The sequence below is a fragment of the Fictibacillus sp. NRS-1165 genome, from assembly GCF_050468105.1.
In the GTDB taxonomy this organism is placed as follows: Bacteria; Bacillota; Bacilli; order Bacillales; family Fictibacillaceae; genus Fictibacillus_C; species Fictibacillus_C terrinigri.
This window is the reverse complement of the sequence record NZ_JBDPNU010000019.1, coordinates 57,672-173,014: the sequence shown is the minus strand read 5'-3', so window position 1 is coordinate 173,014 and position 115,343 is coordinate 57,672. Positions and strand designations below refer to the sequence as shown.

Here is a 115,343-nt window from a genome sequence, read left to right as displayed (position 1 = left end):
ACGGAAAGGTCTTTAAAGACCGGTTCAATGATGTCAAATACTTCCGGCTCTGCGCCAATCATTGTACAAGCACCGTTTCGTGCTCCTTCCGTTCCGCCGCTTGTCCCAACATCGACAAAATGAAGCCCTTTTTCTTTCAGCTCTTCTGCACGGCGCAATGTATCTTTATAGTTGGAGTTTCCGCCGTCGATAACAATATCTCCTGGCTCCAGTACGTTTTTCAGTTCAGAAAGAACATCTTCCGTAATGTTTCCCGCAGGTACCATCATCCAAACTACACGCGGTGTGTTTAATCCGCTGACGAGCTCTTTAATGGATTCAACGCCTGTTGCTCCGTCGTTCGCAATATTTTTCACCTGTTCCTTATTCACGTCTGTCGCTGCGACTTCGTGGCCGTGGTCGAGAAGATTAAGAACAAGGTTGTAACCCATTTTACCAAGGCCGATCATTCCGATTTGCATATCGATATGCCCCTTTCAAACTTGTGAAAATTTTTTTCTTCCAAAATCATTATATACTAAAATTTTTTCCGTTTACAAGAAAATAAATTTCATATTATGATAGAGCCAGACGTCAAGGAAAAGAAAGGAAGAACGAACATGGCAGCATCTAACTGTTTATCTAAAATTCGCTCTTCTTATGGCATATTAAGCGAAAAAGAAAAAAAGATCGCTGACTTTATCCTGGAAGATCCCCAAAATATTATTCATTCGAGCATCAATGAAGTCGCAGACCATCTGGAAGTGGCCGATGCGACAGTCTTCCGGTTCTGCAAGAGGCTCGGCTTTAAAGGCTTTCAAGCTCTAAAAATTGCTCTCGCCTCTGATATCGTCGGTCCGCTTCAGGATATTCATGAGACGATTCTGGAAAGCGACACGCCTGCACAGATCGCCGAAAAAGTGTTTCAGTCCAACATCGGCACACTGGAGGATACCCGGCAGATGCTCGATGAAAAAAGTTTTCAGGCCGCCGTCGATAGCCTGCTTGCTGCACGAAAGATCGAATTCTACGGAAACGGCGGCTCAGGCATCATCGCCATGGACGCTCATCATAAATTTATCCGAACGGGCAAACCGAGCATCGCTTATACAGATACACACTTCCAGCTAATGTCTGCGTCTCAGCTTACGGAATGGGATGTGGCTCTCTTTATCTCCCATTCCGGGACGAATAAGGACTTGCTGCACGTGATGAGAGTGGCCAAAGATAACGGCTGCCGCACCATTTCTCTGACCGATTATGCGAAGTCTCCGCTTAGCGAGAAGGCGGACATCTCCCTGCACACGATCTCGAGGGAGACGGAATTCCGTTCTGAGGCGCTCTCTTCCCGGATTGCGCAGCTCAGTATTATCGACGCACTCTATGTCAATGTCATGATGGCCGGAAAAGAAGCAGCACAAAAATCGCTGCAGCGCATGCGCTCAGCGATTTCGGAGAAGAAGTTCTAGCGGGTACCTGCAGTGGTGAAGAGCTAGTTATCTTGCGGTTCGACATGAGTTACTTGCGAAAACCGCTCACTTACTTGCGAAACTGCTTGGGTTACTTGCAAAACCCGCCATTTTCATAAAAAAGCGACCCGCTCCAGCACAAAAAAACCGCCCAGATGCAGGCGGTTTTTCTCTATCTATTAAAAGCAGCGGATATCTTCTTTGGATGGATATACAGCACGTTCTCCGCCAATCAGCTTTGGCCGTGTTTTGGCCAGGGTGACATGAGCCTCGCCGATGCTTTTTACTTCCGTTCTCACAGGCACAGCCACATGCTTCAAGTGCATGCCGATAAATGTGTCCCCAATATCAATTCCAGCATCTGCTTTAATGTATTCAACGACGACTGGATCCTTTAAATGATGAAAGGCATAGGTTGCGAGTGCGCCTCCTGCCGAACGGGCAGGAACAACACGGACTTCTTCATATCGAAGCCGGTCGGCGGTTTCTCTCTCCACAACCAGTGCTCTGTTCAAATGCTCACAGCATTGGAAGGCAAGAGACACTTGTGTTTCCTCCTGAAACGCCATCACCCCGTTATATAGGGATTGAGCGGCTTCCATCGTTCCTGAAGTGCCAATTTTTCCGCCGGTCACTTCGCTCGTGCTGGCCCCGACGACCAGCAGCTGCCCCGGCTTTAATTGGGCTTGCTTCTGTAAATCTGATAATGCATGAAAGACCTGCTTCTCCACAGTTTGCAGCTGGTCACTCATCGGTTGAATCGCCCCTTCTTTAGAGGTGAGAATCGGCATCCTGCCGCTTCTGTCACCTTTTCGTTGCGGTACTGCTGCCTATTTTGTGCCCTTTGCCTCGTAATCAGAAATTTTTCCGACTCGTTTGCTGTGGCGGCCGCCTTCATATTCTGTCGTCAGCCAGACCCTTGCAATTTCCAAGGCCAGTCCAGGCCCAATGATTCTCTCACCCATGGCCAGCACATTGCTGTCATTGTGAAGACGTGTGGCTTTCGCACTGAACAAGTCGTGTACAAGGGCACAGCGGATTCCTTTTACTTTGTTTGCCGCTATACTCATACCTATTCCCGTACCGCAGATTAATATTCCCCGATCAGCCTCTCCGTTTGCCACCATTTCAGCAACCGGAATGGCGTAATCCGGATAATCTACCGAGGTGCTGCATTCGCAGCCTGCATCTTTCACTTCAATTCCCATCTCCTGCATCATGTTTACCACTTCTTGACGCAGCTCAACTCCTGCATGGTCTGAACCAATCGCTACTCTCATCTGATCCTCCTGTAAGTTCGGTAGTCTATTACGATTTTAAAGCCATTTTTCTATTGTTTCAAGGAAGACCATTTATTTATATCTTTTCCAGCAGTTTTTCAATCAGACTTTCAAGCTCGCCTCTTGTTTCACGGTAGAGCTCGATACTGCCGCCAAACGGGTCGATGATGTCCAGTGATGGCAGGCTGTTTTCCAGAGAAAAAATTTTTTCTTTAAATGGCTGGATCTCCGCTTCAAATTCCTCAGAAACCCCAAGCTTGTCTTTAGCATCAGCCTGTTCCCATTTATTGTGGTAGAACGCCCTAATGGTTTCGATCTCAGCATAAGCCTGATGAAGCTCTGACAGCTGTTCTTCATAGCCTTCATTCTGATAGATATATTCTTTAAGCGTGTAAACTTTATCTACAGCCTCTGGATATTGATGGCAAACGGTATGCTTATGGCTTTCGGTCATCGTCAGGATCAGATCCGCCCAACGAACGAGCGTCCCCGTGATCGGTTTGGATTCATGGCTGAAGGGAATGCCTTTTTCCGACATCGCCGTTACTACATGGGAACTGGCTCCCGCCCCTTCAGCAGCGAAGACGCCTGCTGATCTGACTTCGACCTTTCCTTTGCCAAGATATTTGAGCAGTGCCGCTGCCATCGGGCTTCTGCAAGTGTTTCCGGTACAAACAAACAGGATCTTTTTCATGATTTCCCACCTTCAGCATCAATGTCTTTATATTCAAGTATAAAAAAAGATTGGCTGGAGCGCCAATCGGTCATTCATCGTTTTTGCCATTATAAAGGAAACAGCAGCTTGATTCCGAACGCAAGCAAAATTAATCCACCCAGAGCCTCACTGTAGGAGCCGAGCCAATTTTGAACTTTTCTACCCATCATCAGCCCCCCCCATGTCAGCAGCATGCTCATGATTCCAAACATGAAGATGGTGAGAAACGTGCGTGCTCCATAAATCCCCAGGCTTAAACCGACAGAGAAACTGTCAAGACTCGCACTGACAGCAAACAGCATGAGACCGAACCCGACAGGATTTACGAACGGCTCATTCTCAGGCTTGAAGGAGGAGCGGATCATCTGCAAACCAAGAAGAAGCAGCAAACAGCCGCCTATGATCGCTGCAATCCCGCCAAAATGAGAGGAAATCTGCTTGCCGAGCATCAATCCTGCCAGAGGCATTCCAATGTGAAACAGTCCGATGACAACACCGATTTTTACGATCTGCCTCAGTCTAAGCTGCAGCATGCCCATGCCAAGGCCGATGGAAAAGGCATCCATTCCCAGCGCAAAGGACATGAGCCAAAGCGTCAGCCACTCACCGATTGTTACGACGTCCATTTCGTTTCCCCCTCACTCCGCTAGTACAACCATATGCACGTCCAGCCATGATTAGACTCGGCGTTTACAACCGAAGAAAATTTCAAATAAAAGCAATTTTCGACTTTAGCAGGGATATGGTTTTTTTTACCGTAAATAAAGATTATAGAATAACGGAAAGAATCGGAGGGGAATTTCATGGCAGATGACGATAGATCGATTCATCCGGCAGTTGCTGAATCAAACTTTAAAGCACACCGCATGGAAGTTACTAAACAAATGAGCATGACGTTCAGGTTTGTTAAGTCCGGCCAACAGTTCATTATGACCGGATGCGGCGGCGAACTCTCTGATTCCTTGGGTTTTAAGGAAGAATGGGTGGTGGGGAAGACTCCTGAAGAAATTTTTTCGAAAGAGCTCGCTGAATTTAAAATTGATTGCTACGAACGGGCTTGGAAAGGTGAGCATATTACATATGAAGCGCAAATCAACCAGGTGCCCTTTCTCGTATCATTAATTCCAGTCTTCGAAAACGGAAAGGTGGTGGAAGTCAGGGGCTTAAGCATCGATCTCATTCACCGTGTCATGGTGGAAAGGCAGTTGGAAGAAAGTGAACAAAGGTACCGTTCACTGATCGAGCATAACATCGATGCTCTATTTTCCCTGGATTTTCAAGGCAAGTTCACGACCGTTAATGTCGCAGCAGAACAGCTGACCGGTTACTCGGGCAAAGAACTGCTCAGCATGACCTTTCATCCTTTGCTCATGAAAGAACACCTGGAAACTTCAGTGCGCGGCTTTGAAGAAGCGCTGAAGGGCACTCCAAAAACCCACGATATTATGCTGAGAAGAAAAGACGGGGAAATCCGATATGTCAATGTGACCATTACCCCCATTATCGTCAGCGGGGACGTCCTCGGCCTGTATTGCATCGGAAAAGACATCACAGAAAAGAAGAAGCAGGAAGCCGAGCTGAAGGAAACAAAAGAAACACTGGAGTCGCTTTTTACACATTCTGCAGACATGATTTCCATCTATGATTTTGACAAACAAACGATCAAGCTGAACCCGGCTTTCGAAAACACATTCGGGTGGACAGAGGAAGATTTAAAAGATTGCAGAAATCCGATTTTCCCTATTGTCCTTGATCAATATTTACAAGAATCCGTACAGATGATCCAGACGGTGAAAAAGGGAATCCCCATTAAAGGCCACGAAATGATCTGCCAGCGCAAAGACGGAACCTTGCTGAATTCCAGTGTGACACTGTTTCCCATATTCGATCAAAACGGCCGAGTATACGCCTACTCGGGTATTTCACGTGACATCACAGAAAAAAAACGCCAAGAAAAAGCATTGCGGGAGAGCGAGGAAAAATACAGAATCATCGCTGAAAATACTATGGATCTCATCGCAACGTCCGACATACAAGGAAAAATTACCTATGCTTCCCCTTCCAACAAGCTGATCCTGGGTACGGAGCCTGCAGATTATATCGGAAAAAATGCAGTGGATTTTCTTCATGATGAGGACAAAAAACGAGTGACTCACATCCTGCGGCAAATGATTGAAGCTAGAAAACCTGTCAAATATGAAGCACGATGGAAACATAAAAACGGCTCTTACGTTGTATTGGAAACAAATGCAACACCTGTCATCAATGAAAAGAATCAGGTGGAAAGCATTGTCTTCGTCTCCAGAGATCTGACCGAACGGAAAAAAACAGAAGAAATGCTCAGAAAATCTGATAAACTTTCCGTTCTTGGCCAGCTGGCTGCCGGTGTCGCCCATGAGGTTCGAAATCCTTTAACCTCCATCAAGGGATTCCTTCAGCTGCTGCAATCGAAAGCAAAGGACCATTATGAGTACTATGATATCATGCTTTCAGAGATCGACAGAATCAACTCCATCGTCAGTGAATTTATGGTACTGGCCAAGCCGCAGGTGATCGATATGGTGCCCACCAACATCACAGGGCTGATGCACCATGTCATCTCCCTGATTGAAACACAGGCTATCTTGATGAACGTGCAGATTTATTTTAAGACACACGAGGACTTGCCTTTGGTCTCATGTGTAGACAGTCAGCTGAAACAGGTATTTATCAACTTGCTTAAAAATGCGATCGAAGCGATGCCGGATGGCGGAAACGTGTATATCTCCATCAAAACAGAAGACGATGAATTAGTGGTGTCGTTCAAGGATGAAGGCTGCGGCATTCCTTCTGAAAAGCTCCCTTCACTGGGTGAACCGTTCTTTACCACAAAGGAAAAAGGAACGGGGCTCGGTCTCATGGTCTGCTACAAGATCATTGAGGACCATGGCGGAAGGATCCAGGTAAAAAGCGAACCAGGGAAAGGGAGCACTTTCAAGGTAGCGCTTCCTGTTACGCTCCCGCGTTTAGGGGGGTAGGAGAAAGGTCATACTCTCCCCTCCTCTTTATTCTGGTCGGATGAAACCCTTCAGAATCGCTTGCAGAACAGCATAGCACAGTTCTGTATCATTTATTGTGTTTTCTTCGATCTGCCGCTGACACACTTCCAAGCTCATTTCAAGGATCGTAATTTTCTCATGGGTTTCAAGGCTCTGTTGATGATGATCGATCAGCTCTTCCGTATAAAAAACATGTGCTTCTTCATTCGTTTTCCATGAGGCAAGAATCAATTTTCCAAGATAATGAATTCGGCCACATTCATAACCTGTTTCTTCGCGAAGCTCTCTCCGGGCCGCATGCTCCAGCTGCTCTCCTTCATTTACTCTTCCCCCTGGCAGCTGGATCACTTTGCTGTCCACCGGCTGCCGATACTGGCTGATCAAGATCAAACATCATCTTTTCTGGCGAGCATCACCACTGATTCAGGGTTTCTCATTTTAAGAGAAATTCTTCCAAAAGCGTCCTCGAGCACCATCTCTTTTTCTGAAGCGTATATCATTCTGCTTTCCATCTAAACACCCCCAAACTTGAGATCCATTTCCTTTTACCATATATTCACTCTTGTTTTCTGTCCATAAAAAAAGCAGGACAGCAAGCTGTCCTGTTCTTTCAGGGGTTATTCTTTTATGATCTGCCCGCCGGCAGATTTCTCGAGCCTGTTCATAATCGCTGCGCCTACACCCGATTTCGGAAAAACTTCTCCGTAAATGATATCGACACCACTCTCATTAAATGCCCTCAATGCGTCATATAGGTGATGTGCTACACTTTCCAGCTTTCCTCGTGATCCGCAAGGAATGACCGCATCCGCTTTGTAAAAGGGAGCATTTTCTTCCGTGGTAAGCACCCCGGTTTTTAAACCGGCTCCTTTTTGCTTATCCACAAGCTCCTGCAGGAAAGAAGGGGATCCATCCACAAGGAAAAGAGGAGCATCCGGAGCATAATGGGTGTATTTCATCCCCGGAGATTTTGGGGCGGCCTGCTCATTGAGGAGGCCAGGATCCATCATGGTCTCACCTGCAACCACTTCCAGCTGCTCTTTTGTGACACCTCCTGGCCGAAGGATGACCAGTGTTTCAGCTGTGCAGTCGACTACTGTGGATTCCACTCCTACCCCTGTGACCCCGCCATCCAGGATGCCGGGTATTCTCCCTTTTAAATCCTCATGGACGTGCTGGGCCGTTGTAGGAGAAGGCCTTCCCGAGACATTCGCGCTGGGAGCCGCCAAGGGGAGACCGCATTCTTTAATGAGTTTTAGAGCAACGGGATGATCAGGCATCCGAACAGCCACTGTGGATAACCCTGCGGTCACCCGTTCGGACACATCCTCTCCCTTGGGAAGAACCAATGTCAACGGACCTGGCCAGAACGCATCCATCAGTTTTTTTGCCCGTTCAGGAATGGAGGAAACCATTCCGATAAGCTGCTCACGGCTTGCCACGTGGACGATCAGCGGATTATCGCTCGGCCGTCCCTTCGCCAGAAAAATCTTCTCGATGGCTGCATCACTCTTCGCGTTTCCACCGAGTCCGTACACGGTTTCTGTCGGAAAAGCGATCACTTCATTTTTCTTTATCCACAGGGAAGCCTGCGTAATTTGTGGACAATTTTCATCTTCCGCTATTTTTTTATCCACAGGCCAAACTTCAGTTTTATATTCCAGCATGTAAAAAATCCTTTCAAACCGCCCGAAATGTGTTCGTAAGCTTACAACGCGCATCATCCACAAGTTACACACAAATGCTCCAGTAATGTGCATAACTTGTGGATAATTACTTTTCGTTCAGCGTGCAGTACAGCAGCACAACATCTTTTTCAGCTGTTTTTTTATAATGGGCGGTATTCTCGATATGGGAAGGAGTTCCTGTTGCGGATACCGGCTGAAACGACAGCGGTTCAAAAAGGTGGACAGCTTTCGTAAGCAGGTATAAGGTTTCTACTCCTTTTTCCTTACAGTATAGCAAAATTCTTTGAATCAATCGCAGAAATAGATGTTCGTTCGAGTATTCTTTCTTCATCACAAAAGATCGCAGCAACCCATCGTTTTCGACCCTTTCAAGCCCCACCGTCCCGATCGTTTCACCTTGATCATTTTCCACGACGAGATAGTTCTCGATTCCCTCTCTGATTCCATCGGTTCCAAGACCGGCCTGCTTGACCAGGTCACCGAGGCTTCCAGCCTCATGCGGCATAGCCGCCCGTAATCGAATGGTCATGGCGTTCACCCCTCTAGCATTTTTTAAAGTCTATGAAACAACCATGAAAGTTATGCAGGGTATTAAGAGAAGAGACCCCCTATCTTATCCGCAATGGTGGTGAACAAGTCTGCCAGAAAGAACTTAACATGCACCGTTTCTTCATCGGGTTCTTGCATCGCCGGAGCCTCCTGTTCTGAAGCTAAGGCTACTTCCTTTACATTCTTCTGGTCCGCTTTAACAGCATCACCGTTTTCAAAATCAAGGAAACATAGAGGAGGGAACAATACACACCACCAGTTGGCTCCTTCTCCTTTTCCAAGTGTGATCAGTACCGCTTCATATTTTCCAGCAGGGTAGATGTAATTTCCGTACATTTTTGTCGGGAAGGCAACGTCATTGTTGAATTGAACTTTATAGGGAATGTCAAGCCCGGCATCCTTCAAATAGGACTTTACCACGTTTTCAACCTCAGGCAAATGTTTTCTGATCACTTTTTCGGCCTGATCATGAGAGTCCAATCCCCCCACCCAGGTTGTGATCTGTTGGTTCACTTTATCCCTGATTCTTCTCTTTAGTGTCTGATCCTTATCAGCATCACTGTTTGCAAGAATCCGAAGTCTGATCGCGTCACTCGGGATTTTTACAGACGCATTCATCGTAGCATTGGCTACCTTCGTTTGGGTTTCAAAAAACAGCAGCATCGCGATCAGCGACAGAAATAGTATAGTCATTAGAGATTTTTTTGAACGTTTCATTTTAAAGCTCCCCTTTCCTTTTCTATCCACAGTGTGGTCATGGAAAGGAGAAATCATACTATGAATCTAGTAAACAAATACCGAAAAAATATGACAGAAAGCGGCTGTGAAAACTGCATACTTTGTCACAAATTTATTAAACATATCAAAAAGGTCACATAATTCCTCCACAAAGAAGTGTGTCTGCTATAGTAAGGACATCCCTATCACCCCCTTTTTCATGTAGATAATGAAAACGAAGAGCCTCCCGTTACCCGCGGGAGGCTCTTTCTGTCTCATGATACCGATGCCGTTGTCAATGAATCAAGCTCCTGCCGCAAAAACCTTGCAAGCTCAAGCATGCCATATTTTCCGGCCGCCGCTTCAGCATCCGAGTTGTAATTGGTATTCGTATTAATATCATACGTAAAAATAGTACCGTCTTTATCTTTTATAAACTCTATTCCGGCAACATGGATTTGGTTGTCTGCCAGAACGCTCTCATAGTTTTCAATGACCTCTTCATGGAAATTCTCCACGATCTGAAATTTTGGCTTCGCCGGCGTTTCCTCTCCCACGGGACAAAAAAGATCCCCGATTTGGCAGGCATCGGCCGGACAGAGTTCAAATCCTTCAGAAGTATCCACCCGAACCGCATATACAAACTTACCTCCGACAAATTCACAGCGTGTAATATAAGATTCCGGAGAATCAATGTATTCCTGAACCAGTGTCACGCCGTCTACCGGCTCTTCAAAGTCAGGTCCGAGAACATATTCCTTCAAGCCTTGATACGAATGAAAAAGCTGTACACCAAGACCTTTTCCTGCACGGTTATGCTTGGTGATAAACGGTTTTCCGCTGAACTGTTCTGCCGCCTGAAGAATCTGATCCTTGCCGACAGCTGCAATCGTTTTCGGTGTCCTCACTCCATGAGCCTCAAGCTCCAGATATTGAGCCACCTTGCTTACCTCCAGCTGAAGCGCCCGGCTGCCGTTCAGTACTTTTCGGCCATGTGCCTCCAACCAGGCGATTACACTGGCAGCCAGTTCCGGTGCATAACGGTGTCCTCTTGTATGGGAGGAAGCACTCATACGGCTATAGAAAATGCCCTCGGGAGGTGCTTCTGCCAGATTGACCGTGCCTTGTTCAAGATGCCAAGCCTCATATGGCACCTGCAGCTCGTCCAGCCTCTTGATTAAATGATTCGTCCACTCATCATTCTCGTGTATAATGTAAACTTTTTTCATGGTCATCCTCCTTATATCCTAGGTGAGTATCTGCAGGCAAAGCTTTTACACACGTTCTTTTCTAAAGCTCTCCACTAATGGCATTACCTGTTTTGAAAAACGTTCCATCTCCTCTAACTGAGGGGAGAATTGCAATAAAAGAAGTCCGAGGCCAGCCTCTTCATAAGCAGCAATGCGCTCCGCAATCTGCACAGGCGTACCAATCAGATTAGGCCGCAATCCACGGTTTGAAACAGAATAGTCCTGCAGCTGTATCTGCTGCTCGAGCTGTGATTTACTCGTGAAATCTTTAAATCCTGCATAAGCGCTCGATTCCTTGACCTCTGTAATCCTTTGCAGTTCAGCCTGTGCCTCCTCTTCAGTGTCTCTGCAGATCACATAGGCGGCCATTCCAAACGAAGATAAAGGTTCTTTTCCTGTCTGCTCTCGGCGGTTCTTCATGTCTTCGATCTTAACCGCGATCTCTTCGACAGTTCCGCCGTGCATCACATAGGCGTCACAGGAGGAAGAGATCACTTGTTTTCCTCGCTCACTTTCACCGCCTGCATATAGGATAGGATTCGGACGCTGAAGAGGTTTAGGGAAGAGCTTTGTGTTGCTTAACTCATAAAACTTTCCGGAATAATTAAACGTTTCCTCCGTCCACAGCCCTTTGAGAACATCAATAAATTCCTGCGTACGCTCATATCGCTCATCATGAGCGGTAAAAATGCCTCCGTACTGCCTCGCTTCTTCTTCCCACCAGGCGGAAACGACATTAAGTGTAAACCTTCCGCCACTGATCTGATCGATGTTCGCTGCCATTTTGGCAGTGACGGCAGGGTTATGGAATCCCGGTCTGACTGCTGTCATGATTTCAATTTTCTCTGTTACAGCGGCGAGTCCCGCAGCCGTTGTCCAAGCCTCAAGGGAATCCTGATCCGGCCCTTTAATATCATTCAAATACAGCTCTGCGATCAGCGTAGTATCAAACCCCCACTGTTCCGCGCACTGAATGACCTTTTTTGCATAATCAAACGTGGGCGGCATGTTCTCATCTTCCACATTTCTCAACCATCCGCCAAAAATCGGCAACCAAAATCCAAATCTCATCTGCTTCCTTCTCCCCCTCTGCTTTAAACACCTGCTGCCGCTGAAAGGAACCTCGAACGCTATCTCTTCAGCGCGAGGAGCGGTCAGGACAAAGTCCTGACCCTCCGACTAACCCGAAAAACCCCACAAAAAAACCTCCTCTCGGATAAGAGGAAGTTACAGACCGCTCCATCTTATCTTCCAGGATCAACTCCTGCTGGATTTAGCACCTTGATAAATAGGTTGCCGGGTTTCATCGGGCCAGTCCCTCCACCACTCTGGATAAGATTTATTTAATTAAAGTAATCCTACACTAAAAGTAGGCATTGGTCAATTTTATGGATAAGAAAATAGTTGGGAATGATTGGTGTAAATACAGGGGAGAAGTCTGAAGATTTAGTTCGGTTCAATTATTTTGTATTAGGCTCAATTATTTTGAGTTAGGCTCAATTACTCTTAAATACGCTCAATTATTTACAATTAGGCTCAATTCGGCGACAATTCCACTCAATTTCTCACTCCTAACCACAAAAAAAGCCCCCAGCACAGCTGAGGGCTACCTTTTCTGCCTATTAAAAACCAATCTCTGCGATAACCATCCGTTCTTTTTGACTGATGTCCATTATGACCGATACGAATGATCCTGGGAAGGTAATCCGAAGCATTTCCGCTACTGTCTGCCCTTGGTCATGCCCGACCTCAAAGGCTGCTATGCTTCGTTTGTTCAAGACGAGGGGCAGCTCCTCCATAAATCTTCTGTAAAAGACGTAGCCGTCCTGACCGCCGCTCAGCGCACGGAAAGGCTCCTGATCTTTCACGATCGTTTCAAGCTCCATGATTTCACGGTCAGGAATGTAAGGAGGATTGGACACCACGATATCGACTTTTTCTCCGTTCTCGATCAGAGGCTGAAGAAGGTCGCCATGAATAAAACGAACCGGTGCCCCAAGGTCTGCCGCATTTTTTCTGGCAACCTCCAGTGATTCCTCGGCGATGTCAATCGCAGAGACCGTAAGACGCGGATTTTCCAAGGCGAGCGTAACGGCAATGGCACCGCTTCCCGTCCCAACGTCGATTGTCTTAATCTCTTGTGCATCCTGAAACCTCATGCTGGAACGCTGAAGTACTTCGTATACAAGCTCTTCTGTTTCCGGCCGAGGAATGAGAACCTCTTTATTTACAAAAAAACGTCTTCCGTAAAACTCTTCAAAACCAGTAATGTACTGGACAGGGACTCCTTCGCCATGCTTTTGCACAGCTTCCATAAAGACCTCTTGCTGCTGTGGAGGAAGCTCTTCATTCAAACCAAGAAGCAGCTCCGTCCGGCTCAGATCGCCAAGTGCGTGCCGCAGCAGAAGCTCCCCGGCTTGGGGTTCACGCCCTATTTCTGTTAAAAAAGATGAAGCCCAATTCAGGGCTTCATGCCGTTTCATCTTTGTCATCTTACGCTTCCGTCTGGGCCTTCATTTTGCTCGTTTGGTCTTCTGTAATCAAAGCTTCAATGAACTCGTCCAGTTTGCCGAGTAAAATTTGATCCAATTTTTGAAGAGTCAGTCCGATCCGGTGATCCGTGACACGGTTCTGCGGGAAGTTATACGTACGGATACGCTCTGAGCGGTCTCCGGTTCCGACTGCTGATTTACGGTTCTCATCGTATTCTTTTTGCTTTTCCTGCTGAATTTTATCATAGACACGGGCACGAAGAACTTTCATGGCTTTTTCTTTGTTCTTGATCTGTGATTTTTCATCCTGGCAGGAGACTACCGTCCCTGTTGGAATATGAGTCAGACGAACAGCGGATTGAGTCGTGTTAACGGATTGTCCACCCGGTCCGCTGGACGTAAACGTATCTACACGAACGTCCTTCTCATGAATTTCAACCTCGACTTCTTCTGCTTCCGGAAGAATCGCAACCGTCGCGGTGGACGTATGGATACGGCCGCCGGATTCAGTGGCAGGTACACGCTGTACGCGGTGAGCTCCGTTTTCATACTTCAGCTTGGAATATGCCCCGTTCCCGTTGATCATGAAAATAATCTCTTTGTAGCCGCCAAGCTCTGTGTAGCTTGCTTCAATGACTTCGGTTTTCCAGCCTTGCAGCTCGGCATAACGGCTGTACATTTTGTAAAGGTCGCCGGCAAATAGTGCGGCTTCGTCACCGCCTGCTGCCCCGCGTACCTCGACGATAACGTTTTTATCATCGTTCGGGTCTTTTGGAAGAAGCAAAATCTTCAGCTGCTGCGTATACTCTTCGATCTTGTCTTCCAGCTCAGAAATTTCTTCTTTTACCATGGCCGTCATCTCAGCATCCAGCTTTTCTTCGAGCATCGCTTTCGCTTCGTCGAGGCCTTCTTTCGCTTCTTTATACTCACGGTAAACGGCTACCGTATCTTGAAGAGAAGACTGTTCTTTAGAATATTCTCTTAGTTTATTCGTATCGCTAATGACTTCTGGGTCACTTAAAAGATCATTTAGTTTGTTGTATCGGGCTTCTATCGTTTCTAAACGTTCTAACACGCTTTTCACCTCATTTTAATGGCATAACATTCTAATTATAATACAGGGGAAGGCACCCGTCAAAAAGGCTTCATGCATGTTTTTTTATGGATTGAAAGGCAAAAAGAAACCCCGGGGCTACAGGTTCTGCCCGGGGAGAGTTTCTAACCGCTTTTTCATAGCTGAGCGCCAGCCTTCTGCCAGTTCAACGAGATTGGCAAGAAGGGTAAGGCCTTCTCTGTTTTCCTTGTCTATGTACGTGATTCGGTTTACAAATTCGACTGTGATTCCGCCGTGGTGCTTTTTTTCGATAACAAGCTTGTCTTCCGGTCTGACTATGCCTTCTTTCAGTACCCTCAAGTAATAGCCCGAGTAACTCGTATCCTGAATATATTTGACCATCAGCGGCTGATTAAGCTTGGCGGCGACTTTAAAACAAGGCTGACGCGGCTGGCTCACCTGCACCAATGCCTCCCCCAGCCGGTAGATGTCACCGATACAGACCTCTTTTTCAGTAAGCCCTTCAACGGTAAGATTCTCACCGAAAGAAGGAACGACCAGAGAAATTCCCAAACCGTTCTCCCAATACGGGTAATGGTCATGAGAATAGACACAGACGGCTTTATCCGGCCCGCCATGATGCACAGTGTCAGCCTGTACATCACCCTCGAATTGAAGGTCAGACAGGTATAAAGGGCCCTGAGACGGCTTCTTATTGATCGCCGAGCTTATTTCTTTTCCCTGCCACGATAGAAAATCTGCCTGTCCAACATTTAAAGCTATTATGGATCCTTCCACGATGGCACCCCCGCTTTTTCTTTTATCGTACTCTAAACGGATGCGCCGGGCAAAGGTTTTTAATACATGGATGTATGGTTTTTCAGCGCTTCATAATCCAGGCGCTGCTGGTTCATACGGATGGCCTTTGTCAGTTCTTCGATCACGACTTTTTCATCGGTTATGATATTGAACACAAAGGGAATGGTAGCAAAGTGGCCAAAGAACTGTGTACATCCTTTGTGCCGAATGTCGTGCTGCGTATCAGTCACCGGATTGACCTTCACGATAAAGTTTCCCATGGATTCATAGATGGGATCCAGCGGCTTCTCTTTTAGCTTTTTGATAAGTGTGGTGAGTGGTACAGGCTGGTCGTTCCAGTCCGTTCCATTCGATAAGATATCCAGCATTTTCTACACCTCTCTATACTATGATTGTTCGACGGGGGCCGGGAATTATTGTTGGTACAGAAAGCGCTAAAGGAAAAAAAGGATACGGCGCAGAAATAGCGAACACCCAGTTAACGATGACTAAAATCTAGCACAGTGGAATACTATAGAGGAACAGAAAGGGGATAAAATATGAACTATTGTATTATTGGCGGAGATGCAGCCGGAATGAGTGCTGCCATGCAAATTGTCCGCAATGATCCGCAGGCCAGCATCACCATTTTCGAAAAGGGCGGGATTTACTCATACGGCCAATGCGGCCTCCCCTATGTAGTCAGCGGGCTCATACCTTCCTCCGAAGATCTGATCGCCCGTGACGTCAGCATTTTCAGAGACAAATATGGAATGGATGCAAGAACCTTTCATGAAGTAACACGGGTGGATCCCAAGGAAAAAACCATTCACGGCATACATACAAAAACGCAGGATGAATTTATTTTTTCATATGACAAGCTTTTGATCGCAACAGGAGTGAGCCCGATTATACCAGCATGGGAAGGAAGGCACCTTCCGGGTATCCATGTTGTGAAAACCATTCCCGATGCGGAGAAGATCAAAAAGGAACTAGACTCATCCATTCAGGATATTACGATTATCGGAGGAGGCTATATTGGTCTTGAGATGGCTGAGAATCTCAAGTTTCTAGGGAAAAAGGTAAGAATCATCCAAAGAGGGGCCCAGCTGGGCAAAATCTTTGATTCGGATATGGCGGAGCTGATCCATGAAGAAGCCAAAAAACACGGCATAGAGGTCTGTCTAAATGAGGAAGTTCAGCGTTTTAAAGGGGATGACCGGGTTCAATTCGTGAAGACAGATAAACGTGACTATCCAACGGACATGGTAATCGTCGCTGCAGGTGCAAAACCGAATACAGCATTGATCCAAAATACGGACATCAGGCTGCATGAGAGCGGTGCAATCCTTGTTAACCGGTACATGGAGACCAATGTAGAAGATATCTATGCTGCTGGTGATTGCGCGAGCCATTACCATCTGATCAAAGAAATGGATGACCATATCCCTCTTGGCACCACCGCGAACAAACAAGGCCGGATTGCCGGTTTGAACATGTCCGGCAAGAGGCAGACGTTCAAAGGGATCGTGGGCTCCTCCATCATTAAATTCATGGATCTTTCTCTTGGAAAAACGGGGATTTCCGTAAGAGAAGCGGAGAAGCTTCAATTTCCGGTCGAAACGGTGATGACACGCGCAAAAGATATTGCCGGCTATTTTCCCGGGGTAGAACCGCTGCACGTGAAAATCATATTTGATGCCAACAACCAGCGTATTCTTGGCGGGCAGTTTATCGGCAAACACGGAGTTGACAAAAGAGTCGATGTATTGGCCACAGCGATGTATCACGGAATGGACCTGCATGAACTGGAGGATTTGGATCTTTGTTATGCCCCTCCGTATAATGGGGTGTGGGACCCGATCCAGCAAGCAGCAAGAAGGGCCAAAAAATAAACGGCATTTGTCTGTGCGGGAGCACGGACATTTGCCGTTTTTTCGGCCTGATGTATGTCAGTGGTGTATTGTCCTGTTCCAGCGCCCCGGGCTGAACACGTGTTTCTTGTTTTCAGCACAGGTCCTCGGAGGATGAAAAGTAAGATCTTCTTTTCATCCCAGGTCGCTTCACTCTTCCCCCTCAACACAAAAAGCGTGTTGCTGAGCAAGGGCGCATGCACTTTTCTTAACTGTCCACTTTAACTGAAAACTTATAGCGTGGCACTGCCTGCTCTGCTGCCGCTTTAATTTCCCGGCGCATCTTTGCTTTCTTGCGGCCAGACACGTTCGGCGGGACGTTCAAATGGATATGTGCGTAGTTTCCATTTATGGTCACCATCTGAGGGTTGATGCCTGTCTCACTGACCACTGCCTGCCGGATCTTATCCTGATCATCAGATATGTCAAACCGAGCTGTGTTCAGCTTCTGATAATCATGCGGGTTCTTATTGGTTTCGGAGCTATAATTGAATTTCGGATTGTTTTTTGTCAAATGGTAATTAATGATGCCATGGCCCCACATGTTGTCTTTTCTATTCTGGGCTGATTCATTCGCCGTCGGTTCAAAATGATCTTTTGACGTAGGTGAACAGGCTGCCAGCAAAGCAGAAAGGATAAGGAAAACGCCTGCTTTTTTCACAGAAAACACCTCCTGTACGCTTAGGGTTTGTGTTCTGCGATAAAAAATACAGACAAAAAAAGGATGATTCCCTCCATGAGAAGAATCATCCATTATTTATTCAGTGTGATCTGCCAGGCTTGCGAGCAGATTATTCGGCTTTCCCGGTACTTCATGACAATGGCGGCAGCGCGGTTCATATGATTCGGATGCGCCAACCAAAATAATCGGATCATCATAAGAAGCCGGTTTTCCGTCGATCAGTCTTTGTGTACGGCTGGCAGGAGATCCGCATACCATGCAGATCGCGTGAAGCTTGGTCACACTTTCAGCAAGCGCCATGAGTTTTGGCATCGGGCCAAAAGGCTCGCCCCTGAAATCCTGGTCAAGGCCAGCAACGATCACTCGAATCCCATGATCGGCTAATTCCTGAACGACCGAAATGACGTCCTCATCAAAGAACTGAACTTCGTCAATGGCTACCACTTCAGTGTCAGGAGAGACGTTTTTCAGGATATCAACAGATTTCCCAACGGGTTGTGCAATAACTGCATTACCGTTATGAGAAACCACCGATTCTTCACTGTAACGGTCGTCGATGAGCGGTTTAAAGACTTGAACTTCAAGCTTTCCGTATTTCGCACGCCGGACCCTGCGAATCAATTCTTCTGATTTTCCTGAAAACATGCTTCCGCAAATGACCTCAACCCAGCCATTCTGCTTCATTACGTACATGTTTCTGTTCCCCTTCCTAGATCCTTGGCTTTCATGTCATCAGTCTTTCCAGCAAGAATCCTACATGGTATTTACATTTATTATGTACTCATCTATTGAGCTAACGCCTTTTACAAAGACGGAAAAATTCTCTTCAATTACAAAAAAAAGGAGCAAGAAGTTCTCTTGCCCCTTACAACTTGCAGCATATTACTTAAGATTGTATTTCTTTTTGAAACGGTCAACACGTCCACCAACATCAGTAAACTTCTGACGGCCAGTGTAGAAAGGGTGTGTATCGGAACTAACATCCACTTTGATTACTGGATAAGTATTTCCATCTTCCCATTCAATGGTCTCGTTAGAAGACATCGTTGAGCCGGACAAGAACTTATAACCGCTGCTCGCATCCATAAATACAACTTTATTATAATTCGGATGTAAATTTGGTTTCATTTCGTTCTCAACTCCTTCTGCCCTGAATCCTGAGGATCCAGAGTTAAAATAAGCACATAGCAGTAGTATAACAGGGTGCTATTTATTTTGCAACAGCATTTCCCTTATATTCTTCAGGAATTCGACAGGGATTTCACACGCTTGTTCGTGCCTGACTTCTCGGCTTCGAACATCGCGAAAAATTCTTCGTTGTTGGTTGTTTTTCGCAATCGCTTCATAAATGTATCTACGAAATCATACGAATCGTCCATTGTTTTTCGGATCGCCCACAATGATTCAAGGTGATCTTTCTGGATAAGCATCTCTTCTTTTCGCGTTCCGGAACGACGGATATCAATCGCTGGGAAGATTCGGCGTTCAGCAAGCTTACGGTCAAGATGAAGCTCCATATTTCCTGTTCCTTTGAACTCTTCGTAGATCACGTCATCCATACGGGAGCCTGTCTCCACAAGAGCTGTCGCCAAAATCGTCAGGCTGCCGCCTTCTTCGATGTTTCGGGCAGCCCCGAAAAAGCGCTTCGGACGATGGAACGCGGCCGGGTCGATCCCGCCGGACAATGTACGTCCGCTCGGAGGAATAACGAGGTTATACGCACGTGCAAGACGTGTGATGCTGTCCAGCAGGATCACTACATCCTTTTTATGCTCCACCAGGCGCATCGCACGCTCTAATACGAGCTCCGCCACTTTAATATGGTTTTCCGGCACCTCGTCAAACGTAGAACTGACTACATCACCTTTCACAGACCGCTCGATGTCTGTTACTTCTTCCGGACGCTCATCAATGAGCAGAACGATCAGTTCAGTATCCGGGTGGTTCGTTGAAATACTGTGTGCGACTTCTTTCAAGAGGCTGGTTTTACCGGCTTTTGGCGGCGCAACAATCAATCCGCGCTGGCCGAAACCAACCGGCGCAATCATGTCCATAATACGGGTTGAAAGGTTTGTGCGCTCGGTTTCAAGCACCATTTTCTTTTCCGGATAAAGAGCCGTTAACGCCGGGAAGTGAACACGTTCTTTTGCTGTGTCCGGATCCTCGCCATTTACTGCTTCCACCTGAAGCAATCCGTAATACCGTTCATTTTCCTTTGGCGGCCTTACCTTACCGGATACCTTGTCCCCATTTCTCAGATCAAACCTGCGGATCTGCGAGGCTGAAATATAAATATCCTGAGAACTTGGAGAGTAGTTGATCGGACGCAAAAAGCCAAAACCTTCGTTCGGAATAACTTCGAGAATGCCTTCCATAAATGAATATCCATCCTGCTCAGCCTGCGCTTTAAGAATGGAGAACATTAATTCTCTTTTCGTCAATTTTCCGTAATACGGAACTCTATATTGTCTTGCAAGTTCATATAATTCTTTTAGTTTTTTCGTTTCTAATTCAGATAATACTAAGCCCATAATAACACCACACTTTATTCTATTTTCTACACATTGTGTTTTCTGTTTTTAATCGTTTTTTGAAAGAACAGGGCAACAGAAATGAAGGATTGGAAGGATACTTTTGAAGTAAGTAAACCAGAAGTGGAAATTTATAATATAAATTAAACAGTACTTCATATTTTAACCACAAAATGTGGGTTTAATCAAGTGTTAGATAAAGAAGGATGAATAAAGTAAAAATGCCGGACGCTTCCTCTTCCGCATCCTTTTTTTCAAAGCAACATGCTGAAGAGTTAAGCGCCGGACTATTTAAAAATGATTATGGTTTAATGACGAGATCAGGTTTCTTCTTCAGGCTGTGGCGGCCATCGATAAATCGAACCGTACCGGACTTTGCACGCATGACGACAGAGTGGGTCGTACCGATCGTCCCCTTAAACTGTACGCCTTTCAGTAGTTCTCCATCTGTTACACCTGTCGCAGCGAAGATGGCATCATCACCTTTTACAAGATCCTCCATACGAAGCACTTTGTTAATATCAGTGATTCCCATTTTGCGGCAGCGTTCTAGCTCAGCCTCATTTTGAGGAAGCAATTTCCCTTGTATTTCTCCGCCAAGGCACTTCAAGGCAACTGCGGCAATGACACCTTCGGGAGCACCGCCTGATCCGAATAATATATCCACGCCTGTTCCTTCAAATGCAGTATTAATGGCGGCTGCCACATCACCATCAGAGATCAGCTTGATTCTTGCACCCGCTTCTCTGATTTCCTGGATGACTTTCTCATGCCTCGGGCGGTTAAGAATGATCGCGACAAGATCTTCAATGTCCTTATTCCGCGCTTTAGCCACCGCCCTTAGGTTGTCGATGGTCGGTGCATTGATGTCGATCTTGCCCACGGCTTCCGGCCCTACAGCGATTTTATCCATATACATGTCCGGTGCATGGAGAAGGTTTCCGTGGTCCGCTACAGCTAAAACAGCTAAAGCATTCCAAGTTCCGGAAGCCACGATGTTCGTTCCTTCGAGAGGGTCTACCGCTACATCCACGCGCGGACCATAGCCTGTCCCGAGCTTTTCACCAATATAAAGCATTGGAGCCTCGTCCATTTCTCCCTCTCCAATGACAACGGTTCCTTTCATCGGGACAGTATCAAAAACATCGCGCATGGCAGTGGTTGCTGCGTCATCCGCTTCATCCTTTACGCCCCGGCCCATCCATCGAGCTGAAGCAAGTGCAGCGGCTTCTGTTACACGTACTAGTTCCATTGATAAACTACGTTCCATTGAAATAACATCCCCCTTGTTAAACGCTTACAAAAAATTGAAAATCTGAGATGCCTGTCAGAGACGACAAGCACTGAAACTCTTTAACTTGATGTTGCCTACTTCTCGACCTCTTCCATTTCCTCCACATCAAGGTTTTCACGCCATATTTTCGCGCCAAGGCCTAACAGTTTATCGACTAAGGATTCGTAGCCGCGGTCGATGTGCTCAAGCCCGGAAACTTCGGTGATGCCTTCTGCCATAAGTCCGGCAACGACAAGAGCTGCTCCTGCACGCAGATCACTGGCTTTTACTTTCGCTCCCTCAAGGCGGGCCTGTCCATTAATAATGGCGGATCGTCCTTCTACCTTCATGTTCGCACCCATTCTCCTCAACTCATCGATATGCTTAAATCGAGCAGAGTAAATGGTATCCGTAACGATGCTCGTTCCCTCTGCCTTCGTAAGCAATGAAGTGAACGGCTGTTGAAGATCTGTCGGAAAACCAGGATAAACCAAGGTCTTAATATCTACACTCTTTAACGGGTTCCCACTGTTGTGAATGAGTACCTGATCGTCTTTTGTTTCGATATGAACACCCATTTCACGGAGCTTGGCAATCAATGACTCCAAGTGGAGAGGTATGACATTATCAATTAACACTTGCTGGCCAACGGCTGCGGCCAATATCATGTACGTGCCTGCTTCAATCCGGTCTGGGATGATAGAGTGGCGGCATCCATGCAGATGGTCGACTCCGTCGATTCGAATGACATCCGTACCTGCACCTTTAATTTTCGCGCCCATGCTTGTTAAAAGAGTGGCAACGTCGATAATCTCTGGTTCTTTTGCAGCGTTTTCAATGATCGTTTGGCCCTTGGCCCGAACGGCCGCCAGCATAATATTAATCGTAGCACCAACACTTACTACATCCAAATAGATTCGTGCGCCGATGAGCTCATCTGCACGTAGATAGATCGCACCTTGCTCATTGGTAACTTTTGCACCTAATGCCTCAAAGCCTTTGATGTGCTGATCAATAGGCCTTGGGCCGAGATTACAGCCTCCCGGAAGGCCAATGACTGCTTTTTTGAAGCGGCCAAGCATAGCACCCATCAGGTAATAAGAGGCTCTTAATTTCTTAACCTTTCCATTTGGAAGCGGCATCGCAATCATTTTTTCGGGATTCACCGTTAATGTATTGTTTTCATCCAATTCGGCTTCTCCGCCGATCTCTTCCAGCAAATCTCTTAACAAACGGACATCTGATATATTAGGCAGCTGGTCTATGATGACTTGGGATTCTGCAAGAATGGTAGCTGGGATTAATGCAACCGCACTGTTCTTGGCTCCGCTAATATGAACGGTTCCTTCGAGGGGAAATCCCCCTTCAATCATAAGCTTTTGTTCCATGGTTTGCTCCCTTCTGCATCAAGCGGTCTACAGCAGTTGTTGTACTTTTTAGTATTCTCAACCACTGGAATATCATGCTAATTTTTGGTGTTTTATGGCAAAAAACCAAAAACAAGCACCACGGGAGGTGGTGCTTGTATAAGTTATGGTATCGTCTATCCGCGGTTTTTTACAGCTTCCCAATCGCTTAGGAATCGTTCAATCCCTTGATCAGTTAATGGATGATTTACCAGGCTCTTGATGACCTTAAGCGGAATAGTCGCGATATGTGCTCCGCCAAGTGCTGCCTGTGTCACGTGGATCGGATGACGAACAGATGCTGCGATGATCTCGGTTGGGATACCATGAATCGCAAAGATTTCAGCGATCTCACTAATGAGCTTCAATCCATCCTGTCCGATATCATCCAGTCTTCCTAAGAATGGGGACACGTACGTTGCACCCGCTCTTGCGGCAAGCAATGCCTGGTTGGCATTAAAGATTAATGTAACGTTTGTTTTAATGTTCAAGTCACTGAAAGCTTTAACCGCTTTAAGACCTTCTGTTGTCATCGGAACTTTAACGGTCACGTTTGGTGCGATCGCAGCAAGCTCCTTGCCTTCTTCGATCATTTCTTCCGCTTTAAGCGAAACAACTTCAGCACTGACAGAACCCGGTACAAGAGCAGTGATTTCACGAATGCGGTCGTGGAAGTCAACGCCTTCTTTCGCCACTAGCGTCGGGTTTGTTGTAACCCCTGATAAAATGCCAAGATCGTGGGCTTCGCGGATTTCGTCAATATTTGCAGTATCGATAAAAAATTTCATTATTCATTCACTCCTATAATAAAGTGGTTGTATAGACACGATGTCTAATTCCCCTTTTAGTCTCTTCCACACAACAACTTTCATACCCCATATTATAACCCTTTTTTGCATCTGATTGTAAAGAAAACCGCCTATAATGTTATAGGCGGCTTCATGGCAGAGAAATAAAACGGCATGAGCCGTTTTATTTCCATATCATTGTTACGCCTTGTTGGAAGAACCGAACTCGCGGATTTTCCCTTTCACTGTTTCCTTGATCGCATCGCGGGCAGCAGTAAGGTATTTACGCGGATCGTATTTATCCGGGTTAGCAGCAATGTATTCTTTTACTGCATTGAAAGACGCAATTTGGTTTTCTGTGTTTACGTTGATTTTGGCTGTACCTAGAGAGATTGCTTTTTGAATATCGTGTGTTGGGATTCCAGTTCCGCCGTGAAGCACAAGAGGAACACCAGTTAGTTCATTTACTTCTTTCATGCGGTCAAAACCAAGGTTCGGCTCACCTTTGTAAGGTCCGTGTACGCTTCCTAGTGCAGGAGCAAAGCAATCTACACCCGTTTCGCGCACAAGCTGATCACATTCAGAAGGAATAGCGTAAGCTGCTTCTGCATCATCCACGACAAGATCGTCTTCCTGTCCGCCGATACGGCCAAGCTCAGCTTCAACTGATACACCATGGAAGTGTGCAAGTTCTACTACCTTTTTCGTTAAGGCAATGTTTTCCTCAAGCGGGAAATGTGATCCATCAATCATAACGGAAGTGAAACCGGCATGAATGGCTTCCGCACATTTTTGGTAGCTGGAGCCATGATCCAAGTGGATCGCAACCGGTACAGTTACTTTATATTCTTCAATTAATGCTTTAACCATGCTGACGACAAGTTTAAAACCACCCATGTAACGTGCAGCGCCTTCTGAAACGCCAAGAATTACCGGAGATTTTTCTTCTTGAGCCGCTTGGAGAATCGCTTGGGTAAATTCAAGGTTATTGATGTTGAATTGACCGACAGCATATCCTTCCGCTTTTCCTTTTTCGAGCATTTCCTTCATTGACACTAAAGGCATGTTTCATGTCCTCCCTTTACTATTGGCACAAAAAAACGAAAAAAGAATGATTGTCGTTCTTTTTCCGAAAATGCCATATGTTAAACATTACTTAGTCTTTTTTCAAACCTATTATAGCATACCAATAGCGCTTGAAAACCGCAATAAATAGGCTTTTCGCGTGCAAGCGCTACCAATGCCGATCTGTCAATGTTTTGAAGATTTTTTGTCTACCCTGCGCTTATTGGTAATTCTTTCCTTACCGCCGCGCGAATCTCATCAATGTCGAAAGGTTTCGCAAAATGAGTGATCGCCCCGAGTTTAATCGCTTCATGTATCATGTCCAATTCGCCATAAGCCGTCATAATAATAACCTGAATCGAAGCGTTTAATTTTTTGACGCGGCGCAAGATTTCCAATCCGTCCATTCCTGGAATCTTCATGTCTAAAATTACGAGATCGGGTGTTTCCTCTTCGACGATTGCAAGAGCCTGAACCCCGTTCGCCGCCTGAAAAGTCTCATAACCCTCTTTCTGAAAAATCTCATTAAGAAGAATTCGAATTCCATATTGGTCATCAACAATCAATATCTTACTCAATTCGCTCACCTCTGTCATATTTTTTCGTTCAATTCCATATTCTAACTAATTCTGTGAAACCTGTCGTTTTCCTGCTGCCTCAAGTGAAATAAAAAAACCAATGCGTTATACTAAATCTACTACTGAAACGAAGGGGAATCTTATGTTAAAAATATTTGCCACCCAGCTCAGCGGAATTTTTTCTAAAATACAGCAGGATAATGAGTTTGCCTTTGAAGACGGAGCAAGACTTCTTGCACAAACCGTCCTTTCGCAGGGCACTGTCTATTTTACAGGAAAAGACGAGATGAAGGCAGTATGTGCAGAAGGTTTGCTCGGACAAGAGGCCTTTTCAAATGCGAAGCACCTGGACGCTTCAGAAATCAGCGGATTAACAAGTGTAGATACTGTGATCGCTTCCGCACGTTTTCATAACGATGAGCCCACGATCAGCCTGCTCCGGGAAATAAAACAACATACAGAAGCGAATACCATTTTCCTTGCCTCACGAAAAGAAAAAGGGGAAGAAGCCGTACCCTTTAGTGATGTATTTATTGATTTGATGGTAAAAAGAGGCCTGGTTCCAACCGAGAATGGTGAGCGTATCGGAATGCCTTCTGCCATGGCAGGCATTTTTGCGTATCATGCCCTGTTTATCACCGCCAAAGAAATCCTCGAAGAGTATGAAGATTAATTTCAAATATACAATCTGCAGAAACGGTCCAAAAAGCCAATGTGTGAATAAACTCACCTTGCTTTAAATTTTTTGAAAACATTGAAGGGATATGTCAATTTTTGCCGAATTTCCAGATGAGGAGGGACAACGTCCTAATCCTTATCCAGCCCCTTAATATTTTCAACCAGACTTTCGAGCAAACAACAGCCTCCGTCACAATCCCCTTTAACGAAGTGCTTACAGCCAAGGTCAACAGCAAGTCAGAGCGCGTTCAGCATGCTTGGCCCTATTTTGTCCACTGTCCTGCGGTCGCCCCCCTCTCAAACCGCATGAACAGAACCATCTAGGGCCGGTAATGCTGAGTTTAAAACGGAAGAACCAATCTTCAATCAAAAAACCCGGCTGAAATCAGCCGGGTTTATTTTATTGATTTTTTAATTTCAGAGATGCTCCGACAAAATCTCGGAATAAAGGCTGCGGGCGAGTCGGGCGAGAGATAAACTCTGGGTGGAACTGAGAGGCTACAAACCAAGGATGATCATTAAGCTCGATGATCTCGACTAAACGGCCATCCGGGCTTGTACCAGAGAATACGAAGCCTTCCTTCTCCATTTGACCGCGATATTCATTATTGAATTCATAACGGTGGCGGTGGCGTTCATAAACCACTTCATCCTGATAAGCATCGTACGCTTTTGTTCCTTCGTTAAGCTTACATGGATACAGACCTAAACGAAGCGTACCCCCAAGGTCTTCCACATCTTTTTGCTCAGGAAGCAAGTCAATGATCGGATAGGATGTGGACGGAAGAAGCTCTGTAGAATGTGCACCTTCCATGCCGAGCACATTGCGCGCAAACTCAACAGACGCAAGCTGCATGCCTAAACAAATTCCAAGGTAAGGAACCTTGTTCTCACGTGCATACTGAATGGCAAGGATCTTCCCTTCTACACCACGGTCTCCGAAACCGCCAGGAACAAGGATCCCATCAGCATCCTTCAGTGTTTCGGCTACATTTTCTTTCGTTACATCTTCAGAGTTGATCCATTGGATCTCAACATCCGCATCATGGTGATATCCAGCATGCCGCAAGGATTCAACGACTGAAATATAGGCATCTTGAAGGGCGACATATTTTCCGACTAACGCAATTTTTGCTTTTCCTGACAAGTTAAGTACTCGATCAATCAAGCTTTTCCATTCACCCATGTCAGCTTCTTTACAGTCCAATTTCAAATGGTCGCAAACAATCTGATCCATATTTTGTTCCTGCAGGTCGATCGGTACACGGTACAACGTATCAGCGTCACGCGCTTCAATGACTGCTTTTGGATCAATATCACAGAAAAGGCCGATCTTTTCTTTCATATCATCAGAGACGGGCATTTCCGTACGGACGACGATGATGTTTGGCTGGATCCCAAGGCTTCGAAGCTCTTTCACGCTGTGCTGGGTCGGCTTCGTCTTAAGCTCTCCGGCTGCTTTGATATATGGGATAAGTGTACAGTGGATGTACATTACATTTTCTGAACCGACATCACTCTTAATCTGGCGGATCGCCTCGAGGAACGGCAAACTTTCAATATCGCCCACTGTTCCTCCAATTTCAGTGATCACAACATCAGCGTTGGTTTCGCGGCCTGCCCGGAATACACGTTCTTTAATTTCATTCGTGATGTGAGGAATAACCTGTACTGTTCCGCCCAGGTACTCTCCTCTTCTTTCTTTACGGAGAACCGTAGAGTAGATCTTACCTGTTGTGACAGAACTGAATTTATTCAGGTTAATATCGATAAACCGCTCATAGTGCCCAAGGTCTAGATCTGTTTCAGCTCCATCATCGGTTACAAAAACTTCTCCGTGCTGATAAGGACTCATGGTTCCTGGGTCCACGTTAATATAAGGGTCAAACTTTTGGGTAGTTACCTTAACGCCTCTGTTTTTTAACAATCGGCCCAAGGAAGCTGCCGTAATCCCTTTTCCTAGAGACGAAACCACTCCGCCTGTTACAAATATATACTTTGCCATCTTTTTTCCCCCTCTGGATTCACAATTAAGTATACCCCCCTGCATCGGTTTCAAGCAGAAGGGCGAATATGATTAAGAAGCTTAAAAAATAAAAAAAAACAAAAGTGACTCCTCCCCAATAAAGGGGGCACTTTTGTTTTTATCTGCAAAAAATTATTTATATATACGTTTAGCCCAAAAATGATTCTATCGGCTTTCCGCTGGAATGTCAAGAACCATAAGGAAATTTGCAAAAGTAAGAAAAGACTGGAAAAGCGGCAGCTGCCTGTCAACGTCCGACAAGCGGTGGAACTCTTACTCAGCAACACGATTTTTGTGGAGGGGAAATTGTAATCCATTTTCGCCCTGGGCGAGCCGGACATCAAAAAAACAACCCGGTGGGCACCGTTTCTCAGGCGCACACCGGGCAGTCGGTCTTACAGCTCTTACTTGTCCTCTTCGTCTTCATTTTCCACTTCGTATAATTCCTCTTCAGCGGCAACGTCTTCTTCGTCTTCCATGTCTTCATCCAGCTCTTCGTCGCTGTCTGCGAATTCGTCGAAGTCCTCATCCAATTCTTCTTCGTCCTCGTCCCCATCATCTTCATCGCTGCTTGCTTTCGCAAACTCATCGTCAACATCGAGAGCATCGAAGTCTTCTTCAAAATCCTCATCATAGTCATCAAAGTCGTTATCATCTGCGACAGCCTTTTTGCGTTTCGTAGGCTTGTTGGTGTTCCCAAGCTCTTCTTCACTGCTCTCGATCGGATACCAAGCTTTAAGTCCCCATTTATTGTCGCCAAGGGAAACAAAACGGCCATCGATATTCATGTCTGTATAAAAATGAGATAGACGGCGTTCAACAGCAGCATCAGACAATCCTTTCATATCCTTAATTCGCTGTACAAGCTCATAAAAGGGAACAGTCTGTTTTTCCTCTTTTAAAATTTCAAAAGCGATCTCAACCATGGCCATTTCCACGATCTCTTCTTTTGAATAAGATTTGATTAAACTCAAGTTGGCACTTCCTTTCAAATCAATAAATCTATTTATGTCATAGATGCACAAGTTTTGTTCTAGAAGAATTATACTCTTCATTATAAACAAATCTTTCAAGGATATGCTAGATGAATGATATCTTTTTTTTTAAAATCAGAGTGCCTGGCACCATCAGTTCACTCAAAAGATGCCTGGCACCACATCTTTGCACGGGTGCCCGGCACTATCAATTCACCCCAAAAGTGCCCGGCACCCCCTGAATGGACAAATTGCTGCTTAGTATAAAAACTTTGGTTCACTAGCCAAATTCGGCTGGATCGCCATGATTTTATTCAACGAAGCAATTAGTTTTGTTTGAAGCTTTTCATCACTGAGTAAGGTAAAAATAGAAAAAGAGGATATATCCTCTTTTTCTATTTTTCTTTTTTATCCTTTTTCAAGGTTGTTTTTTTACATATTTCTGCGGTACTTACCGCCGACTTCATATAAAGCGGATGTGATTTGTCCGAGACTCGCGACTCTGACGGTTTTCATCAGCTCTTCAAATATATTGCCTCCGTTCAAGGCCGTTTCCTGCAGCTTGCGCAGCGCTTGCGCCGAATGCTCGGCATGTCTGTTCTTGAACTCATTAAGGCTGGCGATCTGCTGTTCCTTCTCTTCCTTCGTTGCACGTGCGAGCTGCATGTTAAATTCTTCATCTTTAGGAGGATTCGGATTCAGGTACGTGTTCACCCCAATGATCGGCAACTCTCCATTATGTTTTTTCATCTCATAATACATGGATTCTTCCTGGATTTTTCCTCGCTGATATTGCGTCTCCATGGAGCCTAAAACGCCGCCTCGTGCATTCAGCCTTTCGAATTCCTGAAGAACCGCTTCCTCCACAAGGTCGGTCAGCTCGTCAATAATAAACGATCCTTGTAGGGAATTTTCATTACGGGCAAGACCCATTTCCTTTGTGATGATCAACTGGATCGCCATCGCACGGCGGACAGATTCCTCTGTCGGAGTCGTAATGGCCTCGTCATAAGAGTTGGTATGGAGCGAATTGCAGTTATCATAGAGCGCCATCAGAGCCTGAAGTGTTGTACGGATGTCGTTAAAGTCGATTTCCTGGGCATGAAGCGAACGGCCGGATGTTTGGACATGATACTTCAGCTTCTGGCTGCGTTCGTTAGCACCGTATTTATTCTTCATCACCGTCGCCCAAATTCTTCGTGCAACCCGGCCGATCACCGCATATTCCGGATCCAGGCCGTTGCTGAAGAAGAACGAAAGGTTCGGCGCAAAATCATCGATATGCATGCCGCGGCTTAAATAATATTCAACATACGTAAAGCCGTTCGCCAGCGTAAAGGCCAGCTGAGTAATCGGGTTAGCACCCGCTTCAGCGATATGGTAGCCGGAGATGGATACGGAATAATAATTACGCACATTGTGATCGATGAAATATTGCTGAATGTCTCCCATCATGCGCAACGCAAATTCAGTTGAGAAAATACACGTATTCTGCCCCTGGTCTTCCTTCAGAATATCTGCCTGAACCGTTCCGCGTACACTCGCGAGCGTCATAGCGGCAATCTCCTTGTATTCCGCTTCATTTGGAAAGCGTTGGTGCTCCTCTTCAAAAATTTGAACCTGCTGATCGATGGCCGTATTCATGAACATCGCAAGAATAATCGGAGCAGGACCATTGATCGTCATGGAGACGGATGTGCTCGGCGCGATCAAATCAAAGCCGTCGTATAGCTTTTTCATATCATCCAGCGTACAGATGCTGACACCGCTTTCCCCCACTTTTCCATAAATGTCCGGGCGGTAATCCGGATCCTCACCATATAAAGTAACGGAGTCAAAAGCTGTACTCAAACGCTTCGCATCATCGTCTTTTGAAAGATAGTGAAAACGCCGGTTGGTTCGTTCCGGCGTTCCTTCTCCGGCAAATTGGCGCTTCGGATCTTCACCCTTTCGTTTAAACGGGAATACCCCTGCTGTGTAAGGGAAGGCTCCAGGGACATTTTCTTTCATGACCCATTTTACAATTTCTCCCCAGTCTTCAAACTTAGGAAGAGAGACTTTCGGAATGTTTAATCCTGAAAGACTTTTTGTTGTGATCTCTGTAACGATTTCTTTGTCCCTGATCTTCGTTACAAATTCTGTGCCGCTGTACTGCTCCCTCAACTTCGGCCAGTTTTCGATTGTTTTTCTCGTATATGGTAGAAGATTCTCCTCTATTAGATCTCTTGCTTCTTCCAGGGTAGAGACGGCCTCTCCGTTCGCATTGATCTCCTGTATCGTTTCTATTGAACCTTTGAGCTGGTAGCTCTTCCTTGCATACTTTACTTGTTCATTCATCGTCTTATAGTAATCTTTCATTGTATAGACGAGATCGTTTAGATACTGGCTGCGCTCACCTGGAATGATCACGTTCTTTTTGGCGACCGTTTCTTCCGCCAGGGGCTTGAGCTCCCAATCGAGTCCACATTTATCATTTAAGGATTGGATCAATGCCCGGAAAAGAATGTTCGTTCCTGCATCGTTGAATTGGCTTGCGATCGTTCCGTATACCGGCATTTCATCAAGCTCTTTTTCAAACCATTGGCGTGAGCGCTGATACTGTTTCTTTACATCACGCAGCGCGTCTTCCGAACCTTTTCGTTCAAACTTGTTGATGGCGATGAGATCGGCGTAATCGATCATATCAATTTTCTCCAGCTGTGAAGGCGCACCGAATTCACTCGTCATCACGTACATGGAAACATCTGAAATATCCACGATTTCCGCGTCTCCTTGCCCAATTCCGCTCGTTTCCACAATGACCAGATCATAACCTGCGGCCTTTACCACAGAGAGTGCATCGCGGGTTGCTGCCGAAATCTCTGAGCGGGAGCCCCTAGTTGCAAGACTTCGCATGTATACACGGGGATTGTAGATGGAGTTCATGCGGATGCGGTCACCGAGCAAGGCGCCGCCCGTTTTTTGCTTCGTCGGATCGATAGAAATGATGGCTACCGTTTTATCTTCAAATTCATTCACGTAACGGCGCACAAGTTCATCGGTCAATGAGCTTTTTCCTGCGCCTCCTGTTCCTGTGATTCCGAGTACAGGTACGTTTTGCTGTGTGCTTTTGACTTGCTGGAGCACGTGTTCAACTGTGGCTGCGGTTTCCTTTGGAGCGAACTGTCCGTTCTCGGCAACCGTGATCAGGCGTGCGACGGCACGGCTTTCTTTTTCATGAAGCTTCTCCAGTTCATCCGTGAGTTCGGTCACTGTCTGAAAATCGCATTCCTGAAGCATGAAGTTGATCATCCCCTGGAGGCCGTTGATCCTGCCGTCCTCGGGAGAGAACAGGCGGGTGACGCCGTAGCTGTGCAGTTCTTTTATTTCCGGCGGAATAATAACGCCTCCGCCTCCGCCAAATACTTTGATATGGCTCGCTCCGCGTTCCTTTAAAAGATCGATCATGTACTTAAAATATTCGACATGGCCGCCTTGATAGGAAGAAATCGCAATACCCTGAACATCTTCCTGAATGGCTGCACTGACGACCTCGTCTACTGAACGGTTATGCCCAAGATGGATGACTTCAGCTCCGCTTGACTGCAAAATTCGCCTCATAATGTTAATGGACGCATCATGTCCGTCAAACAGGCTGGAAGCGGTTACAAAACGAATATGGTTCTTCGGCTGATATACTTCCGGATTACTCATTTTCCCTTCTCCTCTCTAACTTAACTTGTTCTGCCTGTCAGGCTGCGGTTTAGAACTCCGTATAAGAGCAGATTGATCTGCATTTGGGTATACTCTTCCAATGTGTATTCCTTTCTGAGGCTCCAGCGTCGGAAGGTCCACATCTGCCCATGAACCAGGATGTTGTGGGCGAGAAGTTTTACTTCCTCTTCGTTCAATTCCAGTTCCCCTTGTGCCACTGTCCGATGCAGTAGGTCCTCGAAGATCGCTGTCATCTCCAGCTCTTTTTTCAGCACATAAGGCAGTGCTTCGCGTGAAAGTGACTTGGCTTCCTGGTACATGACGAGCACTTCATCCTGCATCTCATCAACCACATTAAAATAGACAGCGATGGCCTTTTTCACATGTTCGATGCTTCCCTCTGCCAGAGAGATCTGTTCATGGAGCTTTTCCTTTACCCCTTCATAGATGCTGTCACAGACGAGGTATAGAATATCTTCCTTCGAGCGGATATACTCATACAGCGTTCCTATGCTGAACCCGGACGCTTTTGCGATTTCCCGGGTGGTTGTACGGTGAAAGCCGTTTTCCTTAAATAGGTTCACTGCTGCCTTAACCATTTCTCCGCGCCTTTTTTCGATCAGCTTTTCATCCTTTACAAGCGAGGGTACTTCCTTTCTTCCCAAAACCATCACTCTTTTCTGTCCTGGTTTCTATACCAATCCTCAAGGACCTTTTCGGCCGCCGAATACGGATCCAGCTTTCCCCGCTGGACATCAGCCAGCCATGGATATCCCTTACTCTCTTCTTCTATTAAGAGGCTGCGCATCAGTTCGTAATGCACAACTTCGATCACTTCCTGTTTGAGGCTGTGTACCCGCCGCTCTTCTCCTTCACCGCTGGCCTCCAAATATCGGCGGTGGGCACTCAGCTGATCCCATACGTCCTCCATCCCCTTATTTTGTACAGATATCGTCTGAACGATCGGCGGACGATAGGGTGCATCATGCTTCACTAGATCAAGCATCGCTTCAATTTCAGATAAAAGCTTAGGCACACCGGGGAGATCGGCTTTGTTAACGACAAACAGGTCGGCAATTTCCATAATTCCAGCTTTGAAAACTTGAACAACATCTCCGCTACCCGGGTTTAATACTACAGCAATGCTGTCGGCAATCTTCATAATGTCAAGCTCAGACTGCCCAACCCCCACTGTTTCGATGAGGATCACGTCAAAGCCATAGGCATCCATCAGCCGAACGGTTTCCTTTGTTGTCCTGGCAAGACCGCCCAGGCTTCCCCTTGTTCCCATGCTCCGGATGAACACATCTGGATCTGTAAAATGTTCACTCATCCTCACCCGGTCACCGAGAATGGCTCCGCCGCTAAACGGACTGGTCGGATCAACCGCCACCACTCCGATCGTCATGCCCCGGCTGCGCAAAAAGGTCATCAGCCGGTTGACCAGGGAGCTCTTGCCTGCACCTGGAGAACCGGTAAGTCCGACAAAATGGGCCTTTTTCCGAAGGCTATGAATGTCTTTTAACAGTTCAAGCTTCTCAGGGTGGTCGTTCTCAACATAGGAAATGGCTCTCGCAAGCGCTCGTTCGTCTTTATTTTTAATGCGTTCGGCCAATGGGTGCATGTTCTCCTCCTTAATCCTTCAGCAGCATTTTGGAGATAACCAATCGCTGGATTTCCTGTGTTCCTTCGTAGATTTGAGTGATTTTCGCATCTCGCATATACCGTTCAACGGGATACTCTTTTGTATACCCGTATCCCCCGAATACTTGCACAGCATCAGTCGTTACTTCCATGGCAATGTCACCTGCAAAAAGTTTGGACATCGCAGATTCTTTTCCATATGGAAGCCCTTGGCTTTCACGCCATGCAGCTTGATAGGTTAAAAGCCTTGCCGCTTCGACCTTCGTTGCCATGTCGGCTAATTTAAATCCAATTCCTTGATTCTGGCCGATGGACTTTCCAAACTGCTTTCTTTCTTTGGCATAGGTAACCGCAGCATCCAGCGCTCCCTGAGCAATACCGACTGCCTGTGCAGCGATTCCGTTCCTTCCGCCGTCAAGCGTCATCATGGCAATCTTGAAGCCTTCTCCTTCTTTGCCGAGCAAGTTTTCTGCAGGAACTCTGCAGTCTTCCATAATGAGCTCCAATGTCGGTGAAGAGCGGATCCCTAGCTTTTTCTCTTTTTTGCCGAAGGAGAAGCCCGGTGTACCTTTTTCAATGATGAATGCAGAAATGCCGCGGTGTCCTGCGGATTGGTTGGTCATCGCAAACACCACATAAATTTCAGCCTCTCCTGCATTGGTGATGAAAATCTTAGACCCGTTGATAATGTAATCGCCGCCGTCTTTTCGCGCTGTTGTTCTCATATTGGAGGCATCAGATCCGGATCCCGGTTCTGTCAGGCCATAGGCTCCCATTTTTTGCCCTTCTGCCATCGGGCGAAGAAACTTTTGTTTTTGCTCTTCACTACCGAATTTAAAGATCGGCCAGCCGGCAAGCGAGGTATGCGCGGACAAAGTTACACCTGTTGATGCACACACGCGGGAAAGCTCCTCCACCGCAATTACATATCCAAGATAGTCTCCTCCGATTCCGCCGTATTCTTCCGGCCAAGGGATACCTGCAAGCCCAAGCTCAGCCATCTTGTCAAAAAGGCTGCGGTCAAACCGTTCTTCTTCATCCCTTTCTGCAGCTGTCGGTTCTACTTCATTTTTTGCAAAGTCACGCACCATTTTGCGGATCATTTCGTGTTCTTCAGATAGTTGAAATTGCATGTTTCTCTTGCCTCCCTGTTTAGTCTTGTATTAAGTGCTTACTCAGCACGACCCGTTGGATCTCACTTGTTCCTTCATAGATCTCACATACTTTGGCATCCCTGAACAGCCGCTCCACCGGATACTCTTTCGTATAGCCGTATCCCCCGTGTACTTGTATAGCATCGATGGCCGTTTTCATCGCTGCCTGTGAAGCGTACAGTTTGGCCATTGAAGCTTCTTTTCCGCACGGCTGGTTCATCGTACGCATATGTGCTGCACGATAGGTTAATAGTTTGGCAGCTTCCACTCTTGTGGCCATATCAGAGAGCATGAACGCCAAGCCTTGCTGGGCGCCGATCGGCTTTCCGAACTGTTTGCGGGTTTTCGCGTATTCCAGAGAATGCTGAAGCCCTGCTTCCGCGATTCCAAGCGATTGTGCAGCAATTCCGATCCGTCCCGCTTCCAGGTTGCTCATTGCAATTTTGAAGCCTTCCCCTTCTGCACCCAGCAGGTTTTCTGCTGGAACCTCGGCCTGGTCAAAGATAATCTCACATGTGTTGGATCCGTTCAGCCCCATCTTTTTTTCTTTTTTTCCGACGGAAAAGCCCGGTGTGCCTTTTTCGACAATAAACGCTGCTATTCCTTTTGGGCCAGCCTCAGGATGGGTCGAAGCAAAAACGATGTATAGATGTGCCGCACCCGCATTGGTGATGAAGATTTTAGACCCGTTCAGGATGTACTTATCACCCTTTTTCACAGCTTTCGTTTTCAGAGCAGCGGCATCGGATCCGGCACCCGGTTCTGTCAGGCCGAAAGCACCAAGATAATCACCGCCGGCCAGTTTAGGGATAAGCCTTTGCTTTTGCTCTTCATTTCCAAAATAGTAGATGGAATTAGCCACTAAGCTTGTATGAACAGAAAGAATGACGCCGACCGTCGCACTCACCTTTGACAATTCATTAATGGCAATAATATAGGAGGTGAAGTCCATGCCTGCACCGCCATATTTTTCCGGGATGGGTATGCCCATTAGTCCGAGCTCGCCCATTTTTTTGACGGCCTCTGCTGGAAACTGATCGGTCTCATCCATTTTATCCACGATAGGCGCAATTTCTTTTTGTGCAAAATCACGCACCATTTTTTGCATCATGAGCTGTTCTTCTGTAAACGTGAGGTTCACGTCTCATCCCCCCTGTTCAAGCGTTCCTCATCAGTTATAGGTGTAGAACCCTTTGCCCGATTTCTTGCCAAGCCAGCCTGCCTTCACATACTTGCGGAGAAGCGGGCAAGGCCGGTATTTATCATCGCCAAAGCCTTCCTGGAGTGTCTCCATAATGTAAAGGCATGTATCGAGGCCGATAAAGTCCGCCAATGTCAGGGGACCCATCGGATGATTCATACCCAGTTTCATAATTTCATCGATCGCTTCCGGCTCCGCTACACCTTCATAGAGGGCAAAAATCGCTTCATTGATCATCGGCATTAAAATCCTGTTGGAAATAAAGCCTGGAAAATCATTCACTTCCACCGGAACCTTGCCCACTTGTTTCGTCACTTCTTCAATGACCTGATAGACCCCATCGCTCGTTTGGAGCCCCCGGATAATTTCAACCAGCTTCATTACCGGCACAGGATTCATGAAATGCATGCCGATGACACGTTCCGGCCGATTCGTGACAGCGGCGATCTCAGTAATGGGAAGGGAAGAGGTGTTACTGGCCAAAATGGCATGTTCCGGCGCCATTTCATCCAGCATCTTAAACACCTGGGTTTTCACGTCCATATTTTCGATGACTGCTTCAATGACCAAATCCGCATCTGCAGCATTTTGAATGTCCGTTGAAGGGTGCAGGCGCTCTAAAACAGCCTTCCTTTCATCTGCTGCCATCTTTCCTTTTTCCACTTGGCGGGCTAGCTGCCGTGAAATAGATTCCATGCCTTTTTGGACAAACTCTTCCTTTAGGTCGTGAAGGTAAACCTTGTAGTTTGCCATCGCACATACTTGAGCAATACCTGAGCCCATTTGCCCGGCTCCAATTACCATGATGGTTTTGACGTTCATTCTTATTCCCCCTTTGATGATTTCACTTCAATCAATACAGCATCGCCCTGGCCGCCGCCTGAACAGATGGATGCGATCCCTAGGCCGCCTCCGCGCCTTTTCAGTTCATGAATCAATGAAACAATGATTCTCGCTCCGCTTGCTCCGATCGGATGCCCTAAGGCTACCGCTCCGCCGTTCACGTTTACTTTTTCCAGATCAAGGTTCGCAAGCTCTGCACTGGCCAACGCTACTGCTGCAAAAGCTTCGTTAATCTCAAATAAGTCGATTTCTTCAAGGGTTCTTCCTGTTTTCTTCAGCAATTCATTGATGACTAAGCCCGGTGTTTTTGGAAAATCCTTCGCTTGAAGGGCAATTGCCGCAGCTCCGAGGATAGTGGCCATCACTTCTTTTCCTTCTTTATGTGCCCGCTCTTCAGACATGAGGACCAGCGCTGCAGCACCGTCGTTTACTCCAGGTGCATTTCCTGCTGTAATGGTTCCTGTTGAGGAGAAAACAGGGGCCAGTTTAGCCAGACGTTCAGAAGTTGTATCTTTTCTTGGTGCTTCATCCGCTGTTACAGAAATCGGCTCTCCTTTGCGCTGAGGCACCTTTATCGCTACGATTTCTTCAGCAAACGTGCCATCATCAGTGGCGGAAACCGCTCTTTGATGGCTCCTTAATGCCCACTCATCCTGTTTCTCACGTGAAATTTCAAGCTCCTGCGCCACTTCATTGCCGTATGTTCCCATATGAACGCCTGTAAAGGAGCAAGTGAGTCCGTCATGTGTCATCAAGTCCTTCACCTGCCCGTCTCCCATACGATAGCCCCAGCGAGCTTTTGGAAGAATATAAGGTGTATTGCTCATCGACTCCATCCCGCCGGCTACAATCACTTCTTCATCACCGGCACGGATGATCTGATCAGCTAAGGTTACGCTCCTCATTCCGGAAGCACAGACTTTGTTGATGGTTTCTGTTTTCACTTCCCATGGCAAGCCTGCCTTCTGGGCAGCCTGACGGGAAGGAATCTGACCCTGTCCGCCCTGCAGCACACAGCCCATGATCAGTTCATCTACCTGGCCCGCATTGACATCCGCTCTTTGCAGCGCTTCTTTAATCGCTGCTGCACCAAGATCAGATGCAGATAAAGTGCTTAAAGCTCCGCCAAACTTACCGATTGGTGTACGTACACCGCTGACAATGACTGTTTTACCCATGAAAAATCACTCCTTTTATTAAAAAGCTGAATCCGGATTGATTAAAACGCTTACAAGATGTCCCGAGCGAACGCTCGGTCAACAAAGATTCATGGGTTAACCTGCTGCCAATCGACAGCAGGTTAACCTCTTATTGCACCAATTCTTTTTCTTTTGATGAGCCAAACAAGGAACGTTCAAGAATTTCAACGACATCCAATGTTTGAACCTGATCTTCTGCTTCTTTGGCTTTCGTTCCATCGCTCAGCATGGTTAAGCAGTATGGGCAGCCGCTTCCGATCATCGTCGGATTAACCGCCAGTGCCTGCTCAGTCCTTGCGACGTTAACACGCTGTCCTGCCTTTTCTTCCATCCACATCATACCGCCGCCTGCACCGCAGCACATGCCGTTTTGCCGATTTCGGTCCATCTCAACAAGCTTTACTCCAGGGATGGACTTCAATATCTCACGAGGCGGCTCATACACTTCGTTATAGCGCCCGAGATAGCAGGAATCATGATAAGTGATGACTTCATCCACTTCAAACTTCGGTGTGATGCGGCCTTCGTGAATCCACTCTGCCAAAAGCTCGGTATGGTGATAAACCTCACCTTCATAACCAAACTCCGGATACTCATTTTTAAAGGTGTTATAGGCATGCGGATCAATCGTGATGATCTTCTTCACATTATGTTTTTCAAATAACGCGATGTTGCTGTTGCAGATTTCCTGGAACAAGAACTCGTTTCCGATTCGGCGAGGCGTATCCCCGGAGTTCTTTTCCTTGTTTCCAAGGATGGCAAACTTGACGCCGGCCTCATTCATGATCTTTGCAAAAGCAAGCGCGATTTTCTGGCTTCGGTTGTCGTAGGCCCCCATGGAGCTGACCCAGAACAAGTATTCAAACTCTTCACCGGCCTTCTCCATCTCTTTTACGGTAGGAATCGAAACATCTTCCCGAAGCTCGCGCCAGTTTTCTCTTTCTTTTTTGGAAATGCCCCATGGGTTTCCTTGCTTTTCAATATTTTGGATGGCACGTTTGGCATCGGCCTCCATCTTTCCTTCCGTCAGAACAAGATAGCGGCGCATGTCGATGATTTTATCCACGTGCTCATTCATCACCGGGCATTGATCCTCACAGTTTCGGCAAGTAGTACATGCCCAGATCTCTTCTTCGGTCATGACCTCGCCGATCAGTTCAATATTATATTCAAACTTGAACGCAGAGCTTCCGTCTGTTGCAGCAGCCATCTCTTTAGCGCCCTGTCCTTTTGCTGCGGCTTCAAAAGCAATCTGGTTGCCTTTTGTATTCGCGAAAGCAAAAGATGGCATCCATGGTGTGCGTGAAGTAACCGCTGCTCCTTTTTCAGTGAGATGATCCCTTACTTTAATTATCATATCCATCGGCGAGAGCATTTTGCCTGTACCGGTTGCCGGACACACATTTGTACAGCGGCCGCATTCTACACATGCATACAAGTCGACAAGCTGCTTCTGGTTAAAGTCTTCTACCTTGCCCACTCCGAATACTTCCTGAGTTTCATCTTCGAAGTTAATGGATGAAAGTTTCCCAACTTTATCCTTCCTCCCAAGCCATACATTGAGCGGGCCCGCGATTAGGTGAGCATGCTTGGACTGAGGCACATAGACAAGGAACGTGAGAAGGAACAGTAGATGAATCCACCAGGAGATAAAGAATATGGTGACGGCCGCAGCCTCTGGCAGCCCGCCAAGGATATAGGCGAGGCTTGAAGCAATCGGCGCCGTCCATTCGAGCTCCAGATCATGCCAAAGGATTTCCATGGCGTTGCCGAGAAGGACGGAAATCATTAATCCTCCGATGAACAGTAACACGAGACCTGCTTTAAATCCCCGTTTAAGGCGTACTAGCTTTTCGACATATCTGCGGTAAAATGCCCAAACGACCGCTGCTAGGATGAGGAAAGTTACGATTTCCTGAAAAAAGGTAAATCCGGGATAAAGAGGACCAAGCGGAAGGTGCGACCCAGGGGCTAGCCCTTTCCAAATAAAATCAATCGCACCAAATTGGACAAGGAGGAACCCATAGAAAAATAACACATGGATGATTCCGCTCTTTTTATCTTTCAAAAGCTTCTTCTGACCGAATACATTGACAAGCACAGCTTGGATCCGTTCCTGCACGGTATGGTCAAATTCGACTTTTTTACCCATTTTGATGAATTCGTAACGAGTTTTCACCACATATGCAAACAAATAGATGGCGTAAGCGGTTACAAGAATAAAGGCAATCCAGTTCAAGATCTGTAAACCGTTCATCAATTATGCTCCCTTCATCATTGTCTGTTGCCCTCCCTTTTCCTGTCTATAACAAGAATGATTATTCAAAAAGGGTGGAATTTTCTGAAACCATTATAACATAAATAATAGAAATGAATGAGCATTCAGTCAATATTATTTTAAAAATTTTTTTGGGGTGCCTGACACCGTATTTGGGGATACTATTTACACTGATTTCGATTTCTATCAGAAAGGAAGTACCGCGATGGCCATCTTATACTTGTTTTTAACTCTTCTGCTTGCTGCCGCTATGATTGCGGTGCTGATCTGGCTCGATTTTCGGTTGGGCAAAAAAAATGTGGTGAAGAAGGAATTAGACGAACCTGCCATCTATACAGGAGAAGCGTCTCTTATTACAACAGGGACTGAGTTTTTCGATACGTTATTTGAAGAAATAGAACAAGCAACCCATCATCTACATATTCAATTTTATATTTTCAATGAAGACTGCATCGGCAAGGAGATGACGTCACTTCTCAAAAGAAAGGCGAGAGAGGGTGTAAAGGTAAGGCTTCTCGTTGACTATTTGGGCAGTTTTTTTCTTAAAAAGAAGGCCATACATGAAATGAAGCTGGCAGGCGTTCAATTTGCCTACAGCTTCAAGCCCGGGTTTCCTTATTTTTTTTATAAGCTGAACCGGCGAAACCATCGGAAGATCACGATCATCGATGGCAAAAAAGGATTCACTGGGGGATTCAATGTCGGAGATGAGTACTTAGGAAGAGATCCGAAGCTTGGCGACTGGCGCGATTATCATCTGCAGCTGCATGGCCCTGTTGTTCACGCCTTTCAGGAGCAGTTCCTCCTTGATTGGGAAGCGGCCAGCGCGGAAAAACTGAGCGGTGATTCTTACTTTCCGGCGCTTGATGAGGGGACACAGACATTTACCTCCCTTTTTTCAACCAGACAGATCTACTTGTTCTTCTTGCAGCAGATTGAACAGGCCGAAACGAAAATTTTCATCGGATCACCCTATTTCATACCCGACGCCAAGCTGCAAAACGCTCTCCTAGATGCACTGAAACGAGGGGTAGAGGTCACTCTGCTTGTCCCGATGAAATCAGACCATCCTCTTGTAAAGGAAGCCTCCTATCCATTTATACGGGAACTGTTAAAATCGGGTGGGCACGTATATCAGTACTATGAAGGCTTTTTTCATGCCAAAGTTTTTATGGTCGATGAAAACATCTGTGATATTGGAACCGCCAATTTTGATCTGAGAAGCTTGTTTACCAACTCAGAGGTCAACTGCGTTTTCACTGATCAGAAACTGATTCGGTCAGCATTGAAGACCATTGAGGATGACTTGGCCCGTTCAGTGATTATGGATGTGTCTGCTCTGGATAAGCCTTCCCTGTGGACTAAAATAAAAATGCAGACAGCGAAGTCCTTTGCACCTTTTTTATAAGTTTTGTTTAAATAACGCTTATAAGGTGAAAGAAACAATAGAATGACTAGACTTCAAGGGGGGGTTCTGGAATGCTTGTATCTTTCGGTTATGTATCCACCGCGCTTTCCCTTTTCGATTCATCTCCTTCCAAAACGATGACGTTTGCCACTTGGTCGAAGCTTGAAAAAAGGAACGGGAACAGCGGTTGATTTTCATTACGAAAACGAATTTAAAGAATACAGTTCGAATCATCCACTATAATATCGCATCCCAATTTCCTTTATATCGGATGTCTTCTTCCATCGTTCCGCTGGCGACCCATCCCGACGTGAATTGGGATTATTTAAAGCATACGGCCGATGAGTTCCGTGCGGTTGGAGACCTCGTGAAAGACCATGGCCTTCGTGTGAGCCTGCATCCCAACCAAGTTCACCCTCTTTACAAGCGCCAAGGAGCATATCACTCGTAATGCAGTGAAAGACATGGAGTATCATTACAATTTGCTTAATGCCATGGGCCTGGAAAAAGAAGCCCGAATCAACATCCACGTCGGCGGCACCTATGGAGACAAAGAAGCCTCTATTGCACGTTTCTATGAAAATATAAAAAGGCTGCCTCCTCTCATCAAACAAGCCATGACGTTAAAGAATGATGATAAAACGTATACGACGGAAGAAACGCTGGAAATTTGTGAAGCAGAAGGAATTCCTATGATGTTCGATTTCCACCATCACATGTCAAATCCAAGTTCCATCCCGCTGGAAGACCTGCTTCCCCGTTTTATTGCCACTTGGAAAGGAACCGGACGCCCCCCCAAAGTCCATCTTTCTTCCCCGAAAACAGAAAAGGCCTATCGGAGCCATCATGACTTCGTAAGCCTGGATTATGTGATGCCTTTTTTTAAAATGATCAAACCATTTACGGATGAGCTGGATGTCATGATCGAGGCAAAACAAAAAGATCTTGCGCTCATTCGATTGATCAGTGAACTTGCAAAGGTTAGGGGGATCAAACAGATGACGGGAGGCACTTTGGTCATCTGATGGATTTGGCCCACTTTGTCAGGGTTTGGTTAAAGAAGTGGTGCTTTTTCACCGGAATCTGATGAAATACACCCGGTACAATAACGGTTTTTGTTTGAGGGACGAGTCTTTGATAGATCTTTTGATAAGGCAGGAAATGAAAGCACCGTGAGCCATAGAACAATAACAAAGGTACTTTGATCTGCGGCAGAGCTTTCGTGCAGCTTTGGTCAAAACATTCCTCATAAAAGCGGCGCCAGAACTTCGGGCTCCCTTTTTTGCATTCCTCTGCGATTTCATGCCTGTCAGTTGCAGTCACTTGATGTGACCAGGCTAAGCTATTGATCAGAAGCAGTGGATGATGTTTTGCGAAATGGATCCCCAGCCGGAATTCTTGTTCCACAAACCAGGAAGCCACCTCTGGAAAACCACCGCTGATCACAAGGGCGTGCACCCGCTCCGGATAACGCAGAACAAAATCCTGTGCAATCGTACCGCCTGCAGAGTACCCGCAGACAATAGCCTTTTCAACTCCCAGCTCATCAAGCAAAGCGAGCAGGTCGTCACTCAACGTTTGGATGGAGAAAGAGGGATTGGTGCAAGGCGTGTTTCCATGCCCCCGTATATCGTATGTAATCACTCTGAAACACCGGCTTAGCTCCGTATGCTGATAGTTGAAAATACGGGAAGTAAGTACGGGAGGGTGGATCAAAACAAGCGGAAAACCGGATCCTGACTCCCTGTAAAATGTATTGACGTCCTTTCTTTCCATGGTGCCATCCCCTTTCTAATCATGGCTTTATAAAAAATGAAAATAACCAGGTGTACATCTTGTAACCAAGATAGATCCCTACGATTCCGGCAATGCCGGACAAAGCAGGCGGAGCCGGAATGGGGAGCTTAAATAGAGCAAATACAAGGCCTACGGCTGCTCCTGTGATCAGTGCTAAAACAACAAGCTTCATTATGCATTCCTCCTCCGTTTATGGTTTCCTGGAACACGGTGTTTATCCATAGAAATGCGCAAGCGCACTGATCAGGGGCGACAAGCGCCGGACATAAAAAAAGGCCTGCTGTGTCAGTAACAGCAGGCCTTACTCTATTTACATCCGCTCCGGTGCGGAGACACCGACAACCTTCAATGCATTTTCAATCGTAATTTGCGTGGCTTTCATCAACGCGTAGCGCGCCGCAGATTTTTCTTTGTTTTCAGCATCGAGTACTCGCTCTGCATTGTAGAAGCTGTGCAGGGCAGATGCAAGTTCAAAGACATAGTTGGTGATCCGGTGCGTCAGCATCTTGTCTGCCGCCTCGTCAATGGCAGCCGGGAATTCGCCCAGCTTTTTGAGCAGTTCAAATTCTTTTTCTGATGAGATGTGAGAAAGATCGAGCTCTCCACTGTACGATAAGCCCATCTCTGCGCCCTGGCGCAGCATGCTGCATACGCGGGCATGCGCGTACTGTACATAGAAGACCGGATTCTCGTTTGATTTTGAAACCGCTAAGTCCATATCAAAATCCAGATGAGTATCAGAGCTTCTCATCGCGAAGAAATAACGAGTCGCATCGATGCCAACCTCTTCCATCAGATCCCTCAAGGTTACCGCTTTACCTGTACGTTTGCTCATCTTTACTTTTTCCCCGTTTTGGAACAGGGAAACAAGCTGGATAATCAATACATCGAGCTGTTCACGGTTATAGCCGAGCGCCTCGATGGCCGCCTTCATCCGAGGGATATACCCGTGGTGGTCCGCTCCCCAAATGTTGATCAGCTTCTCAAAACCGCGGTCAAGCTTATCCTGGTGATAGGAGATGTCCGGTGTAAGATACGTGTAGGATCCGTCATTCTTAATCAACACGCGGTCCTTATCGTCACCAAAGTCTGTGGTTCTGAACCAGGTTGCCCCCTCTTCCTCATATACAACCCCCGCGTCTTTCAGCTTTTTGAGGGCTTTGTCGATCTTTCCGGATTCATACAGGGACGTTTCAGAGTACCATACATCAAAACCAACCCTGAATTCAGCCAGATCGCGTTTGATCTTCTCAAGTTCCTTCTCGAGCCCGTATTGGCGGAAGAAGTTGAAACGCTCCTTTTCATCAGCTGCAGCCCATTTGTCACCATACGCTTCAGCGAGGTCTTTTCCGAATTCGATAATATCTTTACCGAAATATCCGTCCTCCGGCATTTCTTTTTCTTGCCCAAGAGCCTGAAAATATCGAGCCTCGATGGAATAAGCAAGGTTATTAATCTGATTTCCTGCATCATTTATATAATATTCACGGGAGACATCATAACCTGCACGGTCAAGAATGTTGCAAAGTGAATCCCCGACAGCGGCTCCGCGCGCATGCCCAAGGTGAAGGGTTCCTGTCGGATTCGCCGAAACAAACTCTACCTGCACCTTCTTCCCACCGCCGAATTCTGTTCTGCCGTAGTTCTCCCCTGCTTGAAGGATTGCTGGAACCAAGTCGGTCAGGTAGGCATTATCCATATAAAAGTTAATGAATCCTGGTCCTGCAATCTCAAGCTTACTGATGGAAGCTTTACTTTTATCGAAATGATTCAATATCTCCTCAGCGATCGCTTTTGGTGCTTTTTTGGCAATGCGAGCCAGCTGCATCGCCATGTTAGTCGCGTAGTCTCCATGAGACTTATCCTTTGGGATTTCAAGAACAACCTCTGGAAGCTGTTCTCTTTCTGCCAATCCTGCCTTAATGACTGCTTCTTCTATTTCTTGCTTTAAATGGAGCTTTACCTGATCTACAACGTTCATGCCTTCGCCTCCTGAAAATTGATCTTTATTGTATAGTTGCCTGTGTCTTCACCCTGCAGCACAAGTCCGTACTTTAAGAGCAAGTCGCCCTCTTTGCTCTGCTGGTTCCAGCGGAAATTCATCTGATGTGTGGTGGTTTCCATCCATAGCTGGCCATAAGGAGTATCGTACATTCCCTGCGTCGTCTGGCCGATCAAAAACCTCTGACGCATTGCCACACTGCCGCTCCTTAAGATGACAATCCCTTCATGGTTCATTTTAACTACATTGTTGACTGAACCGGCGCCCTCTATAACTTCCGTATACTTAAGATATGTGCTATCTCCCTTACGGTACAGGGTTCCTGTTGCTTCGCCTTTATGTACATCCTTTTCCTTCGCATGCTGTATGACGGTTTCCATTATTAAATTGACCGAAATCACAGCTTCTTGTCCACCCATTGTCGGATCCGTCCTTTTTATCGTTTCTATAAAAATACAGAAGCATTGATCTGTTTCTGTACCTCGATCTCATGTGTTTATTGTATATAACTCAACTATTATAAAGGATTCTTCCCTATTTCTTCAACCTTACCCTAAAACAAAGAAAAACGCACTTCTCCTTCTCGAAGTGCGTCAACGGATTGGAAGGCTTATTTTTACAGCCGTTCCTTTCCCGGGATGACTCTCTATGATGATCTCGCCATTATGCTCCTGGATAATTTTATAGCTGGTCATCAATCCCAGCCCGGTTCCCTTCTCTTTTGTAGAATAGAATGGTTCACCCAGTTTCTTAAGGCTTTCAGGCGGAATTCCGCATCCCTGGTCTTGAATAATAATTTCAATGTTTCTGCCTTGGCGCTTACTGTCGATATGTATGATGCCGCCATCCGGCATCGCTTCAATCGCATTTTTTACTAAATTAATGAACACCTGCTTCAATTCATTCTCCACACAATCAATCAATGGGAGATTCTCGCCCAGGTCACATACGATATGGACATTGTGGACAAGAGCCTGGCGGTCCAGCAGATCGACAACATAATGGATGAGCTCTTTAATGTCCTTTTTTTCCACCTTTTTGGATTGAGGCTTCGCAAGGATGAGCAACTCCGTAATGATCTGCTCAATCCTGTTCAGCTCATCCAGCATAATGCCATAATATTTTTCACAGTCCACAATTCCTTTGGACTGGAAGAGCTGGATAAACCCCTTTAGTGCGGTCAGGGGGTTCCGTATTTCATGAGCAACCGATGCAGCAAGCTGGCCGACAATGGATAGTTTATCAGACTTGCGAAGCAGTTCTTCCGCCTCCAGACGTTCGGAAATATCCCGCGTGACGGCAATGATCTCAATCACCGTACCGGTCGTCTCATCTTTAATTCCTCGGCACGTGGCTTCAACCCAGCGGTATTCTCCGTTTACGCTCTTCAGCCTGAATTGGAAGTTGCTGATCTCGCCCCCTCTTAACAGCTGTTCATGCACCTGTAGCGAAGCTCTCATATCGCTTGGATGAAATAAAGAAAAGGCTTTTTTGGACAGCAATTCCTGCGGGGTATATCCGAGCAGCTGTTCGCACGCAGGTGAGACGTATAGCATTTCCCCCTCCACGTTATGAGTAGAAATCATGTCGGTAGAGTTTTCAGCAAGCAGTCTGTATCTCGATTCGCTTTCCTGCAGTTTTTCATGGGAAGATACCTGATCCGTAATCTCCCGTCCAAAAACAAGCAAGTTTTTTCGACTGCCTTCATCATCAAAGACAGGAATTTTGTATACATCAAAAATTCTGTCGCCCGAAGGAGCCGGAATTTTTTCAACACAACGCTGAAGTTTGCCTCCTTGCCAAACACCTTCATCGGTTTCTATACAATAATCGAACACCGGTTTAAAATATGGAATTAATCGGCCAAGCTCAGCATCTGTTTTTCCGACAAATTCCGTATGAGGATAGCCAAACATTTCACCAGAAAATTTGTTGGCGTACACAAATTTCCCATCTCCGTCCTTAATCCCGATAAAGTCTGGCACAATATTTGTTAAGGCAACCAGCAGGTCTTCCTGAAAAGCATCTGTAGCTTCTGTTTTTACAGGTTTGAGAATGCACACTTTATATTTTTCATCTGTTCCTAAATCATCTATATTCACATCTACAAGCATCGGGTCATGCGTATCGCCAGACAGTATGGTTTGCTGTTCATTTCGTTTTTTATTCAAGTCTGGAAGGAGGCCTGATATGGAAAGGCCCTTCAGCTCTGGTAAAGTGCAGCCTGTCATTTTTACAGCTTCTGAATTCATCTCGTGTATACAAAAATCATGTGTAAGAAGGATGACCGCATCCGACAGCTGATGCATAAAGGGCATCGGAGACCTTGTAAGCTCGTTTCCCATTTCCGTCGCTCCTTTCCGCTTTCATCTATTCACCTTTTTAACTATATCAAAATAGACACAATATTGTTACTTTTTTTCGACAAAAAAAGACTAAAACCAACAATTGGCTCAGTCTTTTTTCATTCATTATTATTTGTTCACCCAGCCTAAAAGAATTTCTCTCAGGAATTTACCCGCAGCGATCGGCGTTTGTTCAGAAGGATCATAGATTGGGGCTACTTCAACCAAGTCAGCACCAATGATGTTGATGTCAGACTCAGAGATTAAATGGATAGCCTCCAGCAATTCTTTGGATGTAATCCCTCCTGCCTCAGCCGTACCCGTCCCAGGTGCATGGGCAGGATCAAGCACATCAATGTCGATCGTTACGTAAACATTGCGGCCAGCAAGCGTCGGTAATACCTTTTTCAAAGGCTCCGCCACATCGAACTTATGCATATGCATACCGGACTCTCTGGCGAATTGAAACTCTTCTCTCATTCCTGATCGAATACCGAAAGAGTAAACATTCTCCGCACCAATCAGTCCGCACGCTTTTCGTATAGGAGTAGAGTGGGAAAGAGGCTCTCCCTCATACTGCTCCCTCAGATCCGCGTGGGCATCAATATGGATGATGGCAAAATCATTGTATTTATTCTTTAACGCCTTAAAGATCGGCCATGAAACGAGGTGCTCTCCGCCCATGCCCAGTGGAAATTTCCCGGCATCCAGCAATGTTGTCACATATTCTTCGATAAGATCAAGGCTGCGCTGCGGATTTCCGAAAGGAAGCGGGATATCACCCGCATCAAAGTAATTGACTTCTTCAAGATGCTTATCCGCATAAGGGCTGTATTCCTCAAGCCCTAAAGAGGCTTCACGGATTCTTGCAGGGCCGAAACGAGAACCCGGACGGAAGGATACCGTCCAGTCCATCGGCATTCCGTATAGAACCGCATCGGCTGTTTCATAATCCTGCTTGCTTAAAATAAAAACATTTCCAGAATAGGCTTCGTCAAATCGCATGACTGTGGTCGCCCCTTTCTCTTTCTGTGTGGCTTCAGCTGCCGGCTTTACATGCGCAATGCCTCGTTTATTAATATCTGTGAAGTTTTCTTTTACTTAATCAGATCTCCTACAAACTTCGGAAGTGCAAAAGCTGCTTTCTGGAGATCTTTTGTCCAGTATTTGGTCTCGATGTCATGAAAACGCTCTTCGTTGACTTCGAGCGGGTCGTATTGTTTGGAACCAATCGTGAACGTCCAAAGTCCGCTTGGGTATGTCGGGATATTGGCGGTATAAAGACGCGTGATCGGGAAGATTTCGCTAACGTCTTTGAACACTTTTGAAATGAGTTCCGGTGTGAACCAAGGGTTGTCCGTTTGGGCGACAAAGATTCCGTCTTCTTTCAAAGCCCTTGAAATCCCTTCGTAAAAGCCTTTTTCGAACAATTTCGCAGCAGGTCCTACCGGTTCAGTAGAGTCGACCATGATGACATCATACTTGTTCTCGCTAGTTGCGATGTGCATGAAGCCATCGTCCACTTTTACTTCTACCCGCGGGTTATCCAGATCACCAGCAATTTCAGGGAGGTATTGCTTGGAATACTCGATCACTTTTCCATCGATTTCAACCAGTGTTGCCTTCTCTACGGAAGGGTGCTTCAAGACTTCACGGATCACACCGCCATCGCCGCCGCCAACAACCAGAACTTGAGTTGGTTTCGGATGAGTAAACAAAGGTACGTGTGCGACCATCTCATGATAAACAAACTCGTCCTTTTGCGTGGTCATCACCATGCCGTCAAGAATAAGCATGTTTCCGAACTCCTCTGTTTCCACCATATCCAGCTTTTGGAATTCTGTTTGCTCCGTCACATATGTACGTTTAATTTTTGCAGTGATCCCAAAGTTTTTCGTCTGTTTTTCCGTGAACCATAGTTCCACGTTCATCACTCCTCTATTTGAGATGCCAGGCATCGTTGTTCTTTCAACAAACATAACGATTATAGCATTTACTTTTTTGTTATTCCACACGCAATTTCAGTTAAACCCCTCACTTGAGAGCTCATCGATCTACGGTTTGGCTCCAACTGAGACAGCACCTTCTTCAAAAGGCTTAATTAACGCGTGCAAAGTCTCGATATACGGCAGCTTCAGCTTGCTTTGCGCAGCGAGCCTCAATGCACCTCCCTGTAAGTGATCGACCTCCAGCCGCAGGCCCTTCCGCCTGTCTTGATGCATGGATGAAGTAGATTCGTAAGCAAGGCCCTCCATTTTTGCCATCGTCTCCTCAATGTCCTGTTCTTCCAGCCTCACATGAAACGCGTTGGCAAGGTTCTTCATCTCTGTCAGCACGGCACGGAACAGCTTGATCGTTTCTCCCTGTTCCCGTATTTTACCAATGGGCAGATTGGCAGCTGTTGTAACTCCAGAGAATGCTGTAATGAACATATACTTTTGCCAGAGGCTTTTAATCATATCAGAGCTCAGTAAAGCGTTCATGTTGCTTGCATCCATCATCCGAGATAGAGAATCACACATTTTCTGCTGGGAAGCAGCAAGCGGCCCGAAAACAATGTCATGCTGGACGCTCGTATGAACCACATGTCCTTTTTCGTCCAAGGTTGCGATGATAAAAGCCAGGCCGCCGATCACCGCCTCTTCTCCAAGCTCGTCCTGCAGCTTATAAATATGTTCGATCCCGTTCAGAAGAGGAAGAATACGCGCCCCTATCTCTACGAGCTGCTTTAAAATAGGAAGCGCCTCTTCCAAGTGATAGCCTTTGACGGAAAGCAATACGAGATCACAGCTCTCCACTTCTTTCGGCCGAAGGATAAGATCAGGTTCATTTAACCTATAATCTCCTTGCACGCTATGGATATACAGACCATGCTCCTCAATCTCCTTCTTTCTCTTTTCCCTTACTAAAAAGGAGACCTGGTGGCCAGCCTGAAGCCATCTTCCCCCAAAATAGACTCCCAACGCGCCTGCTCCAAACACAACAACCTTCATTTCGCTCACCCTGCCTTCTTTTAATTCAGAACTTTCTCATTTTTATAGTACCGCAAAGTAAATGGATACCCAAATAAATCAGCAGCTTTCGATCACGGCCTTTTTTCCTAACTTTTTTAAGATTGAATGCAATCCCGCAGCGGATGGTATAATGGGAAGACAATAGTATAGGTTCCTTGGGGTGGTCGGCGCACTCTCTATAAGCTGAAGCTGCAACCAATCGTGTACAGGCTTTACGCGAAAGGGGGTGATGCCTCTGACGATATTCGAAGCGCTTATGTTCGCGGTCGCTTTTGCGTCCCTTATCGTTTCTGTTTTGTCGCATAAAAAATAGACCGCCCTTCAGCCCCAACTCAAGGAAACGGTCTATTTTTCTCGCTTTGCTTTGAATCTTAGCCGATCCCCCTGGGGAGAACCGACTATTGAGCCGCTGGCCGCCATGCCAGCGGTCTTATTTTATTACGTTTCTGCTTTTATCATACCATCATTATCAAAATTTGTCAGCCTTACTCATTAGAGCCGCTTTAAAAGATTTTCCGCGCTTTGCTTCGCTTCAAACATCACCTTTTCCTCATCCATCGTCAGCAGTTCGCGATTTTTCATAACAAGCTTTCCATCGATCATGACAGAATCTACATCCTGTCCAGCTGCGGCATACACAAGCAGAGAGGCATCATGATGCGCCGGCAGGAGATGAGGCTGGTTCATGTTCAGAAACAGGATATCCGCTTTTTTCCCGGGTTCAATACTTCCGGTTTCCTTGCCGATCCCCAGTATTTCAGCCCCATTTTTTGTTGCCATGGTCAACACTTCATGAGCAGAGAGGGCAGAAGCATCGCCATGTAGGAGCTTTTGCATCCAGGCTGCTGCCTTCATTTCCATAAACATATCCAGCGTGCTCGCACTTCCCGGACCGTCTGTTCCGAGTCCTACCTTCATTCCCCTCTGAGCCAGTTCAACCACATTGCTTGTTCCGCACCCGAGTTTGGCATTGCTCACCGGATTGTGAATGATTCCGCCATGAACCGATTCGAGAATCGAAAGGTCTGCTTCCGTAAAGTGTACGCCGTGCGCAAGAACAACCCTTGTATCTTCAAAAAATCCTGCCGACTCCAAGTATTCGACGGGGCTCATGCCGTGCCGTTCCTTAATGATCCTGCGCTCATCAGCGGTCTCGGCAAGGTGGGTATGCAGCGGCACATCCAGTTCTTTTGCCAGCTTTACAGCGTCACTCAAGAAATCAGGCGGACACATGTAGGGAGAATGCGGGGCGACCATCGCCGTAATCCGTCCATCAGCGCTTCCATGCCAGCGGTTTACAAGAGCCCTTGATTCCTCGATCCGGTCACTGTAGTTGGAGTCCATCGCAATCATGCCTCTTGCAAGCGATGCGCGTATTCCAGCCTCCTCCACCGCTCTTGCTATCGTATCCATGTCGATGTACATATCCGCGTAAGCGGTCGTTCCGCTTTTGATCATTTCCGCCATGGAAAGCATCGCTCCCCAGTACCGGTCGCCGCTCGTCATCTTCATCTCTGCAGGCAGCATCTTCTTATTGAGCCAGTCCATTAAAGGCAGATCGTCACTGTAGCAGCGCAGCAACGACATTGGGGTATGCTGGTGCCCATTGATGAGTCCAGGCATAATGAGAAAATCCTTTACATCCCATACTTCATGTTCGCTGTACAGAAGCTCCAGGCTGCCGATCTCCTCAATTCTGTTTCCCTCTATCAGAATATCATCCTGCTTCGTCGTCCAGGTTCCGTCCGCCTCACTAAGATACCGTGCATTTTTTAATATCAACGTTATGCTCCTCCCGTTTCGTCCATCTTTATGGGACAAGTATAACATTTCCCTCTCTATCTACGTTTAGAAGATGCTTAACTCTCCCATACTAGATAATGAAAAAATGAAGGAGGGTATAGGCATGTCCTGGATCACGCGCTGGAAGGAGTATACTTCACTACAAAAAGCAAAAGCGATCGGCAAACTGGCCGCCTTTATGGCAGGAGGAATGGCTGCATGCCTTCTCGGCGTGCTGCTGCTGGCCAAGTTGTTGGGTCCTCCTCCTTTGCTTGTTCCGCAGACGACTGTCATTCATGCCCGGGATGGAGAAGAGATCGGCGAGATCAACAACTCCGGTGAAAAACGTTTCTGGGTTCCATTGAACAAAATGAGTCCTGCACTTATACAGGCAACCATCGCCATAGAGGATAAAAACTTTTATGACCATCATGGATTTGACCTAAAGCGGATCGCAGCCGCTCTCTTGGCAGACGTCAGGGCCGGGGCAAAGGTCCAGGGAGCGAGCACGATCTCCCAGCAGTTTGCGAGGAACCTCTTTTTAACCCATGATAAAACGTGGTTTCGAAAAGCGATGGAAGCCTTTTATACGATAAGACTAGAAATGAATTATTCGAAAAATGATATACTCGAAGGTTATTTAAATACAATCTATTACGGCCACGGCACCTATGGCATTCAATCCGCTTCCGCATTTTATTTTGGCAAGGATTCAAGCAGCCTCAGCGTACCTGAGGCCTCCATGCTGGCAGGCATACCAAAAGGGCCCGGCTATTATTCTCCTCTCTATCATGAAGAACGGGCTAAACAGCGGCAGTCTATTATCTTAAGGGCGATGGAGAAAAATCACTTTCTCACCAGAAAAGAAGCACGGGAGGCTGCTGCTGCTCCACTTACGATTGTGAGTGAAAAAGACGAACAGAAGCCTAAAATCGCTCCTTACTTTCAGGCGGAAGTGATGAAGACACTGAAGAGCGAACTGAAGCTCGATCCGAAGCTGGTTGAGCTTGGCGGACTGCACATCTATACAACCCTGGATGTTTCTATGCAAAAAGCAGCAGAAAAGGAAGTCGAGGAACAAATCGATAAAGATTCCTCCATTCAGACTGCTCTTGTTTCGATGGATCCAAGAAATGGGGACGTGAAGGCACTCATCGGGGGCCGAAATTTTGCAGAAAGCCCTTTTGATAGGGCTGTTCAGGCAAAACGTGCGCCAGGCTCATCCTTTAAGCCATTCTTGTACTATACAGCGCTAAAAAACGGCTATACACCATCCACCACTATAAAGAGCGAGCCGACTTCGTTCGCGATGGGGGATGGGCAAAAAGATTACGAACCAAAGAACTACAACGATCTATATGCCTATGATTTCATCACTCTTTCTGAAGCTCTCGCACTTTCTGATAATATTTATGCGGTCAAGACCAATCTTTTTCTTGGGCCGAAGAAACTCGTCAAAGCCGCGCGCCAGTTCGGGATCAAGAGCCCCTTATCCAGTGTTCCCTCCCTCGCTCTGGGAACAAAGGGGGTAAGCGTCATGGAGATGACAAACGCCTACAACCTTTTTGCGAACGGCGGCAAACGGGTGGAACCGGTTTTCATTAAGAAAATTACAGACAGCAAGGGCAATGTGATCTACGAGCATCAGTATAAGAAGAAACAGGTTCTCGACAAACGGGCGGCTTTTGTGATGACGGACTTGATGAAAGGGATGTTTGACGAAAAGCTGAACGACTATACGAAGGTCACCGGTTCAAGCATCGACCAGTACCTGACCCGCCCGGCAGCAGGAAAATCCGGCTCGACCCCGACCGACAGCTGGATGGTCGGCTTTACTCCTCAGCTGACGACAGGCGTTTGGATCGGGTATGACCAAGGAAAAGAGATCAATCGGATCAACGATGGAAGCTATTCCAAAAAAATCTGGGTCCACTACATGGAGAACGCTCTGAAAAATGAGCCGGCAGCTGCCTTTAAGAAGCCAAAAGGCGTCGTCAGTGTAATGGTGAATCCTAAAAACGGAAAGCTCGCAACGGAAAATTGCCCGGTGAAACGGCGCACGTATTATATAGAGGGAACAGAGCCAACAGAATACTGCCACGAACATGCGGGAGACCGCCCATTCGATCACAACGGATTCGATCATAAGAGAAAAGGATGGTTTCAAAAAGTCTTTCCGTGGTGGCACTGATTTAATGAGGGTGACATGATAGGTTTTTTTGGTGTTTTGCTTGCGGAATACGGGGCATTACTTTGCGATTTCACATGATTTACTTGCGGTTCGACACATCTTACTTGCAAAACACATCATCTTCACAAAAAACACTTGCAACAAAATAAACAGCCCGGGTGCTCGAAAGCTCCCGGGCTGTTTATTGTCCTAGCAACATTGTGTGTGCAATGCTAGCTTCATTTTACGGTATTCCACGGAATTGTCACAAGTTTTTTAGAAAATGTTCAAAAAAGGTTCATAACTCTTCCAATTTTATGGCAATAATTTCCTTACTTCCTCTGAAGAACGGCTGAACATGCCTTCATCATGGCTTTTCAAAAACTCGCCGAGAAGCACCCTCGATTTTTCGTCCATATCATCGACGATCACGTGGCCTTTTAAGGATTTATCCATTCGGTTGACGTGCTCAGGCAGGCTTTTATAGCCGCGCCGTGCTTCAGCATCGATCTGCATTTCACATGCAGCTACCCCGTAATAGAACGGGCCTTCTTCATTCCGGTTAATGGTGACCCATACGAGCCAGTACAATCTTGGATTTGGAGTGTTGGCGCGGTCCGGTGTGAATTTAATGCGCTTTTCTATGTCACTGCGGGCATGCATCGCACCCATATCAACGTAGGCATCACCGTCAACAGGATCAACGATAACAGGTGTCATATGGTCAAGGCTCAACGCTCCAACCCCGTATCCGCCATGGCCGTCCGTTGAATCCCCGCTTAAAATCGTGAATCCCATTCCTTTTTTATTCTTATTTTGATCTGATCCGAAAATATCCTTCATGTTATGTTAAACCTCCCGACATCGCTTCAATTCTATCTTCATTTTACCACAACTCTCAGCGATTTAAGACTGCAATGACTTCTATGCTAGTATCATATGAAGATAAACAGGTAACAATACTTGATAAAATAGGTTGCAATACATACTAAAAACGAATATTATAAGTAAGCATTTAAAAATTGTTCGTATTTTTTGGAGGTACACCAATGTTTTCATCATTCTTTAAACTAAAAGAACGCGGGACAAACGTAAGAACCGAAGTCATTTCAGGGATTACAACTTTTTTAACAATGGTCTATATCGTTATCGTTAACCCGATTGTTCTTCACTCTGCCGGAGTTCCTTTTAATACTGTTTTCATAGCGACAATTATCGCTACCGTTGTTGGAACGCTATGGATGGCGCTTTTCGCCAACCTCCCAATCGCCATTGCGCCGGGTATGGGGCTTAATGCCTATTTCGCCTTCTCAGTGGTAGGCAATCATACCAATATCTCGTACCAAACAGCCTTTGGCGCTGTTTTTGTAGCAGGTATTATTTTCGTCATACTATCTTTAACACCTTTTCGTGAAAAACTCATCGAGGCGATCCCCGCCAACTTAAAATACGGAATCACTGCAGGTATCGGTCTCTTCATCGCCTTTATCGGAATGCGCATGACAGGAATCATTACCGCCCATAAAGAAAACTTGGTTTCTTTAGGAAATCTTCATTCTCATTCTGTTATGCTTGCTCTCGCGGGCTTGGCGATTACGCTCATTCTAATGGCGTTGAATGTGAACGGAGCGTTATTCTTCGGCATGATCATCACCGGAATTATCGCGTATTTTACCGGACAATTAAAATTTAAAGGTATCGTGTCTGTTCCAGAGATGCCAAAATCATTCTTCATTTTCGGAGATCCGATGACCGCTTTTGCTGATGTGTTTCATTATGGACTGTTTGCCGTTGTTTTCTCCTTCCTGCTCGTAACGATTTTCGATACGACGGGAACGATGGTCGGTGTTGCAGAACAAGCCGGGCTGATGAAAAACAACAAGATGCCAAAAGCCCGTGAAGCCCTGCTGGCGGATTCTGTAGCTACTACCGTAGGGGCAGCCATTGGGACGAGCCCGACAAGTGCGTATATTGAATCGTCTTCTGGAGTAGCAGCCGGAGGAAGAACAGGTCTTACTTCTGTTACAGTTGCCGTCTTGTTCATCATATCCGCGTTTTTCTCTCCGCTAGTCGGAGCGATATCCGGACTGTCAGCCATCACTGCTCCAACCCTGATCATTGTTGGGAGCTTGATGCTTGGTGCATTAGGAAAGATCAAATGGGATGAGCTTGATGAAGCGTTCCCCGCGTTTATCATCATCTTGACGATGCCGCTCACGTCCAGCATCGCAACAGGAATTGCTTTCGGTTTCATCTCGTATCCGCTATTAAAAATCGCCCGCGGCAAATGGCGTGAAGTACCATTTCTCGTATATTTGTTTGCTGTACTGTTCTTCTATCAGCTCGCCTTCCTGCCGCACTAGTTAGAAACGTGGCAAGCGTCCTGCTAAGGTTCGACAAGCGCTGGAGCTGAACACTAATAAAAAAGCAACCGGCCTTTTAATTAAAAGGTCGCTTGCTTTTTTTGTTTTTTCGGCCAAACCGTGTAACTGAAACTGAAATCGTTATGCAAGGAAAGATGATGCGTGGTTTGGCCTGTAACGTGCTGTGTTTGGCACTTAAACAGTGAAAACCCGCACGTAAACTGAAAAAAGTGGATCGTAATCGACATAAAGTGGATCGTAATCGACAAAAAGTGGATGGTAAACCCACAAAATTCGCACGTAATCAAAACATGCAGCAAGAAAAGATAGTATAAAGAAGCCCTCGATTAGCTAGGGCTTCCATGTAGATCTAATTAATTGATATTCAATTTTCCTTCTGCAGTCTTACTTGTGCTGTTGCCGTAATCATCTTTCACTTTGACTTTCACAGCGGCTCCTCTGACTTTGATGTTGGAGGTCGCTGTATAATAGCCTTCATAATGCCCCGGCGAGGTCTCTCTCATTGGAAGCTCTGTCGCGTTCGTTACAGCTGCTCTGGCATTCGTGAGCGGCATATGGATAACGAATGCAGCTTCCAAATCTTGTGAGCTGTCAAATTCAATCTTGACCGTCTGGCCCGACTTCAAGGTTTTATCTCTGTCCGGCTTGAGATTTTCAATAACAAGATCCTCATACTGGGCATATACCGTTACTTTTTTGGATACGCTATTGCCTGCCTTATCCCGTGCGGCTACTTTAATCACATTTTCCCCTAACTCGAGCATTATGCGGTAGGAATAGCTGCCATCGGCTTTGACTGTGACATCGTCTCCGTTCACCTTCACCGATTGAATGTGATCTTCTGTTACTTTTCCTTTAACGGTGACCGTCTCTTTATTGGTTTTCAATCCGTCTGCGGGGCTATCGATAACGAGCTTCGGCTTCTTCTGATCGAGTGTCACTTTCACAGGAACCGATGCATCCGTGCTTCCACGGTCGGTGACGGCCTTAGCGGTCAGCACATTATCACCGTTGGACAGGGTGACATCAGCAGCAAACTTCCCGTCTTTGTCAGCCGTGGCTTCTGCTGCCTTCACCCCGTCTTTCAAGACGTGCACTTTAATATTTGGGGCGGTCTGGCCTTCCACAGTCACCGTCTCTTGATTTGTAAAGCTTCCGTCTGCAGGAGACGAAATAACAGGAGCCGTTACTTCATAATCCACCAAGGCGCGGATCATGTAGTTACCTTCATCGGCTGGTGAAGGTGACCAGGCACCCCCGACATACTGCGAGCTTCGCCCTGCATTGGTCCCGTTTTCATCGGTGGCGAGACCCGGTGCATTCGGATTCGGTTTCACTTGGAAATAGACCAAGTAGAAATCACCTGATACTTGAATGCCATAGCTTGAAAGATCGACCTTCGTCCATTCTCCATTTCGAAGAGCCGCAGCATCCATTGAACCGGCGAGTTTCTTGCCTGGTGCTCCATCCGGGCCGCTCGCATCGTAAACCGCCACTTTGATTTCAGTACCACCTGGAACCGGCCATTCCGTATCCCAGAAACGGAACATTCCGCCCGTTACCAAGCCTTGCTCTTTTCCTGCCGGAAGGGACATCTTAACCGCCCATCCATTTCCAGCATCATAGAAGGCATGGGCATTTTCAGCAGTTCCGTCATCATAGCCGATTTCGCCTCCCGGAGCGGATATAAATGGCTTAAGTGCGGCATCCTTGTCTGTCGTTTCATTTCCTTTGACGACAGCCTGCATGTCTTTTCCGTAGTATCCGGAAGCCACCACTTTGACAGTATACATACCTTCATACACATTTAGGCTGTAGTTGCCGTTTTCATCCGTTTTTACTGGCTGGACCGCAGCATCCTCTGCCACATAAACGATGGCATCCTTGATTGGGGCACCGGTTTGCTGATTCGTTACGGTACCGGAAATCATGCCTTTTGGAATCTCTTCCAGCATAAAGCTCTTTTCTGTTTCACCTTCTGCTTCGATGTGAACATTCTGCTGCTGTGAACGATACCCGTATGATTCTGCAACAAGCGTATAGTCTCCAGCTGCATGTGTCAGAGAGTAGGTTCCGTTTGCAGGGTTGGTTTTCGTGGACCGCCCTGTTTCCAGCACGCTGACCTCGGCATTGATCGGAAGGCCGTTTGGAGCAGCTTCTTTTTTGCTCTCATCCGTTTTCTTGAACGCCAGTTGGTTCACTGGCTGGATTTTTTCCGGATTCACTGCTTTTTTCACAGCATCCTTCACTTCTCCTGCCGGTTTGCCTTGAAGCGCAGTACCTGCTTTTGAAGTTCCTGCCGGAGTTGCTGACAATTTCACATCATCCAAATACCAGCCCGGTTTGGTCACACTTCCGTCTGTCTTTAAATTAAATACGATATAGATTCTCTGGTTTGCATAGGCAGAAAGATCAACCTGCGCATCCAGCCATCCGTTGCTCTTATTCGTGAATCTTGCTTTTTCTACCCAATTCTGCTGATCGGCAGAAACAAAAATTTGCGCATAATCATAGTTGTTCTCGATTCCATACCAATGCTTCAGCTGAAGATAGGCGGGGCCGTCACCCAAGTCTACAGGCGGCATCCTCAGGGCCATGTTTGCACTGTTGTCGTAGTTTCCGTCAAGATTGGTACCATACACATTTGTGCCTGAGGCCGCATTTCCTGGACCTGAAGTCGGCGTTCCCCATTCCCATGAGTTTTTATCTCCCCATGATGCCCATCCAACAGGCTGGGTTTCAAAATCGGCAGAGTAACCCGCGGTGATCCCGGGACGAACATTCACACTGTACGAATCGGTGGTTACATCATTCTGGCCAAAATCAACCACTTTCCAGCGGTAAGATACGGAAGGCACGGCAACCGCATCGCCCGGAAGAACCGCTGAATATGTTCCTTCGCTATAGTTTCCGCTCGTGCGTTCTGCTTCAGCAGACTGCCAGTTTCCTTCATTGTTCTGATATTGAAGAGTGACAGAAGAAACACTCACGTTATCTTTGACTGTAATGGATAACGGAAGGTCCATTCCCGCATACGTTTCAGAAGGGGCTTCGTGCGTATAGTTTGGGGCTTCCGAGTCCTCTCCTTCTTTCATGACTGCCCCTTTCACTTTTCCTAAGCCGCTGATAATCGAGGATACAGCATCGAATGCATTGACCAGACCATGTCCATAGCCATTGTTCGGGCTTTCAGGATAATCGGTGTCAGTGAGAGGAGCCGCTGTCTCTTTAAGTATGGTTTCGATCTGATCCACCGTCAGAGAGGAATTGGCCTGGCGGAGGAGAGCGACAACCGCAGAAACGTGCGGCCCTGCCATCGAGGTTCCATTCCATCCTCCCTCATAGTTGTTTCCAGGAATGGATGAACGGATGTTTACGCCTGGCGCTGAGATTTCGGGCTTCATAATGCCGCCATACGGGGACGGTCCCCTCAAAGAAAAAGAGGCTAGTTTGTTGTTGATGTCCGTAGCTCCGGTGGCAAAAGATTCAGGATAGTTCGCCGGGTTGGCGACTGAGCCAGGTCCGCCCGGATTGGTTAACGTGGTGTTGCCTGCGGAAAATTCGGGGAAGATTTCGGCTGCACGCCAGTTTTGTACCATTTGTCGGTACCAGTCATCGATGCCAGGTCCGCCGCCCCAAGAGTTGTTCACTACATCAGGCGCTTTTTCGGGGTGTGGATTTCCAGCAGCATCCGTCGGGGCGATGATCCATTGTCCTGCCTCTAGCAGGTCAGCATCACTTCCTCCACTCGGAGTAAAGGCCTTTACAGCGATCCATTGGGCGCCTGGCGCTACACCGATCTGATTATTTCCATTCGGTTCACCGCCCACCATGGTACCCATCGTATGGGTTCCGTGATTATCATCATCGTATGGTGCGGCTCGTCCTGCCTTCGCATCGAACCAGTTGAATTCGTGATTTACAGAACCGTTGGATGCATTATAACCACGGTATTTTTCTTTCAAAGCAGGATGATCCCACTGAACACCGGTATCGATATTGGCTACAACTGTTCCTGAGCCATCGATGCCCATGTTCCAGACTTGCGGTGCACTTACTCGGTCGATGTTCCACTTGACAGAGGCTGGTTCTGCCTTCGTTTCTTTGGCAGCCTTTGCCGATTCTTTTGAGGCTTTAGCTGCTTCTATCGTGGGAATGGCCTTTCCTTTTGCTTCTTGGACAGGCTGGATATGCCTGATTTCGTTAGGGAGGACCTTGTCTACTTCAGGAAAAGACGCCACTTTTTCCATTACGGTCTTTGTGGCTGTGACCGCCATGCCGTTCACGATAAAATAGGAACGGATATCCTTTGCGTTCCCTTCCTTCTTTTGCTGAGTTAAGTATTGCTTTACGCCCGCATGTGCTGCCATCGCTGTTGCGCGAAGCTCAGAAACGACGGCAGATCGTTTATTCAATTCTGTTTTAAATGCGCTGAGCTTCTTCTGCTTGGCCTTTTGGGCAGCTTCTTTTGCCGCCTTTTCAGTATCGGCCTGTTCCTTGAACCTGATGAGGAACGTAACCAGGTCCTTATCATCAAATTGCTTTTGCAGCTTGCTGCTGATTTTGGCGCCGCCCGTCGCACTTGCTTTTTTCATGGATACGTGCGGCTTCGCCTTTGCAGATACCGCTGCACTCTTCGGAAGTACTAAGGGAATCAGTAAGCACAAGCACATCACTAGACTGAATAAGCGAAGATGTTTTGCTTTCATCGTTCATCATCCTCCCCTCAATTTTCACTGCTGAACCGGACCGATCTAATCCACCCCTCCTCTTCTAAGTTTGGTTGCCGTATCTATGCAAAAGCCTTGGAAGATAGCTCAATCATAAGGGAAGGAAATTGGGAAAGTAATCATAAAATTCCTAATTTTGTAAAAATGAATCGTTTGTATTTGTAAAAGAATGGGTATTCTTTCATGCCCCGATTCGTGAGTAACCATGGGAATCTTCTTTATAAATTTACAATAACTAAACAATCAAAGGATATAATTGTTCTATTTGTTAAAAATTACATAATAGGCAAAAGGGTACAGGAGCTCACTCAATGGGATGGACCTCAACTATTCTACTGGTTATTTCGTCATCGACGCACACCCCAAATTAGGACAGTGACAATGATCACAGTTCTATTTTCCTGTTTTACCCCACATCAAAAAAGCTGATTTATGCCCTTGTGATCTTGGGGCAAATCAGCTTTAAAAAAAAGATAAACAAACTTACTGCACGATACAGTTTTCAAGCTGGCTGATGAATGTATAGCCTTCCTGAATTTCTTCTTCGGTATATTTTTGTTTGGCCTTTAAGGTCTGAATTTTGACTTTAACTTCGTCTTCCGCCAAATGTGAAAAGAATAAGATCGTAGAGACGAGTTCTAAGAATCGTGAGGATTGTTCATTCATCGATCGAACGCACTCTCCAAGCTTCGGAATGTTCTTTCCATAGCTGGCCAAAAATTCCTCCCCTTCTTTATTAAGAGAATAGCGATACTGGGAATAGCCGCTCACTTTTTCTTTGGTTTCGTACACGTAGCCCAGGTTGCACAATTCTTCGACCCGCAGTGTTAATTCTTCCGAGTAGGGGCCGTAAAAATGGAATTCATATTTTTCCTGAAATGGGAAGTTAAGCTTTTTGGCGATATAGATCATCTTCTGCAGCTTTTTTCGCCCTATGACTTCCCCGGCCTCCTTAATGACCGTTATGACCTTTAAATGATCATCAAACACAGTATTTCCCCCTTAAAATGATACCTGTTAATCCCTTTTCAATATTTGTTTTATCTTTTCTTTCAGTATATTGTCATCTATCTTTTCGATCAGCTCAGCAGGATAATAGAGTTTATGGTCCGTTCTTCTTTTCCCTGAAATCGCCTCTACTACATCTGACTCTCCTGAAAGTTCACGAATTTCACCATTGGCTTTTAAAAGATTGATGGGAAGCCTTTCCTCTTTCTCTCCCGGCCTGTAAAAGTCATACGGCAGGTCAGAAGAGGAGTCAACCACGAGGTAATATTTGGGATCGATGCCCGCTTCCTCAAAATATCCTGAAAGGCGGAGCACTTCTGAAACAGAAACCATCTCCGAGTATTTAAAGAGCTTCCTGTCCAAAAAGCGTCGGCACAGGTCACGAAGCGTACTATCCTCTTCGTCCAACCACACTTGGAAGTAATACTGCATGACTCCCTCATCAAGCTTTATGTAGTCTTCCAGGGTGATTTTCCCCTCGAACAGTGAGCGGAAATGCGTCAGGTCATGCTTAAATGGATAGCCCTCCTGATACAGGTCCTTTGCCCGGTGAAGAATTTTGCTCAAGATCACTTCGGCACTTCTTGTGACCGGATGGAAATAGACCTGCCAATACATCTGATATCGGCTCATAATATAGTCTTCTACAGCATGCATCCCGCTTGCCTTGATCACCGCTCCCTCTTCCATCGGGCGCATGACACGAAGAATCCGCTCCAGATCGAAATTCCCGTAGCTTACTCCTGTAAAATAGGCGTCGCGAAGAAGGTAATCCATCCTGTCGGCATCAATCTGGCTGGAAATCATGCTGACGATCAGCTTGTCATGGTAGGTCTTTTCAATGACTTCGGCCACTTTTCCGGGAAAATCCCCCCCCTGCAAGCGAAGGACATCATTCACTTCGGTATCGCCTAACAGGATATCCTTTGTGAAGTCTTCATGATCAACTCCGAACACTTTTTCAAAGGAGTGGGAAAAAGGCCCGTGTCCAATGTCATGCAGCAGTGCAGCACAAAGAACAAGCATCCTTTCGCCTTCGTTCCAGTGCGGCCTGTTTTGAAATATTTCAACGATCCGTCTTGTAATCTCGTATACACCGAGAGAGTGGCTGAAACGGCTGTGTTCAGCTCCATGAAACGTCAAATAGGTAGTACCCAGCTGGCGAATCCGTCGAAGACGCTGAAATTCACGCGTGCCTATCAGCTTCCAGATCAGCTCGTCCCTTACATGAATGTAACGGTGAACAGGATCTTTAAACACCTTTTCTTCATTCAACTGACCCATTTCTTTCGCCATATCTTAGTAAATGCTCCTTCAGCCGCAATTAGTTTATGTTTATAGTTCTGCTAAAAAAAGAAAATCCCTTCTCATGCATATGTTCGCCAGAAGGATTGTTGTGTTTGCTGTATGATTTGTTTCATTGTGAAGTATACCCTATTTTACGTAATTTTGAACCATGATACAACAAACAAAACGAGCGGTTTTGACAGCTGTATATCTTCAATCGCTGTCATGCTTTCTTTTTCTTTTGGTATCAAAAAAAGAGGAGACCCGCGGGGCCATCCTCTCTTTTACTGCGTATCTACGACCTTGTTATCTGTATCCTTCTGCCTGTAGGCATCGACCAGCAGCAGGATGGCGGAAATAATATGCATGATCATCCCGACAAACGGGATCCACGCGATGCAGGAAGTCACGATGCCAAGAACGCTCCCGTGTCTCGCTTTACCTTCTTTCGCCGAAAAGACGAGGGTTGCGATATGGAGGGCAAGCGCAAGAGCGAGCGGTGTCCATAGAAAGGAAACCACGATGGTTCCTCCAACAAATGGTATGCCCAGCAGCGCTTCAAATCCTCCTGAAACCCACTTTAAGGTTCTGGATATGTTCTTATTCAATGGATCTCCTCCTTTGTCCGTATCTCTTCCATTCACTATACCTATACTTACGTAAATACATTCCAAAAAGTTGCAATTAATTTTCCGGCATGGAAGCTCCGCTGCCTGTTGCGTTATACTAGTAAGGAATGAAAGAAGCAGGAGGATGACTCGTGGATCACACACAACAAAACCAGAACAGTCAGGCTTGGAACGAAAAGTCTTACGAAGCCTGGACCCATCGATTTGGCGAACCGGCGAAAGCCGCTGCTAAACTAAAAAAAGATCCGGTAAAGCGGTTGAGTCCGCTTGAAACCTATATAGGCGATGTAAAAGGGAAGAAGGCCTGCAACCTTCTTGGCTCCCATGGCAGCAAGGCTGTGGCGATGGCACTGCTTGGTGCAGATGCAACCGTCATTGATCTTTCTGAACCGAACGAACGCTATGCAAAAGAGCTTGCTCATGAGGCCGGGGTTCCGCTCCGTTATATCAAGTGTGATGTTCTCGACCTTCCGGAAGAAGAACTCTCAGGGGATTATGATCTTGTTCTAACAGAAAACGGGATCCTTCATTATTTTACAGATCTTGTGCCGTTCTTCACGACGGTTTATCGCTTGCTTAAACCTGGCGGAAGATTTGTCCTGCAAGATTTCCATCCGGTCTCCACAAAGCTCATTACGTCCCAGGGCAAAAGCCAGGCAGCGAGAAAGCACAAGGTGAGCGGGGACTATTTCAGCACATCACTTGAAACTGTAGATGTATCGTATTCGAAGTTTCTTCCTGAACTTCAATATGCCACAGAAGAAGAACGAAAACCTTATCAAGTGGAGATCCGCAAATGGACACTGGGTGAAATCGTAACCGCGATCGGAACTGCTGGACTGTTTATTAAACAGCTGAAAGAAGAACCGCATCCTGGTGATTTTGACCATGGCATTCCTAAAACCTTCATCATTGAAGCGGAGAAGCGATAGACGATGGGCACTTCATTGTTATTTCAGCCAAAATGGCGGATAATCGACCAGTCCAGTCTCGGTCCGTCCTTTGACGCCCTGCAGTCTTTTGCGATGGATGATACGCTCTGTACGTCGATCGGGGCGGGTGAATCTTCACCCACTGTCCGTACATGGGTGCACCACAACACCGTTGTCCTCGGCATCCAGGATACCCGCCTTCCCCATCTGCATGAAGGGATGCAAGTTTTAAAATCAAAGGGATACCGTGTGATTGTCCGTAATTCAGGCGGACTAGCCGTCGTGCTTGATGAAGGAGTATTGAATATTTCAATCATTCTTCCCGAAAAAGAAAGCAGTATCGAAATCAACAAGGGATATGACACGATGGTCGAACTCATACAAAAAATGCTGAGCCCCTATGATGTCATGTTTGATGCACGGGAAATCCATGGGTCGTATTGCCCGGGAAGCTATGATCTGAGTGTAGGCGGGAAGAAGTTTGCAGGTATCTCGCAGCGGCGCATCCGCAATGGAGCAGCTGTGCAGATCTACTTATGTGTGAACGGAAGCGGTGCTGAAAGAGCCGAGGCCATCCGGGATTTTTATCAACATGGCCTTCAGGGTGAGCCTACTAAATTCGTCTATCCCGACATACAGCCTGAAGTAATGGCTTCTTTATCTGAATTGGCAGGATTGGAGCTCACCGTCGCCGGCTTGATGACAAGACTCTTATATGTATTAAAAGAAGAAAGCAGTCATCTCGTTTCATCTCCACTTTCCGTTAACGAGATTCAAATATATGACTACAACTATCAGCGGGTATGGGAACGAAATGTAAAAGCACTGGAGGTTTAATCTCCAGTGCTTTTTTATGTGTTGTCCAGCTTCAGCATAAAAGATGAAATATGAATTTTATTTCATCCTAGTCCTCTGAGGATGTATTGAAAAACACAATTCTTCTTTGGCCGCTTGTCGGACCTTAACAGAGCGCTTGCGCTTTCCTATAATGCCTGCATCGCTGTAATAAGAGCGAGCTTGTACACGTCCTCCTCGTTGCAGCCGCGGGAAAGGTCGTTAACCGGCATGTTTAGTCCTTGCAGTATCGGTCCGATCGCGTCAAAACCGCCAAGGCGCTGAACCATCTTATACCCGATGTTTCCTGTTTCGAGTCCAGGGAAGATAAATACGTTCGCTTCGCCTTTTAAAGGAGAATCCGGTGCTTTTTTCTGAGCTACGGAAGAAACAAAAGCCGCGTCGAACTGAAGTTCGCCGTCAAACGGAAAATCTGGGTTCATGCCGCTCAGCAGCTCGGTCGCTTCTACTACTTTTTCAGTTTCAGCCGATTTAGCGGACCCTTTCGTTGAAAAGCTTAGGAGTGCCACTTTCGGGTCGATGCCGAATACTCTTGCCGTATGCGCGCTCACTAATGCAGATTCAGCAAGGTCGGCGCTTGAAGGGGCGATGTTGATCGCACAATCGGCAAACACATATTTCTCTTCGCCTTTAACCATGATAAATGCGCCGGACGTTTTCTTGATGCCTTCTTTTGTTTTAATGATCTGCAGGGCAGGGCGAACCGTATCCGCGGTAGAATGGGCAGCTCCGCTCACTAGCCCATGAGCTTTCCCTGTGTAGACCAGCATGGTTCCGAAGTAGTTTTCATCCGTAAGGATCTGGCGAGCTTGTTCTTCTGTCGCCTTCCCTTTTCGGCGTTCCACGAATGATGCCACCAGGCTGTCGAATTCAGCGTACTGTTTAGGGTCGATTAATTCCATGTCACCAAGGCTGACTCCAATTTCTTTTGCTCTCGAAGTGATCTCTTCTTTATCTCCAACCAGAATGGGTTTAAGCACGTTTTCTTCAGCCAATCTCACTGCTGCAGCCAGAATTCGCTCGTCGGTTCCTTCCGGGAAAACAATCGTCGGGTTCTGCTGCTGTACCTTATCTTTTAACTCTTTAAATAAATCGCTCAAGCGAGGTCCTCCTCTTCGGGTTCATTCCATACTAGGGTACTCCTTTTCACGTCCGTTTTAAACCTATACCCTTAATTGAAAGCGCTTGTGCAAAGAAGTTGTTATATTTAGAATATACAAAGGATAAAAAGGATAAATATGGAATCTGTTTGAATCTTTTATACAAATTGATCCGTATATCTTACTATCCATTTCAAGGAGGATTTTAAGTATGTCTTTTATGAACAAAATGCTGGCCAGTGTAGGTATCGGTGCGGCAACTATTGATACGATCTTAACCAAAACCCGTTTCATTCCCGGCGAGGAAGTCACCGGAACTGTACAGATTGCCGGCGGAAAGGTTGCTCAGCCGATTGACTCGGTATCCATTTTCCTTATGACCGAATACATAAGAGAATCTGATGATAAGAAATACCGGGAACACGCAGCCGTGGCAAGCCATCGGGTGATTGATTCTTTAACCATCCAGCCGGGGGAAATAAGAAAGATACCTTTTTCGTTCCGGCTGCCTTATGATGTTCCGCTGAGCATCGGACATACACCGGTATGGCTGAAGACCGGAGCAGACATAAAGAATGCCGTCGATCCGTCAGACAAAGATTACATTACGGTTAATCCAGGACCGCTTGTCAGAAGAGCAATGGAAGCTATTGAAGGATTGGACTTTGTGCTTCGCCACACGTCTTGTGAAGCCGCTTCCCGATTTACTGGCGGCCGCCTGCCGTTTATTCAGGAATTCGAATATGTGCCGACCGGCATGTTCAGGGGAAAGTTGGATGAAGTAGAAGCAGTATTCCTAAGTGATGGAAGCTCCTTAGAGATCATTTTGGAAATCGATAAGAAAGCAAAAGGGCTTTTCGGAATGCTTGAAGAAGCGATGGATCTGGATGAAAAACATGTCAGACTTGCCTTTGCAGAACGAGAGCTCCAGGATCATTCTATTCTTAGCAGCAAAATCACCGCTGCCATTCAGCGATTCGTGTAACTTTCATCCCCGGCTGTTTCCAACGGACCGGGGTTTTTTTTTTTATTCAATCAAATGTGGTATATTGGAAAAGAGTGAAATTATCATTATGTTCCAAGGAGTGACTATACATGAGTGAAGCTGCACAAACCCTGGAAGGCTGGTACTGTCTCCATGATTTTCGTAAGATGGACTGGGTCTCCTGGAAAGCGATTTCAAGTGATGAACGAGAAGCTGCCATCAAAGAATTTATGACGTTTTTGGAAAAATGGGAAGGAGTCGAAGCCCGCAGAGAAGGCAGCCATGCCCTTTATTCGATCGTTGGCCAAAAAGCAGATTTCATGCTGATGCTGCTCCGTCCTACGATGGAAGACCTCAATGAAATCGAAAATGCGTTCAATAAAACAACATTTGCACAATATACGATACCTGCCTATTCCTATGTATCTGTGGTGGAGCTGAGCAACTATAATCCATCCAACGATGCAGACCCTGAAACAGACCCTAGGATTCAAGGACGGTTAAAACCGGAGCTTCCGAAATGGAAATATGTCTGCTTCTATCCAATGGACAAGCGCCGGGAAGGAAACGACAATTGGTATATGCTTCCGATGGAAGAACGCAAAAAGTTGATGTACAGCCACGGCATGATCGGCCGAAGCTATGCGGGCAAAGTCAAACAGATCATCACTGGCTCTGTCGGATTCGATGACTGGGAATGGGGGGTCACACTCTTCGCCAATGACGTTCTTCAGTTTAAAAAACTCGTCTATGAGATGAGATTTGATGAAGTAAGTGCACGCTACGGTGAATTCGGTTCATTCTATGTCGGGAATCAGCTTACAAAAGAAGCCGTACCTGGCTATTTACACGTTTAAGGAAAAGCGGAAGCGCACTTCTTAGGCCCGACAAGCGCTGAAGCTTTAAAATAAAACGCCTCCCTAGGGCTGGTTCTCATGCCGCGCAAGTAAGCCGGACATGCGAGCCAGCTTTTTTTTGGTCTAACAGGCTGCATGTTCACATATGATGAAATGTAGTTTTATGGACTCCTTCACTACTCTATCAATCATTAAGAAACCTATACCGGTCCGTAAGTTTACCAAAACCTTTTGTATAAGGGGGATTTCAAGTATGACGAATTACAGGCAAACACAAGGCCAGCAAACAGGCGGGGGTATGCCGCCATACTATGGCAGCATGACTCAATCCGGCCAGATGGGAATGGGTCAGGGTCAGATGCCGCAGGGACAGCAAGGACAGGGAGGATATGCAGGGCCTGGGATGATCCCGGACATGACGATGCCGCCCCAAGGGCTTGGAGCGGCATACGGCCAGTTCCCAACTGATATTGCAGCGCCTGGACAGCTCCCGCTGGAACAATCCTATATTGAAAACATCCTGCGTTTAAACAAAGGAAAAGTAGCGACAGTCTATCAAACATTCGAAGGAAGTGATAAGTGGAATTCCAAAGTATTCAGAGGAGTGATAGAAGCTGCAGGACGCGACCACATTATCCTGAGCGATCCACAGACCGGAAAACGCTATCTTCTTCTCATGGTATTCGTCAACTATATTACGTTCGATGAAGAAATTGAATATACCTATCCTTATGGCGGGGCTCAGGGAGAGCAGCAGCAGGGGCAAAGCCAGGGACAGTCTCAAGGACAGCCGATGTCGACCTACAGCCCAAGATAAAACGATAAAAAAGAGCTTTGCCATAAGCAAAGCTCTTTTCCTTTTTACAGCCCTTTTACTGCTGCTATGATGAATAGTACCCAGCCGACAATAAATGCCACTCCGCCAAACGGCGTGATGATGCCGAGCTTCGAAATACCGGTTGTGCTTAATGCGTACAAGCTGCCGGAAAACAGGATAATCCCAATGAACATCAGCCAGCCTGACCAATGCAATGCTCCTGAGTTTGCCAGTTTTCCCGCGAGAAGGCCGACGATCAAGAGCCCGATGGCGTGATACATATGATATTGAACACCCGTTTTATAAACTTCGAGCATCCTCTCCGATAGTTTTCCTTCCAGACCATGAGCACCGAATGCTCCCAGCACGACTGCCAGTGCAGCATTCACGGCACCCAGGATTAAAAACAGCTTCATTTCCAATCCACTCCTCTAGTTTTCTTTTATCATACCAGAAAGTAATGGAGGTTATGAAACATCCGTATTTTTCAGATCCTCTTTTTCTCTCAGCCTTTGACCGTATTGCTGCAATTTTTTTCAAGCTCTTCCTTATCAACCAGTTCATCACGCAAGTCTTTTATTACAGCTTCCAAGCTTTGTATCCTTTTTTCAAACTGCAGCATCAAATAGCCAGCCAGTAAAACCGGAAAGCCCACATTCCCAAGGAGATTTACTAGCCCTAGCCAATCATTAGCTGTATTCATTTAAGATCTCCCTCACTTTTTCAGTATATTTTTACGAACAAATGTTCGTAAAAATAGTATAAACCCGAACAGTAAAATTTACCATCATACCTTTTACCGTTTTAAAAAACAAGACTTTTTACCTAGCTGTTTTAGAAAGTTAGATGCTTTTGGAGGTGAAACATTCCAAAGCCTTTGAAACGGCCCTTTATGAATTGGTGGTCTTCCCTGATCGTCAGGAACATCTTTTATAAAGAACGAGAAGATGAGAAGAACACTCAAGAAGACGATGGGCAGATTGAATCCGGCTCCGGGCCAAACGTTTCGGACACCGCTCCCACGAGCGGAGCCCGCAAAGACTCCTCGTATTCCTGAAGCGGCATAGACAAGGCCGAGCGCTGATCCTCCTGTAATCAATCCAAGGATCGGAATACCAAGTTGCGAAATGGGTTTTCAGGAAACTTCCCATCCTTCATAATGGAGAAAAAGGTGAAAGGGTGAAGGTTTTGAAGAGAACATGGTGGAAGGAAGCAGTCGTCTATCAAGTCTATTGGCGCAGCTTTCTTGATACAGACGGAGACGGTTTTGGAGATATGGAAGGCGTCATCCAAAAGCTCGATTATATTAAAGAACTGGGAGCAGACGTGATCTGGCTCAATCCGATCTATGAGTCACCGGATCTGGACAACGGATACGACATCGCAGACTATCGTTCGGTCATGAAAAAAGCAGGAACGATGGAAACTTGGGAAAAACTGCTCAACGAAGCTCACAACAGAGGATTGAAGCTTATCATGGATTTGGTGGTTAACCATACCTCTGATCAGCATCCATGGTTCCTTGAATCTCGGTCATCAAAGGATAATCCGAAGCGAGACTGGTACATCTGGAAAGATCCTGTAGAAGGCCGGGAACCGAACAATTGGCGTTCTTATTTTTCTCCTTCTGCATGGGAATACGATTCCCATACGGATCAATATTACATGCATTCTTTTGCCGTCCAGCAGCCTGACCTCAATTGGGGGAACCCAGAAGTCAGAGAAGAAATCTACAGCATGATGAGGTTTTGGCTCGATAAAGGAATTGATGGGTTCCGTATGGACGTGATCAATCTTTTGGCCAAACAAAAAGGGTTCCCCGATGCGGGACAACCAAAGAACATTGATTACCTCGGAAATAATCCCGGCATTCACGAGTATCTTAAAGAGATGAACGAAAAAGTGCTGCGGCACTACGATGTGATGACCGTCGGCGAAATTCCGTTCGTTACACCTGAAGACGGCCTAAAATATGTTGGGGAAGACCGGCATGAACTGAACACGCTGTTCCATTTCCAAGTAGCGGACGATATGCCTTCCTGGGATATGCTCAGGTATAAGGAAATTCAGCAAACGTGGTATGAAGGCTTGCATGGAAAAGGGTGGAACTCACAATTTTTGAACAACCATGACCATACCCGGCAGGTAACACGGTACGGAAACGATCGGGAATACCGTGTGGAATCGGCTAAATTGCTCGCTACTATGGTCCATACCCTTCCTGGGATGCCTTATATTTATCAAGGTGAAGAGATTGGAATGACCGGGGTAAGGTTCGAGACGATCAATGAGTATGAGGATATCGCGATGAAAAATAAATATGGGGAAGAAACAGGAAAAGGCAGAGACCCGCAGGAGGTGCTGCGCGAGCTTCAGCCGTTAAGCCGTGATAATTCGAGGACTCCCATGCAGTGGAACACATCAAAGAACGCCGGCTTTACCAGTGGAAAGCCTTGGCTCAGCTTGAACCCGAACTACAAAGATATCAATGTTGAAAACGCACTGAACGATCCCCATTCGGTCTTTTATTTCTATAAGGAGCTGATCGCTTTGCGCAAAGAACACGACGTCATGGTTTATGGTGATTATCAGGATCTGTCAGAGGGTGAACCTTATTTGTACATTTACACCAGGAGCTTGAATGGTGTCACATGGCTGATCATGCTAAACCATAGCGATGAGCCGCATTCATTTTCGCTCCCGGCTTCCTATACGCCCAATGAAGATCATCTGGTCCTTGGAAACTATTCATCGGTCAACGGCCAAAACATCCTTCAGCCACATGAGGCAAGAATCTACCATCTATAAAAAACAGGCTTATCCATTTAGGATGAGCCTGTTTTTCTTTATTCTAGAAATCAAAAATGGAGTCGCCATTGCCTTCTTCGTCATCATCCATCTTTTTATTCGGTTTGGTCAATGGACCTGTAAATCCAGGCGGAGCCGAAATGGGGGAGGGCTCCATCCACTGGCCGGCCTCCCTGGCAGTGTCAGACTCCAGCATAAGATCGCAGAGTGTCTTAATGGCAGCCGCATTCTCCTTTGTTTTTGGCGAACCCTCCGGGAGCTGCTTCAATTCAGTCAAATGCTTTTCCATCAGTGTGATGATATGCCGAACGGAAATACTCATGATATGTTCTCCTTCCGATAAACCTTCTATGCTGTTCTTATAGTACCACATTTTTTCTTCACGAAAAAAAGACAGCCCAAAAGAGACTGCCCGACATACTCCGCGCATTTATTATTGAAATTCACAATGTTTCACGGTGATCCAGGCCGCGAAACCCTATGAATTATCCATTTTAATAGATTTTTGGATCTGCCAGCAGAATACCCTTCATATACTTCCATTTCCTTAAGTATTACTAAGTAGTATCTAGCCATTCTTAATAATATCATTTATCCTCTCCCCTCGATTTGAATTGGTTGTTCGTATTTTGTTAAGATGTATCCACCCACTTCACTTTACGGCGTTCTTGTTTATAGTTGTTGATCTGTTGGAAGAGCGGTCGTTCTTTCTTTTTAATGGCTTCAACCAGCTTGGCTGCCACGCGGTATTTCTGCTCTTTCGCACGAACCGTTTGTTCCACCTTGGTGATCATCAAGGCAACCGCTTTTTGAAACATCACGTTCACCGTAAATAGAATAATGGCTATTAAAAACACAGATTGTTCCATATCCGTTCATCCCCCTTTTTATTCGTAAATCTATTTTAATGGCTTACCAGTGTTTCCTTCGGCCAGTCCCCCTTTCTTCCTGACTAGATGCTTTCATAACTTACTATCTTATGTTCTTGATAGTTTGATTATACGAAGCGCAAAAGGAAATGTTTGTCACAATCTGCTTTGTTTCCTAGTTTTTTTCCTACATATCTTTGCGTTGTCCAACAAAATACGAACCATTCTTGAGAGCATCGTTCTGTCTGATGATGTTTCAGCCTGTTTTTTTATCGATAACACGCTTGTTTCGTCTAATAAAAACTTTTAAAATTTGATTTCTGCGGATCTTTCGATAAAATAGTAAAAAAAGAGTTCTATGGAAGGGAAGAGTAACTTGTCTATTTTAAAAGAAATTTTAGCTTACAATGAAAAGTTCGTGGAAAATAAAGAATACCAGAGATACCAGACGACGAAGTTTCCTGAGAAAAAGCTTGTTATTATTTCATGTATGGATACAAGGCTGACAGAACTTCTTCCGCAAGCCATGAATATAAAAAACGGTGACGTTAAGCATATCAAAACTGCCGGTGCGATTATTGCCCATCCTTTTGGAAGTGTCATGCGCAGTATCCTTGTCGCCATTTATGCTTTAAAAGCATCCGAGGTCTGTGTTATCGGCCATCACGACTGCGGAATGAGTGCTCTTGATCCGGATGATTTTATCGAAAAGATGAAAGATAAAGGCATCCAGGAAGAAACACTCAATACCTTAAAATACTCAGGCATGGATTTTAATCAGTGGCTCAAAGGGTTTGATAAGGTAGAGGATGCAGTGAAAGACAGCGTAAGCATGGTGAAGCATCACCCGCTTCTTCCTGAGGGTGTTCGCATTCATGGCCTCGTAATCGATCCGGAAACCGGAAAGCTCGATGTTGTGGTTGATGGGTATGAACAAGAAAAGCACTAGGGTTAGGTACGAAAAATCTGGATAGTATACCCTTCTTTGCATTAAAAAGCTCCTGGCTGTACAGTCAGGAGCTTTTTTTTGGAAGTTTTGGCAATTTGATCGAAAAGACTGTTCCTTTATTCGGTTCACTTGTCACTGTAACTTCTCCGTTATGCTGGTCAATGATTTTAAAACTTACCATCAATCCGAGCCCGGTCCCCTTATCCTTTGTTGTAAAGAACGGTTCTCCCAGCTTTTTGAGCTGATCCTTATCGAGGCCATGCCCTTCGTCTTTAACTTCAATGATTGCGTAGCCTTCGCTAATGCGTTTGACCGATACTTCAACATGGCTTCCTTTAGGAGAGGCTTCCACTGCATTCTTAATCAGATTGATGAAAACTTGTTTCAGGGAGTTTGAATCACCCCTGATCCGGCAGTCATCCTGAATCCCATTTTTGATTGAAATATTGGAGAGGCTGGCAAACGCCTCCATCAGCAGCAAGGTTTCCTTTACAAGCCCGGACAAATCCACTTCCTCATACGTGAACTGCTTCACTCTTGCCAGCTGCATGTATTCCTCTAAAATCCTGTTCATCCTATTAATTTCCGTCAGCATGATCGTCGTGTACTCATCGGAAATATGCTCCTCCTGCATGAACTGCACGAATCCTGACAGAATGGCCAGCGGATTTTTGATTTCATGGGCAACACCCGCAGCCAGCTGGCCGATGACTGAAAGTTTTTCTGACTGTATGATCAGTTCTTCAGTCCGCTTCGTTTCTGTGATATCACGGTAAATTCCGGCTATCGCTTTAATTGTGCCATCAGGGTTGCGGATCGGAGAAAAGGTGACAGAGACCGGAAACAGTTCTTCTGTTTTCTTTTGGTTGACCATTTCATAACCAGAAACCGCTTCTCCTTTAATCATTTTCTGAAATACCTCGCCGATCATATGCATTTGAGTAGATGGAATATGCTGAAACGGCTTTCTCAGCACTTCTTCTTCCTTCCATCCGTAAAGCTCAATGAATGCCCTGTTTACTGCGAGGACATCTCCTTTTAGGTTTTGAACGAGGATGGCATCCGCTGTCTGTGAAAAGACAGAATGAAAATATTCTTTCGATTCCACCAGCTGGCTGGCAGTATGCCTTTCCCTGTTCTCAGCCCTCATCCGGAGGTTTTCTGTAAACTGAGTCGAAAGAACAAAGAAAACTGTTAAAAAAACGAGCAACAATAGAATAAAGACCAAATCAAAGTCTTCAACCGAGGAAAAGAGCTCCCGATCCGTAAAAAAGAAATAAGTAGACATGGCGACAGCCAAGGCACCAGAATAAATAATGACTTTGTATTGGCTGTAAATCGTGCTCAGCAAAAGGCAGAACCAAATGTAGAGATAGTTGACCAAAACAGGCTGTACGGATATTAAACAGAATAGAAAAGAAAAAATACCTGTTACGGTTAGATACATTGAAAAAACAGGTGTGCGGTTCCATACCGCAAAAAAGGTAATAAGGCCTCCAATGCTAAACCCTACCGGCAGCATGAACGAAACAATATCGCGGTCGAAAATATAATCAAAGAGAACATCAATAACAAAAAATCCCCACAACAATTTATAAAGGAGCTTATTTCTTTTCTTGATTAAGATTAATTGATCATCTGTAAAACCATTCACTGTTCGGGCTCCTTCATCCAGTAATCACTCCAACAACTGGATTATATCACAAATAAAGGGGTTGCCTGCGGAACAAAAAAGCTTAAACCTTCCCATTACGGAGAGGGTTTAAGCTGGTCTGGCTTGCTGCGGCCTATTTGTTCAGTTTTGTGATTCTGCCTTCAACTTTAGGATCCACTGTACCTTTGGCTTTGATGTATTTCACAAATGCTTCAAGATCTACGATATCAATCTCAGAGTTTTTGCCGTTCTTTAAGGTTGTGTATCCATCTCCGCCGCCTGCCATAAAGTTATTCACCGTGACAGAATAGGTTTTGGCCGGATCCACAGGATTTCCATCAGGAAGCGTGATGCTCACGATCCGTTCTCCTGCCGCCTTTGAATCGTCATAGGAAAACTTCAGCCCTGAAATCTGAAGGATCTTTGCACGTGTCGGGTCTGCCCATTGCTCCTCCAAAAGACTTCTAACTTGAGCACCGGTCATATCCATTTTCACAAGGTCATTTCCGAAAGGCTGAACGGTAAACGCTTCTTTCCACGTAATTTTTCCTGCGTCAATATCTGCACGCACTCCGCCTGGGTTCATAAAGGCGAAATTGGTCTTCGTCTGTTCTTTCATGGAGTCCGCGATCAAGTTCCCCATTGGAGATTCGCCGTCTGCATTCGCATCTTTGCTGATGTAGTTAGGTGTGTCTCCGATTTCTTCGTTTAGAATAGGAGCAACATCTGCTACGTATTTATCAACAAATGCTTTAATATCAGGATCCGGCGCAATTTTCCCACGGTCTACAGTGACGACTTCCGCGTTCTTTTTTACGATATCCTGTGTTTTTGGATCGATAACAAGATCTACATCAGAGAATGCGGTTCCTGAAGAATAGGATTGAACGAGAAGCTTGTTGTCGACGACAGCATTCGTTAGCGCATGGTTATGGCCGCCAAACATCACGTCAACTTCATCATCCACTTTATTTGCCATATCTACCAGTTCGCCGGTTGCGTTTTGGCCGTCAGCTGTAGAGTTTGCCGGGTTGTGGGCAAGCACGACGATGGATTTAATCCCTTTTGCTTCCAGTTCTTTTGCATATTTGTTAATGGCTTCTGCCTCATCTGTAAATTGAACGCCTTCCACGCCGCTTGGAATAACGATGCTTGGTGTATCAGATAGGACCACGCCGATGATGCCTATCTTTGCTCCGCCTACTTCTTTGATCACATAAGGATCAAGAAGAGGCTTGTTCGTGCTTTTGTCGATGACATTCGCTGCTACATAAGGAAAGCTTGCACCTTCAAACTTGCCGTATTTCGCTTCTGTCTTCGGGTGGCTCCCCCCAAGGATCAGACGCATCATTTCTTTTACGCCTTCATCAAACTCATGGTTTCCGATGGTTCCCGCATCAAAGCCCAATTTGTTCAGGAAACGGATCGTAGGCTCGTCCTGCAGCAAAGCAGATACTGGAGAGCTGGCTCCAACCGCATCACCTGCATGCAGGAGCAATGTATTAGGATTGGCTGCTTCACGCTGTTTTAAGTAAGCGGCTAGAAATTCTGCCCCGCCTGCATTGATCTTTGCATTGAACGTATCAAGCTGGCCATGGAAATCATTGATCCCCAACAGCTGAACATTAATGTTTTCAAGCTTTTTAAGCTTGTAAGCGTATTTCGCGAAGCCCTCTGCTGCAGAGCCCACATATTGAATAGCGCCATCCGCCGGTATTGCTTTTTGAGCGTCAGGTGTAGATTCAAAGGTTACACTCGGTTCTCCTGCTACAGAAGCAAATTTCCAGTTTTGGTCAGCAGAAGGATCGATCGTTCCGCGTTCACGGATATAATCGATGATGACTTGGCGGTTTTCGTCAGGGTACAGGTTAACTGCTGTTTTATTCTTCACGCCAGGGAACGTTCCGTTTGCACGGTAGTTATTCGTTGCGACAATAAATTCCTGGTTATTGTCAATCGGCTTGCCATTGTATTGAAGATTTTTAATACGGCTGGAATCAGGATTGATCACGTTTCCGTCTTTGTCGTATTTCGCAGGTTGTGTGACATCGACGTCATAAGTTACACCATCGATAACATCAAAGTTATACGTTGGGAAATCGTTGTTCACAAGCGCCTGCTCTTCCTTTTTAGATGGATCGATCTTGTTGAACTGCCCAGCAGACATCTCGAGCCATTCCTTCACATCAGAGCCTTTTACTTTGACTGTGGCTACCGTGTTCGGATACAGATATAGATCAGAGACGTTCTTGATCGCAATCGTGCCTTTTGGAATATTGGTGTAGTAGTTCGCACCGTTTCTTCCGCCTGCTTTAAATGGAGCCCCTGCAGATAATACCGGCAGGCCTTCATCCTTCGTTCCTTTTAATTGCTTTTCAACGTACCATTTTTGTGCGTTCGTTACGATTTGAATGGATGGATCATCCTGGACAAGTGCGAAGTAGCTGTTGATGTCAGCACTTGTCTGTCCAACCGGCTGGCGGACATAATCGATGGTCCCTTTATGGTCTTTATTAATCGCCTTAATGATGCTTTCATCGGTTTTGGCGAGGCTTTTCTTGTTTACTTTGTCATAGACCGCCCGTAATGAAGTCTTCGCTTTGGCGATAGACCATTTTCCTTTGGCTTTTACAAGGCCAAGGTCCATTACCCCAAGCTGGTTACCCCAGTTTCCAGGCATGATGACCGGCTTGCCGTTAATCGTACCGTTCTTTTCATCCACACCCGGCAGGCTGGCGAAATCGCCAGGGAACGTTTTATGATTGTGTCCTGAAATAATCGCATCGATGCCTTTGACTTTAGTAAGGTCATAAGCGGCATCCTCTTCCATCTGTTTGCGGTCCATATCTCCAATTCCGGAGTGAGCCAGAGCAACAATGATATCCGCTCCGTCTTTTTTCATTCTAGGAATATAGGATTTCACCGTTTCGACGATATCCTTTGTGATCACTTTTCCATCCAGGTTGGATTTGTCCCACATGGTGATCTGAGGAGTAACAGCACCAATCACACCGACTTTAATGACGTGCTTATTCCCTTTTGCATCGACGACTTTCTTTTTAATAATTTTATAAGGTTTAAAATAGTTCCTGTCGTTATAAGGGTTTTTATCATGATCATCTTTAAAAACGTTGGAGTTCACGTACGGGAACGGAGCATCATCCAATACTTCCTGAAGGTAATCAAGACCATAGTTAAACTCATGGTTTCCTACCGTTGCCGCATCATACTTTAATAGCTCCATCGCTTTGAAAACCGGATGCATTTCCCCGTTCTCAAGCTTGTCCACTTTCGCTTTGTAATCTCCCAGCGGATTTCCCTGAATCAAATCGCCATTGTCAAAAAGGAGAGTATTCTTGGCTTCGCTTCTCGCCTTTTTGATGAGGGTTGCTGTTTTTGCGAAACCGAATTCATCTGTTTCTGCATCTTTATAATAATCATAGTTTGCGATATGGGTGTGGATATCGGTTGTACCAAGAATCCTAAGCTGGACCGATTCCGTTTTGCTCTGTGTTTTCGGCATTACTGCAGCATGGACCGAATCCATAGTAAACGGTGAAGCAAGTACGGTTAATGCCATTGTTGATGCCAGTAAAGAATGTCCCATGGAAGTAAAGGACTTTTTCCCCATACGTATCCCCCTAAAATCATTCAGTTATTTTATTGCCAATTTAATTATATATTTTGAAAATAAAAATTAAAGACTTTATTCGTAAAATAAAGGTAAATATATGATATTTTTGTAAAATTAATAAGAAAGACCTACAATTTCAGTTCTTTAAACCTATAAAACACACTATTTCATTCCGCTTTTGAATACGGAAAAGGAACGATAAAAAAAAGCCGCCGGATTTCAGTCCCGGCAGCTTTTCTTACTGGAATACAACAGGTTTTTGATTTTCTTTTATAGGTGAAAACTCATAGCCTTGCTTTTGAAGCGCGTGAAGCAGGGCCGGAAGATCCCGAGCGGTCATTTCCTTATCATGCATGACGATGACCGGGTCTTGCTGGTTCATCTCAACTATTTCTACTTGCTCCATCGTTTTACTGACCCAGCTGTCATCATTGCTGCCCCAGTCCACACTGTCAACGTTCCAATCCCACATGATAAATCCGTTCCGCTTCAATGCCTCTATATAAGCAGGTTTCATGTCCGGCACACTCCCGTATGGCACACGAACAAGATTGGAACGCTCACCCGTGATGTTTTCCATCGTTTGGCGGCATGTTTTCATTTCACCCGCAACCGTTGAAGCACTGTGATAAAACGCTTCTTTATCGTGGGTCACACCATGGCATCCAACCGCATTTTGGCTAAAAGCCAATCTCAAGGTTTCCACAGGGTATTGTTTCATATGAGGTGAAAGCATAAAAAAAGTCGCAGAAGCGTGATAGTCATTTAAGTCACTAATGAGTTCGTCCGTCGTTTCCGATGGTCCATCATCAAACGTTAAATACACTTTTTTATGTTCCGGTTCGCGTTCTGCTTTAACCTTGTTTTCATCCAAGGGCAGCGCCAGGATGGCTAAATAGAGTATCGCCAGCACTCCCATTGTTTTAAATGCGATTTTCACAATCATCCCTCCTACCCACAAGCTATTCGGAGGAAACGATTCTTTTACCGGGATATCGATGGCTTCCAGTTAAAAATGCTCCTATTTAAGGGTGCCAAAGGATACCGAGTTTTGAAAATATCCGGAAGGCCTACATAAAAAAGGGATTCTTCAACAGATGAAGCACCCCATGGGTCATGCGGACCGTCTTCCTTTAATTAATTTGAAAACAAGGACGACAACGGCCGCAATCAGAAGAATATGAATAATACCGCCAGCGATCTTAAAAATAAGTCCCAACAGCCATAGTACGATTAATATACCAATAATTGTCCAGATCATTTGGGTCTCTTCCTTTCTTGTTTCATTTCTCCTTATTTTCCCCAAAGTAAGGAGCATAAAACGCCAGGATCATTTTTCCATGTTTACAAAGACTGAAAAACGTGTACATAACAACTGTAATTCATTAAAAAGGAGGAATTTAACCATGGCTGTTAAACCGTTAGTACGGGAATTTTCTACAGAACAAGAAGTTATTTCTGCGGTTAACGAACTGGAAACTCGAGGAATCGACCACGATGATATCTACGTCCTTGCACATGAGAGGGATGACACGCGTGATATCGCAGATGCTGCAGACGCAAACACCATCGGAACGGCAGAAGAGGGACTAGGAACTGCCGTTAAAAATCTCTTCCAAAAACGCGGGGATGAATTGCGCAGCAAACTTGAGGAAGTCGGGTTAAGCTCCATTGAAGCACAGCAGTACGAAAGAAAGCTCGATGAAGGTAAAGTTCTTGTGCTTGTAAAAGGAGATAACAATCTCGACACTTGGGTGTAAGGTTAAATGATTAAAATGGGACAGGGTCACGTGTTGTGAAGCCTGTCCCTTTTTTCGTGTAAAAATAGAGATGTCCACTCTTGTCATTATTTGTGTATCAACCGATTGAACATAAAGGAGCAGTTTTTGAACATCAATTCTATTTTTTGAACATAACCTTGCCGACGTTGGCCCGTTATAATTTTACAGAGTTTTGTCAAAACTGAAAACAGCGATATAATGTTAGTATAATAGAGTGATAGATACATAAAGGAGGCTGGAAAAATGAGTAAAGAAAGCTCGTTTGACATTGTTTCTAAAGTTGATTTGTCTGAAGTGGATAACGCGATCAATATCGCCATGAAGGAAATTACGAACCGCTATGACTTTAAAGGCAGCAAAAGTGATATTTCATTGGATAAAGCCAACCAGGAGCTAACCCTTATTTCTGATGATGAATTTAAAATGGAGCAGCTGAAGGACGTCTTGATCAGCAAACTGATTAAACGGGATGTCCCGATCAAGAACCTGGATTACTCCAAAATTGAGCAGGCTTCCGGCGGTACGGTTCGCCAGCGCGCCAAGCTCGTCCAAGGGATCGACAAAGAAAATGCCAAAAAAATCAACACCATCATTAAAAATTCCGGCGTGAAAGTGAAAAGCCAGGTGCAGGATGATCAGGTGCGTGTGTCCGGAAAAAGCCGCGACGACCTTCAACAGATTATCGCCGCCATCCGCCAGGCAGACTTGCCCATTGAAGTACAATTTATCAATTACCGCTAAAAGCTGAGTCATTCTCAAGCGATGAGCAGCAGGAGCCTGTCCCGATAGTGGGGCAGGCGTTTTTTGTTTGGGGTTGCGCCGTTGCTGTAGAGGGGGTGTTGGCTGTGAAAAAAATGCATCGAATGAGGTCGATTGGTGTCGAGTATCAACCGTTCGATCAATCCCTCCGAAGACCGACCGGAATAAGAAAAACCCGGGATCCTTCTCATTCCCGGGTTTTTCTTATTCCCAACTATCCTTAACAAAGCCTAGTTTATAAAGTCCAGCTGGCCGTCAGCCAATGCCGGTTTGTTTATTAAGCTCTCCACTGGAAAAATAAACGTCCAGGGCATGCTCGTTTCAGCTTCCAGCACGATCTGCGGCACGGTAAAGATGAATTTTGCTATCGTTTTTCCGTTCTCTTTATAGGTCATCTCCATGTTTTGGACAGTAAACGTTTCCTTGCGGAAATGATGGAGAATTCCCGTTACGAGCAATTCTCCTTTATGATTGATGGCCGTGCGGATCATGGCAAAAGAAGCAGCTTGTCCTGAAGGGATAGACGTCTCTTGAAAGACCTTTTCTATCGTTTTCCGATCCTGGCCGGCGATTGCTTTATCCCATGAATACTCGTATATTAAACGCTGCATGCTAACACATCCTTTTGATGTTGCTCCCCGTATCATATCACATTTACCCATCCCGGCCCAAAAACGCAACCGGGGCACGCCCCAGGTGTCTAGTCTTTCACGTTTCTCCAGATGTTTATCGCAAACAGCAAAATCCCCAAGGCAGTATTGGACGCCCGATTGCAATAAACGTCTCTGCTTGTTCATGTCCGTACACATATAAGGAAAGCGACAGCAGCATGATCGGCACCGATGTTATGCAGCCAAAAATGAAGATTCCCCAGCCGGCCCTCAGCGGCTGCAGGAATTAAATAATAGATAATGCCCGCGAGAGTAAGCGCAATCCAGCCGAGCAAGTTAACATGCGCGTGCACACTTTTCAATTGAAAACCATAGGGGATCGACATAAACATTCTGAGTCCGGCACCCAATACAAAATGCAGCGCCGAAATCTTAATCAATCGTATCGCTATTGGCACCCCTCTTTTCACAAGAGTATGTACCCAGGAAAATAGTCATGACATTCTTTCTGGAAAATTATCGTTTTAACCGTTTGTACAACGCATGTGTTCCACTGTTTCCCTCGCCCATTTCAGCAAGCTCCTCGTATAGATCCTTGGCCAGCTTCAGTCCTGGAGTCAATAGTCCCATATCCTCAGCGGATTCGAGGGCAATCTTCATATCTTTAATAAAATGCTTCACATAGAAGCCAGGTTCAAAGTTCCCATTGATAATGCGCGGCGCCAGATTAGAAAGGGACCAGCTGCCCGCCGCACCTGATTCAATGCTTTTCAACACGGATGACGGATCCAGACCCGCCTTTTCAGCGTATATAACAGCTTCACACACACCGATCATACCTGAGGCGATCGCAATCTGGTTGCACATTTTTGTATGCTGCCCGGCTCCGGCTTTTCCTTGATGAACGATGTTCTGTCCCATCAGCTGCAGAATAGGGAGAACCGCCTCAAAGTCTTCCTTCTCTCCGCCGACCATAATCGACAGTTTTGCTTCGCGTGCTCCCACGTCTCCGCCGGATACAGGAGCATCAAGGCCATGCAGCCCAAGCTTTCTTGCTGAATTGGAGATTTTTTCAGCCAGCTGCGGGCTCGAGGTTGTCATATCGATCACATATGTACCCTTTTCCGCATTTTCCAAGATTCCATCCTCTCCGAAGTAGATCTCTTCCGCGTCCGACGGATACCCAACCATCGTGATCACTACTTCAGAAGCTTTTGCCACCTCAGCCACCGTGCTCCTCCATACAGCTCCTTTGCTCAGCAGCTCTTCGGCCTTCTCTCGTGTTCTCGTATAAATATGTACGGGATGCCCTGCTGTTAAGAGATGTGCAGCCATGCTTTTTCCCATTACGCCTGTTCCTATAAAACCAACTGCCTTGTTTTGATTCATAATGAGTCCTCCTTATTTGTCTTTGGTTCTCATTATAGAGAAATAAAAAGTAACATACTAATGATTTATTTTTGCTGTAGATGCCCTCTATCAGGTAAGGTAGATTTTGAGACAACAATGAAGGAGGGATGACCCATGAATCTATTGCTGTTAGGAGCTACTGGGAGGGTCGGCAGCGGTGTATTGCAAAAAGCGTTAAATGATGGCCATCAAGTGCATGCACTCGCCAGACATCCTGAGAAACTGGGTGCGGTCCATGAAAACCTTAAGATTCATGCCGGTGATGCTACTGTTGAGGCGGATCTTAGGAGGGCGATGGAAGACTGCGAAGCTGTCATCAGTGCTTTGGGGACGGATGGCGGGAGCGTGCTGTCAGACTCCATGCCGCTTGTAATTCGGGAGATGACGAATCGGGGAATGAAGCGGCTCATTGCCATTGGAACGGCGGGTATTCTGGAAAGCCGCACAGAGCCGGATTACTTCGATATCAATCAAGCGAATCAAGAAGGAGGCTGACAAGAGCGGCTGAAGAACACCACCGTGCATCGGCCATGAAGCAATCGGTCCTTCAGTGGACGATCGTTTGTCCGACTTACTTGCCTGACGGTCCTGCGACAGGAATCTACCGGGTGGAAAAAGGTTTTCTCCCTGTAGATGGAAATCAGATCAGTACAGGAGACACGGCTGATTTTACCTATAAACAGCTGGCCTCCACTGAATTTTTACAGAGCCGCGTCGGCATTTGCTACTGAATCGAAAAAACCCGTCAGATCAACTGACGGGCTCTGCTTTTTATTCTTCAGTTTCCTCATAATACTGAAGTTCTTTTTCCAAGATGGCATCAACCTCAAGCTCGGTCAGGTTTGTTTTTCTTGCAAGATGGTCAATGAGCTCGTCCATATCGACATCCGCACTCTGCAAATCAAAGTAATGCCCTTCCTCTTTTAGAACGCGTCGGATTTTATCCTCCTCGTAGGACGTCTTCTCTTTAATATACTGAACAGCATTCTCCAATTTTTGTTCAATGCTCAAGCTCTTCTCCTCCTTTTATGTTCATTTCTTATTACTACCCGTTTGCGGCAATGCTATTCGGTTTCTTTTTATGTAAAAAAAAAAGCAGGAACATTCCTGCCTTTTAATAATATGTTGAAATCATTAAATAAACAACAACACCCGTTAAACTGACGTACAGCCATAACGGCATCGTCCAGCGGGCAATCTTCTTATGTTTTTCCACCTGCATGTTTAATCCGCGGGCAAGAGTAAAGAGCGCAAGGGGAACAATAAGAGCGGCCAAAACAATATGTGTGATCAGAATAAAGAAATAGATGTATTTTAACGGGCCGTCTCCGCCATATTTCGTAGATTCGGCCAGATAGTGATACGTTACATAAGAAAGCAAAAACAGAGCGGTCGAAGTAAATGCTGCAAAGATAAAACGCTTATGCAGCTTAATGTTTTTTCTAATGATAAAAAACAGCGCCGCCAAAAGAAACACAAAGGTAAAGCTGTTAAAAATCGCATTCAGGCGGGGGAGAAGATGAACATCGAATGATACCTTGCCGTTGTAGGCCGGTAAGAAAAATAAAATAACAACAAGAACGTTGATCGCTATCGAAAGCCCAATGACAACAGGCGTGTAATTTCTCTGCTTCACGGTAGAGTTTGATTGATCGCTCATGGATAGGTCTCCTTCATAATCTTCTTTTTCGTTACCTATTCTACCATTGTAGACAACAAACCTGAAGCTAACTCCTCCTTGAAATCACAGATTAGAGCCATCTGTCAAAAAAACTACAAATTTACCCGCAGTGAAAGAGCCCCTGAATTTCTCAGGGGGCCGGAACCGAAGGATTTATGCTTTTTGCAATAACTTTGTGTCATCGATCTGCGCTTCCCAATTTCTCACTTCATCCATCACGGATTTCACACATCCATCTTCAAACGGAGACACCAGTCCTGCAATGTTCACCAGTTCAGTAAATGGAAGGCTTCCTCCACGGCCGCAAAGCTCCAGGTAGTCTTGCCATGCCGCTTTATGGTTTTCCCGTGAACGTTTCCAGAACTGAAGTGCGCAAACTTGAGCCAGTGTGTAATCAATGTAATAGAACGGCGTGCGGTAGATGTGCGTCTGCATCTGCCAGAATCCGCCTTCCTCCAAAAATTCCATGCCGTCAAAATCGCGGTGCGGCAAATATTTTTTCTCCAGCCGGCGCCATTCTTGTTTTCTCTCATTCGGCGAGGCATCAGGGTTTTCGTACACGAAATGCTGGAACTCGTCGACGGCCACACCGTAAGGAATAAATTTTACTGCAGCAGCTAAATGGTCATACAGATAGCGGTCTGTATCTTCTCCAAAGAACTGCTCCATCCAAGGATACGTGATCAGCTCCATGCTCATGGAATGAATCTCACAAGCTTCTAACGTTGGAAATTGGTACTCAGGCACTTCATAGCCCCGGCTCGTATACACCTGGAAGGCATGTCCCGCTTCATGAAGCAGTACCCTGATATCACCCTGTGAGCCGTTAAAGTTGGTGAAAATGAACGGTGACTGGTACTCGCTGATATATGTACAATAGCCCCCAGGCGCCTTGCCTTCTTTCGCGATCAGATCCAGCAGTTCATTTTCAACCATAAAGGTGTAAAACTCATCCGTTTCCGGTGACAGCTGCTTGAAAATCTTTGCTCCCTGCTCAACGATCCAATCCGCATCGCCTTTAGGTTTTGGATTTCCCTGCGGAAAACTGAAGGATTCATCATAGAATTTAAGGCTGTCCACCCCAATGCGCGCCTTTTGTTTTTCCCTTAGAGACGTGCAGAATGGAACGATATGCTCTTTCACTTGGTCGCGGAATTTTTTGACCATGTTCTTGTCATAATCCGTGCGGTTCAAGCGGTTATAAGCAAGCTCTACAAAGCTGGTATAGCCGAGTTTCTTGGCGGTGGACGTACGGAGCTTCACCAGTTCATCATATTGTCTGTCCAGCTCCTCTTTATGGTCATTTAAGAATCCGAACTGCGCCTCCACAGCTTTCTTCCGAGTGGCTCGATCCGGTGATTGAGTAAAGGGAATCAACTGTGCAAGTGTTCTTTTTTCCCCTAGAAAATCAATTTTCGCGGAAGACAGCAGCTTTACATACTGGCTCTTCAGTTTATTTTCAAGTTTAAGATCCTCAATAACCTCGGGTGAGTACGTTTTTAGCTCTGCATCCGCAAGGTTAAACAGATGCTTGCCCCACTTGCCTTCCAGCTCTTTCCTATACTTGGACTGGACGATCGCCTTGAAGAACTCGCTTACCATCCCTTGATAGACAGGAGTGTTTTCATCCATAAAATCGTGCTCTTCTTTATAAAAAGGATCTTCTGTATTCGATGTATACCTGATATGTACGATACTTTGCATCGTTTCAAAATGGTTTCGAATGGATACGAGCTCCGTCATTACACTGTTTTGCTCATGGAAAGAAGACGCGTGCTCAAACCTTTTCAATTTTTGTTTGAACTCTTCTTGAAGCTGTTCCATATTTGGCCGTTTATACGTAAACTGACTAAATTTCATTTGATCTTCTCCTCTCTTCACTTGCTGTATTCTACACAGCCGCTTCTTTTCCTTTTTTGAATGAAAAGGCTAGGGTTTGGGCGACAATGTGTTTTATTATAGAGATAACAGTCCACCGACAGGAGCGTATCGTATGAAATCTGACTCTTATACAAATAATCCGTTTAAAGGCACGTTCGGAAGCCTTGAAAACCTTGCAGATACGATCAGCGAAGTCCTTCATTGCCCTGTGACGATCGAAGACGCCAATCATCGGCTTCTTGCCTACAGCACCCATGAAAATAGCACCGACCCTGCACGAATTGCGACGATTATCGGCCGCCGTGTGCCAGAGAAGGTTATTAACAGCCTATGGAAAGACGGGGTCATCCCTGAACTTCAGGCGAGCGACGACCCTCTTCGTGTATCCTCCATCTCCAAGGTCGGCCTGGGAGACCGTGTCGCCATTTCCATACGAAAAAATGAAGAGATCCTCGGCTACATTTGGGTACTCGAAGTGAACCGCCATCTGTCAGATGAGGATTTGGAGCTTTTAAAGAAAGCAGCACAGGCGGCAAAGAACCAGCTGCTTCAGCTGTACACCGGTTCAAGAAGAAAACAGGAAAGCCTTCAGGAATTCTTCTGGAAGCTTCTGACAGGCCACAGCCGAAATGAAGAAGCCATTCAGGACAGCCTGCGGGAGCTTGGAATCCTGCCCAGTTCTCCTGTCTCTGTACTGATCCTTCAGTTTCCTGATGAAATCGATACTGCATTTGAGAAAAATATTAGCTACATCACATCTGTCAATCAGAGCGTCAAAGCCCAGCTCACAGCCTTGGACGAGAATCAAATGATCATGCTCGTGACCTCCGCACTGAAGGAACCGCTTAGTGAAATTTTACAAGAGTTTATTCAATCCTTTACCCTGCAAATGAAGGAACGTTTTGGGGTGAGGGAAATCACAGCAGGCTTTGGAGGAATCTACAGTTCGTATCATCTTACTGAAAAAAGCTACCTGGAAGCCTTGCAGGTGATAAAAATAAAGAACCGCTTTAAAGAAGCTGCATCCGAATTGTATGGCTATGAAAATTTAGGAATCTACCAGTTCCTTGATGTCATCCACCAGCAGCAGTCCGGCAGCCGCTATCAAAATCAGGCCCTCACAAAACTGAAGGAGTATGACCGGCTCCACAAGACTGATCTGTACAACACGTTGAATACGTACCTGTCAGCCGGTTCCAACACACACCTTACGGCCAGCCTGCTGCATATCCATCTCAATACGCTGACTTACCGGCTGAAACGAATCGCTGAAATTGGACAGATTGATTTTAAGAACACGAACCAGAAAACGATGCTTTATCTTGATTTAAAGATTCAGCAGCTTTTTTATTGAAGAGCGTTTGTGAAATTTCACAAATGCTCTTCTTTTTTTTCTCTTTTCCTCACAAAGAAATTCAGAGAGGAAAGGATTATACTGTAGGCACAGTAATAATGAAAACGCCATCATTTTGGCGCCAGGAGGTTATGCAATGATTATTGGTGTACCTAGAGAGATTAAGAACAACGAGAACCGTGTAGCTTTGACGCCTGCAGGTGTTGTAGCTTTAATAAAAGCTGGGCATGAAGTATTAGTGGAAACAAACGCTGGAGAAGGAAGCGGCTTCCTTAACGAAGATTACGCGTCAGCCGGTGCAGCAATGATCGATAGTGCGGCAGATGTTTGGGCAAAAGCCGACATGATCATGAAGGTTAAAGAGCCTCTTGCTTCTGAATACAAATACTTCCGTTCTGGTTTGATTCTTTTCACCTATCTTCACCTTGCAGCTGAGCCTGAATTGGCAGCAGCTCTTACAGAGAGCGGAGTAACGGCAATTGCTTATGAAACGGTTGAGCAAAATCGCACGCTCCCACTTTTGACTCCAATGAGTGAAGTAGCTGGACGCATGTCAGCACAGATCGGTGCTCAATTCCTTGAAAAGCCAAAAGGAGGAAAAGGTATCCTTCTTGGCGGCGTTCCTGGAGTGAAGCGCGGTAAAGTTACAGTGATCGGCGGCGGTGTTGTAGGAACAAACGCTGCAAAAGTAGCAGCTGGCCTTGGTGCTGATGTTACGATCATCGATTTAAGCCCAGACCGTCTTCGCCAATTGGAAGACATCTTCGGCAAAAGCGTTCAAACGCTTATGTCCAGCCCAATGAACATCGCAGACGCTGTAGCTGAGTCTGATCTTGTCATCGGTGCTGTTCTTATCCCTGGTGCTAAAGCACCTAAGCTTGTTACAGAAGAAATGATTAAATCCATGACACCAGGATCTGTCATCGTTGATGTGGCGATCGACCAAGGCGGTATTTTTGAAACGGTTGACCACATTACAACACATGACAATCCGACTTACGAAAAACACGGAGTACTTCATTACGCGGTAGCCAACATGCCTGGTGCGGTACCTCGCACATCCACCATCGCATTAACGAACGCAACGGTTCCTTTTGCTCTTCAAATTGCGAACAAAGGGGTTAAAGCAGCAGTGCTTTCTAACCCTGCATTGAAATTGGGTCTTAATGTTGCTGGCGGGCATATCACGTATGAAGCAGTAGCTAAGGATCTTGGTTATGAGTATGTTTCTGCTGAGACAGCTCTTGAAAAAACGCTTCAAACCATCTAATCGGTAAAAATCAAAAGCACTTTTCTCTCTTTTCAAGAGGGGAGGGTGCTTTTTTCTATGTCTGCTCAAAGTAGTATGTCCAGCTTCCAGGCTCGAAAACATGGTTCTTGTTTTCAGCATAGGTCTTCGGATGACGAAATAAAAACACCAATTCGTCCTTGGTCGTTTCGCCTTTGAGCAGAAAACAAAGCGCGTTTTATGCTCAAAGCCTCCAACGCTTGTCGGACCTAAACAGGATACTTCCGCTTTTCTTTATTTCCCGGTAAATAATTTGTCGAACTTCGCCTTTATTGCTTTCTTTTCCTCCTTCTCCTATAATTGACCTTTGTGAAAAACTGAATACACCGCGCGGTTCGAGAACTCCCGCTGTATCAAAACTAGGAGGTTAAAGACGTGTTTAACGTTTACTATGGCATTTTATTTGCTGCCGTGAACTTTATTTTATTCTTAACCTGTTACCGCCTGTTTGGCCGTAATGGGTTATATGTATGGGTTGGAGCAGCTACCATCCTGGCTAACATCCAAGTGGTAAAAACAATTGAGATGTTCGGCCTTGTGATGACACTTGGTAATACTATGTATTCCACAATATACCTTTCTACTGACTTATTGAATGAAAAATACGGACAGAAAGAAGCAAGGAAAGCGGTTTGGTTTGGCTTTTTTACGCTGATCATGACGACGGTGATCATGCAGATGGTACTGCTGTTTGAACCCGCTCAAAGTGATTTCGCACAAAAACCAATGGAGGCTCTGTTTGGATTGATGCCAAGGCTGGCTGCTGCGAGTCTTGCTGCCTATCTGATCTGCCAGTTTATTGACGTCAAGCTGTATTCCATGCTGAAAAAAGCCTTTCCTGGATACGGACAGCTTTGGATTCGGAACAATGGAAGCACACTTCTGAGTCAGATGATTGATTCTCTGGTGTTTTGCACGATCGCCTTTGCTGGAGTTTATGAACGGAACGTCTGGTTAGAGATTTTCATCACCACCTATTTGCTCAAATTTATTGTTTCAGCAGCATCAACGCCGGTGATTTATATTGCAAGAAGCTTTAAATTTAAGGAGGAAACAAAAAGCGAAGCCTGATCAGGCTTCGCTTTTTTTAACTTTAAGATACACACCTTTCATCGCTTTTTGTAGTGCCGCTCTGTTAAGCTCCTGTATCGTTTCCGAAACGGTTGAAGCTCGGTGCAAGCTGCCTTTATGCATGACAAGCGGATCGATCAAGCGGAGTTTGCTTTTTCTATGTATATCATAGTCGTTTTCATTTTCTTCAACCTGAACTGAATGATTCAACAGTTCCTTGATGCCCTGTCGTATGAAAGGATGCTTGCTAGCTTTTAATTTCGCGAGGAGACCGTCATCGTCCATTGAAAAGTCAGACAGAGAAACGATATTTTCTTTCAGAGCCAATCTCAATATTGACGTTAATTCATCGCAGCTGTATACATTCAGAGGATGAAGGAAGAAATCGATCACTTCCTTATAATAGGTCTCAACAAACCAAGTTGCCTTTTCAATCGATTCAATAAAAAACCTATCTTCCTTTACCGTAAGAGAATGGAGAAACTCCTGTACTTCCTCGTAAGATATGACGCCGTACGTGTACATATCTCTTAATGTATAATCCAACCGATCGGCACAGAGATCGGGCAGGGGCTGCTCCAATATGAAATAATCACTTTGATGCAGGATTTCTTTGCTGTACCCATATTTTTGCAGGATATCAGGAATCACTGACGAATCGATGGTTCCCTTGAATATTTCTTCGTGGTAATCTTCTTCCTTTTTCTCCAATACATAATCGATGAGATGAGAAAATGCCGTGTGGGACACATCATGTAGAAGTCCTGTAATCTGTTCCTCCGTGGAGCCTCCCAGCCTTCTGATGAGCAGCATAACCCCGAGTGAGTGCTCATAGCGAGTAACGTTCCACTTTGGATTGACAAGATAGCAGGCTCCCCCCTGTCTGACCCCTTTCAGCCTTTGGACGGGGGCGGATTCAATGAGTTCACACAGCATTTTTTCGAGCTTATATTCACCGTAAAGATCGTCTCTATACCGTTGGTTCACCGTCAGCATACCTTCTCCCTTTTTACCTCTACCATACAACAAGAGACAGGAAATTCCCTGTCTCATTGGGTGCTTATTTTTTTATTTCTTTAATCATGGAGTCCAGCACTGCATTTCTTTCGCCAAGCTTTTGATTGACCTGCTTTTGAATAAGGAGCATGTGATCAAAGTGGGTCTCGATTTTTACTTTGTCTTTCGCTTTAATTGCTGCCTTTAGATTTTTCTTTTCCGCCTTGGCCTTATGCCGAAGACCCTTCATCTCTCGGCAGATCTTTTTCATCTCCTGATGGTGCACCTGCATTTTCGGATTTTGATGCCAGGCACCCGCAGAGTGCAGTCTGAGGATTGTATCTTTTTTTAACAGTGCTTCCTGCTTTAGTTCGTAGTACTGTATTTTGAGCCGGTTTTTCTCATGAAGTTTGTCTTTATATGGGGCAAGCTCTTTCCACATGTGATCTCTATGCATGTGTTGTTTTGGCTGATTGCCGGTGTTTCCTTCTGCGCTGGCATGTACTCCCGAGAACAGCACGATGCTCAGACAGATGGATGTGGCTAAAATCATCACACGTTTCATGTTGTTTATTCCTCCTTTGATTGGTGATACATCATTAGTGTGAGCCAGCTCGCAAGAAAATATAGGAAAAACATTATGTGAAATATCCCATAAATGGCAAACTTACAGATGACGAAGCACTCGATTCACTGTTTCACGCCGAAGGCCGACAAACTGGCCGATCTCTTCCTGTGTCAGCACGTCTTTCACCGACATATCAGGAAAATATTGCCGAAACCAGTTTTGCAGCAGAACCACTCGGTCTTTTGTGGCAACAGCGGTCAGCTGGTCGATGCGCTGCTGCATCATCCGCAGTTTGGTTTGCAGAAGCAGCGCTACCTCTCTGTATTTTTCCGGGTTCTCTGAGAGATCGCCGTACCATTCTTTTTCAGGGATCACTTCTACTTCTGCAGGAAGCAGGGCAACAGCAGTTCCATGATAATCCTTTTGGCTGATCAGCGAATGGTGCGGGATGACTTCACCCGGCACAATTAAATTCAGCAGAGAACCGGTTCCATCTTCATGCACTCGAACGACTTTAAGAAGCCCGCTCTTAAGTTCATAGAGCGGACCGCTTTCTCCCTGACGAAACAATACTTCCCCTTTATGTAAAAACACGGTGTTCCACCTCTTTGCACAAGTCTCACTCCACTATAACATGACGACAAAGGTTGAAAAAGCTGACACAATGATTAATAATCTCTTCCTTTTCCAGAATCCGATATTTCGAGCAAGTCTCCGGGATATGGCTCAAACCAGCTTTGCCGAAGCAGCTCTTCATCATCGAATCGGCAGGCCCAAGACTTGAGCAGTGCCATTACACTGGAAAACGGCTCTTTTTTTTCCGCTACTTTTTCTGTGAGCTCCAGAAAGTATAACTTTTCTTTTTCGTTCAGATCCTTGTCAAAGGCTTTTGCCATTTCCTTTGCTGCATTAATGCTGGAATCATAGCGTGCCGTTCTTAAAAACAGACGGCGAAGCGCTTTTTCATACAGCATGAATAGTACATCAGCAGGGTAATTCTCTTTATTCTTTAATATACGTGTGAGCAGTTTTTGCGTCGGCCGGCTGTAGGCAAGGAACAAGTATTTATTTTTATTATGAAAGTCCGTGAGCTTCTGTACTGATCCTTCTCTTTTCAGTTCCCTGTATGCAGCCAGTAAAAAAATTTTGGTGAAGAAACGCTCTCTGATGAGAAAGTTATTAAGGCGCCCTTCATCCTCGACCGCTAAATGAGGATAGATCTTTTGCACTTTACCGCCAAAAAGACCGCTGCTTGAACCAATTGCCGGCCCCTTTTCTGTTGAGGTGTACAGCTTTACCTCCTTTAGCCCACAGGAAGGGGATCTGCTTTTTAAAATAAAGCCATCGATGTGCGGAAGTGAATGCAGATAGTCAACTGAGAACTTCTCCATGTCGCCGGTTACATCTCTGTTCGTTTTCGGCTGCACGAGACGCTGCTCCCCATTCTGAAGGACGATCCTGATCGTTTCTCTCGGTGTTCCAAGGCCGATCTCGACCTCTGGACAAACCGGCAGGAAATCCACATGGTTCATTAATTTGCGGATCGTTGGATGATGGATCAAGTCGCCATTATAACGGCAATGATCAAATTCTATACACTGGCTGACGACAAGCTTTGGCTTCGCGAACGACCCCATGGCAATTCTCCTTTTACGAATCTCATAAGAGCATTGTGTCCCAATCAAAAAAACCTCATTCTGAAAATAGAATGAGGTACTGTTCGCTAAAAGTTAGATCGAATAGGTAAGGAAGTTTCCTCGCTTACCGCCCATTTTCTCGTAAAAGCGCTGTGCCCTTCTGTTGTCCTCGGCCGTTTCCCAAAGCATCGACGCGTAACCGTTCTGTTCGGTATATGCTTTACAGGCATAAAACAGCCCTTGAGCTGCAGTTGTGCCCCGGCTGTCCTCTGCCACATACAAATCGTTCATCACGGTGATCTCGGCAGCTCTTGTCGTACTGTATGTAAAATAGAGCGTGGCAAAGCCTTTAAGCACTCCCTCTTGGTCAGCGACAAACTGAATCCCTCTCTCTCTTTTTAAAAGCACGCTGATCAGCTCATCCAGCTTTCGGTCTTCTGGCTTAGGGCTTTTATAGAAATCGACGATATACTCCAGCATTAGTATGCGCAGCTGTGCTGCATCTTCCTGTTTCGCCGTTCGAATATGTACTGACATTTCCATTCTCCTTTTCATCACTGATTAAAAGACAGCTCCGAATATCCCCCTATCTCCTCATAGCCGATTTCACGGTAAATTTTATTTGAAGAGGAGTTCGTTTCATCGGTGTAGATCGTACAGAACTTTTTGCCTGATTGCAGGATCTTCCTGCTAAGATCCGCCACACAGGATTTGGCAAACCCTTTCCTCCGATGTTCTGGCGGAGTATATACCATATTGACCGTCATCCCTTGCGGCGTTGGCCTTGTAACCGCCGCCATACTGACTGGCTGGCCGCACTCCCAAAAATAGATTCTCTTATCCTGAATCTTTTGCCGCGCGTCCTCCAGCGCTTCCCTCTCCGTCATCAGGGCACGGGTCTCGCTGGCCATTTCATACAGCCATCTTCCTGCCAGTACACTGTCTTCACGTTCTGCCTGACGCATTCTTCCCAGCGAGGGGGTAAAATCAGTGATCTGCTTCAACCGATACAGCTTCATTCCCATGGAAACACGGTGCGTGCTCCCGGTCTCTCTCAGCCATATTTCAGCAAAAGCACGTCCAAGATTTGAAGGTGCAATAAGCTTTGAAATTCCCCAATCCTGCTCGATCATTTTATGGATCAGCAGGGCAAGTGCCTCTTCTTTGCCAAAAATGAGCAAAGGGCGCGGCGGGTTCATAAAAGCCGCAAATATCACTTCGCCGCCCTTTCGAATACAGCATAAAAAAGGCGGGTTGTTCCTTGATGCTTTGATCTCAAGTTGAGCAAGGCAGCCGGACGTCATCCATTCCGCCGCTGCTTCATGCTGCATCAAAAAAGCCTCAGTACTCCTGTAAAAGTCTTTGATTTCCCTGAATTGCTCCAGCTCCATTTTTTCACCGCCAAGCTTTCCATTGATTCGCTCTCCCTACATTAGGGTTCGATAAAAAGAAGAAAACACCTGCTTTTTTACGTCTGCTTGAATGTTCCCTATCCGCCAGCATCAAAAGCATATTTTTTGGCATCCAATAAAAATCTCCTTATGATGACCTACAGGTTAAGCAGCCTCAAATAGGTTCTGGGGTTTCCTCTCTTACAGCTTCTAATCACCTTTTTGCGAACGATGTATACATTGAACTGTACGGGTATGCATCCCGGCCATCTTTAAATACCAACAAGTATGAGGTGAGTACCTTTGAATGATGCCCGATCCTATACTAATCTGTTGATTCAGCAATACCAAAAGAAAAAAGCGACGGTGCAATATCCGCAAATCATAGGGCTCTCCGAAACCGAGACGCAGATTAAGCTGAACAAAGCTATAGAGGATAAGGTATTCAGCCTTATGGCTGAGAATGGAATCAAACGCAAGGATTTAGAGGAGATGTCTGGTTTATTTGAGGTGAAGCTCAATCAAGACGAATGGCTGAGTATTGTGTTCACCAATTATGCTTACTGGAAAAATGCGGCCCACGGGCTGACACTCCAAGCGTCCATTACGATGAACGTCAAAACCGGTGTGATTTATGAGCTGGGAGATCTGTTTAAGAAAGGAAGCTATTATAAGACCAGAATTACCCCTCTCATCAAAAAACAGTTCAAAGAATATCAGTTTCCCCTTATTCAGCCGTATCAAAGTGTAAAAGACACGGATGGCTTTTATTTAACCAAATCAGGCCTCGTCATCTATTATCAAAGCTATGAATATACACCTTACTACGTGGGAATTCCGGAGTTTACGATTCCCTATAACACGATAGCAGCTATCCTCAAACCAGAAGTGCTCATCCGCTGATGGTTTTTTTAAAGCGTGTGGTTGATGCGAGTTCGGCCAGCGACACCGCCCCAATCCCAAACATAGCCGTACGCAGCTCAAACTCAATCTGGTTCAGCCTCAAGTGTATAGCTTGTTCATCGTCGACAGCCTCACGTAATAGGGTGCGTCCGAATCCCGCCAGGTTTGCCCCAAGTGACAGTGCTTTTGCAGCATCAACGCCGTTATTCAGCCCGCCGCTTGCGATTAAGGGAACATCTGCTGAATAATTTCTAACATCAAGGAGAGCTTCTGCCGTTGAATATCCCCAATCCTGAAAAGCCTCTGCAGCCCGCTCTCTCATCGGGTCCTTCGATCGATACTTTTCCACTTGTATCCACGAGGTTCCTCCCGCTCCTGCAACATCAATAAACTGCACGCCGGCATCGATTAATTTTTGGGCGGTTTCTCCGTCGATGCCCATTCCAACTTCTTTCACACCAAGGGGGACAGGCATGTTTTTCGCTGCGTCTTCGATTTTTTTCAATAAGTTCGAGAAATTGACGTCTCCTTCCGGCTGGAATATTTCCTGCAAGCCGTTAAGGTGCAGGACAAGCCCGTCTGCCTCGGCAATCTCCACCGCTCTCCTGCATTCTTTTATTCCATATCCATAATTCAGCTGAACGGCTCCGAGGTTAGCGATGATCGGTGCTGAGGGAGCATATTTTCGGATCCGAAATGAGTATGCGGTGCCCTCGTTCTCGATCGCTGCCCGCATTGACCCTAACCCGATGGCCCAGCCATGTGCCTCTGCAGCCAGAGCGAGCGCTTTATTGATTCCATACGCTTGCATTGTTCCGCCTGTCATCGAACTGATCAAAAAGGGTGCCTTTATCGGTTTTCCCAGAAAAACAGAACTCAGGTCGATGTCGGTGAAGTTGATTTCGGGAAGTGCATTATGCTTAAATCTGTAGTTCTCAAAGCCGGTGGTTATGTTATTTCCAGTGACATCCTTGTTTAAGGCAATTTCAATGTGCTCGTTTTTCCGTTTTTCCGTATTATGATGATCGTGACTCACACATTCACCCTCCTATCTGAACACATGCGTCTTCCTAGGCTTCCCCAAAACCTAAAAGAACAAAAGAAAACAGGCAGTGTGGCCGCCTGTTCTATATGGCTTCATTTACTTTTTTTCAAAAAGGGCACGGTACTCGCCATAACCTTCTTTTTCAAGGTCTTCTATTGGAACAAACCGTAATGCCGCAGAATTGATGCAGTAGCGCAGTCCGCCTGCCTCTTTGGGGCCATCATTAAAAACATGGCCAAGATGAGAGTCGGCACCGCTGCTTCTCACTTCCGTACGAACCATGAAGTGGCTCAAATCCGTCCTCTCCTTGACTCCCGCTTGGCGTACGGGCTTCGTAAAGCTCGGCCATCCGCAGCTGGAATCAAATTTGTCAAGAGAACTGAACAGAGGCTCTCCAGAAACAATATCAACATAGATGCCTTCTTCTTTATGATCCCAGAACGGATTTTGAAACGGCGGCTCTGTTGCGTCATTTTGTGTGACTTCATATTGGATCGGTGTTAACCTTTGCTTCAGCTCATTCTTGTCAGGCTTGGACTGCCAATGGCTGTTAATGAAATCCTCACGGCCAGATCCGGTACGATAGCGCTTGTAATGAGCCGGATTTTTCTTATGATAATCCTGATGGTACTCTTCAGCTGGATAAAACACAGAGGCTGGCAGAATCTCCGTAACAATGGGTTTCTGAAAGCGTCCGCTTTCGGCTAACTCCTGTTTAGAAGCCTCTGCCCATTCTTTTTGCTCTTCGTTATGATAAAAAATAGCGGTGCGGTAAGAATCGCCGCGATCATAAAATTGTCCGCCAGGATCCGTCGGATCGATTTGCTGCCAGAAGAGCTGCAATAATTTTTTATACGAAAACAATTCAGGATCAAATGTAATTTGCACCGCTTCATAGTGCCCTGTTGTATCAGAACACACTTCCTCATAGGTCGGATTTTCCGTATGTCCGCCGGTATAGCCGGATACCACACTTAGGATCCCCGGCATTTCTTCAAACGGGGAAACCATGCACCAGAAACACCCTCCCGCAAAAGTCGCAAGCTGCTGATTGTTATGCTGAGTATTCAAAGACCTCACTCCCATTCTTTTGAAAGTCTTAATGTTCTATTGTTCCTATCATAAAACAAGTATGGCACTTAATAAAAAAATAATGCTTAGTTTAAAAAGCTGAAGTGCTTTTTTTGAAAATGATGTGTTTTACAAGTAATCACCGCAAGTAAACAATCCGTTTTCGCAAGTAACCACTTCCCCGCGGACCAATAACATATCGAACCTTCTCCCTGCCCTCCCTTCCAGCGGTTTAACTTGCACTTAATGGGCAAACTAACTGTAAGAACGACGAAAACGGAGGGAAAATAATGGGTAGAAGAAGTCGAAGGCCGCTAGTGCCAGAAGCGAGGGAAGCACTTGATCAATTAAAGGCCCAGGTGATGAGAGAGGTGGGCTATCAGGTGGACCCGTCAAAGCCTGACAACGTTAAGTTTGAGGTGGCGAAGGATGTTAATGTTCCTCTTCAGAAGGATTATAACGGCCAGCTTACCGCCAAACAGGCAGGAACCGTTGGCGGACAGATCGGTGGCCGGATGGTCAGTGAGCTGATCCGGCAGGCGAAGCAGCATCTTAATAAACAGCATTAAAAGGGCTGGCGCACGGCAAACATTCAACTGCCACGCGTCCAGCCTTTTTTTTAACATTAACATCAAGGGACGAGTAAAATTCCATCACCAATCGGCCGTTCACCTGTTGCATCGGATGGATCGGTAACGAGCCGGCTTTTGATGACCATGCCTGTCGATCCGCCGCCATCCAAGTTTACAGCATCGACAGCGCCCAGTGATTTCATGAGTTGAGCTTCTTCATCAAAATTCATTCCGATGCTGTATCCAGGGCTTCTTCCATCAACCGTGACGAGCAGGACATTCCCATTTGGCTTTATGCCTGCAATCGTTCTTGGATGCCGCCGTTCACCAAAACGATAGTAGAATTCAGGATCGTCGGGCTGATGAAACCCTTCTTTTGCAGCATCGATATCAATCTTTCCGTCCTTCAACAATTGAGGGCCTCCATTGATGATGCCCATTTTTTTATAAGCAGGAATGTATCTGTGACCAGCAAACACCATTTTTTCTATACGAAGCTTTCTTCCGGTGACAGCATGTTCCAGAAGCCAAGCTGCAGATTTGCCCGTTCCTGCAACAACAGAGCCTCCGAACGGAATATCACTGCCCCTTGATTTATGAACAGCCAATACCTTTCCGGTACGATCCATCACCGCTTCAGCTCCCGGACCTTCTGGAGCTTTTTTACCGAAGATTGAATTATATTGAATCAGTTCGTCCTTATCTGTGCACGTAAAATCATGTTTAGGCAGTGTGGTCTCAAGATCACCAAGGCCTCCGCACCCACGGATGCGTCCGGGATCCCTGTTTAAACCGTCCAGTTGTGCTTTCATGCCATCCGTCCCTTTTACCGTTAACCTTGTACGTACCGAGGAAATTGCCGACCTATTGTCCTTTCCGATAAGCAGGCTCGTTCTTCCCTTTACCGCCTCGCTGATCAGCTCCCCATTAATGACAGAAACTCCAGCTAAATCGCCTTCGGTTCCATCTTGAGGACCCATGACAAAGTATCCTCCATTAATACCGGCAACGGCTTTCTTTTTTGAAGCCATGCCGCTCAATTTTTCTCTGCCTGGCACAATGCCGCTCCCTAAGGAAGGTATCATTTGTCCCGTCCATTTTTCAGGGAATATCTCAAGGACACGAACTGTCCATGGCCCGGAAGCCTTTTCTCCATCTTCAGGTTGATACACGACCTTCGCTTTACTATAGCCTGAAGAAACCAGCTTCTTTTGCTCTGATTTTGCTTCCGTTTCCTTTTGAAAAGGACCGGTACGAACAAGATATCCGAGCGGGCTCCCGCGCAAAGGATCATCCTGCGCCCGTTCCGCCAACGTTTTTATTGATGCGGCATAACCCTTTTCGATGAGTTCGTTCAGAAGCTCATCTGCTTCTTTTTTTGTTTTGGTAAAGGCAGCATCCACCATATATCCCGGATTTGGATCGTTTTCCCCATAAACAGCATGGGTGTATGCGAGGCCCTTCTGCAGCTGTTCCGTATGCTTGATTTTTGGCTTGGAAAAATAATCCTCTGCATGTGCCTCGTAGCTAGGATTCATTAGGCTTATCACTGATATAACCATGAATGCTTGGATACAAGAGGATAAAATTGATTTATGTTTCAACGCTATACCTCCACTTCTCTTAGTTTCAAAGCAACGATAACCTATCTATATGTGAAAGGAGTTACAGCCATTTATAGAAGTTGTAAATGGTTTCTATAGTTTTTATAAACATCTGTTTTTACAGGTAAACCAAGCCAAGAGAGTATACAAGGCCGTATCGTGGCAAAATAAATTTTGTAATAGCTGTTTTATATTGACAAAATAATTCACAAGCATTTATTATATCTCTGTGCATAAATAGTTAGTATGCAAACTATTTACAATGCGAACTGTTAAGTTTATTAGAAAGTGGGGACGATCGTGGAATGAATCTGCTCAATAATGAGCTGCTCGATTCCTTTATACAAATACAAAAAGCACTCTATTCGCTAATCAAGAAAGACGCCGGCCGGGCCGGGCTAACCGTTGTACAAGTCAAAGCGCTGTACAAGATCCACCGTACACCGGATGTAGGGCTGAGAGAGCTTGCAGGCAGCCTCAAGCTGACAAACAGCACAATGAGCGGAGTGGTAGACCGCCTTGTCGCTCATCAACTTTTGGAAAGACATACCTCTTCCGCCGATCGAAGAGCCATTACATTAAAACTCACCAGAAAAGGCGAAGAAAAGCTGGAGGAAGCAACGGGGACTGATTCTTCCTTTACCACTAAAATTATGGAACTGACGGCCATGCCTCAGGAAGATAAGGACCATTTACTTAGAATTCATCATTTAATACTGGACGTTTTGACGGCCAAGGAGGAAAACAAGAAATGAACATGAAACGTTTAGCTTTATTGAACGTTATAATTTTATTAATTTTAATCGGAGGCGGATTTGCAGCTTACTATTACTACAATCAATCCGTGTCTTACATCAAAACTGATAATGCCCAAATCGCAGGCGAGCAGGTAACGATTGCAGCTCCTGCCAATGGCAAATTAACGGATTGGAAGGGATCGATCGGGAAGGAATTTAACAAAGGCGAAGAGATTGGCACTATCTCTGCTGCTCCAGCAGCCGGAACTGCAGCAACCCCTGCCGCTGCAGGCATGTCAAAGGTTAAGATTACTCTGCCAAAGGATGGTACCGTGGTACAGCAGTCCGCAGTGGAAGATTCGTTCGTTGCAGCAGGTACACCGCTGGCGCATGTTTATGATTTAAGCGATCTTTGGGTAACCGCGAACGTGAAGGAGACGGATATCAACGATGTAAAAGTGGGACAGGAAGTAGATGTTTACGTTGATTCTTATCCGGACAATTCGCTTTCTGGAAAAGTGAAAAAAATTGGTCTAGCTACGGCCAATACATTTTCTTTATTGCCAAACTCAAACAATACAGCGAACTACACAAAAGTGACCCAAGTTATTCCTGTAAAAATTGAATTAGACAGCTACCAAGGACTTGATATTGTACCTGGAATGAATGTAACCGTACGGATTCACAAGTAGGTGATATGATGTCGATTTATTTTATAGGTTACGCCATCCTATGCATTATTCTTTTGCTGACCGTCAACTATATGGCCATACGCTCCAAACGAAAAAAACAAGGAGAAGAAAACGAACTGATTTCGGAAAGGGCGACCGGCCATCCGAATGAATCAAACGTTCTTATTGATGAGACGCTTGAGGATACTGCAGTCTCCGAACCTGCACTTGAGTATGTAACTTCTGCCGCTGAGAAGCATTCAGGGGAGCGCTCGCTTCAGCGGACGAAGACCTTCAAAAAAGATGAGCCGATTCCTGTCGGCAAAATTCTTACCGTGCTGATGCTCGGTGCTTTCATCGCCATCTTGAACCAAACATTGCTCAATGTTGCCACCCCCCACATCATGAACGATTTAAACGTCTCTGCCAACACCGTGCAATGGATTTCAACCGGTTACATGCTCGTCAACGGTGTATGTATACCGCTTACGGCTTATCTCATTGAAAAGTTTGGAACGCGCACGTTATTCATTACCGCCATGTTCCTTTTTACAGCAGGAGCCGTGATTTGTTCGTTTTCGGCCTCCTTTGGCATGCTGATGCTCGGAAGGGTTGTTCAAGCTTCAGGAGCTGGAATCATCATGCCTTTGATGATGACCGTATTTCTTACTGTTTTCCCGATTGAAAAACGCGGCCAGGCGATGGGTACCATGGGAATTGCCATGCTGTTTGCCCCAGCCATCGGCCCTACGCTCTCCGGGTATATCGTTGAACATTATTCATGGAGGCTTTTATTTGATATCATCTTTCCTTTTGGTGTGGTCGATCTGATCATTGCTTTCGTCTGGATGAAGGATGTGATTAAGAAATCAAGCCCTAAGTTCGATTTTCCGGGGTTCCTTTTCTCTACTTTCGGTTTCGGATTTTTGCTCTACGGATTCAGTGAGGCCGGAAATAAGGGCTGGACCAGCACGATTGTCATGTCGACGATCCTTATTGGCATTATTTCTCTTGTCGCTTTCACGATTAGAGAGCTTACTACAGATAAACCGATGCTGGACTTGAGAGTCTTTAAGTATGACGTTTTTGCCTTAACGACCGTCATCAGTATGATCATCAACATGGCCATGTTCGCCGCCATGATCCTGCTTCCTATTTACCTGCAGAACATACGGGGATTCACGCCTTTTGAATCCGGGCTCTTATTGCTTCCTGGAGCAATTATCATGGGAATCATGTCTCCTATTTCGGGAGCGCTTTTTGACCGAATCGGCGCAAGGCCACTGGCGATTATAGGATTAATCATCACCGTTATTACAACATGGGCGTTCAGCCGGCTATCGACTGACACAACGTATGGACATATCCTGCTTCTTTATGTTTCCCGTATGTTTGGTATGTCCTTCTTGATGATGACCGTAATGACGGCAGGGATGAACCAGCTGCCTCGGCACTTAAACAGCCATGGTACTGCCACTTCCAATACGATGCGGCAGGTAGCAGGATCGCTCGGTACCGCCTTTCTCGTTACCGTGTTCTCCAACCGCCAGGAGTATCACATGGCTGACTATTCCAACGTAGTAACGAGCGCCAACCCTTACATCGCCGATAAGCTTTCAGCGCTTGGGCAAGGATTGGCTCAAGCGGCAGGATTACCGGCAGGAGCAGGGAGTACACTTGGCATTCAAGTGATTTATGGAACAGCAGCCAAACAGGCAGCCATCGACGGAATCAATGATTCGTTCATGGTCGCCACTGGTATCGCAGTTGTGGCACTCATCCTTTCTTTTTTTATCAAGCGGGTGATCCCACAAAAATAATTAATTGAAGGAAGCTGATAAAGCTTCCCCCTTTTTATGAAAACGAATGAAAACCCTTACATGACAAGGGGTTTGCTTGCCTGCCTCACGTTAAAAACAACCAAAATCTTGCATTTTCCTCTCTTAAAATTTTTCCATAATTCTTCCCCTGGCATTCCCTCATAGCCTGTTACATCCTTTCACCGAATTAAATCATTCATCCTCTGTTTTCCTTCCTTTCTGGACCATATCCTGACTATCTCGGCATGAGCGGTTGTATCGTTTTTGAAGCTTCGTTATACTCGTATCCGTTGATTATTGAACGGGGTAAACGAGGAAATAAGGAGTGAAAGAGTTGAAATTATCTACTACTAAAAACAAACGAATTGTTGTAAAAATCGGATCAAGTTCCCTGACCAGCAGACACGGAGAAATCAGCCGCCGAAAATTGGAACGGCTGGTCGATGAGATCGTTATGCTTAAAGATGAAGGACATGAAGTACTTCTTGTTTCTTCCGGTGCCGTAGCTGCGGGCTACAGAAAGCTCGGATGCCTGTCCAGACCCACTTCATTGCCAGAAAAACAGGCTGCCGCAGCCATTGGCCAAGGGTTATTAATGGAAGCTTATTCTGAACGTTTCCTGTCCCACGGCTATACGGCTTCACAAATTTTAATTACAAGAAGTGACTTTTCCGACCGGAAAAGGTATAACAATGCACGAAATACAATCAACGTTTTATTGGATCGCGGGATCGTACCCATTATTAATGAAAATGACACCATTACTGTTGAACGGCTGAAGTTTGGTGATAACGACACCCTTTCAGCTAAAGTATCAGGGTTAATGGACGCCGACCAGCTGCTGATCCTTTCAGACATCGATGGATTATATACAGAGGACCCGAGAAGCAATCCAGACGCAAAGCTTTTAGAAGAAGTATATGAGATCACACCAGAAATTGAAGCTTCAGCCGGTGAGTCCGGAAGCGAGGTCGGAACCGGCGGCATGCGTTCCAAGATAGATGCAGTCAAGATTGCGATGGCCTCAGGCATCCCTTCCTTTTTAGGAGACGCGTCCATCCCTCATATTATCTACAATGCGGTTCAGGAGACAGCCAAAGGAACGTACTTTACACCAAAAGACGATTCAGAAAACCTGGATGTCAGAAGACAGTGGATTGCTTTTCATTCCGGTCCTGAAGGAGAAATAATTGTATCGAATGAAGCAAAAGACGAGATTGCAGAACACAAAAGCCTGTATCCTGACGGCATTGAATATGTAGAAGGCTATTTTAAAAAAGGTGCCGTTGTGCGAATTAAAGATTTGGACGGCTTACAGATCGGCCTAGGTGTCAGCAATTATTCTTCAAGACAGCTGATCAAGATTAAAGGGCATTCCAATGACGAGATCGCGGACATTATCGATGTTGATCCGCAAGAAGCTATTCATAATGCTGATCTTGTGTGCCACACCCAGTTAGCTGTACCACTATTATCTTAAGGAGGCGTTGGATGAGTATTTTAGAATCTGAAGTTAAAAATAAAACCAATGTAAAAGAGCAGGCGAAGGCCGCACAAAAGGCATCAAAAGAACTTGCCATACTGAATGAAAAGGATAAGAACGAGGCGCTCTTCATATTAGCTGATGAGCTTGAAGAGCGAGCTTCCTTTATATTAAATGAAAATGAAAAAGACTTGCAGAACGGCAGGAAGAAGGACTTCAGCCAAGCCTTTATGGACAGGCTCTCTCTTACCGAGGAAAGAATTGCAGATTTTGCCAAAGGACTCAGACAAGTAGCTGGCCAGGATGACCCTGTGGGTGAGACTGTCAGTGAATGGACCCTCGACAACGGAATGAGAGTTGAACAAAAACGTGTACCGCTCGGAGTGATTGGCATGATTTACGAAGCACGGCCAAACGTCACTGTGGATGCTACCGGCTTAGCTTTAAAGTCAGGTAATGCAATCGTCTTAAAAGGCGGTTCAAGCGCCATTCATTCCAATAAGGCCATTATCCAGGTCATTCAGCAGGGGCTGGCTAAAACCAGTATTCCTGCTGATGCCGCTCAATTGATTGCGACAACAGATAGAAAAGCCTCAAGTGAGCTTTTTACGATGAAAGAACACATTGACGTACTGATTCCACGCGGAGGCGGTTCGTTGATCAATACGGTTGTGAACGAAGCGACGGTTCCTGTTCTTGAAACAGGCGTTGGAAACTGCCATATTTACGTTGATAAAGAGGCTGATTTGGAGAAAGCCCTCAATATACTCATTAATGCGAAAACCGACCGTCCTGCGGTCTGCAACGCAGCAGAGACCTTGATCGTTCATAAGGACTGGCTCAATGAGTATCAATCTGTGCTAGAAAACGTGCTGAAGGAACATGGAATTTCCGTTCATGGCGACGAGTTTGTTGTTTCTGCCTTCGCCGATGCTGTTCCAGCTTCCGAAAAGGATTGGGCAGAAGAATTCCTTGGCCTTTCTATCGCGATCAAAACCGTAGAGAGCACAGAAGAAGCGATTGAACATATCGACCGCTACGGTACAAAGCATTCAGAAGCAATCGTCACAGAAGACGCTGCCACAGCAGAAGTCTTTATGAGCCGCATCGATGCAGCTGCCGTGTACCATAACGCGTCTACACGCTTTACTGACGGCTCTGCGCTGGGCTTTGGCGCTGAAATCGGCATCTCTACCCAAAAGCTTCATGCACGCGGCCCTATGGGCTTACCAGCGCTCACGACGACAAAATACTGCATGACCGGTGACGGACAGATCAGATAATCGGTAGTTCTAAAAAAGCATGGCGCGTCTGCGCCATGCTTTTTTATAAGGAAAAGCGTCTTTTTTGTCGTTATTGAACCAAATGAGAGAATAATTGAACGAAAGAAGGGGATAATTGAACCAAAAGGACCAGTAATTGATTCTACCTCAAAATCATTGATTATAAAACACGGCATCAAAGCTTACAAGCTAACTGTATAACTGGAATTTTTTATAGAAAATAGTCCTATTTTCTAAATTTTCTGTAGTATATTTTTGAAAACGTGGTATACTAACTGTAACAAAATGTTCACAAAACAGACCTAACTTCGTCACAATTGCAAACGCTGTCATCTACTTAAGGAGTTGATTGTAATGGATGTGTATGTTGTATATCTATTCGTGGCCACGGCTACTCCGCTATTCCTATGGCACGATCATAGAAAGCTTGCTTTATGGCAGATTCCGTTTATCGCGATCATGTGGCTCTATGTCGGCCTCTTTTTGGCCGGAGATTTGAATCCACTGGCTCATCTGCTGTTTAATATCGTGTTTGTGGCAAACGTTGTTTTTGCCCACGTTGCTGCTTTCAAAATTTACGCCATACCGTTTATCCAACGTGAAAGAGAAAAACGCAAACTTTTCCGTGAATCTAAATAAGATAAAATAAAAAAGCTCCTTGCAGGAATCCTGCAAGAGAGCTTTCTTTGTGTTTCTATGGCAGATCTAGTGATCCATGCCTTCCATATCTTTATCCATCTTATGATCTGAACCATCCATTTCCATCTTGTTATGATCCATTTTATGATGGTCATGCTTTGCATGTCCTGCAGACATTACCCATACACTACCTGCAACGATAACGATCGCGATGAATGCAGCAAACAAGATGTTTCCTGTCTGGGTTTTACCTGTAAGCGAGCTGCTCTTTTCGGAGCTCTCTGTCATATGCATGAACATGAGAAGCTGAAGAGCCGCTTGCAAGAACGCAAAGATAAAGATGATGATAAGAATCGTTTGTTTTGAAAAGCCTGTTTCAAATGTTACCCATAGAGCTAATGCAGTAAGAACGATGGACAGGATATAACCAACCACGTGTTTCCAAGGTATACCGCCATGTTCGTTTGATACAGCTTGATTTTGTGGATTAGCCATTGTGCAACACCATCCCTGTCAAATACACGGCAGTGAAGATGAAGATCCACACAACATCAAGGAAGTGCCAGTATAAACTTGAGATAAAGACCTTCGCTGACGTCTGAGGCGTTAATCCTCGCCTTGCCACCTGTATCAAGATTAAGATAATCCATGCAATACCCATGGTTACGTGAAGTCCGTGCGTTCCTACGATAACGAAGAATCCAGACCAGAACGCGCTTGTTCCTAGTGCTGCACCTTCATGTACGTAAGTAACAAACTCGAAGATTTCATAGCCCAGGAACCCAGCTCCAAGTGCGAGCGTGATGATCATCCAGACAAATAATCCTGTTCTGTTGCGTTTGCGCATTTCGTGAATCGCAATACCGCAAGTGAAACTGCTGGTCAACAGCAGGAATGTTTCAATCAATACACCTTTAAGTTCAAACAGCTCATGAGGTGTAGGCCCATCTGCAGTTCTGTACATCAGAACGAGATAGGTAGCAAACAACGTAGAGAACAACGCAATTTCCGCCCCAAGGAATATCCAGAAACCGAGGATATTCAAGCGCCCGGTTTCTGATTGATATTCTAAAGGCGTGTTATGATCGTGTACTTCTGCATGTGCCATTGTTCACGCCTCCTTTAAACGGTAATCCGTTCAGTTTCTTTTATTTCATCAACACTTACATAGTAACCTTCATTCTTATCAAATGAGCGGATGATCAAGGTAATGAATACACCGATCAATCCAACGATGCCCATCCAGTACCATTCGAATACTAATCCGAAACCTGCAACGAAGAAGAAGGACGCCATAACGAACGGTACTCCTGAGTTGTCAGGCATGTGAATCGGCTTAATATCAGCCAATTTCGGTGTTACGTCTTTCTTGTCATTGCGGATCGCGACAACTGGATCCAAACCTTCTACAGTTGGAGTTACCGCAAAGTTATAGTGCGGCGGTACGGCAGATGTAGTTGCCCACTCAAGTGTACGTCCAAGGCCCCAAGAGTCACCAGTGTTTTCACGCTCTGAGTAACGGAAGCTGTAGTAGATGTTATAAACAAGGGCCAGGAATCCGATACCCATCACGAACGCTCCTACAGTAGAGACCATATTAAGATCTCCCCAGCCTGATGCTGCGCTGTACGTGTAAACACGGCGCGGCATTCCATCAAGGCCCAGGAAATACTGCGGGAAGAAACATACGTTAAACCCGATCATGAACAACCAGAATACCCATTTACCAATACGTTCATTCAGCTTGTAGCCGAACATTTTCGGATACCAGAATACAAGTCCTGCGAAACACCCAAAGACTGTTCCTGCGATCAATACATAGTGGAAGTGAGAAACAAGGAAGTACGTGTTATGGTACTGGTAGTCAGCAGCAGCCATCGCAAGCATGACACCTGTTACCCCACCGACAACAAAGTTTACGATAAATCCTAGTGCCCAAAGCATTGGTGTCGTAAATGAAATCTTACCTTTGTACATCGTAAACAACCAGTTAAAGATCTTAATACCGGTCGGAATACCGATCAGCATGGTACTGATCGAGAATGCAGTGTTAACTGCTGCACCTGTGCCCATTGTGAAGAAGTGATGGACCCAAACCAGGAAGCTGTATGCTGCGATAAGAACCATCGCCCATACCATCGCTTTGTAACCGAAAAGCACCTTGCGGGCAAATGTACTGATAATCTCTGAGAACATACCGAACGCAGGAAGGATAACGATGTATACTTCCGGGTGGCCCCAAAGCCAGAACAAGTTCGCCCATAGCATATCCATCCCCGCTCCTTGAAGCGTGAAGAAATGAGCTCCGAATAAACGATCAAATGTCATAAGTGCAAGCGCTACTGTAAGAATAGGGAACGCGAACACGATGATGACCATAGTAATGAGCGCAGACCAAGTGAACATTGGCATTCTAAACAATGTCATGCCTGGCGCTCGCATTTTTAAAATCGTTACCAGGAAGTTAATACCCGTCAACAGGGTACCGATCCCGGATATCTGAAGACCGAGCAAGTAGTAGTTCTGACCCGGACCAGGACTTAACTCATTACCGGCAAGCGGCATGTAGGCTGTCCAACCGGCAGATGGTGATCCACCGATAACGAACGAGATATTAAAGAGCATTGCTCCGATAAAGAACGTCCAGAAACTTACGGCGTTCAAATAAGGGAACGCTACGTCACGCGCTCCGATTTGAAGCGGGATAACTACGTTGATCAAACCAATCAAGAACGGCATCGCCATGAAGATGATCATGATCGTACCGTGTGTTGTAAAGATTTCGTTATAGTGCTGGGCATCAAGGAATTTTGCATCCGGTACAGCAAGCTGTGTACGCATGAGCAATGCATCGACACCACCGCGGAATAGCATAAGAACCGCAGAAGCGATGTACATGATTCCTAATTTTTTATGGTCAACGGTAGTGAGCCATTCTTTCCAAAGCCACTGCCATTTTTTAAAATATGTCAGATAAAACAGAAGTCCGATTACTGTTAAACCGATGGAAACGTCCGCACCGTAAATCAGCGGGTCACCGGTAACAAAAAATTCATCCCATTTCATAATTTAGTGCCTCCTCTATTAATGGGAATGAGATTCCCCATGAGAGTCTTGTTCCGGCTTGTTCGCATCTTTTGCTTTTGAACCGTGCGGGTTTTGCGGAACTACTCCTAAGCGTTCACGGGTCTTCACTGCATAGTCTCTATCTTTAGCGTGATCTACCCATTTTAAATGTGTGGATGAGAATGTCATCTTCTTGGCTTCGCCTTGAAGCATTAACTGATCATACTGCTTTTTAGTCAACTCAGGCGCCTTGGTGTTCGTATCTTTTGCCCATTTGTCAAAATCGCTTTGAGAAACAGAATTCACATCAAAAATCTGGTGAGTGAATCCTTCACCATTAAAGTTTGAGTTTCGGCCGGCAAATTTGCCCTTATGATCCGCCTGCAGATAAAGCGTTGTTTCCATACCTGGCATCGCGTACTTTTGGCCACCAAGTTCAGGAATCCAGAATGACGACATGGAATCTGCTGAAGTCAGCTTGAATTCCACCGTCCGGTCTTCCGGGATATTAACGTAGTTGACGGTTTCAATGCCTTGCTTCGGATAAGTGAAAATCCATTTCCAGTCAACTGCCGTCGCCGTAATGACGATAGGTTCTTTATGCGCAGAAGCCTGCGGCGGTTTCTCAAGATCATAAATGGCCTTAATCGTCGGAATAGACAAAGCGATAGTAATAAGTATTGGGATAGCCGTCCAGAGTATTTCTAATTTTTTGCTTCCCTCTTGTTCAGGTTCCCAGTTGGACATATCTTTTCTGTTTTCACGGTATTTAACCACGATCACCGTGAACAAGATATACACTACAAGTAGAATAAGTGCCATGAATCCTATAGAATAAAGAATAAGATCCTTCTGCTGAGCCCCAACAGGTCCTTTCGGATCTAGAACTATATAATTGCTGCAACCGCCCAAGAAAAATACGGACAGCATAAGTCCTAACGCAAAAAACGGTTTTAACCGCTTAAACACTAGGCCCACCTTCCTTCCTGTAAACATATAAGTGAGATTTCTCACTGCATACTTTTAACTTTGTGCTTTCGTTCACAATAATAACAAATTTCCCAGAAAAATAGACCATCTTTTATGAACTGTCATAAGTTCTTCAAGTAAATTTCACGACTTTATCACATATTTATCAAAGAATGTTCATATTTTTGGAATATACTTCATCCTCTGCCAATCACATTTTTATGTATAACGAATTGAAAAAGCCGCCTTGTCGGGCGACTCTTTTTTGCTTTCTAAATTCTGTATTTCCTTTAAATGGGCGGGTTAAACCCAGTTAAGAATTAAAAAATAATAAATGTTTCACATGGAACGTTTATTCTTCAAAATCGACATTTTCCCTTGCCTGTACAGCAGTCACCGCCTTCGCGGTTTTTCAAGCTTCAGCTTTTGGATTTTTTCCTTGATTCCTTTTTCGATAAGCTGCAAATGCCTACTGTCCTTTGCCGCCACCATGGTCACGGCAAGCCCTTTATTGCCGGCTCGTCCTGTTCGCCCGATCCGGTGGATATAACTTTCTGTATCCTGAGGAATATCGTAATTAATAACATGTGTTACACCCTCCACATCGAGTCCGCGTGCAGCAACGTCTGTAGCGATGAGATAACGGATCTCCCCTTTACGAAAGGCGTTCATCACCGCTTCCCTTTTAGCCTGCGTGAGGTCGCCATGCAATTCATCTGTCTGAAAGCCTGCTTCTTTTAAAGCCTCATTCAGCTTGCTTACCCGCCTCTTCGTACGGCAAAAAATGATGGCAAGATAAGGACGATGCAGCTCGAGCAAAAGTTTCAAGTCTTCCTGCTTCGACCGGTCCGTCGTCTCTATCACCCGCTGTCTTATTTCCTTTAAGGTAATCAGTGTCTTCTTCACCGTGATCTGGTCTGGATCTTTCATGTACGTTCCGGCCAGTTTTACGATTTCCGGGGGCATAGTCGCGGAAAAAAGCATCATCTGGCGGCTCTCTGGAGTCTGATGGATAATCTCTTCCACATCCTGCAAAAAACCGATATGCAGCATCTGATCTGCTTCATCCAAAACCAGCATTCTAACCTGTGACAAATCAAGCGTGCCACGTCTGACATGATCCAACAGACGGCCGGGCGTCGCGATGACAACCTGTACTCTTCCTCCAAGTTTGTGCATCTGCTGAATGACATCTTGGCCTCCATAAACGGACAGGACTTCAATTCCAATCGCACGGCTCAGCTTTCTCACTTCCTCCGCCACCTGGATGGCTAATTCCCTTGTCGGCGTGACAATAAGCGCTTGTACCGCTCCTTTCTCGCGGTCAATCCGCTGCAGCATCGGAACGGCAAAGGCCATCGTTTTCCCGGTCCCTGTCTGGGATTTAGCAATAACATCTTTACCTTCCAACACAAGTGGAATCACCTGCTCCTGAATGGCGGTCGGCTGGGTGATCCCATATTCCGCTAACGTTTTCCGAAGCAGAGGATCGACCTGTAAAGCATCAAATCCACCCATGAGGCAGCCTCCTTTCATTTCCTTTGTTAGTGAACATCGCATACTGATGCAGAGAGAGATCCTGGAATCTTTTTCTCCTAATGGGTTTACATGCATCTTTTAAAAAAGAGAGCCGTTTTCACAGGCTCCCTTTTTGTTCCTATTAGTTTGCTACTTTGTTGTTCAGCTTATCATTCAGCCTTAATAGCATATCTTCCGTCATTTTATCCAGATCATAGTCTGCTTTAAAGCCCCATTCGGCTGCAGCTGCAGATGAATCGATAGCATTAGGCCAGCTGTCCGCGATCGCCTGCCTAACAGGGTCCACTTCGTAATCCATCGTAAAGGATGGCATCTGCTTTTTGATAGCAGCAGCAATTTGTTCCGGCTCAAAGCTCATCGCAGAAACGTTGAACGAGTTGCGGTGAACCAGTTTTGTCGGATCGGCCTCCATCAAGTTGATGATCGCATTTAACGCATCCGGCATATACATCATATCCATGTAAGTTCCCGCATCGATAAATGAAGTGTATCTGCCTTTACGGACAGCTTCGTAATAAATCTCAACCGCATAATCCGTCGTG

The 115,343-nt window shown here is 45.7% G+C and carries 106 protein-coding genes, 2 pseudogenes and 1 riboswitch (2 of these 109 cut by a window edge); of the genes and pseudogenes, 29 read left to right on the top strand and 79 right to left on the bottom strand.

Going from position 1 to position 115,343, the window contains the following annotated elements; all coding sequences use genetic code 11:
* Positions 1-461, bottom strand: partial view of a phosphogluconate dehydrogenase (NAD(+)-dependent, decarboxylating) gene (gnd, locus tag ABHN01_RS07895; protein WP_429875073.1) — the 5' portion only. The gene continues 436 nt to the left of window position 1, outside the view; the window shows 461 of its 897 coding nt (coding positions 1-461); it begins with the start codon at positions 459-461; its stop codon lies beyond the left edge, outside the window.
* A gap of 138 nt (positions 462-599) precedes the next feature.
* On the opposite strand from gnd, the gene ABHN01_RS07890 reads away from it, so the two are divergent.
* Positions 600-1,448: a MurR/RpiR family transcriptional regulator gene (locus tag ABHN01_RS07890; protein ID WP_290397751.1), complete on the top strand. Its 849-nt coding sequence runs from the start codon at positions 600-602 to the stop codon at positions 1,446-1,448.
* 179 nt (positions 1,449-1,627) lie between these two features.
* Here ABHN01_RS07890 and ABHN01_RS07885 read toward each other — a convergent pair whose 3' ends face one another.
* The 4 genes from ABHN01_RS07885 to ABHN01_RS07870 all read right to left on the bottom strand — a co-directional run bounded on the left by ABHN01_RS07885 (position 1,628) and on the right by ABHN01_RS07870 (position 4,069).
* A complete protein-coding gene (locus ABHN01_RS07885) occupies positions 1,628-2,200 on the bottom strand; it encodes a TIGR01440 family protein (protein ID WP_290399008.1) in 573 nt (190 codons plus the stop codon).
* Between the two features lie 78 nt (positions 2,201-2,278).
* Positions 2,279-2,728: a ribose 5-phosphate isomerase B gene (rpiB, locus tag ABHN01_RS07880; protein ID WP_290397750.1), complete on the bottom strand. Its 450-nt coding sequence runs from the start codon at positions 2,726-2,728 to the stop codon at positions 2,279-2,281.
* 76 nt (positions 2,729-2,804) lie between these two features.
* Positions 2,805-3,422: a low molecular weight protein arginine phosphatase gene (locus ABHN01_RS07875; RefSeq protein WP_429875072.1), complete on the bottom strand. Its 618-nt coding sequence runs from the start codon at positions 3,420-3,422 to the stop codon at positions 2,805-2,807.
* 89 nt (positions 3,423-3,511) lie between these two features.
* The gene (locus tag ABHN01_RS07870; protein ID WP_429875071.1) at positions 3,512-4,069 is read right to left on the bottom strand and encodes a manganese efflux pump MntP family protein; all 558 of its coding nucleotides are present in this window, start codon (positions 4,067-4,069) and stop codon (positions 3,512-3,514) included.
* A gap of 177 nt (positions 4,070-4,246) precedes the next feature.
* Here ABHN01_RS07870 and ABHN01_RS07865 point away from each other — a divergent pair, with 177 nt between their 5' ends.
* Positions 4,247-6,460 (top strand): PAS domain S-box protein, encoded by a 2,214-nt coding sequence (locus tag ABHN01_RS07865; RefSeq protein ID WP_429875070.1) that lies wholly within the window; start codon positions 4,247-4,249, stop codon positions 6,458-6,460.
* Positions 6,461-6,487: 27 nt separating this feature from the next.
* On the opposite strand, the gene ABHN01_RS07860 is transcribed toward ABHN01_RS07865, so the two are convergent.
* The 11 genes from ABHN01_RS07860 to ABHN01_RS07810 form a co-directional block, all read right to left on the bottom strand.
* The gene (locus tag ABHN01_RS07860; RefSeq protein WP_429875069.1) at positions 6,488-6,865 is read right to left on the bottom strand and encodes an NUDIX hydrolase; all 378 of its coding nucleotides are present in this window, start codon (positions 6,863-6,865) and stop codon (positions 6,488-6,490) included.
* Between the two features lie 2 nt (positions 6,866-6,867).
* On the bottom strand, positions 6,868-6,993 hold the full coding sequence (locus ABHN01_RS07855; RefSeq protein WP_429875068.1) for a hypothetical protein: 126 nt from the start codon (positions 6,991-6,993) through the stop codon (positions 6,868-6,870).
* Positions 6,994-7,098: 105 nt separating this feature from the next.
* Entirely contained in the window at positions 7,099-8,148 is a 1,050-nt protein-coding gene (locus tag ABHN01_RS07850) for an L-threonylcarbamoyladenylate synthase (protein WP_429875067.1), read from the bottom strand.
* Between the two features lie 106 nt (positions 8,149-8,254).
* Positions 8,255-8,698, bottom strand: coding sequence for a GNAT family N-acetyltransferase (locus tag ABHN01_RS07845; RefSeq protein ID WP_290397744.1), 444 nt, complete (start codon positions 8,696-8,698; stop codon positions 8,255-8,257).
* Between the two features lie 62 nt (positions 8,699-8,760).
* Positions 8,761-9,435 carry a stage II sporulation protein R gene (spoIIR, locus tag ABHN01_RS07840; protein ID WP_429875066.1) on the bottom strand — a complete coding sequence of 225 codons (675 nt, stop codon included), beginning with the start codon at positions 9,433-9,435 and terminating at the stop codon, positions 8,761-8,763.
* A gap of 275 nt (positions 9,436-9,710) precedes the next feature.
* Complete coding sequence (locus ABHN01_RS07835; RefSeq protein ID WP_429875065.1) at positions 9,711-10,664, bottom strand: ATP-grasp domain-containing protein; 954 nt, start codon at positions 10,662-10,664, stop codon at positions 9,711-9,713.
* 45 nt (positions 10,665-10,709) lie between these two features.
* Positions 10,710-11,756 carry an LLM class flavin-dependent oxidoreductase gene (locus tag ABHN01_RS07830; protein WP_429875064.1) on the bottom strand — a complete coding sequence of 349 codons (1,047 nt, stop codon included), beginning with the start codon at positions 11,754-11,756 and terminating at the stop codon, positions 10,710-10,712.
* Positions 11,757-11,926: 170 nt separating this feature from the next.
* A riboswitch (SAM riboswitch) is annotated at positions 11,927-12,024 on the bottom strand.
* 283 nt (positions 12,025-12,307) lie between these two features.
* Positions 12,308-13,168, bottom strand: a complete 861-nt coding sequence (gene prmC, locus ABHN01_RS07825) for a peptide chain release factor N(5)-glutamine methyltransferase (protein ID WP_429875172.1) — start codon at positions 13,166-13,168, stop codon at positions 12,308-12,310.
* Positions 13,169-13,178: 10 nt separating this feature from the next.
* On the bottom strand, positions 13,179-14,252 hold the full coding sequence (prfA, locus tag ABHN01_RS07820) for a peptide chain release factor 1 (RefSeq protein WP_429875063.1): 1,074 nt from the start codon (positions 14,250-14,252) through the stop codon (positions 13,179-13,181).
* Between the two features lie 117 nt (positions 14,253-14,369).
* Complete coding sequence (locus tag ABHN01_RS07815) at positions 14,370-15,029, bottom strand: MOSC domain-containing protein (protein ID WP_429875062.1); 660 nt, start codon at positions 15,027-15,029, stop codon at positions 14,370-14,372.
* A 59-nt stretch (positions 15,030-15,088) separates the two neighbouring features.
* Positions 15,089-15,418 (bottom strand): hypothetical protein, encoded by a 330-nt coding sequence (locus tag ABHN01_RS07810; protein ID WP_290397737.1) that lies wholly within the window; start codon positions 15,416-15,418, stop codon positions 15,089-15,091.
* Between the two features lie 171 nt (positions 15,419-15,589).
* Here ABHN01_RS07810 and ABHN01_RS07805 point away from each other — a divergent pair, with 171 nt between their 5' ends.
* Positions 15,590-16,924, top strand: a complete 1,335-nt coding sequence (locus tag ABHN01_RS07805) for an FAD-dependent oxidoreductase (RefSeq protein WP_429875061.1) — start codon at positions 15,590-15,592, stop codon at positions 16,922-16,924.
* 226 nt (positions 16,925-17,150) lie between these two features.
* Here the strand turns inward: ABHN01_RS07805 and ABHN01_RS07800 are convergent, their stop codons facing one another.
* From ABHN01_RS07800 to ABHN01_RS07760, 9 genes are all read right to left on the bottom strand, one after another.
* Positions 17,151-17,603: a hypothetical protein gene (locus tag ABHN01_RS07800; protein WP_429875060.1), complete on the bottom strand. Its 453-nt coding sequence runs from the start codon at positions 17,601-17,603 to the stop codon at positions 17,151-17,153.
* 96 nt (positions 17,604-17,699) lie between these two features.
* A complete protein-coding gene (locus ABHN01_RS07795) occupies positions 17,700-18,317 on the bottom strand; it encodes a thymidine kinase (RefSeq protein WP_429875059.1) in 618 nt (205 codons plus the stop codon).
* A 189-nt stretch (positions 18,318-18,506) separates the two neighbouring features.
* Entirely contained in the window at positions 18,507-18,752 is a 246-nt protein-coding gene (locus ABHN01_RS07790; protein ID WP_290397733.1) for a type B 50S ribosomal protein L31, read from the bottom strand.
* Between the two features lie 113 nt (positions 18,753-18,865).
* Positions 18,866-20,155 (bottom strand): transcription termination factor Rho, encoded by a 1,290-nt coding sequence (gene rho, locus ABHN01_RS07785; protein WP_290397732.1) that lies wholly within the window; start codon positions 20,153-20,155, stop codon positions 18,866-18,868.
* 301 nt (positions 20,156-20,456) lie between these two features.
* On the bottom strand, positions 20,457-21,425 hold the full coding sequence (gene glpX, locus ABHN01_RS07780) for a class II fructose-bisphosphatase (protein WP_429875058.1): 969 nt from the start codon (positions 21,423-21,425) through the stop codon (positions 20,457-20,459).
* A gap of 98 nt (positions 21,426-21,523) precedes the next feature.
* On the bottom strand, positions 21,524-22,816 hold the full coding sequence (locus ABHN01_RS07775; RefSeq protein ID WP_429875057.1) for a UDP-N-acetylglucosamine 1-carboxyvinyltransferase: 1,293 nt from the start codon (positions 22,814-22,816) through the stop codon (positions 21,524-21,526).
* Between the two features lie 155 nt (positions 22,817-22,971).
* Positions 22,972-23,622, bottom strand: a complete 651-nt coding sequence (gene fsa / locus ABHN01_RS07770) for a fructose-6-phosphate aldolase (RefSeq protein ID WP_429875056.1) — start codon at positions 23,620-23,622, stop codon at positions 22,972-22,974.
* A 201-nt stretch (positions 23,623-23,823) separates the two neighbouring features.
* Complete coding sequence (gene fba / locus ABHN01_RS07765) at positions 23,824-24,687, bottom strand: class II fructose-1,6-bisphosphate aldolase (protein WP_290397728.1); 864 nt, start codon at positions 24,685-24,687, stop codon at positions 23,824-23,826.
* 209 nt (positions 24,688-24,896) lie between these two features.
* A complete protein-coding gene (locus tag ABHN01_RS07760) occupies positions 24,897-25,283 on the bottom strand; it encodes a response regulator (protein WP_290397727.1) in 387 nt (128 codons plus the stop codon).
* Between the two features lie 124 nt (positions 25,284-25,407).
* Here ABHN01_RS07760 and ABHN01_RS07755 point away from each other — a divergent pair, with 124 nt between their 5' ends.
* Positions 25,408-25,938, top strand: coding sequence for a DUF2529 family protein (locus tag ABHN01_RS07755; RefSeq protein ID WP_429875055.1), 531 nt, complete (start codon positions 25,408-25,410; stop codon positions 25,936-25,938).
* Between the two features lie 405 nt (positions 25,939-26,343).
* Here ABHN01_RS07755 and ABHN01_RS07750 read toward each other — a convergent pair whose 3' ends face one another.
* From ABHN01_RS07750 to ABHN01_RS07705, 10 genes are all read right to left on the bottom strand, one after another.
* On the bottom strand, positions 26,344-27,948 hold the full coding sequence (locus ABHN01_RS07750; RefSeq protein ID WP_290397725.1) for a CTP synthase: 1,605 nt from the start codon (positions 27,946-27,948) through the stop codon (positions 26,344-26,346).
* A gap of 425 nt (positions 27,949-28,373) precedes the next feature.
* Positions 28,374-28,943: a DNA-directed RNA polymerase subunit delta gene (gene rpoE, locus ABHN01_RS07745; RefSeq protein WP_429875054.1), complete on the bottom strand. Its 570-nt coding sequence runs from the start codon at positions 28,941-28,943 to the stop codon at positions 28,374-28,376.
* A 432-nt stretch (positions 28,944-29,375) separates the two neighbouring features.
* The gene (gene icmF, locus ABHN01_RS07740; protein ID WP_429875053.1) at positions 29,376-32,636 is read right to left on the bottom strand and encodes a fused isobutyryl-CoA mutase/GTPase IcmF; all 3,261 of its coding nucleotides are present in this window, start codon (positions 32,634-32,636) and stop codon (positions 29,376-29,378) included.
* A 20-nt stretch (positions 32,637-32,656) separates the two neighbouring features.
* The gene (locus ABHN01_RS07735) at positions 32,657-33,301 is read right to left on the bottom strand and encodes a TetR/AcrR family transcriptional regulator (protein ID WP_429875052.1); all 645 of its coding nucleotides are present in this window, start codon (positions 33,299-33,301) and stop codon (positions 32,657-32,659) included.
* 5 nt (positions 33,302-33,306) lie between these two features.
* Entirely contained in the window at positions 33,307-34,260 is a 954-nt protein-coding gene (gene meaB, locus ABHN01_RS07730; protein ID WP_429875051.1) for a methylmalonyl Co-A mutase-associated GTPase MeaB, read from the bottom strand.
* A 10-nt stretch (positions 34,261-34,270) separates the two neighbouring features.
* Positions 34,271-35,413, bottom strand: a complete 1,143-nt coding sequence (locus ABHN01_RS07725; RefSeq protein ID WP_429875050.1) for an acyl-CoA dehydrogenase — start codon at positions 35,411-35,413, stop codon at positions 34,271-34,273.
* Between the two features lie 19 nt (positions 35,414-35,432).
* Positions 35,433-36,575: an acyl-CoA dehydrogenase gene (locus tag ABHN01_RS07720; RefSeq protein WP_429875049.1), complete on the bottom strand. Its 1,143-nt coding sequence runs from the start codon at positions 36,573-36,575 to the stop codon at positions 35,433-35,435.
* Positions 36,576-36,605: 30 nt separating this feature from the next.
* Positions 36,606-37,457, bottom strand: a complete 852-nt coding sequence (locus ABHN01_RS07715) for a 3-hydroxybutyryl-CoA dehydrogenase (RefSeq protein WP_429875048.1) — start codon at positions 37,455-37,457, stop codon at positions 36,606-36,608.
* A gap of 2 nt (positions 37,458-37,459) precedes the next feature.
* Positions 37,460-38,656 (bottom strand): acetyl-CoA C-acetyltransferase, encoded by a 1,197-nt coding sequence (locus ABHN01_RS07710; RefSeq protein WP_429875047.1) that lies wholly within the window; start codon positions 38,654-38,656, stop codon positions 37,460-37,462.
* A gap of 130 nt (positions 38,657-38,786) precedes the next feature.
* Complete coding sequence (locus ABHN01_RS07705; protein WP_429875046.1) at positions 38,787-40,934, bottom strand: heterodisulfide reductase-related iron-sulfur binding cluster; 2,148 nt, start codon at positions 40,932-40,934, stop codon at positions 38,787-38,789.
* Between the two features lie 226 nt (positions 40,935-41,160).
* On the opposite strand from ABHN01_RS07705, the gene cls reads away from it, so the two are divergent.
* Together cls and uvsE are read left to right on the top strand one after the other, a co-directional pair.
* A complete protein-coding gene (gene cls, locus ABHN01_RS07700; protein WP_429875045.1) occupies positions 41,161-42,363 on the top strand; it encodes a cardiolipin synthase in 1,203 nt (400 codons plus the stop codon).
* Between the two features lie 71 nt (positions 42,364-42,434).
* A pseudogene (gene uvsE / locus ABHN01_RS07695) lies at positions 42,435-43,388 on the top strand (UV DNA damage repair endonuclease UvsE).
* Here uvsE and ABHN01_RS07690 read toward each other — a convergent pair.
* The 9 genes from ABHN01_RS07690 to ABHN01_RS07650 all read right to left on the bottom strand — a co-directional run bounded on the left by ABHN01_RS07690 (position 43,381) and on the right by ABHN01_RS07650 (position 53,303).
* Positions 43,381-44,139, bottom strand: a complete 759-nt coding sequence (locus tag ABHN01_RS07690) for an alpha/beta fold hydrolase (protein ID WP_429875044.1) — start codon at positions 44,137-44,139, stop codon at positions 43,381-43,383. The pseudogene uvsE and the gene ABHN01_RS07690 overlap by 8 nt on opposite strands.
* Before the next feature lie 19 nt (positions 44,140-44,158).
* Complete coding sequence (locus ABHN01_RS07685; RefSeq protein WP_290397713.1) at positions 44,159-44,332, bottom strand: XapX domain-containing protein; 174 nt, start codon at positions 44,330-44,332, stop codon at positions 44,159-44,161.
* A gap of 138 nt (positions 44,333-44,470) precedes the next feature.
* Complete coding sequence (gene argS / locus ABHN01_RS07680) at positions 44,471-46,141, bottom strand: arginine--tRNA ligase (protein WP_290397712.1); 1,671 nt, start codon at positions 46,139-46,141, stop codon at positions 44,471-44,473.
* Positions 46,138-46,581, bottom strand: coding sequence for a DUF1934 domain-containing protein (locus ABHN01_RS07675; RefSeq protein WP_429875043.1), 444 nt, complete (start codon positions 46,579-46,581; stop codon positions 46,138-46,140). Before ABHN01_RS07675 ends, argS begins: the two co-directional genes overlap by 4 nt.
* Before the next feature lie 174 nt (positions 46,582-46,755).
* The gene (locus ABHN01_RS07670; protein ID WP_429875042.1) at positions 46,756-48,507 is read right to left on the bottom strand and encodes a PAS domain-containing sensor histidine kinase; all 1,752 of its coding nucleotides are present in this window, start codon (positions 48,505-48,507) and stop codon (positions 46,756-46,758) included.
* A gap of 129 nt (positions 48,508-48,636) precedes the next feature.
* Positions 48,637-49,512, bottom strand: coding sequence for an agmatinase (gene speB / locus ABHN01_RS07665; RefSeq protein ID WP_429875041.1), 876 nt, complete (start codon positions 49,510-49,512; stop codon positions 48,637-48,639).
* Between the two features lie 92 nt (positions 49,513-49,604).
* Entirely contained in the window at positions 49,605-50,432 is an 828-nt protein-coding gene (gene speE, locus ABHN01_RS07660) for a polyamine aminopropyltransferase (RefSeq protein WP_429875040.1), read from the bottom strand.
* 129 nt (positions 50,433-50,561) lie between these two features.
* Entirely contained in the window at positions 50,562-51,500 is a 939-nt protein-coding gene (locus tag ABHN01_RS07655; RefSeq protein WP_429875039.1) for a ketopantoate reductase family protein, read from the bottom strand.
* Between the two features lie 513 nt (positions 51,501-52,013).
* Complete coding sequence (locus ABHN01_RS07650) at positions 52,014-53,303, bottom strand: amidohydrolase (RefSeq protein ID WP_429875038.1); 1,290 nt, start codon at positions 53,301-53,303, stop codon at positions 52,014-52,016.
* A gap of 124 nt (positions 53,304-53,427) precedes the next feature.
* Between ABHN01_RS07650 and ABHN01_RS07645 the strand changes: the two genes are divergently transcribed.
* Positions 53,428-55,494: a transglycosylase domain-containing protein gene (locus tag ABHN01_RS07645; protein ID WP_429875037.1), complete on the top strand. Its 2,067-nt coding sequence runs from the start codon at positions 53,428-53,430 to the stop codon at positions 55,492-55,494.
* 294 nt (positions 55,495-55,788) lie between these two features.
* On the opposite strand, the gene ABHN01_RS07640 is transcribed toward ABHN01_RS07645, so the two are convergent.
* Positions 55,789-56,316, bottom strand: a complete 528-nt coding sequence (locus ABHN01_RS07640) for a YwhD family protein (RefSeq protein WP_429875036.1) — start codon at positions 56,314-56,316, stop codon at positions 55,789-55,791.
* Positions 56,317-56,522: 206 nt separating this feature from the next.
* On the opposite strand from ABHN01_RS07640, the gene ABHN01_RS07635 reads away from it, so the two are divergent.
* Positions 56,523-57,836, top strand: a complete 1,314-nt coding sequence (locus ABHN01_RS07635) for an NCS2 family permease (protein WP_429875035.1) — start codon at positions 56,523-56,525, stop codon at positions 57,834-57,836.
* 374 nt (positions 57,837-58,210) lie between these two features.
* Here the strand turns inward: ABHN01_RS07635 and ABHN01_RS07630 are convergent, their stop codons facing one another.
* From ABHN01_RS07630 to ABHN01_RS07615, 4 genes are all read right to left on the bottom strand, one after another.
* Positions 58,211-62,566, bottom strand: coding sequence for a S8 family serine peptidase (locus ABHN01_RS07630; RefSeq protein WP_429875034.1), 4,356 nt, complete (start codon positions 62,564-62,566; stop codon positions 58,211-58,213).
* 504 nt (positions 62,567-63,070) lie between these two features.
* Positions 63,071-63,577 carry a YwgA family protein gene (locus ABHN01_RS07625; protein WP_429875033.1) on the bottom strand — a complete coding sequence of 169 codons (507 nt, stop codon included), beginning with the start codon at positions 63,575-63,577 and terminating at the stop codon, positions 63,071-63,073.
* A gap of 27 nt (positions 63,578-63,604) precedes the next feature.
* A complete protein-coding gene (locus tag ABHN01_RS07620; protein WP_429875032.1) occupies positions 63,605-64,891 on the bottom strand; it encodes an HD domain-containing protein in 1,287 nt (428 codons plus the stop codon).
* 275 nt (positions 64,892-65,166) lie between these two features.
* Positions 65,167-65,490, bottom strand: coding sequence for a hypothetical protein (locus tag ABHN01_RS07615; protein WP_290397697.1), 324 nt, complete (start codon positions 65,488-65,490; stop codon positions 65,167-65,169).
* Positions 65,491-65,642: 152 nt separating this feature from the next.
* Here ABHN01_RS07615 and ABHN01_RS07610 point away from each other — a divergent pair, with 152 nt between their 5' ends.
* Together ABHN01_RS07610 and ABHN01_RS07605 are read left to right on the top strand one after the other, a co-directional pair.
* Positions 65,643-66,443 (top strand): class I SAM-dependent methyltransferase, encoded by an 801-nt coding sequence (locus tag ABHN01_RS07610; protein ID WP_429875031.1) that lies wholly within the window; start codon positions 65,643-65,645, stop codon positions 66,441-66,443.
* Between the two features lie 3 nt (positions 66,444-66,446).
* Positions 66,447-67,280 (top strand): lipoate--protein ligase family protein, encoded by an 834-nt coding sequence (locus ABHN01_RS07605; protein WP_429875030.1) that lies wholly within the window; start codon positions 66,447-66,449, stop codon positions 67,278-67,280.
* A 146-nt stretch (positions 67,281-67,426) separates the two neighbouring features.
* Here the strand turns inward: ABHN01_RS07605 and pta are convergent, their stop codons facing one another.
* Entirely contained in the window at positions 67,427-68,398 is a 972-nt protein-coding gene (gene pta, locus ABHN01_RS07600; RefSeq protein ID WP_429875029.1) for a phosphate acetyltransferase, read from the bottom strand.
* 211 nt (positions 68,399-68,609) lie between these two features.
* Here pta and ABHN01_RS07595 point away from each other — a divergent pair, with 211 nt between their 5' ends.
* From ABHN01_RS07595 to gerQ, 3 genes are all read left to right on the top strand, one after another.
* Positions 68,610-69,383: a sporulation protein gene (locus tag ABHN01_RS07595; RefSeq protein ID WP_429875028.1), complete on the top strand. Its 774-nt coding sequence runs from the start codon at positions 68,610-68,612 to the stop codon at positions 69,381-69,383.
* A gap of 110 nt (positions 69,384-69,493) precedes the next feature.
* Entirely contained in the window at positions 69,494-70,240 is a 747-nt protein-coding gene (hemQ, locus tag ABHN01_RS07590) for a hydrogen peroxide-dependent heme synthase (protein ID WP_290397692.1), read from the top strand.
* Between the two features lie 253 nt (positions 70,241-70,493).
* Positions 70,494-71,057: a spore coat protein GerQ gene (gerQ, locus tag ABHN01_RS07585; RefSeq protein ID WP_425589528.1), complete on the top strand. Its 564-nt coding sequence runs from the start codon at positions 70,494-70,496 to the stop codon at positions 71,055-71,057.
* 44 nt (positions 71,058-71,101) lie between these two features.
* On the opposite strand, the gene ABHN01_RS07580 is transcribed toward gerQ, so the two are convergent.
* Complete coding sequence (locus ABHN01_RS07580; RefSeq protein ID WP_429875027.1) at positions 71,102-71,473, bottom strand: DUF423 domain-containing protein; 372 nt, start codon at positions 71,471-71,473, stop codon at positions 71,102-71,104.
* 89 nt (positions 71,474-71,562) lie between these two features.
* Positions 71,563-71,760, bottom strand: a complete 198-nt coding sequence (locus tag ABHN01_RS07575; RefSeq protein ID WP_429875026.1) for a YvrJ family protein — start codon at positions 71,758-71,760, stop codon at positions 71,563-71,565.
* A gap of 485 nt (positions 71,761-72,245) precedes the next feature.
* On the opposite strand from ABHN01_RS07575, the gene ABHN01_RS07570 reads away from it, so the two are divergent.
* Positions 72,246-73,865, top strand: a complete 1,620-nt coding sequence (locus ABHN01_RS07570; RefSeq protein ID WP_429875025.1) for a glycoside hydrolase family 13 protein — start codon at positions 72,246-72,248, stop codon at positions 73,863-73,865.
* A gap of 43 nt (positions 73,866-73,908) precedes the next feature.
* Here the strand turns inward: ABHN01_RS07570 and ABHN01_RS07565 are convergent, their stop codons facing one another.
* The gene (locus ABHN01_RS07565; protein WP_429875024.1) at positions 73,909-74,187 is read right to left on the bottom strand and encodes a YwdI family protein; all 279 of its coding nucleotides are present in this window, start codon (positions 74,185-74,187) and stop codon (positions 73,909-73,911) included.
* Positions 74,188-74,497: 310 nt separating this feature from the next.
* Complete coding sequence (locus ABHN01_RS07560) at positions 74,498-74,734, bottom strand: hypothetical protein (protein WP_429875023.1); 237 nt, start codon at positions 74,732-74,734, stop codon at positions 74,498-74,500.
* 376 nt (positions 74,735-75,110) lie between these two features.
* Here ABHN01_RS07560 and ABHN01_RS07555 point away from each other — a divergent pair, with 376 nt between their 5' ends.
* Positions 75,111-75,683 (top strand): beta-class carbonic anhydrase, encoded by a 573-nt coding sequence (locus ABHN01_RS07555; protein WP_429875022.1) that lies wholly within the window; start codon positions 75,111-75,113, stop codon positions 75,681-75,683.
* 64 nt (positions 75,684-75,747) lie between these two features.
* Here ABHN01_RS07555 and ABHN01_RS07550 read toward each other — a convergent pair whose 3' ends face one another.
* The 4 genes from ABHN01_RS07550 to ABHN01_RS07535 all read right to left on the bottom strand — a co-directional run bounded on the left by ABHN01_RS07550 (position 75,748) and on the right by ABHN01_RS07535 (position 82,232).
* Positions 75,748-77,337, bottom strand: coding sequence for an ATP-binding protein (locus ABHN01_RS07550; RefSeq protein WP_429875021.1), 1,590 nt, complete (start codon positions 77,335-77,337; stop codon positions 75,748-75,750).
* A gap of 133 nt (positions 77,338-77,470) precedes the next feature.
* On the bottom strand, positions 77,471-80,968 hold the full coding sequence (locus ABHN01_RS07545) for a bifunctional 2',3'-cyclic-nucleotide 2'-phosphodiesterase/3'-nucleotidase (RefSeq protein ID WP_429875020.1): 3,498 nt from the start codon (positions 80,966-80,968) through the stop codon (positions 77,471-77,473).
* A gap of 241 nt (positions 80,969-81,209) precedes the next feature.
* Positions 81,210-81,911: a polysaccharide deacetylase family protein gene (locus tag ABHN01_RS07540; RefSeq protein WP_429875019.1), complete on the bottom strand. Its 702-nt coding sequence runs from the start codon at positions 81,909-81,911 to the stop codon at positions 81,210-81,212.
* Between the two features lie 174 nt (positions 81,912-82,085).
* Positions 82,086-82,232 carry a lmo0937 family membrane protein gene (locus ABHN01_RS07535; protein WP_290397682.1) on the bottom strand — a complete coding sequence of 49 codons (147 nt, stop codon included), beginning with the start codon at positions 82,230-82,232 and terminating at the stop codon, positions 82,086-82,088.
* Between the two features lie 145 nt (positions 82,233-82,377).
* On the opposite strand from ABHN01_RS07535, the gene ABHN01_RS07530 reads away from it, so the two are divergent.
* Together ABHN01_RS07530 and ABHN01_RS07525 are read left to right on the top strand one after the other, a co-directional pair.
* On the top strand, positions 82,378-82,731 hold the full coding sequence (locus ABHN01_RS07530) for a general stress protein (RefSeq protein WP_429875018.1): 354 nt from the start codon (positions 82,378-82,380) through the stop codon (positions 82,729-82,731).
* Positions 82,732-82,995: 264 nt separating this feature from the next.
* Positions 82,996-83,493, top strand: coding sequence for a YajQ family cyclic di-GMP-binding protein (locus ABHN01_RS07525; protein ID WP_290397680.1), 498 nt, complete (start codon positions 82,996-82,998; stop codon positions 83,491-83,493).
* 248 nt (positions 83,494-83,741) lie between these two features.
* Here ABHN01_RS07525 and ABHN01_RS07520 read toward each other — a convergent pair whose 3' ends face one another.
* From ABHN01_RS07520 to ABHN01_RS07510, 3 genes are all read right to left on the bottom strand, one after another.
* Entirely contained in the window at positions 83,742-84,122 is a 381-nt protein-coding gene (locus ABHN01_RS07520) for an SLAP domain-containing protein (protein WP_429875017.1), read from the bottom strand.
* Positions 84,123-84,304: 182 nt separating this feature from the next.
* Positions 84,305-84,580 carry a hypothetical protein gene (locus ABHN01_RS07515; RefSeq protein ID WP_429875016.1) on the bottom strand — a complete coding sequence of 92 codons (276 nt, stop codon included), beginning with the start codon at positions 84,578-84,580 and terminating at the stop codon, positions 84,305-84,307.
* Between the two features lie 58 nt (positions 84,581-84,638).
* Positions 84,639-85,511 (bottom strand): NAD(P)-dependent oxidoreductase, encoded by an 873-nt coding sequence (locus ABHN01_RS07510; protein ID WP_429875015.1) that lies wholly within the window; start codon positions 85,509-85,511, stop codon positions 84,639-84,641.
* 135 nt (positions 85,512-85,646) lie between these two features.
* Here ABHN01_RS07510 and ABHN01_RS07505 point away from each other — a divergent pair.
* Positions 85,647-86,263, top strand: a pseudogene (locus ABHN01_RS07505) (NAD(P)-dependent oxidoreductase).
* A gap of 40 nt (positions 86,264-86,303) precedes the next feature.
* Here the strand turns inward: ABHN01_RS07505 and ABHN01_RS07500 are convergent.
* The 3 genes from ABHN01_RS07500 to ABHN01_RS07490 all read right to left on the bottom strand — a co-directional run bounded on the left by ABHN01_RS07500 (position 86,304) and on the right by ABHN01_RS07490 (position 89,073).
* Positions 86,304-86,543 carry a hypothetical protein gene (locus ABHN01_RS07500; RefSeq protein ID WP_290397676.1) on the bottom strand — a complete coding sequence of 80 codons (240 nt, stop codon included), beginning with the start codon at positions 86,541-86,543 and terminating at the stop codon, positions 86,304-86,306.
* 103 nt (positions 86,544-86,646) lie between these two features.
* The gene (locus ABHN01_RS07495) at positions 86,647-87,192 is read right to left on the bottom strand and encodes a DUF420 domain-containing protein (RefSeq protein WP_429875014.1); all 546 of its coding nucleotides are present in this window, start codon (positions 87,190-87,192) and stop codon (positions 86,647-86,649) included.
* 174 nt (positions 87,193-87,366) lie between these two features.
* Positions 87,367-89,073, bottom strand: a complete 1,707-nt coding sequence (locus ABHN01_RS07490; protein ID WP_429875013.1) for a M3 family oligoendopeptidase — start codon at positions 89,071-89,073, stop codon at positions 87,367-87,369.
* Between the two features lie 133 nt (positions 89,074-89,206).
* Between ABHN01_RS07490 and ABHN01_RS07485 the strand changes: the two genes are divergently transcribed.
* The 3 genes from ABHN01_RS07485 to ABHN01_RS07475 all read left to right on the top strand — a co-directional run bounded on the left by ABHN01_RS07485 (position 89,207) and on the right by ABHN01_RS07475 (position 92,807).
* A complete protein-coding gene (locus ABHN01_RS07485) occupies positions 89,207-90,448 on the top strand; it encodes a PucR family transcriptional regulator (protein ID WP_429875012.1) in 1,242 nt (413 codons plus the stop codon).
* A 136-nt stretch (positions 90,449-90,584) separates the two neighbouring features.
* Positions 90,585-91,718 carry an alanine dehydrogenase gene (ald, locus tag ABHN01_RS07480; protein ID WP_429875011.1) on the top strand — a complete coding sequence of 378 codons (1,134 nt, stop codon included), beginning with the start codon at positions 90,585-90,587 and terminating at the stop codon, positions 91,716-91,718.
* Positions 91,719-92,111: 393 nt separating this feature from the next.
* A complete protein-coding gene (locus ABHN01_RS07475; protein WP_429875010.1) occupies positions 92,112-92,807 on the top strand; it encodes a queuosine precursor transporter in 696 nt (231 codons plus the stop codon).
* Here the strand turns inward: ABHN01_RS07475 and ABHN01_RS07470 are convergent, their stop codons facing one another.
* The 6 genes from ABHN01_RS07470 to ABHN01_RS07445 all read right to left on the bottom strand — a co-directional run bounded on the left by ABHN01_RS07470 (position 92,808) and on the right by ABHN01_RS07445 (position 97,399).
* Entirely contained in the window at positions 92,808-93,803 is a 996-nt protein-coding gene (locus ABHN01_RS07470) for an HD domain-containing protein (RefSeq protein WP_429875009.1), read from the bottom strand.
* Positions 93,804-93,867: 64 nt separating this feature from the next.
* The gene (locus tag ABHN01_RS07465; protein ID WP_429875008.1) at positions 93,868-94,368 is read right to left on the bottom strand and encodes a hypothetical protein; all 501 of its coding nucleotides are present in this window, start codon (positions 94,366-94,368) and stop codon (positions 93,868-93,870) included.
* 102 nt (positions 94,369-94,470) lie between these two features.
* Positions 94,471-94,965 (bottom strand): Crp/Fnr family transcriptional regulator, encoded by a 495-nt coding sequence (locus ABHN01_RS07460; RefSeq protein ID WP_429875007.1) that lies wholly within the window; start codon positions 94,963-94,965, stop codon positions 94,471-94,473.
* Positions 94,966-95,039: 74 nt separating this feature from the next.
* Positions 95,040-96,008 carry a YbgA family protein gene (locus tag ABHN01_RS07455; RefSeq protein WP_429875006.1) on the bottom strand — a complete coding sequence of 323 codons (969 nt, stop codon included), beginning with the start codon at positions 96,006-96,008 and terminating at the stop codon, positions 95,040-95,042.
* Positions 96,009-96,101: 93 nt separating this feature from the next.
* Positions 96,102-96,545, bottom strand: a complete 444-nt coding sequence (locus tag ABHN01_RS07450) for an N-acetyltransferase family protein (protein ID WP_429875005.1) — start codon at positions 96,543-96,545, stop codon at positions 96,102-96,104.
* Between the two features lie 17 nt (positions 96,546-96,562).
* Complete coding sequence (locus tag ABHN01_RS07445; RefSeq protein ID WP_429875004.1) at positions 96,563-97,399, bottom strand: GNAT family N-acetyltransferase; 837 nt, start codon at positions 97,397-97,399, stop codon at positions 96,563-96,565.
* Between the two features lie 303 nt (positions 97,400-97,702).
* Here ABHN01_RS07445 and ABHN01_RS07440 point away from each other — a divergent pair, with 303 nt between their 5' ends.
* The gene (locus ABHN01_RS07440) at positions 97,703-98,302 is read left to right on the top strand and encodes a DUF3298 domain-containing protein (protein WP_429875003.1); all 600 of its coding nucleotides are present in this window, start codon (positions 97,703-97,705) and stop codon (positions 98,300-98,302) included.
* Here the strand turns inward: ABHN01_RS07440 and fni are convergent.
* Both fni and msrA read right to left on the bottom strand, forming a co-directional pair.
* Complete coding sequence (gene fni, locus ABHN01_RS07435; RefSeq protein WP_429875002.1) at positions 98,292-99,338, bottom strand: type 2 isopentenyl-diphosphate Delta-isomerase; 1,047 nt, start codon at positions 99,336-99,338, stop codon at positions 98,292-98,294. The genes ABHN01_RS07440 and fni overlap by 11 nt on opposite strands.
* Positions 99,339-99,443: 105 nt before the next feature.
* Positions 99,444-100,418, bottom strand: coding sequence for a peptide-methionine (S)-S-oxide reductase MsrA (msrA, locus tag ABHN01_RS07430; protein WP_429875001.1), 975 nt, complete (start codon positions 100,416-100,418; stop codon positions 99,444-99,446).
* 290 nt (positions 100,419-100,708) lie between these two features.
* Here msrA and ABHN01_RS07425 point away from each other — a divergent pair, with 290 nt between their 5' ends.
* Entirely contained in the window at positions 100,709-100,987 is a 279-nt protein-coding gene (locus ABHN01_RS07425) for a small, acid-soluble spore protein, alpha/beta type (RefSeq protein WP_429875000.1), read from the top strand.
* A 62-nt stretch (positions 100,988-101,049) separates the two neighbouring features.
* On the opposite strand, the gene ABHN01_RS07420 is transcribed toward ABHN01_RS07425, so the two are convergent.
* Positions 101,050-102,528 carry a phosphodiester glycosidase family protein gene (locus tag ABHN01_RS07420; protein ID WP_429874999.1) on the bottom strand — a complete coding sequence of 493 codons (1,479 nt, stop codon included), beginning with the start codon at positions 102,526-102,528 and terminating at the stop codon, positions 101,050-101,052.
* 371 nt (positions 102,529-102,899) lie between these two features.
* Between ABHN01_RS07420 and ABHN01_RS07415 the strand changes: the two genes are divergently transcribed.
* The 6 genes from ABHN01_RS07415 (at position 102,900) to ABHN01_RS07390 (ending at position 109,227) form a co-directional block, all read left to right on the top strand.
* Entirely contained in the window at positions 102,900-103,349 is a 450-nt protein-coding gene (locus ABHN01_RS07415; protein ID WP_429874998.1) for a MarR family winged helix-turn-helix transcriptional regulator, read from the top strand.
* Positions 103,346-104,023 carry an HlyD family secretion protein gene (locus ABHN01_RS07410; protein ID WP_429874997.1) on the top strand — a complete coding sequence of 226 codons (678 nt, stop codon included), beginning with the start codon at positions 103,346-103,348 and terminating at the stop codon, positions 104,021-104,023. Before ABHN01_RS07415 ends, ABHN01_RS07410 begins: the two co-directional genes overlap by 4 nt.
* Positions 104,024-104,031: 8 nt before the next feature.
* Positions 104,032-105,822 carry a DHA2 family efflux MFS transporter permease subunit gene (locus ABHN01_RS07405; protein ID WP_429874996.1) on the top strand — a complete coding sequence of 597 codons (1,791 nt, stop codon included), beginning with the start codon at positions 104,032-104,034 and terminating at the stop codon, positions 105,820-105,822.
* A gap of 334 nt (positions 105,823-106,156) precedes the next feature.
* Entirely contained in the window at positions 106,157-107,302 is a 1,146-nt protein-coding gene (gene proB / locus ABHN01_RS07400; protein WP_429874995.1) for a glutamate 5-kinase, read from the top strand.
* Between the two features lie 11 nt (positions 107,303-107,313).
* A complete protein-coding gene (locus ABHN01_RS07395; protein ID WP_429874994.1) occupies positions 107,314-108,588 on the top strand; it encodes a glutamate-5-semialdehyde dehydrogenase in 1,275 nt (424 codons plus the stop codon).
* Positions 108,589-108,942: 354 nt separating this feature from the next.
* Positions 108,943-109,227, top strand: a complete 285-nt coding sequence (locus ABHN01_RS07390) for a spore morphogenesis/germination protein YwcE (RefSeq protein ID WP_429874993.1) — start codon at positions 108,943-108,945, stop codon at positions 109,225-109,227.
* A gap of 66 nt (positions 109,228-109,293) precedes the next feature.
* On the opposite strand, the gene qoxD is transcribed toward ABHN01_RS07390, so the two are convergent.
* The 6 genes from qoxD to ABHN01_RS07360 all read right to left on the bottom strand — a co-directional run.
* Positions 109,294-109,722 carry a cytochrome aa3 quinol oxidase subunit IV gene (gene qoxD, locus ABHN01_RS07385; RefSeq protein ID WP_290397655.1) on the bottom strand — a complete coding sequence of 143 codons (429 nt, stop codon included), beginning with the start codon at positions 109,720-109,722 and terminating at the stop codon, positions 109,294-109,296.
* Positions 109,715-110,335 (bottom strand): cytochrome aa3 quinol oxidase subunit III, encoded by a 621-nt coding sequence (gene qoxC, locus ABHN01_RS07380; protein ID WP_429874992.1) that lies wholly within the window; start codon positions 110,333-110,335, stop codon positions 109,715-109,717. Before qoxC ends, qoxD begins: the two co-directional genes overlap by 8 nt.
* Before the next feature lie 14 nt (positions 110,336-110,349).
* Positions 110,350-112,293, bottom strand: a complete 1,944-nt coding sequence (qoxB, locus tag ABHN01_RS07375; RefSeq protein ID WP_429874991.1) for a cytochrome aa3 quinol oxidase subunit I — start codon at positions 112,291-112,293, stop codon at positions 110,350-110,352.
* An 18-nt stretch (positions 112,294-112,311) separates the two neighbouring features.
* The gene (qoxA, locus tag ABHN01_RS07370) at positions 112,312-113,262 is read right to left on the bottom strand and encodes a cytochrome aa3 quinol oxidase subunit II (RefSeq protein ID WP_429874990.1); all 951 of its coding nucleotides are present in this window, start codon (positions 113,260-113,262) and stop codon (positions 112,312-112,314) included.
* 393 nt (positions 113,263-113,655) lie between these two features.
* Entirely contained in the window at positions 113,656-114,780 is a 1,125-nt protein-coding gene (locus ABHN01_RS07365; protein ID WP_429874989.1) for a DEAD/DEAH box helicase, read from the bottom strand.
* A 142-nt stretch (positions 114,781-114,922) separates the two neighbouring features.
* Positions 114,923-115,343, bottom strand: partial view of an L-threonine 3-dehydrogenase gene (locus ABHN01_RS07360; protein ID WP_429874988.1) — the final stretch only. It continues 542 nt past the right edge of the window; only the last 421 of its 963 coding nucleotides appear in the window; its start codon lies off the right edge, out of view — the gene reads right to left on this strand; its stop codon occupies positions 114,923-114,925.

Coding starts and splice junctions, on each gene's coding strand:
- ABHN01_RS07635 (WP_429875035.1), top strand. CDS start 56,523: ATGTTTTCATCATTCTTTAAACTAAAAGAACGCGGGACAAACGTAAGA.
- ABHN01_RS07455 (WP_429875006.1), bottom strand. CDS start 96,008: ATGGGGTCGTTCGCGAAGCCAAAGCTTGTCGTCAGCCAGTGTATAGAA.
- ABHN01_RS07755 (WP_429875055.1), top strand. CDS start 25,408: ATGTTAAAAATATTTGCCACCCAGCTCAGCGGAATTTTTTCTAAAATA.
- ABHN01_RS07655 (WP_429875039.1), bottom strand. CDS start 51,500: ATGAAGGTTGTTGTGTTTGGAGCAGGCGCGTTGGGAGTCTATTTTGGG.
- ABHN01_RS07420 (WP_429874999.1), bottom strand. CDS start 102,528: ATGAATCCTAGCTACGAGGCACATGCAGAGGATTATTTTTCCAAGCCA.
- fba (WP_290397728.1), bottom strand. CDS start 24,687: ATGCCTTTAGTGTCAATGAAGGAAATGCTCGAAAAAGGAAAAGCGGAA.
- ABHN01_RS07465 (WP_429875008.1), bottom strand. CDS start 94,368: ATGAAACGTGTGATGATTTTAGCCACATCCATCTGTCTGAGCATCGTG.
- ald (WP_429875011.1), top strand. CDS start 90,585: ATGATTATTGGTGTACCTAGAGAGATTAAGAACAACGAGAACCGTGTA.
- ABHN01_RS07450 (WP_429875005.1), bottom strand. CDS start 96,545: ATGTCAGTACATATTCGAACGGCGAAACAGGAAGATGCAGCACAGCTG.
- ABHN01_RS07630 (WP_429875034.1), bottom strand. CDS start 62,566: ATGAAAGCAAAACATCTTCGCTTATTCAGTCTAGTGATGTGCTTGTGC.
- ABHN01_RS07675 (WP_429875043.1), bottom strand. CDS start 46,581: ATGGGTGGACAAGAAGCTGTGATTTCGGTCAATTTAATAATGGAAACC.
- qoxC (WP_429874992.1), bottom strand. CDS start 110,335: ATGGCACATGCAGAAGTACACGATCATAACACGCCTTTAGAATATCAA.
- ABHN01_RS07750 (WP_290397725.1), bottom strand. CDS start 27,948: ATGGCAAAGTATATATTTGTAACAGGCGGAGTGGTTTCGTCTCTAGGA.
- ABHN01_RS07520 (WP_429875017.1), bottom strand. CDS start 84,122: ATGCAGCGTTTAATATACGAGTATTCATGGGATAAAGCAATCGCCGGC.
- speB (WP_429875041.1), bottom strand. CDS start 49,512: ATGCGATTTGACGAAGCCTATTCTGGAAATGTTTTTATTTTAAGCAAG.
- ABHN01_RS07470 (WP_429875009.1), bottom strand. CDS start 93,803: ATGCTGACGGTGAACCAACGGTATAGAGACGATCTTTACGGTGAATAT.
- ABHN01_RS07620 (WP_429875032.1), bottom strand. CDS start 64,891: ATGGCGAAAGAAATGGGTCAGTTGAATGAAGAAAAGGTGTTTAAAGAT.
- prmC (WP_429875172.1), bottom strand. CDS start 13,168: ATGAAACGGCATGAAGCCCTGAATTGGGCTTCATCTTTTTTAACAGAA.
- ABHN01_RS07575 (WP_429875026.1), bottom strand. CDS start 71,760: ATGAATACAGCTAATGATTGGCTAGGGCTAGTAAATCTCCTTGGGAAT.
- ABHN01_RS07485 (WP_429875012.1), top strand. CDS start 89,207: ATGAAATCTGACTCTTATACAAATAATCCGTTTAAAGGCACGTTCGGA.
- ABHN01_RS07395 (WP_429874994.1), top strand. CDS start 107,314: ATGAGTATTTTAGAATCTGAAGTTAAAAATAAAACCAATGTAAAAGAG.
- spoIIR (WP_429875066.1), bottom strand. CDS start 9,435: ATGAAACGTTCAAAAAAATCTCTAATGACTATACTATTTCTGTCGCTG.
- ABHN01_RS07645 (WP_429875037.1), top strand. CDS start 53,428: ATGTCCTGGATCACGCGCTGGAAGGAGTATACTTCACTACAAAAAGCA.
- ABHN01_RS07425 (WP_429875000.1), top strand. CDS start 100,709: ATGGGTAGAAGAAGTCGAAGGCCGCTAGTGCCAGAAGCGAGGGAAGCA.
- ABHN01_RS07810 (WP_290397737.1), bottom strand. CDS start 15,418: ATGCTGGATATCTTATCGAATGGAACGGACTGGAACGACCAGCCTGTA.
- ABHN01_RS07595 (WP_429875028.1), top strand. CDS start 68,610: ATGTCTTTTATGAACAAAATGCTGGCCAGTGTAGGTATCGGTGCGGCA.
- meaB (WP_429875051.1), bottom strand. CDS start 34,260: ATGCACCCATTGGCCGAACGCATTAAAAATAAAGACGAACGAGCGCTT.
- icmF (WP_429875053.1), bottom strand. CDS start 32,636: ATGAGTAATCCGGAAGTATATCAGCCGAAGAACCATATTCGTTTTGTA.
- ABHN01_RS07850 (WP_429875067.1), bottom strand. CDS start 8,148: ATGCTGGAATATAAAACTGAAGTTTGGCCTGTGGATAAAAAAATAGCG.
- fsa (WP_429875056.1), bottom strand. CDS start 23,622: ATGAAATTTTTTATCGATACTGCAAATATTGACGAAATCCGCGAAGCC.
- ABHN01_RS07565 (WP_429875024.1), bottom strand. CDS start 74,187: ATGAGTATTTCCGTTCGGCATATCATCACACTGATGGAAAAGCATTTG.
- ABHN01_RS07830 (WP_429875064.1), bottom strand. CDS start 11,756: ATGAGATTTGGATTTTGGTTGCCGATTTTTGGCGGATGGTTGAGAAAT.
- ABHN01_RS07865 (WP_429875070.1), top strand. CDS start 4,247: ATGGCAGATGACGATAGATCGATTCATCCGGCAGTTGCTGAATCAAAC.
- ABHN01_RS07890 (WP_290397751.1), top strand. CDS start 600: ATGGCAGCATCTAACTGTTTATCTAAAATTCGCTCTTCTTATGGCATA.
- hemQ (WP_290397692.1), top strand. CDS start 69,494: ATGAGTGAAGCTGCACAAACCCTGGAAGGCTGGTACTGTCTCCATGAT.
- ABHN01_RS07805 (WP_429875061.1), top strand. CDS start 15,590: ATGAACTATTGTATTATTGGCGGAGATGCAGCCGGAATGAGTGCTGCC.
- ABHN01_RS07535 (WP_290397682.1), bottom strand. CDS start 82,232: ATGATCTGGACAATTATTGGTATATTAATCGTACTATGGCTGTTGGGA.
- ABHN01_RS07790 (WP_290397733.1), bottom strand. CDS start 18,752: ATGAAACCAAATTTACATCCGAATTATAATAAAGTTGTATTTATGGAT.
- ABHN01_RS07390 (WP_429874993.1), top strand. CDS start 108,943: ATGGATGTGTATGTTGTATATCTATTCGTGGCCACGGCTACTCCGCTA.
- ABHN01_RS07855 (WP_429875068.1), bottom strand. CDS start 6,993: ATGGAAAGCAGAATGATATACGCTTCAGAAAAAGAGATGGTGCTCGAG.
- ABHN01_RS07495 (WP_429875014.1), bottom strand. CDS start 87,192: ATGAGCGATCAATCAAACTCTACCGTGAAGCAGAGAAATTACACGCCT.
- ABHN01_RS07795 (WP_429875059.1), bottom strand. CDS start 18,317: ATGTACGTAATGAAGCAGAATGGCTGGGTTGAGGTCATTTGCGGAAGC.
- ABHN01_RS07605 (WP_429875030.1), top strand. CDS start 66,447: ATGGGCACTTCATTGTTATTTCAGCCAAAATGGCGGATAATCGACCAG.
- ABHN01_RS07525 (WP_290397680.1), top strand. CDS start 82,996: ATGAGTAAAGAAAGCTCGTTTGACATTGTTTCTAAAGTTGATTTGTCT.
- argS (WP_290397712.1), bottom strand. CDS start 46,141: ATGAACGTTGTAGATCAGGTAAAGCTCCATTTAAAGCAAGAAATAGAA.
- ABHN01_RS07835 (WP_429875065.1), bottom strand. CDS start 10,664: ATGAAAAAAGTTTACATTATACACGAGAATGATGAGTGGACGAATCAT.
- ABHN01_RS07580 (WP_429875027.1), bottom strand. CDS start 71,473: ATGAAGCTGTTTTTAATCCTGGGTGCCGTGAATGCTGCACTGGCAGTC.
- ABHN01_RS07760 (WP_290397727.1), bottom strand. CDS start 25,283: ATGACAGAGGTGAGCGAATTGAGTAAGATATTGATTGTTGATGACCAA.
- ABHN01_RS07365 (WP_429874989.1), bottom strand. CDS start 114,780: ATGGGTGGATTTGATGCTTTACAGGTCGATCCTCTGCTTCGGAAAACG.
- qoxB (WP_429874991.1), bottom strand. CDS start 112,293: ATGAAATGGGATGAATTTTTTGTTACCGGTGACCCGCTGATTTACGGT.
- ABHN01_RS07415 (WP_429874998.1), top strand. CDS start 102,900: ATGAATCTGCTCAATAATGAGCTGCTCGATTCCTTTATACAAATACAA.
- ABHN01_RS07490 (WP_429875013.1), bottom strand. CDS start 89,073: ATGAAATTTAGTCAGTTTACGTATAAACGGCCAAATATGGAACAGCTT.
- ABHN01_RS07405 (WP_429874996.1), top strand. CDS start 104,032: ATGTCGATTTATTTTATAGGTTACGCCATCCTATGCATTATTCTTTTG.
- ABHN01_RS07510 (WP_429875015.1), bottom strand. CDS start 85,511: ATGAATCAAAACAAGGCAGTTGGTTTTATAGGAACAGGCGTAATGGGA.
- ABHN01_RS07870 (WP_429875071.1), bottom strand. CDS start 4,069: ATGGACGTCGTAACAATCGGTGAGTGGCTGACGCTTTGGCTCATGTCC.
- ABHN01_RS07410 (WP_429874997.1), top strand. CDS start 103,346: ATGAACATGAAACGTTTAGCTTTATTGAACGTTATAATTTTATTAATT.
- ABHN01_RS07560 (WP_429875023.1), bottom strand. CDS start 74,734: ATGGAACAATCTGTGTTTTTAATAGCCATTATTCTATTTACGGTGAAC.
- ABHN01_RS07885 (WP_290399008.1), bottom strand. CDS start 2,200: ATGAGTGACCAGCTGCAAACTGTGGAGAAGCAGGTCTTTCATGCATTA.
- rpiB (WP_290397750.1), bottom strand. CDS start 2,728: ATGAGAGTAGCGATTGGTTCAGACCATGCAGGAGTTGAGCTGCGTCAA.
- ABHN01_RS07775 (WP_429875057.1), bottom strand. CDS start 22,816: ATGGAACAAAAGCTTATGATTGAAGGGGGATTTCCCCTCGAAGGAACC.
- ABHN01_RS07445 (WP_429875004.1), bottom strand. CDS start 97,399: ATGGAGCTGGAGCAATTCAGGGAAATCAAAGACTTTTACAGGAGTACT.
- cls (WP_429875045.1), top strand. CDS start 41,161: ATGGCCATCTTATACTTGTTTTTAACTCTTCTGCTTGCTGCCGCTATG.
- ABHN01_RS07530 (WP_429875018.1), top strand. CDS start 82,378: ATGGCTGTTAAACCGTTAGTACGGGAATTTTCTACAGAACAAGAAGTT.
- ABHN01_RS07845 (WP_290397744.1), bottom strand. CDS start 8,698: ATGACCATTCGATTACGGGCGGCTATGCCGCATGAGGCTGGAAGCCTC.
- ABHN01_RS07670 (WP_429875042.1), bottom strand. CDS start 48,507: ATGGGAAACGAGCTTACAAGGTCTCCGATGCCCTTTATGCATCAGCTG.
- gerQ (WP_425589528.1), top strand. CDS start 70,494: ATGACGAATTACAGGCAAACACAAGGCCAGCAAACAGGCGGGGGTATG.
- ABHN01_RS07690 (WP_429875044.1), bottom strand. CDS start 44,139: ATGGAAAGAAAGGACGTCAATACATTTTACAGGGAGTCAGGATCCGGT.
- ABHN01_RS07875 (WP_429875072.1), bottom strand. CDS start 3,422: ATGAAAAAGATCCTGTTTGTTTGTACCGGAAACACTTGCAGAAGCCCG.
- rho (WP_290397732.1), bottom strand. CDS start 20,155: ATGGGCTTAGTATTATCTGAATTAGAAACGAAAAAACTAAAAGAATTA.
- qoxD (WP_290397655.1), bottom strand. CDS start 109,722: ATGGCTAATCCACAAAATCAAGCTGTATCAAACGAACATGGCGGTATA.
- ABHN01_RS07640 (WP_429875036.1), bottom strand. CDS start 56,316: ATGAAGGATATTTTCGGATCAGATCAAAATAAGAATAAAAAAGGAATG.
- ABHN01_RS07715 (WP_429875048.1), bottom strand. CDS start 37,457: ATGAACGTCAAAACCATCATGGTAATTGGAGCCGGGCAAATGGGCTCA.
- ABHN01_RS07725 (WP_429875050.1), bottom strand. CDS start 35,413: ATGCAATTTCAACTATCTGAAGAACACGAAATGATCCGCAAAATGGTG.
- glpX (WP_429875058.1), bottom strand. CDS start 21,425: ATGGAACGTAGTTTATCAATGGAACTAGTACGTGTAACAGAAGCCGCT.
- ABHN01_RS07685 (WP_290397713.1), bottom strand. CDS start 44,332: ATGAAGCTTGTTGTTTTAGCACTGATCACAGGAGCAGCCGTAGGCCTT.
- ABHN01_RS07710 (WP_429875047.1), bottom strand. CDS start 38,656: ATGGGTAAAACAGTCATTGTCAGCGGTGTACGTACACCAATCGGTAAG.
- ABHN01_RS07545 (WP_429875020.1), bottom strand. CDS start 80,968: ATGGGGAAAAAGTCCTTTACTTCCATGGGACATTCTTTACTGGCATCA.
- ABHN01_RS07705 (WP_429875046.1), bottom strand. CDS start 40,934: ATGAACGGTTTACAGATCTTGAACTGGATTGCCTTTATTCTTGTAACC.